Annotated in this window: 100 protein-coding genes and 1 pseudogene (1 of these 101 cut by a window edge); 37 read left to right on the forward strand and 64 right to left on the reverse strand. The window is 72.4% G+C overall.

All coding sequences use genetic code 11. The features are described from left to right. The 4 genes in view from BXA10_RS01355 to BXA10_RS01370 are tightly spaced (each overlapping or abutting the next) and all read right to left on the reverse strand, a layout consistent with a single transcriptional unit that may run on beyond the window. Positions 1-1323, reverse strand: the 5' portion of a protein-coding gene (locus BXA10_RS01355) for an NADH-quinone oxidoreductase subunit 5 family protein (protein ID WP_076466705.1). Its footprint begins 651 nt before the window's first position; 1323 of the gene's 1974 nt are visible here — the first part of the coding sequence; the start codon lies at positions 1321-1323; its stop codon lies off the left edge, out of view. Then, entirely contained in the window at positions 1320-1664 is a 345-nt protein-coding gene (gene nuoK, locus BXA10_RS01360) for an NADH-quinone oxidoreductase subunit NuoK (RefSeq protein WP_076466706.1), read from the reverse strand. Before nuoK ends, BXA10_RS01355 begins: the two co-directional genes overlap by 4 nt. Then, positions 1661-2197 carry an NADH-quinone oxidoreductase subunit J family protein gene (locus tag BXA10_RS01365; protein ID WP_076466707.1) on the reverse strand — a complete coding sequence of 179 codons (537 nt, stop codon included), beginning with the start codon at positions 2195-2197 and terminating at the stop codon, positions 1661-1663. The genes nuoK and BXA10_RS01365 overlap by 4 nt, the downstream gene beginning before the upstream one ends. Continuing rightward, positions 2194-2808: a NuoI/complex I 23 kDa subunit family protein gene (locus BXA10_RS01370; protein WP_425436005.1), complete on the reverse strand. Its 615-nt coding sequence runs from the start codon at positions 2806-2808 to the stop codon at positions 2194-2196. The genes BXA10_RS01365 and BXA10_RS01370 overlap by 4 nt, the downstream gene beginning before the upstream one ends. Positions 2809-2910: 102 nt before the next feature. Between BXA10_RS01370 and BXA10_RS01375 the strand changes: the two genes are divergently transcribed. Then, positions 2911-3486, forward strand: a complete 576-nt coding sequence (locus BXA10_RS01375; RefSeq protein WP_076466709.1) for a Uma2 family endonuclease — start codon at positions 2911-2913, stop codon at positions 3484-3486. Here the strand turns inward: BXA10_RS01375 and BXA10_RS01380 are convergent. Continuing rightward, positions 3467-3895 (reverse strand): ester cyclase, encoded by a 429-nt coding sequence (locus BXA10_RS01380; RefSeq protein ID WP_076466710.1) that lies wholly within the window; start codon positions 3893-3895, stop codon positions 3467-3469. The two genes, BXA10_RS01375 and BXA10_RS01380, sit on opposite strands and share 20 nt — an antisense overlap. Positions 3896-4054: 159 nt before the next feature. Between BXA10_RS01380 and BXA10_RS01385 the strand changes: the two genes are divergently transcribed. Next, positions 4055-5074 (forward strand): glutathione S-transferase family protein, encoded by a 1020-nt coding sequence (locus tag BXA10_RS01385; protein ID WP_139337872.1) that lies wholly within the window; start codon positions 4055-4057, stop codon positions 5072-5074. Positions 5075-5148: 74 nt separating this feature from the next. Here BXA10_RS01385 and BXA10_RS01390 read toward each other — a convergent pair whose 3' ends face one another. Next, a complete protein-coding gene (locus BXA10_RS01390; RefSeq protein ID WP_076466712.1) occupies positions 5149-6111 on the reverse strand; it encodes a complex I subunit 1/NuoH family protein in 963 nt (320 codons plus the stop codon). A gap of 458 nt (positions 6112-6569) precedes the next feature. Then, positions 6570-7169, reverse strand: a pseudogene (locus tag BXA10_RS32515) (NADH-quinone oxidoreductase subunit C); the annotation flags it as partial. Between the two features lie 151 nt (positions 7170-7320). Here BXA10_RS32515 and BXA10_RS01400 point away from each other — a divergent pair. Further along, a complete protein-coding gene (locus tag BXA10_RS01400; RefSeq protein WP_175649075.1) occupies positions 7321-8367 on the forward strand; it encodes a glucose 1-dehydrogenase in 1047 nt (348 codons plus the stop codon). Positions 8368-8428: 61 nt separating this feature from the next. On the opposite strand, the gene BXA10_RS01405 is transcribed toward BXA10_RS01400, so the two are convergent. The 5 genes from BXA10_RS01405 to BXA10_RS01425 all read right to left on the reverse strand — a co-directional run bounded on the left by BXA10_RS01405 (position 8429) and on the right by BXA10_RS01425 (position 13806). Continuing rightward, complete coding sequence (locus BXA10_RS01405; RefSeq protein ID WP_076466714.1) at positions 8429-9745, reverse strand: DUF2252 domain-containing protein; 1317 nt, start codon at positions 9743-9745, stop codon at positions 8429-8431. A 91-nt stretch (positions 9746-9836) separates the two neighbouring features. Further along, positions 9837-10415 carry an NADH-quinone oxidoreductase subunit B gene (locus tag BXA10_RS01410; RefSeq protein WP_076466715.1) on the reverse strand — a complete coding sequence of 193 codons (579 nt, stop codon included), beginning with the start codon at positions 10413-10415 and terminating at the stop codon, positions 9837-9839. 109 nt (positions 10416-10524) lie between these two features. Then, entirely contained in the window at positions 10525-12009 is a 1485-nt protein-coding gene (locus tag BXA10_RS01415; RefSeq protein WP_076466716.1) for a pyridoxal phosphate-dependent decarboxylase family protein, read from the reverse strand. After that, on the reverse strand, positions 12006-13424 hold the full coding sequence (locus BXA10_RS01420) for an MFS transporter (protein ID WP_076466717.1): 1419 nt from the start codon (positions 13422-13424) through the stop codon (positions 12006-12008). Before BXA10_RS01420 ends, BXA10_RS01415 begins: the two co-directional genes overlap by 4 nt. 52 nt (positions 13425-13476) lie before the next feature. After that, positions 13477-13806 (reverse strand): MGMT family protein, encoded by a 330-nt coding sequence (locus tag BXA10_RS01425; RefSeq protein ID WP_076466718.1) that lies wholly within the window; start codon positions 13804-13806, stop codon positions 13477-13479. A gap of 62 nt (positions 13807-13868) precedes the next feature. Between BXA10_RS01425 and proB the strand changes: the two genes are divergently transcribed. After that, positions 13869-14978 carry a glutamate 5-kinase gene (gene proB / locus BXA10_RS01430; protein ID WP_076466719.1) on the forward strand — a complete coding sequence of 370 codons (1110 nt, stop codon included), beginning with the start codon at positions 13869-13871 and terminating at the stop codon, positions 14976-14978. A 74-nt stretch (positions 14979-15052) separates the two neighbouring features. Continuing rightward, positions 15053-16297, forward strand: coding sequence for a glutamate-5-semialdehyde dehydrogenase (locus tag BXA10_RS01435; RefSeq protein WP_076466720.1), 1245 nt, complete (start codon positions 15053-15055; stop codon positions 16295-16297). Positions 16298-16349: 52 nt separating this feature from the next. On the opposite strand, the gene BXA10_RS01440 is transcribed toward BXA10_RS01435, so the two are convergent. The 6 genes from BXA10_RS01440 to BXA10_RS32650 form a co-directional block, all read right to left on the reverse strand. Next, positions 16350-17339: a prenyltransferase/squalene oxidase repeat-containing protein gene (locus BXA10_RS01440; RefSeq protein WP_076466721.1), complete on the reverse strand. Its 990-nt coding sequence runs from the start codon at positions 17337-17339 to the stop codon at positions 16350-16352. Then, on the reverse strand, positions 17317-18549 hold the full coding sequence (gene moeZ, locus BXA10_RS01445; RefSeq protein WP_425436006.1) for an adenylyltransferase/sulfurtransferase MoeZ: 1233 nt from the start codon (positions 18547-18549) through the stop codon (positions 17317-17319). The genes BXA10_RS01440 and moeZ overlap by 23 nt, the downstream gene beginning before the upstream one ends. 122 nt (positions 18550-18671) lie before the next feature. Then, entirely contained in the window at positions 18672-19493 is an 822-nt protein-coding gene (locus BXA10_RS01450) for a DUF3152 domain-containing protein (RefSeq protein ID WP_076466722.1), read from the reverse strand. Between the two features lie 142 nt (positions 19494-19635). After that, complete coding sequence (locus tag BXA10_RS01455) at positions 19636-20430, reverse strand: DUF3152 domain-containing protein (protein WP_245828087.1); 795 nt, start codon at positions 20428-20430, stop codon at positions 19636-19638. Positions 20431-20621: 191 nt separating this feature from the next. Beyond that, complete coding sequence (locus BXA10_RS01460; protein WP_076466723.1) at positions 20622-21596, reverse strand: alpha/beta fold hydrolase; 975 nt, start codon at positions 21594-21596, stop codon at positions 20622-20624. A gap of 67 nt (positions 21597-21663) precedes the next feature. Then, on the reverse strand, positions 21664-23667 hold the full coding sequence (locus BXA10_RS32650) for a hypothetical protein (RefSeq protein WP_425436016.1): 2004 nt from the start codon (positions 23665-23667) through the stop codon (positions 21664-21666). A 1281-nt stretch (positions 23668-24948) separates the two neighbouring features. On the opposite strand from BXA10_RS32650, the gene BXA10_RS01470 reads away from it, so the two are divergent. Further along, positions 24949-25587 (forward strand): TetR/AcrR family transcriptional regulator, encoded by a 639-nt coding sequence (locus tag BXA10_RS01470; protein ID WP_076466725.1) that lies wholly within the window; start codon positions 24949-24951, stop codon positions 25585-25587. A gap of 122 nt (positions 25588-25709) precedes the next feature. Then, on the forward strand, positions 25710-25937 hold the full coding sequence (locus BXA10_RS01475; RefSeq protein WP_076466726.1) for a DUF3107 domain-containing protein: 228 nt from the start codon (positions 25710-25712) through the stop codon (positions 25935-25937). Between the two features lie 76 nt (positions 25938-26013). Here BXA10_RS01475 and BXA10_RS01480 read toward each other — a convergent pair whose 3' ends face one another. Beyond that, the gene (locus BXA10_RS01480; RefSeq protein WP_076466727.1) at positions 26014-26667 is read right to left on the reverse strand and encodes a ferritin-like fold-containing protein; all 654 of its coding nucleotides are present in this window, start codon (positions 26665-26667) and stop codon (positions 26014-26016) included. Positions 26668-27016: 349 nt separating this feature from the next. Here BXA10_RS01480 and BXA10_RS01485 point away from each other — a divergent pair, with 349 nt between their 5' ends. The 3 genes from BXA10_RS01485 to BXA10_RS01495 all read left to right on the forward strand — a co-directional run bounded on the left by BXA10_RS01485 (position 27017) and on the right by BXA10_RS01495 (position 30698). After that, positions 27017-28672: a DEAD/DEAH box helicase gene (locus BXA10_RS01485; RefSeq protein ID WP_076466728.1), complete on the forward strand. Its 1656-nt coding sequence runs from the start codon at positions 27017-27019 to the stop codon at positions 28670-28672. 215 nt (positions 28673-28887) lie between these two features. Beyond that, complete coding sequence (locus tag BXA10_RS01490; RefSeq protein ID WP_076466729.1) at positions 28888-30078, forward strand: class I SAM-dependent methyltransferase; 1191 nt, start codon at positions 28888-28890, stop codon at positions 30076-30078. Positions 30079-30281: 203 nt separating this feature from the next. After that, positions 30282-30698 carry a helix-turn-helix domain-containing protein gene (locus BXA10_RS01495; RefSeq protein ID WP_076466730.1) on the forward strand — a complete coding sequence of 139 codons (417 nt, stop codon included), beginning with the start codon at positions 30282-30284 and terminating at the stop codon, positions 30696-30698. Between the two features lie 100 nt (positions 30699-30798). Here BXA10_RS01495 and BXA10_RS01500 read toward each other — a convergent pair whose 3' ends face one another. The 4 genes from BXA10_RS01500 to BXA10_RS30290 form a co-directional block, all read right to left on the reverse strand. Then, positions 30799-31725 carry a hypothetical protein gene (locus BXA10_RS01500; RefSeq protein ID WP_076466731.1) on the reverse strand — a complete coding sequence of 309 codons (927 nt, stop codon included), beginning with the start codon at positions 31723-31725 and terminating at the stop codon, positions 30799-30801. Then, a complete protein-coding gene (locus BXA10_RS01505; protein ID WP_076466732.1) occupies positions 31718-31945 on the reverse strand; it encodes a heavy-metal-associated domain-containing protein in 228 nt (75 codons plus the stop codon). The genes BXA10_RS01500 and BXA10_RS01505 overlap by 8 nt, the downstream gene beginning before the upstream one ends. Before the next feature lie 114 nt (positions 31946-32059). Then, entirely contained in the window at positions 32060-34297 is a 2238-nt protein-coding gene (locus BXA10_RS01510; protein WP_076466733.1) for a RecQ family ATP-dependent DNA helicase, read from the reverse strand. A gap of 101 nt (positions 34298-34398) precedes the next feature. After that, positions 34399-36297, reverse strand: coding sequence for an AfsR/SARP family transcriptional regulator (locus tag BXA10_RS30290; RefSeq protein ID WP_084752084.1), 1899 nt, complete (start codon positions 36295-36297; stop codon positions 34399-34401). A gap of 165 nt (positions 36298-36462) precedes the next feature. Here BXA10_RS30290 and BXA10_RS01520 point away from each other — a divergent pair, with 165 nt between their 5' ends. Next, on the forward strand, positions 36463-37287 hold the full coding sequence (locus tag BXA10_RS01520) for a hypothetical protein (protein ID WP_076466734.1): 825 nt from the start codon (positions 36463-36465) through the stop codon (positions 37285-37287). A 72-nt stretch (positions 37288-37359) separates the two neighbouring features. On the opposite strand, the gene BXA10_RS01525 is transcribed toward BXA10_RS01520, so the two are convergent. From BXA10_RS01525 to BXA10_RS01555, 7 genes are all read right to left on the reverse strand, one after another. Further along, the gene (locus BXA10_RS01525) at positions 37360-38106 is read right to left on the reverse strand and encodes an SDR family NAD(P)-dependent oxidoreductase (protein WP_076467309.1); all 747 of its coding nucleotides are present in this window, start codon (positions 38104-38106) and stop codon (positions 37360-37362) included. 118 nt (positions 38107-38224) lie between these two features. Further along, the gene (locus BXA10_RS01530; protein WP_076466735.1) at positions 38225-39352 is read right to left on the reverse strand and encodes a branched-chain amino acid ABC transporter permease; all 1128 of its coding nucleotides are present in this window, start codon (positions 39350-39352) and stop codon (positions 38225-38227) included. Continuing rightward, positions 39349-40239 (reverse strand): branched-chain amino acid ABC transporter permease, encoded by an 891-nt coding sequence (locus tag BXA10_RS01535; RefSeq protein WP_076466736.1) that lies wholly within the window; start codon positions 40237-40239, stop codon positions 39349-39351. Before BXA10_RS01535 ends, BXA10_RS01530 begins: the two co-directional genes overlap by 4 nt. Continuing rightward, positions 40239-41006, reverse strand: a complete 768-nt coding sequence (locus BXA10_RS01540; RefSeq protein ID WP_076467311.1) for an ABC transporter ATP-binding protein — start codon at positions 41004-41006, stop codon at positions 40239-40241. Before BXA10_RS01540 ends, BXA10_RS01535 begins: the two co-directional genes overlap by 1 nt. A gap of 5 nt (positions 41007-41011) precedes the next feature. Next, positions 41012-41755 (reverse strand): ABC transporter ATP-binding protein, encoded by a 744-nt coding sequence (locus tag BXA10_RS01545; RefSeq protein ID WP_076466737.1) that lies wholly within the window; start codon positions 41753-41755, stop codon positions 41012-41014. A gap of 4 nt (positions 41756-41759) precedes the next feature. Then, positions 41760-42959 (reverse strand): substrate-binding domain-containing protein, encoded by a 1200-nt coding sequence (locus BXA10_RS01550; RefSeq protein WP_076466738.1) that lies wholly within the window; start codon positions 42957-42959, stop codon positions 41760-41762. 247 nt (positions 42960-43206) lie between these two features. Beyond that, positions 43207-43461 (reverse strand): hypothetical protein, encoded by a 255-nt coding sequence (locus BXA10_RS01555; protein WP_076466739.1) that lies wholly within the window; start codon positions 43459-43461, stop codon positions 43207-43209. 290 nt (positions 43462-43751) lie between these two features. On the opposite strand from BXA10_RS01555, the gene BXA10_RS01560 reads away from it, so the two are divergent. Further along, complete coding sequence (locus BXA10_RS01560) at positions 43752-44033, forward strand: GntR family transcriptional regulator (RefSeq protein WP_425436007.1); 282 nt, start codon at positions 43752-43754, stop codon at positions 44031-44033. 416 nt (positions 44034-44449) lie between these two features. Then, on the forward strand, positions 44450-45622 hold the full coding sequence (gene tcmP, locus BXA10_RS01565) for a three-Cys-motif partner protein TcmP (RefSeq protein WP_076466740.1): 1173 nt from the start codon (positions 44450-44452) through the stop codon (positions 45620-45622). A 9-nt stretch (positions 45623-45631) separates the two neighbouring features. Here the strand turns inward: tcmP and BXA10_RS01570 are convergent, their stop codons facing one another. Beyond that, positions 45632-46387 (reverse strand): DUF5131 family protein, encoded by a 756-nt coding sequence (locus BXA10_RS01570; protein WP_076466741.1) that lies wholly within the window; start codon positions 46385-46387, stop codon positions 45632-45634. 691 nt (positions 46388-47078) lie between these two features. On the opposite strand from BXA10_RS01570, the gene BXA10_RS01575 reads away from it, so the two are divergent. Together BXA10_RS01575 and BXA10_RS01580 are read left to right on the forward strand one after the other, a co-directional pair. Continuing rightward, the gene (locus BXA10_RS01575; protein ID WP_076466742.1) at positions 47079-48413 is read left to right on the forward strand and encodes a TrkH family potassium uptake protein; all 1335 of its coding nucleotides are present in this window, start codon (positions 47079-47081) and stop codon (positions 48411-48413) included. Next, on the forward strand, positions 48403-49071 hold the full coding sequence (locus tag BXA10_RS01580; RefSeq protein ID WP_076466743.1) for a potassium channel family protein: 669 nt from the start codon (positions 48403-48405) through the stop codon (positions 49069-49071). The genes BXA10_RS01575 and BXA10_RS01580 overlap by 11 nt, the downstream gene beginning before the upstream one ends. A gap of 108 nt (positions 49072-49179) precedes the next feature. Here the strand turns inward: BXA10_RS01580 and BXA10_RS01585 are convergent, their stop codons facing one another. The 7 genes from BXA10_RS01585 to BXA10_RS01615 form a co-directional block, all read right to left on the reverse strand. Next, positions 49180-50802, reverse strand: coding sequence for a serine/threonine-protein kinase (locus BXA10_RS01585; RefSeq protein WP_076466744.1), 1623 nt, complete (start codon positions 50800-50802; stop codon positions 49180-49182). Positions 50803-50872: 70 nt separating this feature from the next. Further along, positions 50873-52426 carry a fused MFS/spermidine synthase gene (locus tag BXA10_RS01590; RefSeq protein ID WP_076466745.1) on the reverse strand — a complete coding sequence of 518 codons (1554 nt, stop codon included), beginning with the start codon at positions 52424-52426 and terminating at the stop codon, positions 50873-50875. A gap of 36 nt (positions 52427-52462) precedes the next feature. After that, positions 52463-53485 (reverse strand): coiled-coil domain-containing protein, encoded by a 1023-nt coding sequence (locus BXA10_RS01595; protein WP_139337873.1) that lies wholly within the window; start codon positions 53483-53485, stop codon positions 52463-52465. Between the two features lie 205 nt (positions 53486-53690). Next, positions 53691-54500 (reverse strand): inositol monophosphatase family protein, encoded by an 810-nt coding sequence (locus BXA10_RS01600; protein ID WP_076466747.1) that lies wholly within the window; start codon positions 54498-54500, stop codon positions 53691-53693. Beyond that, positions 54493-54945 carry a response regulator gene (locus BXA10_RS01605; RefSeq protein WP_076466748.1) on the reverse strand — a complete coding sequence of 151 codons (453 nt, stop codon included), beginning with the start codon at positions 54943-54945 and terminating at the stop codon, positions 54493-54495. The genes BXA10_RS01600 and BXA10_RS01605 overlap by 8 nt, the downstream gene beginning before the upstream one ends. Beyond that, on the reverse strand, positions 54942-56669 hold the full coding sequence (locus BXA10_RS01610; protein WP_076466749.1) for a sensor histidine kinase: 1728 nt from the start codon (positions 56667-56669) through the stop codon (positions 54942-54944). The genes BXA10_RS01605 and BXA10_RS01610 overlap by 4 nt, the downstream gene beginning before the upstream one ends. Further along, the gene (locus tag BXA10_RS01615; protein ID WP_245828088.1) at positions 56666-57910 is read right to left on the reverse strand and encodes a PP2C family protein-serine/threonine phosphatase; all 1245 of its coding nucleotides are present in this window, start codon (positions 57908-57910) and stop codon (positions 56666-56668) included. Before BXA10_RS01615 ends, BXA10_RS01610 begins: the two co-directional genes overlap by 4 nt. Before the next feature lie 308 nt (positions 57911-58218). Between BXA10_RS01615 and BXA10_RS01620 the strand changes: the two genes are divergently transcribed. Further along, positions 58219-60636 carry a M28 family peptidase gene (locus tag BXA10_RS01620; RefSeq protein WP_175649077.1) on the forward strand — a complete coding sequence of 806 codons (2418 nt, stop codon included), beginning with the start codon at positions 58219-58221 and terminating at the stop codon, positions 60634-60636. Between the two features lie 47 nt (positions 60637-60683). On the opposite strand, the gene BXA10_RS01625 is transcribed toward BXA10_RS01620, so the two are convergent. Next, entirely contained in the window at positions 60684-61622 is a 939-nt protein-coding gene (locus tag BXA10_RS01625; RefSeq protein ID WP_076466750.1) for a threonine/serine dehydratase, read from the reverse strand. Between the two features lie 210 nt (positions 61623-61832). On the opposite strand from BXA10_RS01625, the gene BXA10_RS01630 reads away from it, so the two are divergent. Beyond that, positions 61833-62648, forward strand: coding sequence for an isocitrate lyase/PEP mutase family protein (locus BXA10_RS01630; RefSeq protein WP_076466751.1), 816 nt, complete (start codon positions 61833-61835; stop codon positions 62646-62648). A gap of 24 nt (positions 62649-62672) precedes the next feature. On the opposite strand, the gene BXA10_RS01635 is transcribed toward BXA10_RS01630, so the two are convergent. The 3 genes from BXA10_RS01635 to BXA10_RS01645 all read right to left on the reverse strand — a co-directional run bounded on the left by BXA10_RS01635 (position 62673) and on the right by BXA10_RS01645 (position 64247). Beyond that, the gene (locus BXA10_RS01635; protein ID WP_076466752.1) at positions 62673-62927 is read right to left on the reverse strand and encodes a Smr/MutS family protein; all 255 of its coding nucleotides are present in this window, start codon (positions 62925-62927) and stop codon (positions 62673-62675) included. An 84-nt stretch (positions 62928-63011) separates the two neighbouring features. Then, positions 63012-63380, reverse strand: coding sequence for a tetratricopeptide repeat protein (locus BXA10_RS01640; RefSeq protein ID WP_076466753.1), 369 nt, complete (start codon positions 63378-63380; stop codon positions 63012-63014). A gap of 105 nt (positions 63381-63485) precedes the next feature. After that, entirely contained in the window at positions 63486-64247 is a 762-nt protein-coding gene (locus tag BXA10_RS01645; RefSeq protein ID WP_076466754.1) for an ROK family protein, read from the reverse strand. Positions 64248-64309: 62 nt separating this feature from the next. Here BXA10_RS01645 and BXA10_RS01650 point away from each other — a divergent pair, with 62 nt between their 5' ends. The 3 genes from BXA10_RS01650 (at position 64310) to BXA10_RS01660 (ending at position 67222) form a co-directional block, all read left to right on the forward strand. Then, positions 64310-65947: an ABC-F family ATP-binding cassette domain-containing protein gene (locus tag BXA10_RS01650; protein ID WP_076466755.1), complete on the forward strand. Its 1638-nt coding sequence runs from the start codon at positions 64310-64312 to the stop codon at positions 65945-65947. A 39-nt stretch (positions 65948-65986) separates the two neighbouring features. Continuing rightward, positions 65987-66304, forward strand: a complete 318-nt coding sequence (locus BXA10_RS01655) for a hypothetical protein (RefSeq protein ID WP_076466756.1) — start codon at positions 65987-65989, stop codon at positions 66302-66304. A gap of 192 nt (positions 66305-66496) precedes the next feature. Beyond that, positions 66497-67222, forward strand: coding sequence for a methyltransferase domain-containing protein (locus tag BXA10_RS01660; RefSeq protein ID WP_076467321.1), 726 nt, complete (start codon positions 66497-66499; stop codon positions 67220-67222). Positions 67223-67462: 240 nt separating this feature from the next. Here the strand turns inward: BXA10_RS01660 and BXA10_RS01665 are convergent, their stop codons facing one another. Further along, on the reverse strand, positions 67463-68476 hold the full coding sequence (locus BXA10_RS01665) for a LacI family DNA-binding transcriptional regulator (RefSeq protein WP_076466757.1): 1014 nt from the start codon (positions 68474-68476) through the stop codon (positions 67463-67465). Between the two features lie 143 nt (positions 68477-68619). Here BXA10_RS01665 and arfA point away from each other — a divergent pair, with 143 nt between their 5' ends. The 5 genes from arfA (at position 68620) to BXA10_RS01690 (ending at position 74357) form a co-directional block, all read left to right on the forward strand. Beyond that, entirely contained in the window at positions 68620-70131 is a 1512-nt protein-coding gene (gene arfA / locus BXA10_RS01670; protein ID WP_076466758.1) for an arabinosylfuranosidase ArfA, read from the forward strand. A 41-nt stretch (positions 70132-70172) separates the two neighbouring features. Further along, positions 70173-71501 (forward strand): ABC transporter substrate-binding protein, encoded by a 1329-nt coding sequence (locus BXA10_RS01675; protein WP_076466759.1) that lies wholly within the window; start codon positions 70173-70175, stop codon positions 71499-71501. Positions 71502-71516: 15 nt separating this feature from the next. Then, positions 71517-72476, forward strand: coding sequence for a carbohydrate ABC transporter permease (locus BXA10_RS01680; protein WP_245828103.1), 960 nt, complete (start codon positions 71517-71519; stop codon positions 72474-72476). Positions 72477-72486: 10 nt separating this feature from the next. Further along, positions 72487-73338 (forward strand): carbohydrate ABC transporter permease, encoded by an 852-nt coding sequence (locus tag BXA10_RS01685; RefSeq protein ID WP_076466761.1) that lies wholly within the window; start codon positions 72487-72489, stop codon positions 73336-73338. A gap of 116 nt (positions 73339-73454) precedes the next feature. Beyond that, positions 73455-74357 (forward strand): glycoside hydrolase family 43 protein, encoded by a 903-nt coding sequence (locus BXA10_RS01690; RefSeq protein WP_245828089.1) that lies wholly within the window; start codon positions 73455-73457, stop codon positions 74355-74357. Between the two features lie 103 nt (positions 74358-74460). Here the strand turns inward: BXA10_RS01690 and BXA10_RS01695 are convergent, their stop codons facing one another. Continuing rightward, complete coding sequence (locus BXA10_RS01695; RefSeq protein WP_076466763.1) at positions 74461-75963, reverse strand: amino acid permease; 1503 nt, start codon at positions 75961-75963, stop codon at positions 74461-74463. A gap of 321 nt (positions 75964-76284) precedes the next feature. Between BXA10_RS01695 and BXA10_RS01700 the strand changes: the two genes are divergently transcribed. Then, a complete protein-coding gene (locus tag BXA10_RS01700; protein WP_076466764.1) occupies positions 76285-77940 on the forward strand; it encodes a glycoside hydrolase family 10-like protein in 1656 nt (551 codons plus the stop codon). Positions 77941-78120: 180 nt separating this feature from the next. Next, positions 78121-78663 (forward strand): phospholipase, encoded by a 543-nt coding sequence (locus tag BXA10_RS01705; RefSeq protein ID WP_076466765.1) that lies wholly within the window; start codon positions 78121-78123, stop codon positions 78661-78663. Positions 78664-78765: 102 nt separating this feature from the next. Here the strand turns inward: BXA10_RS01705 and BXA10_RS01710 are convergent, their stop codons facing one another. Then, entirely contained in the window at positions 78766-81612 is a 2847-nt protein-coding gene (locus BXA10_RS01710) for an ATP-binding protein (RefSeq protein ID WP_076466766.1), read from the reverse strand. Between the two features lie 273 nt (positions 81613-81885). Beyond that, positions 81886-86310, reverse strand: coding sequence for a S8 family serine peptidase (locus tag BXA10_RS01715; protein WP_076466767.1), 4425 nt, complete (start codon positions 86308-86310; stop codon positions 81886-81888). 336 nt (positions 86311-86646) lie between these two features. On the opposite strand from BXA10_RS01715, the gene BXA10_RS01720 reads away from it, so the two are divergent. Both BXA10_RS01720 and BXA10_RS01725 read left to right on the forward strand, forming a co-directional pair. Continuing rightward, a complete protein-coding gene (locus tag BXA10_RS01720) occupies positions 86647-87642 on the forward strand; it encodes a helix-turn-helix transcriptional regulator (RefSeq protein ID WP_076467323.1) in 996 nt (331 codons plus the stop codon). A gap of 2 nt (positions 87643-87644) precedes the next feature. Next, positions 87645-88637 carry a helix-turn-helix transcriptional regulator gene (locus tag BXA10_RS01725; RefSeq protein WP_084752091.1) on the forward strand — a complete coding sequence of 331 codons (993 nt, stop codon included), beginning with the start codon at positions 87645-87647 and terminating at the stop codon, positions 88635-88637. 18 nt (positions 88638-88655) lie between these two features. Here the strand turns inward: BXA10_RS01725 and BXA10_RS01730 are convergent, their stop codons facing one another. After that, on the reverse strand, positions 88656-88874 hold the full coding sequence (locus BXA10_RS01730; RefSeq protein WP_076466769.1) for an FmdB family zinc ribbon protein: 219 nt from the start codon (positions 88872-88874) through the stop codon (positions 88656-88658). 37 nt (positions 88875-88911) lie between these two features. Here BXA10_RS01730 and BXA10_RS01735 point away from each other — a divergent pair, with 37 nt between their 5' ends. Together BXA10_RS01735 and BXA10_RS01740 are read left to right on the forward strand one after the other, a co-directional pair. After that, positions 88912-90417, forward strand: coding sequence for a lytic transglycosylase domain-containing protein (locus BXA10_RS01735; RefSeq protein ID WP_084752095.1), 1506 nt, complete (start codon positions 88912-88914; stop codon positions 90415-90417). 73 nt (positions 90418-90490) lie between these two features. After that, positions 90491-91507 carry a GNAT family N-acetyltransferase gene (locus tag BXA10_RS01740; RefSeq protein ID WP_076466771.1) on the forward strand — a complete coding sequence of 339 codons (1017 nt, stop codon included), beginning with the start codon at positions 90491-90493 and terminating at the stop codon, positions 91505-91507. Here the strand turns inward: BXA10_RS01740 and BXA10_RS01745 are convergent. The 6 genes from BXA10_RS01745 to BXA10_RS01770 all read right to left on the reverse strand — a co-directional run bounded on the left by BXA10_RS01745 (position 91429) and on the right by BXA10_RS01770 (position 98131). Continuing rightward, positions 91429-91932 (reverse strand): helix-turn-helix transcriptional regulator, encoded by a 504-nt coding sequence (locus BXA10_RS01745; protein WP_084752098.1) that lies wholly within the window; start codon positions 91930-91932, stop codon positions 91429-91431. The genes BXA10_RS01740 and BXA10_RS01745 overlap by 79 nt on opposite strands. A gap of 546 nt (positions 91933-92478) precedes the next feature. Beyond that, positions 92479-93462 (reverse strand): porphobilinogen synthase, encoded by a 984-nt coding sequence (gene hemB, locus BXA10_RS01750; protein ID WP_076466772.1) that lies wholly within the window; start codon positions 93460-93462, stop codon positions 92479-92481. A gap of 16 nt (positions 93463-93478) precedes the next feature. Continuing rightward, complete coding sequence (locus tag BXA10_RS01755) at positions 93479-95059, reverse strand: bifunctional uroporphyrinogen-III C-methyltransferase/uroporphyrinogen-III synthase (protein WP_076466773.1); 1581 nt, start codon at positions 95057-95059, stop codon at positions 93479-93481. After that, positions 95056-96024, reverse strand: a complete 969-nt coding sequence (gene hemC / locus BXA10_RS01760; RefSeq protein ID WP_076466774.1) for a hydroxymethylbilane synthase — start codon at positions 96022-96024, stop codon at positions 95056-95058. Before hemC ends, BXA10_RS01755 begins: the two co-directional genes overlap by 4 nt. Then, positions 96021-97364 (reverse strand): glutamyl-tRNA reductase, encoded by a 1344-nt coding sequence (locus BXA10_RS01765; protein ID WP_076466775.1) that lies wholly within the window; start codon positions 97362-97364, stop codon positions 96021-96023. Before BXA10_RS01765 ends, hemC begins: the two co-directional genes overlap by 4 nt. Then, positions 97361-98131, reverse strand: a complete 771-nt coding sequence (locus BXA10_RS01770) for a redox-sensing transcriptional repressor Rex (protein ID WP_076466776.1) — start codon at positions 98129-98131, stop codon at positions 97361-97363. Before BXA10_RS01770 ends, BXA10_RS01765 begins: the two co-directional genes overlap by 4 nt. Positions 98132-98557: 426 nt before the next feature. Here BXA10_RS01770 and BXA10_RS01775 point away from each other — a divergent pair, with 426 nt between their 5' ends. Beyond that, positions 98558-99856 carry a sensor histidine kinase gene (locus BXA10_RS01775; protein ID WP_076466777.1) on the forward strand — a complete coding sequence of 433 codons (1299 nt, stop codon included), beginning with the start codon at positions 98558-98560 and terminating at the stop codon, positions 99854-99856. A 25-nt stretch (positions 99857-99881) separates the two neighbouring features. Continuing rightward, positions 99882-100538, forward strand: a complete 657-nt coding sequence (locus BXA10_RS01780; protein ID WP_076466778.1) for a response regulator transcription factor — start codon at positions 99882-99884, stop codon at positions 100536-100538. 11 nt (positions 100539-100549) lie between these two features. On the opposite strand, the gene BXA10_RS01785 is transcribed toward BXA10_RS01780, so the two are convergent. The 3 genes from BXA10_RS01785 to BXA10_RS01795 are packed head-to-tail and all read right to left on the reverse strand — an operon-like array spanning position 100550 to position 103137. After that, positions 100550-101200 carry an HAD family hydrolase gene (locus tag BXA10_RS01785; protein WP_076466779.1) on the reverse strand — a complete coding sequence of 217 codons (651 nt, stop codon included), beginning with the start codon at positions 101198-101200 and terminating at the stop codon, positions 100550-100552. A 25-nt stretch (positions 101201-101225) separates the two neighbouring features. Beyond that, positions 101226-101480: a glutaredoxin family protein gene (locus tag BXA10_RS01790; RefSeq protein ID WP_076466780.1), complete on the reverse strand. Its 255-nt coding sequence runs from the start codon at positions 101478-101480 to the stop codon at positions 101226-101228. Continuing rightward, complete coding sequence (locus BXA10_RS01795; protein WP_245828090.1) at positions 101470-103137, reverse strand: AMP-binding protein; 1668 nt, start codon at positions 103135-103137, stop codon at positions 101470-101472. The genes BXA10_RS01790 and BXA10_RS01795 overlap by 11 nt, the downstream gene beginning before the upstream one ends. Before the next feature lie 575 nt (positions 103138-103712). Between BXA10_RS01795 and BXA10_RS01800 the strand changes: the two genes are divergently transcribed. The 3 genes from BXA10_RS01800 (at position 103713) to BXA10_RS01810 (ending at position 106810) form a co-directional block, all read left to right on the forward strand. After that, complete coding sequence (locus tag BXA10_RS01800) at positions 103713-104681, forward strand: ECF subfamily RNA polymerase sigma factor, BldN family (RefSeq protein ID WP_076466783.1); 969 nt, start codon at positions 103713-103715, stop codon at positions 104679-104681. Between the two features lie 280 nt (positions 104682-104961). Next, the gene (locus BXA10_RS01805; RefSeq protein WP_175649078.1) at positions 104962-105852 is read left to right on the forward strand and encodes a DUF5667 domain-containing protein; all 891 of its coding nucleotides are present in this window, start codon (positions 104962-104964) and stop codon (positions 105850-105852) included. Positions 105853-105937: 85 nt separating this feature from the next. Next, positions 105938-106810, forward strand: a complete 873-nt coding sequence (locus BXA10_RS01810; RefSeq protein WP_084752105.1) for an HAD family hydrolase — start codon at positions 105938-105940, stop codon at positions 106808-106810. A gap of 31 nt (positions 106811-106841) precedes the next feature. On the opposite strand, the gene BXA10_RS01815 is transcribed toward BXA10_RS01810, so the two are convergent. From BXA10_RS01815 to BXA10_RS01855, 7 genes are all read right to left on the reverse strand, one after another. Then, the gene (locus tag BXA10_RS01815; protein WP_245828104.1) at positions 106842-107804 is read right to left on the reverse strand and encodes a lysophospholipid acyltransferase family protein; all 963 of its coding nucleotides are present in this window, start codon (positions 107802-107804) and stop codon (positions 106842-106844) included. 56 nt (positions 107805-107860) lie between these two features. Next, entirely contained in the window at positions 107861-108934 is a 1074-nt protein-coding gene (locus BXA10_RS01820; protein ID WP_076466787.1) for an NAD-dependent epimerase/dehydratase family protein, read from the reverse strand. Between the two features lie 120 nt (positions 108935-109054). Continuing rightward, the gene (locus BXA10_RS01825) at positions 109055-109156 is read right to left on the reverse strand and encodes a 30S ribosomal protein bS22 (RefSeq protein ID WP_007465623.1); all 102 of its coding nucleotides are present in this window, start codon (positions 109154-109156) and stop codon (positions 109055-109057) included. A gap of 342 nt (positions 109157-109498) precedes the next feature. Further along, positions 109499-109708 carry a helix-turn-helix domain-containing protein gene (locus BXA10_RS01830; protein WP_076466789.1) on the reverse strand — a complete coding sequence of 70 codons (210 nt, stop codon included), beginning with the start codon at positions 109706-109708 and terminating at the stop codon, positions 109499-109501. A 462-nt stretch (positions 109709-110170) separates the two neighbouring features. Next, positions 110171-111460 (reverse strand): hypothetical protein, encoded by a 1290-nt coding sequence (locus BXA10_RS01840; protein ID WP_076466791.1) that lies wholly within the window; start codon positions 111458-111460, stop codon positions 110171-110173. Positions 111461-111626: 166 nt separating this feature from the next. Further along, positions 111627-112205, reverse strand: a complete 579-nt coding sequence (locus BXA10_RS01850; RefSeq protein WP_076466795.1) for a TetR/AcrR family transcriptional regulator — start codon at positions 112203-112205, stop codon at positions 111627-111629. Further along, a complete protein-coding gene (locus BXA10_RS01855) occupies positions 112198-112995 on the reverse strand; it encodes an alpha/beta fold hydrolase (protein ID WP_076466797.1) in 798 nt (265 codons plus the stop codon). Before BXA10_RS01855 ends, BXA10_RS01850 begins: the two co-directional genes overlap by 8 nt. 78 nt (positions 112996-113073) lie before the next feature. Here BXA10_RS01855 and BXA10_RS01860 point away from each other — a divergent pair, with 78 nt between their 5' ends. Continuing rightward, positions 113074-113475, forward strand: a complete 402-nt coding sequence (locus tag BXA10_RS01860) for a VOC family protein (RefSeq protein ID WP_076466799.1) — start codon at positions 113074-113076, stop codon at positions 113473-113475. Between the two features lie 10 nt (positions 113476-113485). Here BXA10_RS01860 and BXA10_RS01865 read toward each other — a convergent pair whose 3' ends face one another. Continuing rightward, on the reverse strand, positions 113486-114406 hold the full coding sequence (locus tag BXA10_RS01865; protein WP_076466801.1) for a proline dehydrogenase family protein: 921 nt from the start codon (positions 114404-114406) through the stop codon (positions 113486-113488). Positions 114407-114548 lie beyond the last annotated feature (142 nt).

A 114548-nucleotide genomic window follows, 5' to 3' on the forward strand; every position in this document is an offset into this window, starting at 1 on the left:
GACCAGCCAGCCCACCCAGGACGGTGTCGGTCCCGCGCCGTCCAACGCGGCCTCCTGCGCCGCGGCGAGCACGCCGTCCTTGCTCCAGAAGCCGGCGAGCGGCGGCAGCCCGGCCAGCGCGCCCAGGCCGATCACCGTGCACCAGAAGGTGACAGGCATGGCGCGGCGCAGCCCGCCCATCTTCGACATCAGGGTGGTGCCGACGGCGTGGATCACCGCGCCGGCGGCGAGGAAGAGCAGCGCCTTGAACGCGGCGTGGGTGAGCAGGTGGAACAGCGCCGCGCCAGGTGAGCCGACGGCGAGCGCGCCGGTCATGTAGCCGATCTGGGACACCGTCGACCAGGCGAGCACCCGTTTGATGTCGTCCTGGGCGGTCGCCGCGAGCGCGCCGAGCAGCAGGGTGACCGAGGCGAGCACCCCGAGCACGGTCAGTGCCACAGGCGCGGCCACGAAGAGGGGGTAGAGCCGGGTGACCGCGTACACGCCGGCCGCGACCATCGTGGCGGCGTGGATGAGCGCGCTGATCGGGGTCGGGCCGGCCATCGCGTCGGGCAGCCAGGTGTGCAGCGGGAACTGCGCGCTCTTGCCGGCCACGCCGGCGAGTAGCAGCAGGCAGGCGGCGGTGAGCGTGCCGGCGGAGTGGTCGGCGGCCAGCACGTCGGCGATCCGGAAACTACCGGCGGAGACGCCGAGCAGCGCGATGCCGAGCAGGAAACCGACGTCGCCCACCCGGGTGACCAGGAACGCCTTCACCGCGGCGGCGGGGGCCTCGGGCAGCCGGCGGTCGTGCGCGATGAGCAGGTACGAGCAGATGCCCATCACCTCCCAGCCGACCAGCAGCAGGAGCAGGTCCCCCGACACCACCACGAGCAGCATGGCCGCCGTGAAGAGGCTGATCTGGGCGGCGTACGGCGGGTAGCGGTGGTCCACGTCGACGTCGTCGTGCGGACCGCGTTTCAGGTAGCCGATCGAGTAGACCTGCACGGCCAGCGCGACCGCACCGACCGCCACCGCGACCAGCGCGGCGGCACCGTCCAGCCGGACGCCGAGGCTGACGTCCAGTCCGCCCAGCCGCACCCAGGTGGTGCTCGCCTCGGTCGGGGAGTCCGACGTGGCCAGCAGGGCGACCGCGAGCGCCAACGCACCGGCCGCACCGGTCACGCCGAGGGCGATCGCCACCCGCCGGGCCCACGTCTCGCCGGCCGCCGCGTCCCGGCCGTGCGCGGTCAGCCCGCGCGGCGAGGGCGGCAGGAGCAGCCCGAGCAGGCCGGCCACCAGCGGTACGACCGGCAGCAGCACACCGAGCACCGTGGTGCCGTTCACCGCGCCTCCCGTGCGTCCGCGTCCACCGTCGGCGACGGCTCGGTCAGCGGAACCTCGTCGACGGCCACGGTGGCCCGCAGCCGGTAGAGCTGGAGCACGATCGCCAGCCCCACCCCGATCTCGGCGGCGGCCAGCACGATGACGAAGAGGGCGAAGACCTGACCGCTGTGCGGCAGCGCGGCCCGCACCGTGGTGTCGGCGGTGACGAGGATCAGGTTGACCGCGTTGAGCATCAGCTCGACCGCCATCAGGACCAGCACCGCGTTGCGGCGGCGCAGCACGCCGTACGTGCCGAGCCCGAACAGCAGCGCCGCGGTGACGTACGGGATGACCGGCCTCACCGGCCCGCCTCCGTACGCCCCGGCTGCCCCGCTCCCGGCCGCCCGATGTCCGGCCGGGAGAGCACCACCGCGCCGACCAGTGCGGCGAGCAGCAGCACCGAGAGCACCTCGAACGGAAGCACCCAGCTGCGGAAGATCTCCCCGCCGATCCGCTCGGCCGTGCCCGCGTCGGGCAGCCGCACGGTCGTCCACCGGTACGCGTCGACGAGCAGCGCGGTCAGTCCCAGCCCGACGCCGCCGCCGATCAGCGCGGCCGGCCAGCCGGGCCGGTCCAGGTCGTCCGAGGCCCCGATCGGCGCCCGGGTGAGCATCACCGCGAAGAGCAGCAGCACCACCACGGCGCCCACGTAGATGAGCACCTGGACCCAGGCCACCAGCTCCGCGGTGAGCACCAGGTAGTCGGCGGCCAGCGCGCCCAGGCAGACGACCAGGTAGAGGCCCGCCCGGACCAGGTGCTTCGTGGTGACCACCAGCACGCCCGAGCCGACCGCCACCGCGCCGAGGGCGAGCAGCAGCACGTCCGCACCGGTCATGTCGTCGCCTCGCCGGACGAGCCGGGCTCGGGTGCGGCCGGGGTGGTGGGCCGGGCGGCGGGGACCGCCGCCTTGCGGGCGGCGCTGGTCTCCTCCTTGGCCGGCTCGCCGTTCGGGTCGTGCGCTGGCGGCGGCGGCACGGTGCCCATCCACTCGCCGAGGTGGTCCTTGTCGTGCAGCAGGTCCTTGATGTCGTACTCGGCGTACTCGAACTCGGGCGACCAGTAGAGCGCGTCGAACGGGCAGACCTCGACGCAGATCCCGCAGTACATGCAGAGCGAGAAGTCGATGTCGAACCGGTCGAGCACGTTGCGCTGGCGGGGGCGGGCGGCGCCGGGCACCGCCACCTCCTCCTTGTGCGAGTCGATGTAGATGCACCAGTCCGGACACTCGCGGGCGCAGAGCATGCAGACCGTGCAGTTCTCCTCGAGCAGCGCGATCACGCCGCGCGAGCGGGGCGGCAGCTCTGGGGCCACGTCCGGGTACTGCTGGGTGGTGGAGCGCCGGGTCATCGTCTTCAGCGTGACCGCCAGCCCCTTGACCAGACCCGCACCGGGCAGACTGCGGTCACCGGCGACGTCGTCCGGCATGCGCTCGCTGCGGTCGCTCATGCCGAACATCCTGCCCTGTGGCCCCGGCGTGCGCGACCGCCCCCCGAGCCCGGCCGGCGGTACGGTGGACCCGGGGAGAACGACTGCCTGGAAGGAACCGTCATGACCGCCGCGCTGCAGAGCGACTATCCGCCCGAGGGCGGGTGGACGACGGACGACCTGGATGCGCTGCCCGAGGATGGCCGCCGCCGGGAACTGCTCGATGGAGTGCTGCTGATGTCTCCCTCCCCCACCCGCACTCACCAAACCATCGCGATGCGTCTCGGCGTCGCTCTCGAGGCCGAGTGCCCCGACGACTACGACGTCACCCAGGGAGTCGAGGTTCGGATAAATCGCACCCGCTCCTTCATTCCGGACGTACTGGTGACCACGTCGGCTGCGGCGGCACGCGAACCTTCGCGGTACGAGCCGCATGAGGTCGTCCTCGCCATCGAGATCGTCTCCCCGAGTACCCGCTCGATAGACCGGGTGCTGAAGCCGGCTCTCTACGCCCAGGCCGGCATCCCGTTCTATTGGCGTGTCGAGACGGAGGACGGCACGCTGGAGATCGTCACCTATCGAGTCGACGCGGTGAACGAGGTCTACACAGAGACCGGCCGGTGGACGAAGTTCGTCGACACCGGTGAGCCGTTCCCGATCAACCTGCCGATCAGCCGGATCACGCCACGGAGCCGCTGAACCCCGGTGGCGGGATCATCTCGACGCCGAGCTGCTGGAGCACCTGGAACAGCTCGTTGACGCTCCACACGTCGGCGATCCGACCGGCGGTGTCGAAGCGCAGGAACGTCGCGCCGGAGTAGCTGACCACCCGGCCCGTCGGCGGCACCGGCCCGAACGGGCCCACCTGGGTGCCGGCCGCCCGCCAGTGCACGGCCACCCGGTCCCCGGCGGCGACCAGGTCGACGATCTTGTAACGGAGATCGGGGAACGCCGCCCGCCGGTCCCGGTGCCAGGCCAGGGTCGCCTCCGGGCCGGTGCCGCCCAGACCCGGGCAGTCAGGGGCGATCAGCTCGTACGCCGACTCCTCGCGCCCGGCGTTCCACACGTCGGCGATGAACCGCCGCGCCGCCGCCTCCGTGTCGATCACAGGAGGCAGCGTAGCGCCGGCCCGCGCGGAACGGCCGCCGCTCGCGACGGTCGCCCCGCAGGCGGCCGGTCGAGCCGCCAGAATGGGACGAGGCGACAGGATCGGAGGGGCGGCGTGGGTACGAGCAGCGAGGGCGGCAGGACCGAGACCGACGAGGAGGTGCTGCTGCGCACCGGCGGCAAGTACGTGGAGCCGGGTGGTGAGTTCACCCGCGACCAGCGGTACATCGCGACCCGGATCACCGCCGACGGGCGGGACGGCTACCCGGTGGAACCGGGACGCTACCGGCTCGCGATCAGCCGGGCCTGCCCCTGGGCGAGCCGCCTGGTCATCGTCCGCCGGCTGCTGGGCCTGGAGGATGCCATCTCGATGGCGATGGCCGGCCCGACGCACGACAAGCGCAGCTGGACGTTCGACCTCGACCCGGGTGGGCGGGACCCGGTGCTCGGCATCGAGCGGCTGGCCGACGCCTACTTCAAGCGGTTCCCCGGCTACGACCGGGGCATCACCGTGCCGGCGATGGTGGACGTGCCGACCGGTCAGGTGGTGACCAACGACTACGCGCAGATGAGTCTCGACCTCTCCACCGAGTGGACGGCCTACCACCGCGAGGGCGCGCCGGACCTCTACCCGGAGCGGCTGCGTGGCGAGATCGACGAGGTCAACAAGCTGGTGTTCAAGGACGTCAACAACGGCGTCTACCGCTGCGGGTTCGCCGGCAGCCAGGAGGCGTACGAGAAGGCGTACCGCCGGCTCTTCGACCGGCTGGACTGGTTGAGCGAGCGGCTGACCGGCCAGCGCTACCTGGTCGGGGACACCATCACCGAGGCCGACGTGCGGCTGTTCACCACGCTTGTGCGTTTCGACCCGGTCTACCACGGCCACTTCAAGTGCAACCGGCAGAAGCTCACCGAGATGCCGGTGCTGTGGGCGTACGCCCGGGACCTGTTCCAGACCCCCGGCTTCGGGGACACGGTCGACTTCGACCAGATCAAGCGGCACTACTACGAGGTGCACCGGGACATCAACCCGACCGGCATCGTGCCGCTCGGGCCCGACCTGGCCAACTGGCTCACGCCGCACGGCCGGGAGGCGCTCGGCGGCCGTCCGTTCGGTGACGGCACCCCGCCTCCGCCGCCCGCGGAGCCGGTCGACCCCGCGCACACCCCGCTGCGCTGAGCAGGCTCGCCGGTGAAGCCCCTCCCTCGCGGAGGGGCTTCAATCTGCCGGTACGCCGACGTGCGGGGGGTGGCTCACAGGGCGACGCGGACCGCGGCGGTGAGGACCAGCTGCGCCAGGGACGCCGGAACGAGGACCAGCCAGCAGAGACGCTGGAGCTGGTCCTCCCGCAGCCGCGGGTACGACACCCGGAGCCAAATGATCACGAAGGCGACGGCGAACACCTTGAGCAGGGTCCAGAGCCAGCCGAGTTGGTCGTCGGCGAACGGCCCGTGCCAGCCACCGAGGAAGAGCACGGTGGTCAGCGCCGCGATCACCACGATGCCGACGTACTCGGCCAGCAGGAAGAACGCGAAGCGCAGCCCGGTGTACTCCGTCATGTAGCCGAAGACCAGCTCGGAGTCGGCGACCGGCATGTCGAACGGCGGACGGCGGATCTCGGCGAGCCCGGCCATGAAGAAGACGATCATCGCGGGCGCCTGCCAGAGCAGCCACCAGGGCCGCCACGCCTCGACGATGCCCGACAGGCTGAGCGTCCCCGCCGCCATCGCCACCGATGCCGCGGCCAGCACCAACGGCAGCTCGTAGCCGAGCAGCTGCGCGGCCCCGCGCAACCCGCCGAGCAGGCTGTACTTGTTGGCCGAGGCCCAGGCCGACATCAGCACGGCCAGCACCCCGACACCCACCACCGCGAGCACGAAGAAGAGCCCGACGTCCAGCGGCTGCCCGACCAGGTCGTTCGGGCCGAGCGGGATCACCAGCAGCACGAGCAGGTACGGCACCAGCGCGACCACCGGCGCCAGGCGGAAGACGGACCGGTCCGCGTCGCGCGGAGTGACGTCCTCCTTCTGCACGAACTTGAGCCCGTCGGCGACGAGCTGCGCCCAGCCGTGGAACGCGCCCGCGTACATCGGGCCGAGCCGGCCCTGCATGTGCGCCATCACCTTGTGCTCGGCCTGTCCGACCAGCAGCGGCAGGACGAGGAAGGCGACCAGCACCGCTGCGACCCGGATCAGCAGCTCCAACCAGATCGGCATCAGGATGCGTCCCTGTCGTCGCCGGTGCGGCCGACCTCACCGGGCGGGGTCGTCGGGCGCGCCGCGTGGTCCGCTGCCGGACCACCAGCCGTCGGGCTCGACCCCTCGGCGGCGGTCGCCCCACCCGATCCGCCGGACGCCGCCGGGCCTCCGGCGGCCTCCGGGCCGCCGTCGGTCGCTCCGGGGAGGTCAGGCGTCGTGGCCGAACCGCGGCGGGCCGCCGGGCCGCCGTCGGTCGCTCCGGGGAGGTCAGGCGTCGTGGCCGAACCGCGGCGGGCCGCCGGGCCGCCGTCGGTCGCTCCGGGGAGGTCAGGCGTCGTGGCCGAACCGCGGCGGGCCGCCGGGCCGCCGTCGGTCGGGGCCGGTCGGCCGGTACGCCCGGCACGGGCCCCCGGGGCCGGTCGCGCGGGCCGGTCACCGGCCGGGCGAGCCGGCGTGCCGCCACGCCGCCCCTCGCCCGCACCGCCGGCGCCGGCCGGGGTGGGCGTGGTACCCCACTCCCCGGGCGCGGGCACACCCGGCGGGCGGATCGGTCGTCGGCCGCCGCCCGCCTCGGACTCGCCCGGCTCCTTGGCTCCCGGCCACGGTTTGGCCACCCGGGAGGCCAGCACGAACTCCTTGCGCAGCGGATGCCCCTCGAACTCCGGCGGCAGCAGCAGCGGACGCAGCCCGGCGTGACCGGCGAAGTCGATGCCGAACATCTCGTGCGTCTCCCGCTCGTGCCAGTCCGCTCCTGGGTAGAGGTCGACCACCGAGGCGACCGTGGACGCCTCGCGCGGGACCCGGGTACGCAGCAACAGGCCGTGCCGATGCCGGGTCGACCAGAGGTGCGCCACCACGTCGAACCCCCCGGCAAGCTCGTCCACGGCCGAGAGCCAGTCGAAGAAGTCGCAGTTCAGCTCCGCGTCGTCGCGGGCGGTACGGACGGCGTCCCGCCAGCTGGCCAGCGGCACGTCCACCGTGGCGCGGGCATGCCTGGCACCACCGGAGACCGAGGGGGTGGTCTCGGCCGGCGCGAGCAGCGTGGCCATCCGGCTGCCGACCTCTTCCGGAGTCATGCGCTGATCCTAGGGCCTGCTTCATGAGGCCCGCCCGAGCGAGCCGAGCACCAGGCGGCGGTCCGGCAGGGCGGGTTCGTCCGGATACGCCCAAGCAATGATCTGCCGCTTTGCCCTTCGGGAGGTCGGCGGAGGGGCGAAGATGACAGACGTGCGCGCTGTGACTGTGGCCCCCGGGACCGCCAACTCGCTGGAGTTGATCGAGGACTACCCGGAACCGGCCCCCGAGGAGGGATCGATCCTGGTCGAGTCCCTGGCCATCGGCATCTGCGGCACTGATCACGAGATCATCGCCGGCGAGTACGGCGAGGCGCCCCCGGGCGAACGGCGCCTGGTGATCGGGCACGAGTCGCTGGGCCGGGTGCTGGAGGACCCGACCGGCACCCTTCAGCCGGGCGACCTGGTGGCCGGGATCGTCCGGCATCCGGACCCGGTGCCCTGCCCGAACTGCGCGGTCGGCGAGTGGGACATGTGCCGCAACGGCCGCTACACGGAGCACGGCATCAAGGCGCTGCCCGGATTCGCCCGGGACCGCTGGCGGGTACAGCCCCCGTACGCCGTCCCGTTGGACCGGGCGCTCGGCCAGGTCGGCATGCTGCTCGAACCGACCAGCGTCGTCGCGAAGGCGTGGGACCACATCGAACGGATCGGCCAGCGGGCCGTCTGGCAGCCGAAGATCGTCCTGGTCACGGGCGCCGGCCCGATCGGCCTGCTCGCCGCCCTGCTCGCCGCCCAGCGCGGGTTCTCCGTGCACGTGCTCGACCTCGCCACCAGCGGCCCGAAGCCGGAACTGGTTCACGCGCTGGGTGCTACCTACCATTCGGTGCCGGTCCACGAACTGGACTTCGAGCCGGACGTCGTGCTGGAGTGCACCGGGGCGCCGACCGTGGTGCTCGAGGTGATGTGCAAGGCCGCGCCGAACGGCATCGTCTGCCTGGCCGGGGTCTCCAGCGGCGGGCGCACCATCGACTTCGACGCCGGTGCGCTCAACCGGTCGCTGGTGCTGGAGAACAACGTCGTCTTCGGCTCGGTGAACGCCAACCGGCGGCACTGGGAACTGGCCGCGGACGCGCTCCGCCGGGCCGACCCGCTGTGGCTCAGTTCCCTGATCAGCCGCCGGGTGCCCGTGTCGGGGTACGCCGACGCGTACACGAACGGGCCGGACGACATCAAGGTGGTGCTGGAGTTCGCGGTCTGACCCGCGCCCCGGGCAGCCGGCTCAGAAGCCGGCCGGCCCGCTGAGATGCCGGGCGTCCGGCTCAGATGCCGGGCAGCCGGCCGTTGCGGAACAGGTCCACGAAGAGCTGGTGGTCCTCCCGGGCGCGCAGCCCGTACGCGTGGGCGAACTCCACCAGGTGGCTCACGAAACTCGACTCGTCCCGGTCCACCGCCGTGATGATCGCCTCCTCCGTGGAGTAGTCGACCAGATCATGGCTGGACTCGTCGTCAGCGACGGAGTGCATCCGGGCCACCGCCCGGCCCAGGTCGGACAGCACCCCGGCCAGCTCATCCGGTTCGTTGACATCCGCCCAGTCCAGGTCAGCGGCGTACGGCGAGACCTCGGCGACCAGCTGGCCGACCCCGCCCAGCTCGGTGAAGCCCAGCCACGGGTCGGCGTGCGCCTGCAACGCCCGCTGCGACTCGGCCGTCCGGTGCCCCTGGTGCTGGAAGTAGGCGCGGATCGACTCGTCGGGGATGTGCCGCGCCACCGCGGGCACCTGGGCCTGCTTAATGTAGATGACGACGTCGTTCTCCAGCGCCTGGGTGTGCCCCTCCAGCAGCAGGTTGTACGACGGCAACCCGGCCGAGCCGATGCCCACGCCCTTGCGCAGCACCACGTCCTTGATCCGGGTCTCGACCGGACGCAGCCGGGCCGAGGAGACGGGCAGCGTGCCGAGGTAAGCCTCGAAGGCGGCGCCGACCGCCTCCCGGGTGCCGTCGTCGACCTCGTACACACCGTCGCCGAGGGAGAACCGCCGCTCGTAGTTGTCGATGGTGGTCTGCGTGGCGAGCAGGTCGACGCGGGTGTAGAGCCGGGCCTGCTGAAGCACCTGGCGCAGCACACCGTCGGCGTTGTCGAGCGTGATCGAGCCGATCGCGTCGTCGCCGCCCGCGGCGATCGCGCGCAACTCGGTGAGGTACGAGCGGGCGAACCCGGTGACCAGTTCGGTGATCGCCCGGTCGGAGAGCGCCTTGGCGTAGCCGAGCAGCGCCACACTGGCCGCGAAGCGCTTCAGATCCCACGTGAACGGCCCCACGTACGCCTCGTCGAAGTCGTTGACGTTGAACACCAGCTGCCCGGAGGCGTTCATGTAGGTGCCGAAGTTCTCGGCGTGCAGGTCACCGTGGATCCACACCCGGCTGGTGCGCTCGTCGAGGAACCGGTCGTCGGCGAAGTCGCCGCGCTGGTCGGCGTAGAAGAGCGCGGCGCTGCCCCGGTAGAAGGCGAACGGAGAGGCGGCCATCTTGCGGAACTTGCGGCGGAAGGCGGCGGGGTCGAGCGCCATCGACGCCCCGAACTCCGCGATCAACACGTCGATGATGTGGGCGGCGCGACGCTGCCCTGAGCTGCTCATGTGCGCAGGCTAGTCCCCCTCCGCCAACTGCTCGGTCCGGCCGGGCGCTCGGCCTGGGCGGGGACCGCCGGAACGGCCGGCGGGGCGGCGGTCAGCCCGCGGGTGGGCGTACCGGCGGGGCGGTGAGCGACGCCACCGAGCGCGGGACGGCGCCGTCGCTCGGCGCGGCGTCGACCGGGGCGGCGAGCAGGTCGGGGCGGGACACTCCGCCGGGGCCGGACTGCTCGGCGGCGATCTTCTCCTGCAGACGCAGGATGCCGTGCAGCAGCGCCTCCGGCCGGGGTGGGCAGCCGGGCACGTAGACGTCGACCGGAATGAGCTGGTCGACGCCCTTGGTGACCGAGTACGAGTCCCAGTAGGGGCCGCCGCAGTTTGAGCAGGCGCCGAACGAGATGACGTACTTCGGCTCGGGCATCTGGTCGTAGAGCCGCTTGATCGCCGGGGCCATCTTGTCCGTCACCGTCCCGGAGACCACCATGAGGTCAGCCTGACGGGGACCGTGCGCGAATGGGATCACCCCGAGCCGCATGAAGTCGTGCCGGCTCATGCTCGTCGCGATGAACTCGATCGCGCAGCAGGCCAGGCCGAAGTTGAAGACCCAGAGCGAGTAGCGGCGGCCCCAGTTCAGCACGAACCGGATCGGCTCGCCGAGCACTGCCGGCAGCTGCACGAACGCCCCCTTCCCGAACCTTCGGCCCAGTCAACCACAGCCGCCGGCCACCCCGGACGGCCGGCGGCGGGTCACCCGGTGATCCCACGGGTAGGCGGAGCGTCGCCGGTCACCAGCTGGGCCGCTGGAGCAGGCCGACGAACTCCACCAGCAGCCGCTCCCGCAGGGCCGGGGGCGCGGCGTCGAGCAGCGTGTTCACCAGCGCCATCCGTCCGGGCAGGGCACCGGCGGAGCCCGCCAGGCCCAGGCCGGTGGCGAGCCCACCCACCAGTTCGGGGGTGAGCGCCTCCGGGGTGAGCGTGCCGGCGAGGGTGAGCAGCTCCTCGGGCAGCACGACCGGGCCGGCTGCCCGGGCGGCTTTCGCCGCCTCGGCCAGCGCCGGGCCGAACTCGCCCACCCGGGGGGCCACCGCCGCGGTCACCGTGAGGTGCACGCTGGCCGGCAGCCCGGCGTACGACAGCTGCGGCTGGGTGTGCCAGCCCCGGGCGGTCAGCTCGTCGACCAGCACGAACAAATCGAGTTCCGGGTCGGTGGCGGTGAAACAGACGACAGTGGACTCCGGCTCGGCCATCAGTCGCAGCCCGGGTACGCCGCGTACGGCTTCGGTCAACTCGGCCACCGCCTTCCGGGTCGCTGCCGCCAGGCGCAGGTAGCCGTCGTCGCCGAGGTGCCGCAGGGTGGCGTACGCCGCGGCGATGGGGCCGCCCGAACGCGTCGAGGCGATCGTCGGGTTGATCATCGTGTAGCCGGGCCAGTCGGCGTACGCGAAGTACTGCGGGGCGCGCAGTGCCGGATCACGGTGCAGCAGCACGGAGACGCCCTTCGGCGCGTACGCGTACTTGTGCAGGTCGACCGAGATCGAGGTGACCCCGGGCACCCCGAAGTCGAACGCCGGTACGGGCGCACCGAGCCGACGCAGGTACGGCAGTGTCCAGCCACCGAAGCAGGCGTCCACGTGGCAGCGCACCCCCGCCGCCGAGGCCGCTGCGGCGATCTCGGCGACCGGATCGATCACGCCGTGCGCGTACGACGGTGCGGAGCAGGCCACCAGCACGGTGTCCGGCCCGAGAGCGGCGGCAGTCTCGGCCGGGTCGGGGCGCAGCGTCTTCGGGTCGACCGGCACCACGTCGAGCGCCACCCGCAGGTAGTGGGCCGCCTTGGCGAAGGCCGCGTGCCCGCTCGCCGGCACCACGAGCCGGGGCGTGGTGATCTCCGGGTGGGCGTCCCGGGCCGCCTTGACCGCCAGGATCAGCGACTCGGTGCCGCCGCTGGTGACGCTGCCGACCACGTCCGGCGCGGTGCTGCCGGGTCCACCACCGAGCAGGCCGGCCGCCGCACCGACCAGGGCGTTCTCCATGGCCAGCAGGGACGGGAACGCGGTCGGATCAAGCCCGTTGACGTGCGCGCCGGCCGCGTGCGCCGTGGCGGCCAACTCGTCCAGGCCGGGCACGGCCGGGTCGTAGACGTACGCGAAGAGCTGCCCACCGTGCGTCGGTCGATCCTGCGCACGCAGCAGACGGATCTCGTCGAGCACCCGCTCGGCGGGGATTCCGTGCTCCGGCAGCGCGCTTGCGTCGGTCCGCTCGTCGGTCATGAGGTGGTGACGCCCCTTCCGGGTGGCTCGTGGGTTCTCGTTCCCGCCACGACTGGCTGATCGGCGCCGGTGTCCGGCGCGGCGGGTAGGTCGTAGTGGCGCAGGAGGATCAGCGGTGCGGCCACCAGCAGAGCGGGGATCACCGTGAAGCCGAGCAGGATGCCGAGGCGGGCGGTGCCGGACTGCGCCGCTGCCGTTCCGGTGTCGGAGGAGACGTAGCCGGAGAGCTGCAGCACCAGCCCGTAGATGCCCGGTCCGAGCGCCAGCCCGAGGGTCTCCCCCGCCGTCCAGATCCCGGTGAAGACGCCGGCCTGCCGCCGGCCGGTGCGCGCCTCGTCCCAGCTGATGCAGTCGGGCAGCATCGCGAGCGCGAAGACCTGCTGGCCCGCGTACCCGGCACCGACCAGGGCGACCACCGGGTAGACCGCGGCCGCCGGCACCAGCGGCGCGGCCGCCAGCGCGGCCACGCCCACCACGAGCAGCAGGGACGCCGCGACCAGGGCACGGAGTTTGCCGACCCGGGCGCCGATCCGGGTCCAGAGCGGCATCACCAGCAGCGCCGGCCCGACGAAACAGGCGAACAGCAGGGTCGCCCCGGTCTGCGGGTCCCGCAGGATCTGGTCGGCGAAGTAGTTGACCCCGGCCAGGATGGTGGCGACGCCGGCGGACTGGACCACGAAGCAGACCAGCAGTGCCCGGAACGCACGGTTCCGGCCGGCGACCGCCAACTGGGCGCGGAGCGTGGGCTCGCTCCCGCGTACCTGCCCGGTCGGCGCCGCCCGGGTGCCGGCGAACGCGCCGACCGCGCCGACCGCGATCAGCGACGCGACGAAGAGGCCCATCCACCGGTGCCCAGCGAGCCCTTCGCCGCCCGCGGTCACCACGATCGGGGCGACCGCCCCGGAGACCAGGATGGCGAGGGCCAGCACGGCGATCCGCCAGGTCATCAGCCGGGTGCGCTCGGCGTAGTCCTCGGTCAGCTCGGCCGGCATCGCCACGTACGGCACCTGGAAGAAGGCGAACGCGGTGGCCGTGGCGAGGAAGGCCGCCGCCACGTACGCCCCGGCCGCGCGCTCCGTCCCGAACGGCGCGGCGAAGATGCCGGCGAAGAGCAGGGCGAGCGCGAGACCGGCGAGCAGCAGGTACGGGCGGCGGGGACCCCAGCGCGACCCGGTGCGGTCGGAGATGCGACCGGCCACCGGGTTCACCAGCACGTCCCACGCCTTCGGCCCGAGCACCAGCAGCGCGGCCAGCCCGGCGGCCACTCCGAGCGTGTCGGTGAGGTACGGCAGCAGCAGCAGACCGGGCACGGTGCCGAAGGCACCGGTGGCGAGCGAGCCGAGCGCGTAGCCGAGGTGCACCCGGCGCGGCAGTGCGCCCGGGACGGAGGCCGGGCCGGCCGGCGGCGCGTCCATGGCGCCGAATGCTACTCACATTATGGCGTCGGTCACATCCGCTCTCCGGCCGCTACGGGCCCTCGCCGGTGCCGGCCGACCCCGGCGACCAACTGGCCGCCGTCATGTCCACCCCGACGCCGCGCAGCGGCGTCCCCTCCGCACGCAACCGGGCCCGGGCCTCCCGCTCGTGCCCCGGCGGCAGTCGCCCCGCCGAGTTGACCACCCGATGCCAGGGCACCGCGCCGCCGTGACGAGCCATTATGTTGCCCACCAGCCGGGCCGAGGACCGACCGGACCGCTCCGCGAGCGCATCGGCCACCGCCCCGTACGACATCACCCGGCCCGGTGGGATCCGCTCGACCAGATCCAGCACCGCTTCGACGTACTCGTCAGGTGTCACAGCGCGCCACACTATGGGAACGCGGCGGGGCGACGCCGCCTTGACCACGCAGAATGGTCGTTGTGCGTGAAGCGGTAACGGGGGCCCGGCGGGTCGTCGTCAAGATCGGGTCTTCCTCGTTGACCACGGCGACCGGCGGCCTGGCCGGTGAGCGGGTCGACGCGCTGGTCGACGCCCTCGGGGCGCTCACGGCCGACGGCCGGGAGGTCGTGCTGGTCTCCTCCGGCGCGATCGCAGCCGGTCTGGCCCCGCTGGGGCTGTCCCGCCGCCCGCGCGACCTGGCCACCCAGCAGGCCGCGGCCAGCGTCGGGCAGGGCCTTCTGATCGGCCGGTACGCGGCCGGCTTCGCCCGGCACCACCGGACGGTGGGGCAGGTGCTGCTCACCGTCGACGACGTCACCCGCCGGGCGCACTACCGCAACGCGTACCGGACCCTGCGCAAGCTGCTCGACCTGCGGGCGGTGCCGATCGTCAACGAGAACGACACGGTGGCCACCGAGGAGATCCGGTTCGGCGACAACGACCGGCTGGCCGCGCTGGTCGCCGCGCTCGTCCAGGCCGACCTGCTGGTGCTGCTCTCCGACGTCGACGCGCTCTGGACCGGCGACCCCAGCCGACCCGACTCCACCCGGATCAGCGAGGTGCGCAGCGAGGAGGACCTGACGGGCGTCACGATCGGCGGCACCGGCCGCGCCGGAGTCGGCACCGGCGGCATGGTGACGAAGGTCGAGGCGGCCCGGATCGCCACCGGTTTCGGCATCCCCGTCGTGCTCACCGCCGCACCGCTGGCCGCCCCGGCGCTGGCCGGCGAGGCGGTCGGCACCTTCTTCCACCCGAGGCGCCAGCGGCCCGCGGCACGGCTGTTCTGGCTCGCGCACGCGACGTCGCCCCGAGGTCGGCTGCATCTGGACGAGGGTGCGGTCGCCGCAGTGGTCGGGCGGCGCAAGTCGCTGCTGCCGGCCGGCATCACGGCGGTCGACGGGGCGTTCACCGCGGGAGACCCGGTGGACCTGGTGGACTCCCAGGGGGCACCGGTGGCCCGGGGGCTGGTCAACTACGACGCGGTGGAGTTGCCCGGGCTGCTGGGTCGCTCCACTCCGGAACTCGCCGCGGCGCTCGGCCCGGCGTACGAACGCGAGGTCGTACACCGCGACGACCTGGTTTTGCTGTGAACTCGGCAGCGAGCGAATCATCGACACAGGGCAAGAGTGACTCAGGACGGCACGGAGCGAAGCGGAGTGGTGGGATGAGCGTGACCGAGCAGGCCCGTCGGGCGCGGGTGGCGGCGGAGGCGCTGGCCGTCGCGACGCGTACGACAAAGGACGCCACGCTGCACGCGATGGCCGACGCGCTGGTGGCGCGTACGCCCGAGATCCTCGCCGCGAACGAGGCGGACCTGGCGGCGGGGCGGGAGGCCGGGCTGAGCGCGGCCGTGCTCGACCGGCTCGCCCTCGACGAGGATCGGGTGGCCGGCATCGCCGACGCGCTGCGGCAGATGGCCGCGCTGCCCGACCCGGTCGGCGAGGTGGTACGCGGCTCGACCCTGCCCAACGGCTTGGAACTGCGGCAGATCCGGGTGCCGTTCGGGGTGGTCGGGATCATCTACGAGGCCCGCCCGAACGTGACAGTCGACGCCGCCGGGATCTGCCTGAAGTCGGGCAACGCGGCGCTGCTGCGTGGCTCCTCCTCCGCCGCCAACTCCAACGCGGCACTGGTCGCGGTGCTGCGCGACGCTGTCGCCGGAGCAGGGCTGCCGGCCGACGCCGTGCAGTTGCTCGACGCCGCCTCCCGCGACTCGGTGAAGGAGTTGATGCGGGCCCGCGGCCTGGTCGACGTGCTGATCCCGCGCGGTGGCGCGTCGCTGATCCGCACCGTGGTCGAGGAGTCGACCGTCCCGGTGATCGAGACCGGGGTCGGCAACTGCCACGTGTACGTCGATGCCGCCGCCGACGTGTCGAAGGCCGTGGCGATCACCTTGAACGCGAAGACGCAGCGGCTCTCCACCTGCAACACCGCCGAGTCGCTGCTCGTGCACGCGGCGGTCGCGGACGCCTTCCTGCCCCCGATGCTGGCCGCGTTCGCCGAGGCGGGGGTGACCGTGCACGGCGACGAGCGAGTCGCCGCGCACTCGACCGCCGTGGTGACGGCGACCGAGGAGGACTTCGCCACCGAGTACCTCTCCGCGGACATCTCGGTGGCCGTCGTCGACACCCTCGACGCCGCGGTCGCGCACATCCGGCGCTACGGCACCGGGCACACCGAGGCGATCGTCACCGACTCGACCACGGCGGCCCGCGAGTTCGTGGCCCGGGTGGACGCGGCGGCGGTGATGGTGAACGCCTCCACCCGGTTCACCGACGGCGGCGAGTTCGGCTTCGGCGCGGAGATCGGCATCTCCACGCAGAAGCTGCACGCGCGCGGCCCGATGGGGCTGCCGGAGCTGACCAGCACCAAGTACGTCGTGACCGGCGACGGCCACCTGCGCGGCTGATCGGCGGACGGGAGAGAAGTCGGCGGGGACGACGCCGCGACGGCCGCCGCGCTCACTCCGCGGCGGCGGCCGCCTCCGTCGTCACGGTCGCCGCACCGGTGGGCGGGGTGATGCAGGCGCGGATGGCCCGCAGCGTCGTGTGCACGTCGAACTGGTGACCGTCGTCGCTGTCCCAGCCGCCGTCGCTGCGTTGGGTCTCGGCGAGCCGGCGCCGGGCGGACACGAGAAGCCACTGCTCCTCGCCGATCTCGACGCGGCGGAGTGTCGCGGCGAGCCAGGCGGTGTCCGCCGGGGACATCTGCGGGATCCGCTCGGCCAGCACCGTCTGGATCCGGGCCGACTCGTCGTACATGCCCTGGCGGTGCAGCACCGCGGCGCTCAGCCAGCCGGTCGGCAGGAACGACGGCCAACTCCCGTCGGGGCCGACCCGCTCGGCGACGGCCTGTGCGGCCGCCTGCACCACCCCGGCGTACGCCCCGCCGACCCGGTGATCGAGTGGGCCGGCGGACCGGGCGTCGAGCCCGGCGACGGTCAGCCAGAAGCCGGCGTTGGCGGTGAGGTAGAGACGGGCCTCCGGGTCACCGGGTCGGGCCCACTCCGGCGCGACGTCGGCCAGCGCCGGGTCCTCCTCCCAACCACCGTCGGCCAACTGCCGGGTGGCGAGCCAGTCCAGGGCGTGCCGGGCCGCCGGTCGACCGAGCCCGCCCAGATCGTCCAGCTCGGCGAGGCGGAAGCAGGTGGCGTCGACCGAACCGATCGGGCCGTCGAGGATCGCCGGCCAACCTCCGTCCGGCGTCTGCCCGAACTCGGCCCGCTCGATCAGCTCGACCGGCACCGGCGCTCCGGTGCGCAGCCGGGAGAGGCGGGCGCGTTCCACCGCGTCCCCGTGCGCCACCACGAACCCGATGGCGGCATCCAAATCGACCACGGCGGACACGCTACCTGCGTAAACGCGATTCCGCCTCGGAGGATCGGCCGAGGTCGGGGCGGTCACAGCCCGCCCCGACCCGGCCGGTCGGTCAGTACGCGGGCAGCGCCGGATCGATCTGCTTGATCCAGGAGAGCACGCCGCCCTGGACGTGCACCGCGTCCCGGAATCCGGCGGCCTTGAGCGCGGCGAGCGCCTCGGCGGAGCGGACGCCGGACTTGCAGTGCAGCACGATCTGCCGGTCCTGCGGGAGGCGCGAGAGCGCCTCGCCGGAGATGATCTCGCCCTTGGGGATCAGGGTCGCGCCGGGAATGCGGACGATCTCGTACTCGGCCGGCTCCCGGACGTCGACCAGGAAGATGTCCTTGCCGGCGTCCTGCCACTCCTTGAGCTCCAGTGCGGTGATGGTCGAGTCGACCACCGCCTCCTGGGCCTCCACCGACACGGCGCCGCAGAAGTCCTCGTAGTCCTCCAGCAGGTCGGTGACGGTCGGGTTCTCGCCGCAGAGCACACAGTCCGGGTCCTTGCGGACCTTGATCTTGCGGTACGACATCTCCAGGGCGTCGTAGACCATCAGGCCGCCGACCAGCGGCTCACCGATGCCGGCGAGCAGTTTGATCGCCTCGTTGACCTGGATCGAGCCGATCGACGCGCAGAGGACACCCAGCACGCCGCCCTCTGCGCAGGAGGGCACCATGCCGGGTGGCGGGGGCTCCGGGTAGAGGCAGCGGTAGCAGGGGCCGTGTTCGGCCCAGAAGACCGACGCCTGGCCGTCGAAGCGGTAGATCGAGCCCCAGACGTACGGCTTGCCGAGCAGCACCGCCGCGTCGTTGACCATGTAGCGGGTGGCGAAGTTGTCGGTGCCGTCGACGATCAGGTCGTACTGGGAGAAGATCTCCCGGACGTTGTCCCGGTCGAGCGCGGTGTTGTGGATCTCCACCTTGACCAGCGGGTTGATCTCGCGGATGCTCGCGGCGGCCGACTCGGCCTTGGACCGGCCGACGTCGGAGACGCCGTGGATGATCTGGCGCTGGAGGTTGGATTCGTCGACGGTGTCGAAGTCGATGATGCCCAGCGTGCCGACGCCGGCGGCGGCGAGGTACATGAGGGCCGGTGAGCCGAGACCGCCGGCGCCCACGCAGAGCACCCGGGCGTTCTTCAACCGCTTCTGCCCCTCGACGCCGACGTCGGGGATGATCAGGTGGCGCGAGTAGCGGCGGATCTCGTCAACTGTCAGCTCGGCGGCGGGCTCGACGAGCGGGGGCAACGACACGATGGACTCCCCGGGATCGGCGGTGCGAACCCGGCCATTGTCACTCGGCACCGGACGGGTCGGCCATGAGGGAGGACACGCCGCCCGTCATTCGGGAGGGGAATAACGCGGCAGGTCGCCGCGCCCCGCCCGCCGATGGGCGGTTTGCCGGGCTCCGCCACCCGGGGCGTCGGCTACGGGACGATCTCGCCCCGGTACCGGAGGCCGTCCAGGTACGGCCAGGCGTTGGCGAGGCAGCCTTCCAGCCCGTACGTCTGCTGCTGCATGACCGGTGCCGGGCTGCCCGGCTCGGGGCAGGACTCGTGCGCCTGCCCGAACTCGTGCCCGACCTCGTGGTTGATCACGTAGGTCCGGTAGACAGACAGCGGCGCGCCGTAGTCGGGTACCGCCTCCATCCAACGGGCCAGGTTGATGATGACCTGCCCGGGCAGGCGGCAGGAGGTGTACGCCTCGGTGCTCAACCCACCCTCGGCGCACATCTGTTCGGAGGTGACCGGGGTGGCGAGGTAGACGGTGAAGTCGGCCTCCGCCGCTTCCGCCACCCGCTGCACCCGCAGTTCGCCCGAGGCGATCCAACTGCGCGGGTCGGCGAGTGTCTCGTCCACGCTCGCCGCGAACGCGTCGGCGTCCTGACCGCCGCCCTCCTCCACCGCGACGTGGTAGCGGCGCAACGGACCGCCCTCGCCCCGCACCGGGGTGCCACCGGTGGCGGTGACGAACCGGCCTGCGCCGTACGAGGGCACGACGTGCGGAACCTCGCGTGGCGCCTCGTGCGCCCCGGCCCCGCCGCTCTGAGGCAGCGGATCCGCTACCGGCGAGGGCGCCGGCGGCGTACCGGCGCGGGTCACGGCGATGCCGGCGGCGGTCGCGACGAGCAGCGCCACCCCGAGCAGGACGCTGCGGCGGCGACGCCGGTACAACCGCAGGCGCGCCGAGCGCCGCGCGTTCTCCGGCCGTCGAGACGGAGCAGGTGTGTCGTAGGAGGACGCCGTCATGCCCTCAGGGTGCCAGATCGATCACCCATTACGTGACGTTCAAGGCTAATGCCGCCTCGAACCGATTACCGGGTCAAGTCGACAAAAAACACAAAATGCATCTTTGCAGGACAAGCTATGCCATCCGCTCCCGATGCCGGCGTCAAAGCGGCGGCCCGGCGTACCGGCGGCCGTCGCGGTACGGCCACGGGTTGGCGAGGCACCCCTTGAGGGCGAGAGTCTGCTGCATCATCACCGGCGCCGCCCTGCCCTTGCCGGGGCAGCGCTCATGGCGATTGCCCAGTTGGTGCCCCACCTCATGGTTGATCACATACAGCCGGTAGATCGACAACGGCACCTTCGCCGCCACGAAGTGCGGAACGGAGCGCCGCCACCGGTCGAGGTTGATGACGACCTTCCCCGACGTTCGGCAGGACGTGTACGGACGCCCGCCGATCCGGATGTCCACCCCGCCCTGCGCGCACATCCGTGCCGCCGTGCGGGCCGTCGCCAGGTACACGGTGAAGTCGGCGTCCGCCTTGCCGGCCACCTGCCGCAGCCGCAACCGGCCGCTGTCCACCCAACTGCCCGGCCCGGTGAACGCGACCTGCACCGCCCGGGCGAACCCGCCCGAGTCCTCCCCGCTCCCCGACTCGACCGCGACCCGGTAGCGCTGCACCCGGCCGGCCTCGCCCATGATCGGCCCGGTGCGGTCGTCATAACCGAACCGGCCGGTGCCGGCCGAGGGCACGGGCCCCGGCAGCCGGAACACCGGAGACGCCGAAGTGGACGGCGACGGAGTCGCCGGAGACGTACCGAGCAACGGCAGCGGCGCTGCGGCAACCGGCCGCGTCGCCGCACCGGCCGGTACCGGCCGGGAACCGACACCCTGGTGCCGCACGATCACGGTGACCGCCGCCCCGATCGCGAGCAGCACCACCGACAGCTGGGCGATCACCTGGAACCGCCGGCCGCGGAGCTGCGCCCCGACGGCGCTCCGGCCGCGGGTACCGTTCGCGCCACTCCGCGGACCGGATTCCGCCGCCCCGCCGGCCAGGCCCGGCGCGGACCCTGGCGAATCGGCCGGGCACCGACCGGCCGGGACCATCGGGTCGCCGGCGGAGCGGGGCGCGGAGCTGGGCATCCGGCTCAGCGTGCCAGATCGTGACGCTCTGCACCCTCCCCCGTTTCGGTGAGTAGTCCCAGCACCGCCCGGGCGACCAGCCGGGCTGCCTCGATCTGCGCCACATGCCCCACCTGGCCCAACATCAGCAGTCGGCTGTCGGGGATCACCCGGGCCGCCTGCGGGGCGACGCGGACGTCCACCAGCCGGTCACGCCCGCCCCCCACGACCAGGGTGGGCGCCCGCACCGACCGGGCCAGCCGCCAGAGCGAGCCCGGCCCGGGCAGGTACGACCGCAGAAAGCTGGAGACGAGCCCCCGGAAGGTCCGGACGTACACGCCGGCGTAGTGCTCAGACTGATAGCGCAGCTGGATCTCCTCCAGTGCCTCCCGCCGGCGTTGCTCGCAGATCCGGCTCAGGTCGGCCACACACGCCTCCAGCAACTGCTCGACCAGCGCCTCCGGCGCCAGCTCGGTCAGCCGCCGCGCCGCCATCCGCTCCGCCTGGGGCAGCGCGAGCAGCGGCAGCAGCCGACCCTGCAACGAGCGCCGGAAATCGAGGAACGGCAGCGCCGGAGAGATCAGGGTCAGCGTGCGTACCAGGTCGGGACGGAGCGCGGCGACCTGCACGGCGACCGCCCCGCCGAGCGAGTTCCCGAAGAGGTGCACGGCACCCCGGTCGGAATGCTCGATGTACCGGATCAGCCGCTCGGCGAACGCCGGCACCGTGTAACGGTGGCCGGGCTCGCTGCGTCCGAAGCCGGGCAGGTCGATCGCCTGGCCGTGCAACCGGACGGCGAGCAGGCCGGCCAGGTCGGTCCAGTTCTGGGACGAGCCGCCCAAGCCGTGCACGTACAGGGCCTGCTCCGCGCCCGGGGCGGTGGCCGGGGTGTCCCGGACGTAGCTGACCATGCCGTCGAGCCGGACCTCCCGGCCCGGCCATGGTGGCGGAACCCCGTGCTCCGGGAGCAGGTGCTCCGGGCAGAGGGTGGCGCGCTTCACCGCCTCAGTCTGCCCCCGCAACCGCACGGCGGCAGCGCGTCGCCGGGAAAGGGCGGCTCGGCGAGCGTCAGGTGAGCAGCGCCTCCAGCCGACGGTTCACCGCAGCCAGGGTGGCCCGCACCACCGCCTGCCGCGGGTCACCCGCGACGAGCGCCGACCCGGCCAGTTGCTCGACCCAACCGTCGCAGACCAGCAGCACCACCACGGTCGCCACCTCGCAGTTGCCGAACGGCACGACCGCGACATGCTCGACGAAGCAACGCCCACCCTCGGAGAGGACCGGGCGGCGCAGCAGCTCGTCCACGGCCGACGCGGCCGCCACCGCGCAGAGCCGCAGGACGTATCCGTCGACGGCCGGGCCGGTGGCGTAGCCGGAGGCGGTCTCGCCGGCGGCGATGAGACGTACCTCCACATTGGCGTCGAGACCGAACGTGCTCACCTGGACGTGATCGATCACCACGCGGGGGCCGGGGCGTCCGCCGGTGTCCAACGGTCGCGACGGCGCGCTCTCCGTAGTCGTCAGCTGCGCGCCGGAGTACGAGGCGCCGAGGTTCACCGGGCTCCCGGTGGCCGCGCCGGGCGTCGCCTCGTCCACCGTCGCCCGACCACGCGGTGGAGCGATCGGGCGGCGCCGGCGCAGCGGATCCGGCTCGGTACGCGGAGCGCCGCCGGCCGCCTCGGCGGCCGCCCGTCCCTCGATCCCGGTGGACCGGCCCTCGCGGACCTCCCGAGCGACATCGGCAGCACGAGCGGCCTCCGGGGCGCGTGCCGCACTGGCAGCACGAGTGGCCTCCGGGGCGCGTGTCGCACTGGCAGCACGAGTGGCCTCCGGGGCGCGTGCCGCACTGGCAGCACGAGTGGCCTCCGGGGCGCGTGCGGCGTTGCGGCGGCGGACCGGCGCCGGGGGCGCGGCCGGCGGACCGGGCAGGTTCTGCGGGGCGGCGGCGAGCCCCATCCGCTCCTGCAGCAGACGGGCGACCTGCCGGCTCACGTCGGCCGGGTCGGCGCCGTCGGCCAGGTCGAGGCGGAGGCTGTGCGCACCCGCCGGGGTACGCCGCAGCGACGCGTCACGGACGCCAGCGACCTCCCGTACCGCGCCGAGGATCGCATTGACGTCGAACCCCTCGGGCCGCTCCTGCGGCGGCGCGGGCTCGTCGTCACGACGCAGGTGGGTGGCGATGCGAGCGAGTTGCGGCGTTTCGGCGGGTGGCTCCACGGCTGGCGGCTCCGGCACGACTGGCACGTCCGGCTCGGCTGGGACGCGCTGCGGCAGCACCGCCGACGCCGGTTCCGGCTGCCGGCCGACGGACTGGTCGGCCGTGGGTGCCGGCTCGGGCGCGGATCGACGGGCCGCGTATCCAGGCGCGCTCGCCGAGGCGGGCGCGGCGGTGGTGTGGTCATGGCGATCGGCTCCGCTCGTGGCGGAGGCCGGCGCGGGACCCGTCCGGGTCTCTGCTTCACGGCTCACGCCCGACGCCGGGTCAGGGTCGTGGCGGCCGGTGATCGCGGCTGGGGTGGCTGCCTCCGACGCCATCCGGTTCGCCACATCCACCTCGGCCGGGCGGCGACGGAAGGCCTCGGCAGCACGGCGCGGCGTCGGCTCCGGGCGGTCGGCCGGGTTCGCTTCACGTACGACCGGCGGCACCGTCGTCGGTCGGCTGCCCGCCCAGGACGGCCGCTCGGCCGAGGACGCTCCCGATCCGCCGGCCCAGGACGGCCGACCGCCGACAGCGGCCGGCCCGGCCGGGGTGCCGGCGGAGCCCACCGGCGGCACGCTGGTCGGCTCGGACCCGGATTCCCAGGAACGGCGCTCGACCGCAGGATCGGACGGCTCGGACCCGGGCAGCTGCCGCTCAGCGGCCCACGACGGCCGCTCAGGCGCCACCGCAGGACCCGGCGGCTCGGACCCGGGCAGCGGCCGCTCAGCGGCCCACGACGGCCGGTCCATCGGCGGCGGACTCGGCTCCGACGACGCCTCGGCCGGCGCGAGCGGCGTCCGCCCCGCCGCCCAGGCCGGCCGGTCCACCGGGCTCGGCTCGGACTCGGCACGGGTCGCCTCGTAGGGCCGCATCGGCTCGGCGCGGACCGGCTGGTACGGGTGGCTCGATTCCGCCCGGACCTGCTCGTACGGCTGGTGTGGCTCGCCCGCCCAGGCCGGCCTGCTCTCCTCGCGCGCCCGGCGCCCGGTCAGCTCGTCGGCGTCCCGGTCCTGGTGCGGAGCCGGCTCGTCGGACTCGCGCTCCTGTCCGGCCGGCGGATCGGTCTCGTGGCGGCCGACCGGCTCGCCGGCCTCGGCCGACCGGCGCCCCGACGGCGCGACCGGCTCCCCGGCCCGGTGGCCGGGGAACTCGTCGCTCTCCCGCCCCTGGCGGGCCTGCTCCTCGCCGGATCGCGACCACGCCGGGGCCCAGGCCGAACCCCAGCTCGGCCGGTTCCAGCTCGGACCCGACCAGTCGGGCTCGCCCGCCGACGGCTCGGTGGGCGCCCACGACTGTGCCGGGCTGCCCTGCTCACCGGCCGGCGGATACGCCTCGGGCCGGCCGTGCTGCTCGGTCGGGGGGTGGCCCTCGACCGCGGACGGCGCGGCGGTGGGTGCCTGGAAACCCGGTGGCACCTCGAACCCCGACGGGGCCGTACCGACCGGCGGAACCTGGACGGCGGGCGGTGCCGACGTCGGCAACCCCGGCTCGGCCCAGCGTGGCCGGGTGCCCGGCGGCTCATCGGACACGTGCCGTGCGGGGCCCGGCTCCGGCTCGTTCGGACCGTAGGTCTGCTCCGCCGCTGGGGCGGGTCGCTGGGCGGGCACCACCAGCCGCTCGCTGCCAGGGTCGCGTCGTTCGTCGGCTCCGGTGCCGGGTGGGGCGCTGACCGGAGCGGGCCGGCCCAGGGACGCTTCGTCGGCCGCATAGGTCACGCCGTTGGCGTGGTGCCCGTTCACTCTGCTCGGGGGCTCGGTGTCACCGGACAGACCGGCCACCGGCGCCGGCAGATCACCGTGCCGGGGCGAGGAGGTGGCCCAGCCGGAGGACGGGTCGGGCGCCCAGCGCGCCGCCGGTTCGCCGGACCGGCCTGGATCGCCGACGGGGGGCCAGGCGGCCGCCGGGGGCGCCCATCCGCCGGCGGAGCGGGAAGGATCGTGCTGCTGGCCCGTCCCGTCATCGTGCTCTCCCGGGGTGGCCGCACCGGGTTGCCCTGCTTCACTCACCGCGCGCTCCTTGGTCGCCCCCGCTGAGGCTACCGTGTGGTGACAGTGGCGATAAGTTACAGCGGCGGGCCAATTCCGCGACGGGCGATCGAGCCCGACCGGTTCGGGTAATGCTGCCGGCTCGTACGAAGAAACTCGGAGGTTCCCATGACCGCTGTGGGGAACGGTGCGCAGACCGCTGGCCGGCCCACCCGGCTGCCGCGCTCCGCGCGTCGTAAGCAGCTGCTCGCCGCCGCCCAGGAGGTGTTCGTCGCCCAGGGCTACCACGCCGCCGCGATGGACGACATCGCCGAGCGGGCAGGGGTCTCCAAGCCGGTGCTCTACCAGCACTTCCCCGGCAAGATGGAGCTCTACCTGGCGCTGCTCGACACGCACTGCGACACGATCGTCGCCAAGGTGCAGGAGGCGATGCGGGGCACCGACGACAACAAGGAGCGGGTAGGCGCCTCCGTACGGGCGTACTTCGACTTCGTCGACCACGAGAGCGAGGCGTTCCGCCTGGTCTTCGAGTCGGACCTGCGTAACGACCCGGCCGTGCGGCAACGCGTCGAGCGGGTCGAGCAGGGCTGCATCGCGGCGATCACCGACACGATCATCTCCGACACCGGGGTGAGCCGTGCGCACGCCGAACTGCTCGCGTCCGGCCTGGTCGGCGCTGCCGAGACCGCGGCACAGTTCTGGCTGGCCGGCGGGCGGCAGGTGCCGAAGGCGGAGGCCGAGGCGTTGGTGGCCGCTCTCTCCTGGCGGGGCATCGCCAGCTTCCCGCTCAAGGACGAGTCGGCCTGAACGGTCCCGGAGCGTGCGGACCCGTCCGGCGTCACCCGGCAAGGTGAGTCAGCCTGACCGTCACGGCCGAGATCGGATAGCCTTCCCACGGCGGCTCTTTCGCCCCAGTTGAGGAGGCACGTGTGGAGGTCAAGATCGGCGTGCAGTACGCGCCGCGCGAGCTGGTTCTGGAGAGCGCGCAGGCGCCGGCCGAGATCGAGCAGATCGTGACCGACGCCATCGCCAAGAACTCCGGCACGCTGTCCCTGACCGACGAGAAGGGCCGGCGCGTGATCGTGCCGGTCGACAAGGTCGCCTACGTCGAGATCGCCGAGGCGTCCCCCCGAGCGGTCGGGTTCACCGTCCGATAGGCGCACGCGGCGTCCGCGGCGGCTCGCCCGTCGCGGACACCGGAACCGTGAGCCCCGGGCCGTTCTGGCCCGGGGCTCAGTTGTTCAGGCCGGCGGCGGTCATCCGCTCGGTGTGCGCGGCGGTCAGTTGCCGGAAGAGCGCCTCGACATTCACCCGCTCCCCCTGTGCGATCAGTGTGGTGAGCGCCCCTCGATCGGCGGTGGCGACCCGGCTGGCCTGGGAGAGCGCCTCGCCGACCAACCGCCGGGCCCACATCGAGAGCCGGTGCGCCACCCGTGGGTCGGCGTCGATGGCGATCCGGATCTCCGCGGCGGCGAACTCGGCGTATCGCGACTCGTGCAGCACGTCGAGCACGAGTTGCCGGTCCGCCTCGTCCAGCGCAGCGGCGATCTGCCGGATGAAGTCGTCGGTGATCGCGTCGCCGACGTACGCCTTGGTCACCGCCTCCGCCCAGTCCCGCGGCTCGGTCGAATCGTGGTACGCCTGCAACGCCGCCACGTACGGCGCCATCGCCTCCTGCGGTGCCACGCCCAGTGCCGTGATCCGGTCGGCGAGGCGGCGGTAGTTGGCGATCTCCGCGGCGGCCATCTCGCCCAACGCGGCCCGGCGACGCAGATCGGGAGCGAGCCGGGCGTCGCCGGCCATCCGCTCGAAGGCGAGCAGCTCGCCGAGGGCGACCAGGCCGAGCAGGTCGGCGACGGCGGCGCCGGGGGTGGTCGGGGCGGACACGAGCGCAGGTTACCGCTCGGGGCACCGGTGCGCGGCCCCGTGACGGGGCGACAGGGGCGGCAACGGCCCGCCCGGATGCGGACGCTCGGCGGGTCACCAAATGTGAGCTGCATCACAGATCAACCACCCGGTGGATCACCCCCGACCCGGAATCAGGACGCCACCCTGCCGGTTCAGGTAGTATGGAACAGTTGCCGCGGGCGCCGATCTGATCTGAATCAGGCCCCCCGGCGCGCGTGCGGCCCGGTCCGGCTCGGCGAAATGCCCCCGACCGTGTGGCCCGCGCCAGACCGAACGCGCCCTGCGGAGATGACGGGGCGCACCCACGAGAGGGCACCCCCACATCCAGATGAGCGAATTGACGCAGGACAACACCGGGGGCCAGATTTCGGCCCCCACCACACCGGCACGACCGGAAGCACCGACCTTCGCCGAGCTGGGCGCGCGTCAGGAGACCGTTGACGCGCTGGCCGGAGCCGGCATCACCCACGCCTTCGCCATTCAGCAGTACGCGCTGCCGATCGCGATGCGCGGCACCGACCTGATCGGCCAGGCGCCCACCGGCACCGGTAAGACCCTCGGCTTCGGCGTCCCGCTGCTCGAGCGGGTCTTGGCGCCGAGCGAGGGCGGCGACGGCACGCCGCAGGCGCTGGTCGTCGTCCCCACCCGCGAACTGGGTCTCCAGGTCGCCAAGGACCTCGCCACCGCGGGCAGCACCCGGGGCGTCCGGGTCCTGCCGATCTACGGCGGCGTGGCGTACGAGCCGCAGGTCGAGGCGCTGCGCAAGGGCGTCGAGATCCTCGTCGGCACGCCGGGCCGCCTGCTCGACCTGGCCAAGCAGAAGCAGCTGCGACTCGACCGGGTACGCGCGCTGGTGCTCGACGAGGCCGACCGGATGCTCGACCTCGGTTTCCTCGACGACGTCGAGAAGATCCTCGCGATGCTTCCCGACGACCGGCAGACCATGCTCTTCTCGGCCACCATGCCGGATCCGATCGTCACGCTCTCCCGGCGCTTCCTGCGCCACCCCGTGACCATCCACGCCGGGCACACCGCCGAGACCGGGCCGTCGCCGCAGACCGAACAGCTGGTCTACCGCACCCACTCGCTCAACAAGGTCGAGATCGTGGCGCGGATCCTCCAGGCGGAGGGGCGCGGGCTCACGATGATCTTCACGCGTACCAAGCGGGCCGCCGACCGGGTCGCCGAGGACCTCGACTTCCGCGGCTTCGCGGTGGCCGCCGTGCACGGTGACCTCGGGCAGGGCGCGCGTGAGCGGGCACTGCGGGCGTTCCGGGCCGGCAAGATCGACACTCTGGTCGCCACCGACGTGGCCGCCCGGGGCATCGACGTCAGCGGCGTCACCCATGTCATCAACTACGACTGCCCCGAGGACCAGGACACGTACACCCACCGGATCGGTCGTACCGGCCGGGCCGGAGCCACCGGTGTCGCGGTGACCTTCGTCGACTGGGACGACATGCCGCGCTGGCGGATCATCGACAAGACGCTCGGGCTCGACATGCCGGAGCCGCCGGAGACGTACCACACGTCGCCGCACCTCTACACCGACCTGCACATCTCCCCGGAGGTGAGCGGCACCCTGCCGACCGCCGAGCGGACCCGGGCCGGGCTCTCGGCCGAGGTCGAGGAGGACCTGGGCGGTAGCCGCTCGCGTCGCGGTGACGGCGGCGGCCGAGGTCGCCGCAGCGGGGGTCGCCGCGGTGGCCGCGGCGAGTCGTCGGAGCCGGACACGGCTGCGGCCGTCGAAGGCGACGGCGACGAGGGCGGCAGGACCCCGCGCCGCCGGCGTCGCCGCCGCGCGGGCGAGGTGGTCACCGAGGGCGAGCCGACCGCGGTGATCACCAACAGCGGTACCGCCGAGCCGGTCTCGTCCGGCGCGGAGGGTGAGGCGGCGGCGCCGAAGCCACGCCGGCGTCGGCGTCGACGCCCCGGTGGCAGCGCCGCAGGGGCCGCCCCGGCCGAGGCGACCACCGCCGACTGAGCATGACCTAGACAGGACGTCCCCCGCCCACCGGGCCGGGGGACGTCCTGTCTCCTCCACCCACCCCTCACCCCGCCGGTTCCCTGGGCGCACTTTCACGGAAAGAGCGGCTTTTCCGTGCCGGATAGCCACTCTTTCCGTGAACGAGGCCCACCGGAGCGCGGGGTGGGGGTGGGGGGTGGGGGTGGGTTGGGGACGGGAGAGGGGATTTGGGGATGGGTGAATCGTTGGATGGGGCGCTGGGCGAGGTGCGGGCGCTGCTGCTCGACTCCGCGCTGACCCGGGCCGTCGCCGCCGGGCGACGCCGCGGGCTGCGCCCTTCGGTCGTACGGGCGGAGCTGCGCCCGGTGACGCTGAAGGCGGGCCCCCGCCTGCAGATCGCCACCTCTGACGGCGCCCGCCCGTTCACCCGCAACGTCGCCCCCGGGCAGGACACGGCCGACGCGATCGACGCGTTGCTCGCCGAGCCGTTCGGCAACTGGCATGTGGAAACCACGGACATGACGCTCCAGCTGCGGGTGACCAAGTCCGGGGATGCCCAGGTGCACCGGGCGAGGGCGACCCGGCCGACCGGCACGCCCGCCGGCAACGACCGCGAGAAGGAGTACCTGCTCGACCCGGGCGACCCGATCTTCGCCGAGATCGGCGGCTCGGCCGCGAAGCGTCGCCAGGTCGACGCGTTCCTCCGGGCTCTCGCGGCGACCCTGCCGGAGGAGCTGACCGGTCCGCTACGCGTGGTGGACCTCGGCTGCGGCAACGCGTACCTCACGTTCGCCGCGTACCGGTACCTGTCGGGGCGCGGGCTCGACGTGGAGCTGGTCGGGGTAGACGTCCGGGAGGACCAGCGGCGCCGGAACACCGAGCTGGCCGAGCGACTGGGCTGGGGCGACGGGGTCCGCTTCGTGGCCGGCACGATCGCCGACGCGGTGGTCGAGCCGGCGCCGGACCTGGTACTCGCCCTGCACGCCTGCGACACCGCCACCGACGAGGCGCTGGCCCGGGCGGTGCGCTGGGGCGCCCGCTGGGTGCTCGCCGCGCCGTGCTGCCATCACGACGTCGCCGCGCAGTTGCGGGCTCGACCGGCTCCGAGCCCGTACGAGCTGTTGACGCGGCAGGGCATCCTGCGCGAACGATTCGCGGACGTGCTCACCGACGCGCTGCGGGCCGGCCTGCTCCGGCTGCACGGCTACCGCGCCGAGGTGGTGGAGTTCGTCGATTCCCGGCACACCCCGCGGAACCTGCTCATCCGTGCCCGCCGTACCGGGGCCGTACCGACCGACGAGCAGCGCCGGGACTACCGGGAACTTGTCGATCAGTGGCAGGTTGCCCCGCGGCTGGAGACCCTACTGGCCACTGCGGACGGTCCGGAGACCCCGTTCACGACCGCTCAGTCCGGCCCTCGCTAGCCGGCACCGCCGGGAACGACTGTCGATCTCGGGTGATCGGAAGGAAACGATCACCACCTCTGTCCGCTTTCGTCCGGATGCGACGCACAAAAGGTCCCGTGGACGGGACCTTTTGTGCGGTCAGTCAATTGTTTCGAGCTCCTCCGGTACTACTCTCGGATGCGAACTCCGGTGTCCCGCCTCGAGAGGGAAGACCCGCAGGGATGCGTTCCGCAGAGGTTTCACCGCAGATGGCCTTCGCACGCTTCGTGCGACGCGCCATCGATGACGCTCGCGACGAACGGGGCTGGACGGTCACCGAGTTGGCCGCCCACACCGGCGTCGGCCGCTCCACCGTCTTCCGCTGGCTCGCCGGCGACTGGCAGGACTACCCCGAGCTGGCCAAGGTCCGTGGCTTCTGCGCCGCGCTGGACCTCCCGGTCGCCGCGGCGTTCCGCGCCCTCGGCCTGCCCGATGCCAACCCCACCCCGCGTCGCCGCGGCGACGAAGGTCCGGTCGAGGCGGACGTCCGCGTGATCCTGGACCGGCTCGCCGACCCGGCCGTGCCACTGGAGGAGAAGCACCACATCCGGGACCTGCTGCGCTACCTGGCGCGCCGCCCGGTCCGCCGGGCCGGCTGACCATCCATCCGGGCGACGCGGGGCCGACTCAGGACGCCGGTCCCGAGACGCCGCCGGGACATCGTGCCGAGCCGCGTCCCGCGACCCGCACGGGCACCCGTCACGGCACCACTACGGTGAACTCCGCGGTACGCACCACACCCGCCACCTGGAAGTCCAGGTAGAGCCGGTACCGGCCCGGGCCGGGCGTGGTCAGCCAGAACCGTACGGTCCCGTCGACCAGTTGCGGTTCGGGATGCACGTGCAGGTAGCCGAGGTCCCCCTCGCGCAGCGCCACCAGGTGGCCGTACGCCCCGAGGTAGCGCTCCAATGCGGCGGTGGTGCCGTCGGCGGCGACCCGGAACGTCAGCGGCACGGTGGCGCCCACCTGCGGCGTGCCCTGGTAGTCGATGGTGAAGCCGCCGACCGTCGCCGAGGTGGCGGCGGCCGGCAGCGGACGCGGCTCGTAGCCGCCGGCCACGGCCAGGTCGACGCCGAGGGTCACCGCCGTCTGCGCGCCGTTGTCGGCCACCGCGGTGAAGTCGGCGTACGCCCGCCAGGTGCCCGCCTGAGGCAGGGTGAGCGGCACGGACCAGGTGCCGTCCGGAGCCATCGTCGGATGCAGGTGCTGGAACCCGGTGAGGTCACGGCGTACCACGATGAGGTGCAGCGGTTTGTCGTGCACGATCGCGAACCGGTTGACGGGTTCGCCTTGTGCGTCCCGGATCTGGAACCGGAACTGCGCCTCCCGTCCGGGAGTGAACCCGGTGACGAGCGGGGCGAACGTGTACCCGCCCGCGCTGACCGCCAGGCCACCGGCCTCGGCGTCCGCGCCCTGACCGGTCCCGGAGACACTGCCGTGGTCGTGCGGCGCGGTTCCCGGCGGGTGCGTGTGGTCGGCGGTCTCCAGGCCGACCGCGGTGGGGGCGCTGCCGGAGTTGAGCCGGCCCAGACCGAAGCCGAGCAGGACGGCGAGCACCAGCCCGCCGACCGACAGCGCGAGCCGGACAGTGCCGCGGTCGGGTGCCGCGGAGACCTGGTCAGGCAACGCCCGAGCCCAACTCGTAGCCGGCCTCGTCGACGGCCGCCCGAACCATCTCGTCGGGCAGTGGCTCGGCGCTGCTGACGGTGGCGGTGCCGCTGGCCAGATCGACCCGGACCTCACGGACCCCCGGCAGCGCCGCGAGCTCGTCGGTGACCGCCCGGACGCAGTGCTCGCAGGTCATGCCGGTGACGGCATACGTACGCGTGACAGCCTGCTGATCCATGGCGCCCACGGTACCGCTGCGCAGGAGCAGGACCGGCCGGTGTTCCGATGGCGTGGCAACCGTCCCAACTTCGCGCTCCCGGGAACTTTCTCCGATGTCCTCGGCCGCGGACGATCAGCCGGCGACCGCCAGGGCGAGCGGCAGCACGTCGGGGGCACCCGCGCGACGCAGAGCGCGCGCCAGCAGCGTCATGGTCCAGCCCGAGTCGATCAGGTCGTCGACGAGGAGCACCGGGCCGTCCAGGCCGGCCAGCGCGGCGGCCAGGTCGTCGGGCACGGTGAAGGCGTCATGCAGCGCGCGTACCCGCTGGGCGCTGTTGCCCCGGGCCGCGCCGGACGGCGACGCGGGCGGTGGCAGCTGGCCGAGCAGCGGTAGCCGGCCCACCGTGGCGATCCGCTCGGCGAGCGAGCCCACCAGCCGGGCCCGGCTGCGTGAACCCGCCGCGACCACGGCGACCGGCCGGCGCGGCCAGGGGTCGTCGCCGCGCGCCCACGCCTTCAACACCTCGACCACGGCGGCGGTCACGTCGTCCGGCACCGGGCCGTCAGCCGCCTCCGGGCCGACCAGCTCGCGCAGCCGGCCGCCCCAGCCGAGGTCGGATAGGCGGCCCACGGCCCGACCCGCCAACGCCTGCTCCGCGGGCGCGATCCGCCCCTTGAGCGGTACGCCGACCGCGTCCATCCCGGTGGGCCAGAGCTTCTTCGGCGGGACCTCCACCCCGGGCCGACCGAGGAACGTCTCGGCGGCGCTCAGCGCGGCCGGCGAGACCTCGGTGCCGAACAGCGGCTCGGCGCACCGGTCACACCGGCCGCAGTCGGTAGCCCCGGCGTCGTCGAGGCACTCCCGCAGGTACCGCATCCGGCAGCCGGGCGTGGCCGCGTACTCCCGCATGGCCTGCTGCTCGGCGGTGCGGGCGGCGGCGACGCGCCGCAACCGGGCCTCGTCGTAGACCCAGGGCTCGCCGGTGGCGAGCCAACCGCCGCGGACCCGGCGGACCGCGCCGTCCACGTCGAGCACCTTGAGCATCAGCTCCAGCCGTGCGCGGCGCAGGTCGACCAGTGGCTCCAGGGCCTGGGTGGAGAGCGGCCGGTCGGTGTGCAGGGCGGCCAGCACGGCCCGCACCTGCTCCTCGGCGGGAAAGGCGAGCGAGGCGAAGTAGCGCCAGATGGCCGCATCCTCGGCGCCCGGCAGCAGCAGCACCTCGGCGTGCTCCACCGCCCGGCCGGCCCGGCCGACCTGCTGGTAGTACGCGATCGGAGAGGGCGGCGCGCCGAGGTGCACCACGAAGCCGAGGTCGGGCTTGTCGAAGCCCATGCCCAGCGCGCTCGTGGCGATCAACGCCTTGATCTTGTTGTCGAGCAGGTCCTGCTCGGCGGCCCGGCGGTCCGCGTCGTCGGACTGCCCGGTGTACGCGGCGACCGGATAGCCCCGGGAGCGGAGGAACTCGGCGGCCTCCCCCGCCGCCGCCACGGTCAGCGTGTAGACGATGCCCGAGCCGGGCAGCCGGTCGAGGTGGTCGGCGAGCCAGGCGAGCCGGTGCGCCGGGCTGGGCAGGTCGAGCACGCCCAGGCGCAGCGACTCCCGGTCCAGGGAACCGCGCAGCACGAGGACGTCGGCCCGCTGCCCCGCCGACCCGCCCGCGGAGCCGCTCCCCGACTCGACGGTCAGCTCGGTGCCGAGCTGCTCGGCGACGTCCGCCGTCACCCGGGCGTTGGCGGTCGCGGTGGTCGCCAGCACCGGCGTGCCCGTCGGGAGGTTGCCGAGGAAGGTGCGCAACCGGCGGTAGTCCGGCCGGAAGTCGTGCCCCCAGTCCGAGACGCAGTGCGCCTCGTCCACCACCAGCAGTCCCGTGGTGGCGGCCAGCTTCGGCAGCACGCCGTCCCGGAAGTCCGGATTGTTCAGCCGCTCGGGGCTGATCAGCAACACGTCCACCGTGCCCGCGTGGATCTCGGTGGTGATCTCGTCCCACTCGTCGAGGTTGGCGGAGTTGATGGTGCGGGCGCGGATTCCGGCCCGCGCCGCGGACTCCACCTGGTTACGCATGAGCGCCAGCAGGGGCGACACGATCACCGTCGGCCCCACGGTGTCGCCCGGGGTGCCACCCCCGGCCGGCGCGCCGCTCGGGGTGGCGCCCGCGGCCGCCCGGTCACGCTCGCGCAGCAGCGCGGTGGCGACGAAGTAGACCGCCGACTTGCCCCAACCGGTGCGCTGGACGCAGAGCACCCGCCGCCGGTCGACCACCAGCGCCTCGATGGCCCGCCACTGGTCCTCGCGGAGCCGGGCGTGCTCGCCGGCCAACCGCCGCAGCACCGCCTCGGCCCGCTCCCGTACCGCCGCCCGATCCTGGCTCATCCGGCATTTCTACCAGCCACGGCGGACGCCTCCCCATCTCGCGCCGGCGCTCAGGACCCAGGGTGCGCCATCGCCGGGCGATGTCGGAGTCGATGTCGGGGTCAGCGGGCCGGCGCAGGAGGCAGGAAGAGCAGCAGGTCGCGGAGGGGTTCTGTGAGGTTCGGCGGCAGCATGCAGCGAACGGCCAGGTCCTCCAGCGAGGCGTACGGGCCACGCAGCCAGCGGTCGACCGCGATGTGCCGGCACTGGTCGGCGGTGAGGCCGGGCAGGGCGGCCAGCACCTGCTCCGGTACCGCGTTGACGTCGATCAGCCCACCGTCGTCGAACGTGCGGGGCAGGTCGGGCCGGCCGATGCGCAGCTCGTCCCGGGCCGGCGGGTAGTGGTGCAGCAGGTGGCGGGCGTGCTCTCGGCGAATCCGCCGTTCGTCCGGAACGGGGGCGGCCGCTCCCCCGGCCCGCGCGGTGAGCGCCGACCAGATCCTCCCGTTGAGCAGGATCGTGTGCACGATGCCGAGCACCCAGCCACCCAGCCAGGCCACGATCAGGAAACCCTCGGCGTCGCTCACGTCGTCCGGGTCCCCGCTGCCCAGCACCAGGACGAACGTGACGGCGAACAACAGGTAGGCGGGGGCCGCGAGCCCGTTGCGCCAGCTCCTGCGCCAGGCGGCGTAGACCAGCACGACCACCCAGGTGAGGAGCCCGAAGGAGAGCATCGCGGTCAGCGCGCCGATGATCGTGGCGCCGACGCTGATCCAGCGCGGCACCGACTGCGGCCGGCCGGGCCGGGCTGGACGCGTCCCCGCCGGGAACGGAACCGGCGGCGGGTAGCCGGCCCCGCCCGTGTGCGGGCTCGGCGGCGGCCCGGCCGTGAGCCCGGCCACCGGTGGCGGCAGGGGTACGGCGGCCGGCCAGGTCGCGCCCGGCGGGGTCGAGGCGTACCCGACTGGTGGTGGAGCCGGCGCGCCGATCGCCGACTCGGCCGGTCCGGTCGGCGGCAGTCGAGTCGGCACTGCCGTAGCGGCGGCCGGCGGGACCGGTGCCGCCGCAGCGGGCACGGGGACCGCCGGACCGGCGGCCACTGGAACCGGATCCGGCGCGACGGAGGCCGGCGGCGAGGCAGCCGCCGGGGCGGGCGCCGCAGGGCCGGAAGCCGGCGGAACCGAGGCGTCGGCTGCGGGACCCCCGTCGGGGGCCGCGATGGTCGCGGAGGATTCGGCGGAGGCCGGCGACATCAGCGCCGGGTCGGCGCGGAGCATCCGCCGGTGCAGGTCCTGGAGCTCCTCGCCCGGCTCGATGCCGAACTCCTCCCGGAGCAGGCCACCGTACTCCCGGTAGGCGGCCAGCGCCTCGGCCTGCCGGCCGCTGCGGTGCAACGCCAGCATGAGCTGGTACCGCAGGCCTTCGCGGAGCGGGAACTCGGCCACCATCTCCACCAGCTCGCCGACCAGCTCACGGTGCCGGCCCTGCTCCAGCTCCAGTTCGGCCCGGGTCTCCAGTGCGGCCGCCCGCAGCTCCACGAGCCGATGCCGCGCGGAGTCGACGAACGACCCCGGCAGGCCGGCGAGCGGTTCGCCGCGCCACAGGTCCAGCGCCGAACGCAGCGCGGCGACCGCGTCGGCGACCTGCCCCTCGGAACGCAGTCGCCGGGCGCGTCGGACCGTACGTTCGAACCGGACCGCGTCCACCGACTCCGGGGGCACCCGCAGCACGTAGCCGGCGTCGGTCAGGGTCAGCACCTGACCGGGGGATCGCGGGGAGCGTTCCGGCTCCAGCACCCGGCGCAGCCCGGCGACGTACTTCTGGACGACGTTGGACCCGTTCGCGGGCGGGTCGTCAGGCCACACCGCGTCGACGATCTGCGCGGTCGGCACCGGACGGCCGGGGGTGAGCAGCAGGACCGCCAGCACCGCACGCTGCTTGCCCGGACCGAGATCGAGTTCCCGCTCGTCGTACCAGGCTCGCTGGGGACCGAGAATCTCGAAACGCACCGTTCCTGACATGCGAATCTTCCGCTCCTGACACCCCCGCCTGTCGCCGGCGGCAGACGCACGGCAGTCGGACTGCAGCCATGGCAGTCGGTCCGCAGCATAGCGGCAGCCGCTCGGCAGTGGCGGCCCCCAGCATCGTCATCGGCAACCGCCGGAACTGCGAGAAAGAGAACCGCGATGACACAGCGCACCCGTACCGCCGGACTCCTCCGTCGGGCCGTCGTCACGAGCGCGGCCTTGGCCGTGGCGGCCCTCGCCGCCGGATGCGGCTCGGGCACGGGGAGCGACGGGGCGGCCGAGCCGGCGCAGCCCAGCGCCGCCCCCACACCGAAGGAGGCGCTGCTCGCCGCCGTGCCGGACGGTACGGAAGGGACAATCCGCTTCTCCGGCCGGGATTCGTCCAGCACCATGTCCGGTGTGGTCGACCCGACCGCGAAGGGCACCGAGCTGACCACCGCGATCAAGGACGCCGACCTGGGCTTCACCACGACGCTCTCGTTCCGGGTCGTCGGCGACCAGGCTTGGATGAAGGTGAAGTTCAGCAACACGAAGGGCCTGACCGGTTTCCCGAAGCTGCCGGACCGGTGGCTCAAGCTGGACCGCAGCCGGATCGCCGACGCCGAGAACGCGCCGGCCTACGAGGGCGCGGACGTGGGCAACGCCGGCCCGCTGATCGAGGCGGCCACGACGGTCGAGGAGCAGGGTGCCGGTAAGTACGCCGGCACGATCGACCTCACCTCCGGCGAGGCGGCGAAGGTGCTCGACGCCGAGGAGATGAGCGCGCTCGGCGAGAAGGCCGCGGCGGTGCCGTTCACCGCCGAGGTCGGCCCGGACGGCAACCTCGCCTCGCTCGCTCTCCAGGTGCCGGCCGCCGGCGGGCGGAAGGCGTACGAGTACCTCGTGCAGTACCGCGACTACGGGACCGCGCCGAAGGTCACGGCGCCGGCGGGCAGCGGAGCGCAGGACGCGCCGGCGGCCGCGTACGAGCTGCTGAACGGCTGACCGATCACGACGCAGGGGAGGCGACGCGGCCACACGGGGGGCCGGGTCACCTCCCCTGCGTCGTGTCCACGGTCAGCGACCCAGCACCGACCCGCCGTTGACCCCGAGCACCTGGCCGGTGATGTAGCCGGCCTCGGGGCTCGCGAGGTAACGGACCGCCTCGGCGATCTCGGCCGGCTCGCCCGCCCGCCCGACCAGGGTGGCGGCGACCCGCCGTGCGTGGCCTTCCGGCGTCATCGTGTCGCCGAAGAACTCGGTGTCCGCGACGTAACCGGGGCTGACCACGTTGGCCGTGATCTGCTCCGGGCCGAGCTGCGCCGCGAGGTCGTACGCCCAGCCGTGCAGCGCCGCCTTCGCCGCCGAGTACGGCCCGGCCCCGCCGCGCTGGGCGGCGATCGAGCTGACCAGGATGACGCGGCCACCCGGACGGCGCAGTGCGGGCCGCAGCGCCTCGGTGAGCAGTACGGCCGTGAGCACGTTCGCGTCGAAGTTGGACCGCCAGAACACGGCGGCACCGGCGAGCGTCTCGGCCTGCCGGGCCAGGTAGCCGCCGGCGTTGTTGACGAGCACGTCGACCGTACGACCGTCGAGGGACTCGACGACGCGGTCGACCTGGTCGGGGTCGGTGAGGTCGGCGGTCACCGGCCGGACCGCTCCGGGCCGGCCGCACTCGGCGTCCACCCGTGCGGCCGTGGCGTCGAGCACCTCCGCGCGCCGTCCGACGATCACCACGTCGTACCCGTCCAGCGCGAACGCACGAGCGGTCGCCGCCCCGATCCCGGTCCCGCCCCCGCTGACCACAGCCAACCGCTCGCCCATCACGCGCTCCCTCGCCGCCGACCCGTTGTCGATCATGAAGTTATCGTCCACCGGCACGGCGCGCCATGGCAATGACTTCATGATCGACGGGGATCCCGGTGGGTAGCGGAGAGCGGGGTCAGGGGGTTCGGGAGAGCAGACGGAGGGACCGGCGGAGCAGGGTCAGGCGGGACGCCAGGCCGGCCAGGCCGCCGGGGAAGAAGTAGACGGCCAGGATGAAGATCGTGCCGAGCACGAAGAGCGGCTGGGAGAGCGGACGGCTGAGCACCGCGGGCAACGAGTCCACCGCCTCGGAGGTGCCGAAGGCGGTGAGCCGGTGGTCCAGGTACATGTAGAGGACGCCGCCCAGCACCGGCCCCCAGCGGGTGCCCGGCCCACCGAGCACCACCATGACCAGCAGCGACAGGGTCAGCTCGGAGGATGTGATGTGCGGCGACGCGCCGCCGACGATCAGGCAGTAGACCACGCCCCCGGCCGCCGCGAGCCCGCCGGCCAGCGTGAACGCCACCAGCTTGTAGCGGTACGGATCGAGGCCGAGCACGCCGATGCGCCGCTCGTCGTCGCGCAGCCCGGCCAGTACCCGACCCGTCGGCGACCCGCTCACCCGATGCACCACGAACACCACCAGGGCCAGGTACGCCAGCGCCAACCAGTAGAGGTTCACCGTGTTGGTCACCCCGACCAGCGCCTCGGGCAGCCCGGACACGTCCAACGGCAGGCCCTCCTCGCCGCCGGTGAGCCCGCCGAAGTCCCGGGCCACCAGGATCGCCCCGACCTGCGCGAAGGCCAGCGTCACCATGGCGAACGCGATACCGGCCGTACGCAGTGCCACCGCGCCGAGCAGCGCGGCGAGGATGGTCCCACCGGTGATGGTGAGCAGCGCGGCCTGCCAGAGCGGCAGCCCGGCCTTGGTGACCAGGATGTCGGTGCCGTAGACCCCGGCCGCGAAGTAGAGCGCGTGCCCGAAGGAGAGCATGCCGGTCCGGCCGAAGAGCAGGTCGTACCCGGCGGCCAGCCCGCCGAAGATCAGGCAGATGGCGAGCAGTTGCAGGGTGCCGGGCGAGTTTACCGGCCCTTCGAAGATGCCGGGCAGTTGCAGCGTCGAGTACGGCAGGATCGCCGCGACCAGCAGCGCGACCAGCGGCAGGTACGGACGTACCCGGTGCCACCGGCCCGGCCGCGGATCCAGTTCAGCGGGCACCGCCGCGGGGGGCGCGGGAACCTCGGGGCTCTTCACCTCGGTCATGCCGTTGCCACCTTTCCGGCGATGCCCTGCGGGCGCAGCAGCAGCACCGCGGCGAGCAGGCCGACCACGCAGATGTCGCCGAGGCCGGACGTGCCGTAGTAGTTGACGAACTGTTGCAGCAGACCGACCGCGACCGCCGCGTACGCGGAGCCGAGCACCGAACCCATGCCGCCGATGACCACCACGATGAACGCGAAGATCAGCAGTGAGCTGCCCTGCCCGGGCGAGACGGTGCCGAAGTAGACCCCGCCGAGCGCGCCGGCCAGTGCCGCCGCCGCCCCGCCGATGGCGAAGACCAGGGTGAACGCCTTGCGCACGTCGATGCCGAGAGCGGTGACCATCTCCCGGTTCTCCACCCCGGCCCGGATCACGAGGCCGTAGCGGGTCCACTGGAGGAAGGCGAGCAGCGCGCCGAGCACCAGCGCCGCGGCGATGATCAGCAGCAGGCCGCCGTTGGGCACCTGGGCGCCGAGGATCCCGGTCACCCCGCGCGTCCACTCGGGACGCGGGAACGGGCGGGCGTCGGCGCCCCAGGTGGCCTGGAGCAGCGCCACGCCGGCCAGCGAGAGGCCGACGGTGACGAGGACCTGCTCGATGGTGCGCGAGTAGAGCGGGCGGATCAGCACCAACTCGACGAGGATCGCCACCAGCGTGCCGGCGGCCACCCCGAAGGCGACCGCGAGCACGAAGCCGAACCCGTCCGGCCCGGCGCCGGGCAGGTTACCCGCCGCCCACCAGGTCGCGTACGCGCCGACGCCGAGGAAGAGCCCGTGCGCGAAGTTGAGCACGTCGGCGAGGCCGAAGACCAGGGAGAGCCCGGAGGCGACCAGGAAGTACAGCGCCGCCAGGCCGAGGCCGGTCAGCGCCAGCAGGATCACGGTGCTCATCAGTGCCCGTCCTTTCCCGGCGCGACGGCCTGCTCCGGTCCGCGGTGCGACTCGCCGGTGCCCACCCCCAGCAGCGACCTGGTCAGCGCCGTCTCCAGCAGCAGCTCGTGCGCGTCGCCGGTCCAGGCGACCTGGCCGGCGGCGAGCACCACGGCGTCCTTCGCGAGCCGCCGGACCACTGCGAGGTTCTGCTCGACGAGCAGCACGGGCACCGACTCGGCGACCCGTTCCAGCACCTCGGTCACCTCGGTGACCACCTTCGGCGCCAGCCCCTTGGTCGGCTCGTCGACCAGCAGCAGGCGGTTGTCGTTGAGCAGCACCCGACCGATCGCGAGCATCTGCTGCTGCCCGCCGGAGAGCGAACCGGCCCGCTGCCGCGCGCGCCGTTCCAACTCGGGGAAGAGCGCGAAGACCTGGTCGTACGCCGGGGTGATGCCCCGCCGTTCGGCCAGCCGCAGGTTCTCCGCCACGGTCAGTCCGGCGAACACGCAGCGGTCCTCCGGCACGTAGCCGAGCCCGCCACGGACCAGCCGGTAGGTGGGGCGGGCGAGCAGGCTCTGCGCCCCCATCCGGATCGTGCCGCGCACCTCACCGTTGCGCGGGGTCAACCCGACGACCGCGCGCAGCGTGGTGGTCTTGCCGACGCCGTTGCGGCCGAGCAGCACTGTCACGCCGGTCGGGGCGACCGTGAAGGACACCCCCTGGAGGATGTGCAGCCCGGCGATCCGGACCGACAGGCCGTCCACCGTGAGGACCGGCTCGGTCATGGCGGTCACAGCGACTCCCCCAGGTACGCCTCCTGGACGGTGGCGTTGGCCATCACCGTCTCCGGGGTGTCGCAGGCGAGCAGAGCCCCGTGATGCATGACGGCGATCCGGTCCGCCAGCTCCAGGATCACGTCCATGTGGTGCTCCACCATGAGCACGGACCGGCCGCTCGCCCCGGTGAGCGACCGGATCACCGCGACCAGTTCCGGTACGTCCTCGGCGCTGACCCCGGCCATCGGCTCGTCGAGCAGCATCACCCGGGGTTCGCCGGCGAGCAGCAGCGCGATCTCCAGCTTGCGCTTCTCTCCGTGCGCCAGGGTGCCGGCGAGCGCCGTACCCCGGTGGGCCAGGCCGACCCGATCGAGCGCCGCATCGGCGGCCGCGGCCACCTCCCGGTCGGCCGCCGCCCGCCGCCACAACCTCATCGAGCCACCGCGGTGCGCCTGCACGGCGAGCCGGACGTTCTCCCGCACGCTGAGCGAGCCGAAGACCGACGACGCCTGGAAGGTACGCCCGAGTCCGAGCCGGGCACGGCGGTGCGGCGGAAGATCGGTGATGTCCTTCCCGTCCAGGAGGACCCGACCGTCCGTGGCCCGGCGCAGGCCGGTGATCAGGTTGAACAGCGAGGTCTTGCCGGCGCCGTTCGGCCCGATGACGCCGAGGAACTCCCCGGGCGCCAGGTCGAGGTAGACGCCGTCGACGATGGCGACCTCGCCGATCCGCCAGGTCAGACCGCGGGTGGCGAGCATCAGGTCAGCCCTTCATCGCCACGGCCGGCGGCGCGGTCTCGTCACCGGTGAGGCTCTTCTGGGCGGACGCCGTGAACTCGGTGCCGCTGCCGGTCAGCTTCGCCTGGTACATCGGCTGGAGCAGGGCGTGGTCCGCGGCGCGGATCGTCATCCTGCCCTTGATCCCGTCGAAGCTCCAGTCCTCCAGGGCCGCCACCATCTTGTCGACGTCGTCCCCGCCCTCCTGCACGGCCCGGACCACCATCTGGGCGGCGGCGAAACCGTCCGGGTGGAACAGGTCGACCGTGCCGACCTTGGCCTTCAGCGCCTTGGCGGCCTCGGTGTCGCTGGCCCCGTCGAAGTAGTGCGACAGGAAGGAGATCTTGCTGCCGGCCGCGCCGAAGGTGGGCCAGGAAGCGCGGATGTCCAGGCCGGTGACGACCGTGGTGGACGACAGGACGCCCTGCTGGTCGAGGGTCTGCCACATCGCGGGGGCGGTGGTGCCGGCCCAGGCGACGAAGAGCAGGTCCGGCTTGGCGGCCTTGATCTGGCTGGCGAACGGGGTGAACTCGGTGGCGCTGGCCGGGGCGCGGACGCTGCTGACGGTCGCGCCGGCACCGCCGATGACGGTCTTCACGGCCGCCTCGTTGGCGTCGCCGAACGCGCCGTCCTGGGCGAACACCACGACCTTCTTGCCGGTCGGGTCGCCGATGAACGACTTCGCGGTCACCACGTCCTGGTACGACTGCCGTCCGGAGCGGAACGTGTACTTGTTCGCGCCGGTAACGGCGTCGGTGGCCGCCGGCCCGGAGATGAAGAGAACCTTGTTCTGCGCCGCGATCGGGGCGACCTGGAGCGCCACGCCGGAGGCGGTGGAGCCGGCAATGATCTTGGTGCCCTTGCCGATCAGGTCCTTCGCCGCGGAGACCGCCTTCGCCGGGTCGCCGGCGTCGTCGACCTCGGTGACCTCGATGGCCCGGTCGCCGACCTTGTTGGTGCCCTTGGTGGCGTAGTCGAGACCGGCCTTGAAACCCTCGATGTACTGCTTGCCGTAGCTGGCCAGGGCACCCGACTGGGAGTACACCAGGCCGACCTTGACCGGAGCGGCGCTGTCGCCGCCACCGGAGGCGGTGTCCTGCGGGCTGCCACAGGCCGTGGCGGCCAGGGCCGCGGCCATCATGGTGGCGGCGGAGAGGAACACCCGCCGCGTCGTCCGGACCGTCATTGCGACTCCACGTGAGGACTCGGAGGGAGGGAACTCATTGTCGGCTCACGCTAGAAGTGACGTCACCCACGAGCTATGTGGTCGATACACACAAGTAACCGGAGCGGGGTGGCCGGGCCTTACAACGGGCCGTCCACACCCACCCGGTCGCCGCCTCACGGTAGCGGCGGAAGCCGGTTTCGCCGTACCGCATGTGTCGGCACCGCCCATCGACCACCGCCCCGGCACCGGCACGCGGAGATCACGTTCATCGTGAGACCGCTGCGGTGCAGGGGCCGTCGTGGTCGGCCAGTCGCCGACAGCGCCGGCCGCCATCGAGCCGGGTGTCGCAGAACACCCGATGACGCACGAACTGAGCGTCCTCCTCGGAGACCGTCATCTCGCCCGGATCGACGTCGGGCAGGAAGCCCAGCGCCCGCGTGATCGCCCGGGCGAGCCGTTTCGCGGCGGGGAGATCCGTGGCGGACACCGGTAGGTGCACCACGAAACGTTCCTTCCTCACCGCAGCACTCCGGCTCGCGCTCGGATGGTCACCCGACGCGTTGCCGACCCAGATTCGCCGTCCATCGGCACCCTTCCCAGCACTGTGGAGACGGCCCGTTCCCCCGACGGGAACGCGGACCGGGCCGCAGGCTCTCCGGCGGCAGGCCGGATCGCCGGTACGACCACGGAGCCCAACTGAGGTCCGGACTCCGAGGTTTGCCGAACCAACCGGAGCCGGACAACCAAAACCTACACCAGTTACTTGTGGAGGTCGACCCTCCGCCACGGCGATGCGACAGCTTGTTGCAGATGCTGGTGCAGGGCGGCATGATCGGGTACGCCGAACCGACCGGAGTCCCCATGCCAACAGCAGAAGCGCCGTACCGCCGAATCGCCAACGAGATCGCGGCGAAAATCAAGAGTGGAGAACTGAAGCCAGGCGACAAGTTGCCGTCGACACGCGAGCTGGCAGAGGCCTACGACGTTCACATGAACACCGTCTCCCGCGCGCTGTCGCTCCTGCACGATCGCGAACTGATCACCGGCCAGCCCGGTCGGGGCACCTACGTAGCCGACCGATCCGATCAGTAGTCATCTCCACACACTGCGAGATGCCCATTCCGCTGCAGCACGACCCCGTCTCCGCCGGCCCGCACCCGATGCCCCCGACAAATCCGACGCCATCGGCACGAGTCGGGAAGTAATAGGCTTCCAGCCGCGTCGGTGCTTCATTTCCCTGGACTTGTGCCCGGATCGGCCGCCCTCCAGGTGAGGACTTCGAGCGCGAGCCGATGGCCACGCCTATCTCGGTGAACCCCAGACGGCATCCGAGATGTCGGATCAAGGACAACTCGAACCGAAGTTGCTGGGCCAGCATCCGCAACAAGCCTGGTCACGGGCCGACGAGACCAACCAAGCTGAAGGGCGAACAGACTCGGGGCGGACACGGGCAGACGCATAGCGCTACCTTCGCATCACTCTTGGTGATTCGCGCGGCGGGAGGCGCTATGTCGGCCAACGAAGAGTTTTTCAAGTCCCGCAAAGCAGCGGCCGTCCTCAAACACGGCATCCTCAAGCGCTATCCCGTGGTCTTCGCCTCGAAGACCGGCCAGGGTAATCCAGTCGTCTTCCTCGACGGCTACGCCGGCCGCGGCAGGTACGAGGACGGACAGCCTGGATCACCGCTGCTGCTCACTCAGTGCGCTGACTTTGTCAAGAACTACCGAGACGTGCGGGGGTTCTTCGTCGAGCAGGACGCCGACACGTTCCACAACCTTGAACAGGTGCTCGCCGAGGAGGGAGGGACCATGCACTACGAACTTCGACAAGGCAGCCTCGCTCGCCACCTGCCCGACTTGCTCACCCTTGCGAAGGGCGCCTCACTCTTCGCCTTCCTGGACCCCTTCGGCCCGGCGCTCGATTTCGACCTGATCAAGACACAGTTACTGGGCCGAGATAAGTGGCCGCCGACCGAGGTGTTGCTCCACTTCAGCGTCTCCTCGGTCGCGAGGATGGGCAGCGCGGTCCACAAGGCCCAACGAAGGTACGGCGATCTGTCCGCGCCCGACCAGAAGAACGCCGACAAGCTCGACCGCTTCCTCGGCGGAGGATGGTGGCAACGACACTTCGCGACGATCGCCGACGACACAGATGACGTCAGCGCCACCGACGTGGCCCTACGGGTGTGGCAGGAGTACGAGGAGAAGCTGACTTCGGGCACTCGGTATCGGGCCATCCGGATGCCTGTCCGGCCGCGTCCCGACTTGGCACCGAAGTACGTTCTCGCACTGTTCACAACGCACAGCGAGGGTGCATGGCACTTCGCGGACGCGTTGGGCAAGGCTGGAGCCGAATGGACCCAGGCATGGCAGGAAGACCTGTGGCATCGCGGCGACACGGACGAGCCGACCTTGTTCGGTGTGCCGGCCTTCGATCCGGCAGCGTACTCCCGCAACCATGCCGCGATCTGGATCCGTGAGATCAAGGAAAACCTAAGCAGCCTTCTCGACCAGTACCAGCAGTTTCGACCGGCGGATCGGGTGCCGGAGGTCTACGGGAAGGTGCTGGGCCAAGCGACAGCCATACACGTCGGTGCCGCCATCCGGGAGCTGCATTCGGAAGGCATCGTCATCAACTTCGGCACCGGCAATTTTTGGAACGGACTCCTCCGCCGGCCATGACTCCTTCCGTCAGGCTGCGATTAGGGCTCTCGGCGTGGGCATCTCGTCCCAAGTGCGACCATCCAGCGTCCGACCCCCTGCCTTGGGCGTACGGCCTCCCCACTGCTTGAAAAAGAAGGCTGTGCCGGTCGCCGCACATTGGTCACGAAGATCGGTGGCCCACGATCTCTCCATCGGTCGACAGCCTCGACCGGATTCGCCGCCGGCGATCAGCCAGTCGATTCCGGTGAGGTCCAGATCCGGCAGCGGTCCCAACAGTGGCTCGGCGGAGATGAAGCGCACTGCTGCGGGCACCTCCCGAAGGTGATCGATGCGTTCCCGCTGGCTGCCATCCTCGACGCTGATCCCCATCCACACGTTGTGGGGCCAACTAAGCCGGGGTGCGACTTTGGCGAGCCGAGTTCCTCGTTTGGTCAGGACCTGGTAGGTATGGCGCGGCGTTTCGCGCATCACCTCGAACACCTGCTGCACGTAACTGAGCGGCACCCGAGCGTGGAAGAGATCTGACATCGAGTCAACGAAGACGATGCGTGGCTCACGCCAGCGGCGGGGAATGTCGAGGGACTCGGGATGCAGCGTCACTCCGAAACCCGGCCCGGAGGTTCGAGGGTCACCGTCTACCTGGTACTTCGACGAACCCATGGCCTTCAGCCGCTTTGCCAAGGTCATGGCATAGCAGTTGTCGCAGCCGGCCGAGATCCGGTCGCAGCCAGTCGTAGGATTCCACGTCGCTTCCGTCCACTCGATAGCGCTCCGATCTGCCATGGGCGTCCCCTCTCGATCGAGAGGCCAATCGTGTCGAACAACCGTACGCATGGGAAGTGTCGCGCGGCGTGTCGGTGTCGATTTCTCCATAGCTCGAAGCTCGCAACGCGCTGCCCTCAGCAAGAACGCGGCTGGCCCGCCGTCCGGGTCTCGGGCGGCGGGCCAGCGGGACGCGCCGGGCTGGGTGGCGGCCGACGCGCTGGGCGTACGTCAGGCGAGACCGGCGCGGGCGGCGACGGCGGTGTCCCGCTAATCGGCGAAGACACGTCCAGACCGAATCGCAAGAAGAGCTCGTACTCGGCGACGATGTGGCCGCGAGCATTCGGGGCGGCGCCAGTCCGGAAGTCCGCTGGCAGGAACTGGTTCTCGGCCCGGAACGTCCAGGCATGCGCGGCTCCTCCTGATGTGCCTGCCGCAGAGGCCGGTCGGGGCGAGCAGGTTGCCCGCCGCGTTCCGGGGCACGACGAGGTTCTTGTTCGTCCGTCCGCGTACCGGGCGATCCACTTCAGTCCGGCCGGGCCCGCCAGGTCGTGGTAGGTGCGCGCGTCCCCGGCGACGGTGAGGTCGTACGGGCGGCTGGCGACGTCGAGCAGCTGCGCGAGCCGTACCTTGGTCATCGGCCGGCCGGTGGCTGCGCCGCCGGATCACTGGTTCGGCCTCCCCGCCTCGTGGGGAAAAGGAAGATTGTCTGGTGCGCCGGCTTCTCCGTCACCCCGTGCGGCTGGTGCCGTTCGGATTCCTGGCGGCGATCCTGCTCGGCACCGGCCTGCTGATGCTGCCCTGGGCGACCAGCCAACACCAGACCACCCCGTTCGTCACCGCACTGTTCACCGCCACCTCCGCGGTGTCCGTGACCGGCATGGCGGTGGTCGGCACCCCGGATTACTGGAACCCGTTCGGCCTGGTCATGATCACGGTGCTCACCCAGATCGGCGGGATCGGCATCGTCACCGGCGCCACCGTGGTCATCCTTCTCGTAGCCCGGCAACTCGGGCTGCGGAACCGGCTGCTCGTGCAGGCCGAGACCCAGGAGTTCGGCTTCGGAGACGTACGACGGCTGCTGCGGCGAATCGCCGCCACCGCGCTGATCTGCGAGTCGGTGATCACCGCCATCCTCACCGTCCGCTTCCACGTCAGCTACGACTACCCGCTCGGGCGAGCGCTCTGGCACGGTGTCTTCCACGCCGTCCAGGGCTTCAACAACGGCGGGTTCGCGCTCTACTCGGACAACCTGGCGGGCTTCGCCAGGGACGGGTGGATCACCCTGCCGCTGGCCCTCGGCGCGATCATCGGCGGCCTCGGCTTCCCGGCACTCTTCGAAGCGGCACGGGAGTGGCGTCAACCCTCCCGCTGGGCCATCGCCACCAAGCTCACCGTCTGGGGCAGCGCCGCGCTGCTCCTGGTCGGCTTCCTCGGCCTGCTTCTGGCCGAGTGGGCCAACCCCCGCACCATCGGCAGCTTTGCTTGGCCCGACAAGCTGCTCGCCGCGTTCGCCCAGGACGCGTTCATCCGTACCGGCGGGTTCAACGTCTTCGCAATCGACGCCCTCGACGAGGCGACGTACCCGTTGATGATCGCGCTGATGTTCATCGGCGGCGGCAGCGCCAGCACCGCCGGCGGCATCAAGGTGGCGACCTTCTTCCTGCTCGCCTTCGTCATCTGGGCCGAGCTACGAGGTGAGCCGGATGTGACCATCGGCCGACGCCGGGTCGCGAACGCCAGCCAGCGGCAGGCGGTCACGCTGGCCCTGATCAGCGTCACACTGGTGGTCATCGGCACGGTGACGTTGATCCTGATGACGGAGAACACCGGGGCCGTCCAGACGCTGTTCGAGGTGACCTCCGCGTTCACCACCACCGGGCTCTCCGTCGGGCTCGCTCCCGCGCTTCCCGAGAGCGGCCAGCTCGCTCTCGTCGTCCTGATGTACATCGGCCGGGTCGGACCGCTCACCCTCGGGTCCGCGATCGCACTGAACACCCGGCGGAGGCTCTACCGCTATCCGGAGGAGCAACCCATTGTCGGATAGGGAGAGCGAAGCAGGCGGCGTCGCGGTGGTCGGGTTGGGACGCTTCGGAGGTCAGCTGGCCGGGGCGCTGATCCGGCTCGGCCACGAGGTCCTGGCCATCGACCGCAACGCCGACCTCGTCCAACGCTGGTCGGACCAGCTCGACCGGGTCGTACAGGCCGACGCCACCGACGAGGACGCGCTGCGCCAGGTCGGCATCAGCGACTTCCGGCGCGTCGTGGTGGCGATCGGCGCGTCGGTCGAGGCGAGCGTGCTCACCGTGCTGGCCATGGTGGAACTCGGCGTTGCACAGGTCTGGGCCCGGGCCACCTCGGAGAAGCACGCGAAGATCCTCGCCGCGGTCGGCGCGCACCACGTGATCTTTCCCGAGGCGGAGACCGGCGAGCGGGTGGCGCACCTGATCGTCACCCGGATGCTCGACTTCATCGAGTTCGGCGACGACTTCGCCATCGCGAAGGTACGCGTGCCGGAGGCGCTGGCCGGAAAGTCCCTGTCGCAGGTACGGCCGATCGACCAGTACGGCGTACGCATACTCGGCGCCAAGCTTCCCGGCGAGCCGTTCGAGTACGCATCGGACTCCACCGTGCTCAGACCGGAGGGCATCCTGGTGGTCGAGGGCACCCTGAACCAACTCCAACACTTCGCCGACCTCACCTGACCCCCTCCCCACCCCCGTGGAGCGCACTTTCACGGAAGGAGTGGCTGTTCGCGCCCGGACAACCACTCTTTCCGGGAAATTGCTCGCGCCGTGAGGCGGGGGTGGGGGTTACTTTTTGGGGGGTTTGGGTTTTTTGGGTTTGTCGGGTTTGGGGGCGGGGCCGCCGGGGCCACCTTTGCCGCCGGGGGCACCCAAGCCGGCGGCACGCGATTTGGTGGTGGTCTTCGAGGTGGTGGTCTTGGCCGGCGGGGACTTCGGCACCGCCGGGGTGGGGGCCCGACCGGCCACCCCGGACACCTGCACCCCGCAGCTCTCACCGCCGATGCTGAACGCGACCGGCAGCGGGTTCGCGCCGGTGTAGCGGCCGGTGAGACTCACCTTCTCCGCGGCGCCCGGCGCCAGGGCGGGCCGCGCCGCCGGCGGGCGGACCACCACCGCCCGCCCCTGCTGACTGGCGGACGCCGGGGTCGCCCGGGTCACGGTCTGCTGGGCGGGGAAGGCGAAGTTCATCGCCCAGTCACGCAACTCGCGGTCACCCGTGTTGGTCAGGGTCAGCTCGGCGGCGAAGTCCTTGCCGGAGTCACTGCGCAGCACGTACGCCACCTGGCAGGCGGGGGCTCGCTCCAGCCCCATCCGGGCCTCGGTCGGCGGCTCGGCATCGCCGTTCGCCGGGCTCCGCCCGGTCACTCCCCAGAGCGCCGCGGTGACCGCCACCACGCCGGCCGCCGCCACCCCGACCTCGACGCGCCGTCGGCGGGCCACGGCCCGCCGACGCCGGGTGGGCAGCGGCAGGGCGTCCGTCTCGGCGGACCAGGGCAGGATCGTCGTGCCGGCGTCCGCCAGGGTGCCCGGGCCCACCGGGCCGGCGGCCGGCGACACGGGCACCGCGGTGAGCAAGCCGGCCGCGTCGGCCAGCGTGCGGGCGAGTTCCGCCGTGGGCGGCCGTTCCTCGGGGCGTTTCGCCAGGCAGCGGTGCACCAGGTCGGCCACCTCGTGGGGCAGCGCCGGCACCGTGGGCATCGGCTCCGGGTCGTTGTACAGGTGCGCCCGCAACATCTCGGTGGTGGTGCTGGCCTGCCAAGGCAGCCGACCGGTGAGCATCCGGTAGAGCAGCAGACCCACGGCGTACACGTCGGTGGCGGGCGAGACCTGGCCGTTGTCGAGGCGCTCCGGCGCGAGGTACGCAGGGGTGCCGAGCAGGGCGCCGTCCCTGCCCTTCTCGCTCTCCCCGACCAGGGCGGAGATGCCGAAGTCGACAACCTTCACCCCGGTGGCGGTCAGCATCACGTTGCCCGGGGTGACGTCCCGGTGCACCACCCCACGGACGTGCGCGGTGGCCAGCGCCGAGGCGACCTCGGCGGCGATCGTCAGCGCGTCCCGCCAGGGCAGCTGCCGCTCCCGGCCGAGCCGGCTGCTGAGCGGTTGGCCGTCGACCAGCTCCATCACCACGTACGGCGTGGTCACGCCGTCATGCTCGGCCTCACCGTAGTCGTACACGTTGGTGATGTTGGGGTGGCACAGTCGCGCGGCGGCCTGCGCCTCGATCCGGATCCGGTGCCGGAACGCACGGTCGCTCGCCAGCCGGGACGCCAGCACCTTGACCGCGACCTGGCGCCCGAGCACCTCGTCGTAGCCGCGCCAGACCACGGACATGCCACCCGCGCCGAGCTGCTCGATGAGCCGGTACCGCCCACCGAGCGGCCGCACACCGAACCGGTCCCCTCCACCCATGGTGGGGGTTGTTGCCCGGACCCGCCCCGGCTACACCTCAGCAGTCGAAATCGGTCAGAAACTCACCTGATCAGGCGGTGGCGAGCAGCTGGTCCACCGGCGCGTAGTCGTCGGTGAGCACCAACGCCTCACCGACGAACTCGTCGAGTTCGGCATCGGCGACCAGGCTCGCCCGGGGGTCCACCTCGATCAGCCGTTCGCCGATCGCCGCCAGCGGGAGCGGCGCGTCGGAGGCGACGAGGACGAAGTTGGAGCCCTGCTCGCCGGCGATCGCCTCCGGCGGGGCGATCAGTGCGACATGCTGGAACTCGGCGGCGACAGTGGCCAGTTCACTGCGGATGAACCGCAACGGCGGGTAGTCGATGACGTTCTGCACGTAGGCGCCGCTCGGGCGCAGCACCCGGCGCACCTCGGCGATCATCTCCCGGGTGGCCAGGTGCCAGGGCACCACCAGGTGCCCGAACGCGTCGCCCACCACCAGGTCGCGGCTCTCCGGCGACTCGGCGGCGACCAGCAGCCGCGCGTCGCCGGCCACCGCCCGCAGGTCCGGTCCCTGGTGTACGCCGAGTTCCCGCTCGCCCAGCTCGATCAGCCCACCGTCGATCTCGAAGACCAGGTTGTCGGTGCCGGGACGGGTGGCGGTCAGATACCGGGGCACGGTGAAGCCGCCCCCGCCCAGGTGCAGCGCGTCCAGTCGCTGCCCGGTCGGCGCGATCACGTCGGCGACCGCGCCGAACCACTTCGTGTACGCGTACTCCAGGTGGCGGGGGTCGGCCAGGTCCACGTACGAGTGCTGCGCCGAGTTGAGCAGCAGCGTGCGACCGCTCGACCGGGACGGGTCGGCCTCCACCTTCGCGCAGTGGTACGCCGTCTCGATGTCGCACGGGTTCGGCGCGACGGTGCTCAACCCGGCACCGACCAGGCCGAGCACGGCCAGTACCGCCTTGGCCCGCCCCGGACCGGGCAGTTCCGCGGCCCCCTGCCGGCGCAGGTACCAGCCGAGGACCAGGCCGGCGACGCCGAGCGACACCGCCAACGCCAGCAGGATCACCGTGCTCGACAACGCGGCGACCAGCACGAACCCGGTGAGCAGGGTGGCCGTGATGCCGCCCAGCGTCCCGATGCTCGACAGCCGGCCGACCACCTGGCCGGTGCGTCGCAGGTCGGCGAGCTGGAGCTTGACGACCAGCGGGGTGACTGCGGACAGCAGCAGCGCCGGCACGAAGACGGCCAGGGCCACCAGGAGCAGGATGGCGCTGGCCGCGCCGCCGCGCAGCACCTCCCCGGCGTACCTGACGACCGGCAGCGTGACGGCGGTGGCGATGCCGGCGAGCACGAGAGCGGGCGCCAGCAGCGGACGCGGGTCACGCCGGTCGGCTAGCCGGCCGCCGGTCCACGCGCCGTACGCGATCGCGGCGAGCGCGACGCCGATCACCGAGCTGGTCACCTGGAGAGTGACCCCGACGTACGGGCCGACCAGGCGCAGCGCGACCGTCTCCAGCACCAGGACGGCTCCGCTGGAGAAGAAGACGAGGAAGGCGGCGAGCCCGTTGGGCAGGGCCCGCCCGGCGACCGGCGCAGGTGGCGCGGGTGGGTCCGCGACGTCGGACGGTGAGAGATTCATCGTCGCGATGGTACGCAGCCCACCCGTCCGCGCGGGTCAGTACATCGAGAGATGAACATGATTTGTATGGCTGGCCGCCGGGCTGCCGCTGCCGCTGTAGGAGCGCCAGCCGGTGCCGGGGTGCCAGATCTGCCGGTACCAGATCACGTAGAGCACACCGAGCCGATCGGCGTTGCGCACGTGCCAGGCGGCCAGGCTGTCGCCGTACGCCTTGTCGCCACCGGTGGCGTTCTGGTCCTTGAAGCCTCCCGCGGCGGCCGAGAAGTCGCAGGCCCGGCCCTTGGGATGCTCGCCGTCGCCGCCGCTGCGGTAGCAGGAGACGTAGCGCTGGTAACCGGCCGCCTTGGTCTGCTGGAGGGCGTTGAGGGTGCGGGGGGTGATGCAACCGGAGGTGGTCGGGTCGTTCACCGAGCAGGACTCCGACGGCCAGGAGCCGTCCGAGTTGCGCGGTGCGGGTTTCGCCGAGGTCGAACTGGCGCCGCCGAAGCCACCGCTGCCGCCGGAGCTGACCGCGGCCAACGCCGCCTCCGCTTCCTTCTTCTTCTTCGCCATCACGGCGAGCTGCTTCGCCTGCTGCCGCACCTCGGCGTCGATGGCGAGCTTGGCCCGCCGCGCCTGCTCGCGGGTCTCCGTCAGCTCGCGCAGTCGCTTGCCGTCCCGCTGCGCCATCAGGTCGAGGTTGGCCGCCCGCTCCAGGAACGCGTCAGGGGAGGCACTGCCCAGCAGCATCGACGCCGGGGTGAGCCGGCCCATCCGGTATGAACGTGCGGCCACCTCGCCGACCTGTGCGCTCAGGTCGTCGACCCGGACCTGGAGCCCGGTCAGCTGGTCGGTCAGCTGCTTCTGCCGGCGCTTGGAGTTGTCCAGCTTCTGCTTCGCCTCGATGTGCGCCCGCGCGGTGGCGGTCAGCGCGTCGCGCAGCTTCTTGGTGCCACCCTCGTTCGGCTCCGCGTACGCGGGCACCGCGCCGCTGCCGAGCATCAGCGCGACGGCTGCGAGCAGGGCGATCAGAGACCGTCGGTCTCTCAGCGGGCCGCGGGCGCGACGCCGGCTGGGCATGATCCTGGGCACGACAGCGTCCTTCCGTCGACCGCCGGCCCCCCGGTGCAACCTGCGCGGCGGCGGTCCCGCCGGCCCCGGTCGGCGGCCTGCTGGCGGTGACCGCCGGTCACGATACCGGACCGAGCGGCGCCGGCCAGTCCCGTGACGGCGGAGGGCGCACCGCGTCGACGTACGGTGTCGGGACGGTCGCCGAGCGCGGGGATCAGCCGCCGAGCAGGGCCGCGCTGACGTCGTTCCAGATCTGCTCGCTCGCCGCGACCAGCAGGCCGTGGCCCTCGTCGGCGGGGTGGTAGTCGGCGCCGTCGAACCGGCGGGCGACACCGCCCGCGCACTCGACCAGCAGGGTGCCGGGGGCGTGGTCCCAGGGCAGGGTGCGCCAGAAGAGCGCGAACTGCTGCCGACCGACGAGGATGTCCAGGTACTCCCGTCCCGCACAGTGCTGCCCGGGAAGCAGCTCGCCCAGGCGGTCACCGCCGGCGTTCACCCGGTCGCGGGTGGCGGTCGGGAGGAACCGGGTCATCGCCATGCCGCGCAGGTGGCCGAACTCCGGCGTCGACTCGTCGGTACGGACCCTGTGCCTGTCGACGTACGTCCCCTCACCGGCGCGGGAGGTGGCGAGCGTGTCGGCGAGCGGGTCGAGCACCCAGGCGGCGGCCGGCCGGCCCTCGCTCAACAGCGCCACCATCAGCGCGAACGGCCGGCGGCCGGCGGCGAAGTTGGCGGTGCCGTCGATCGGATCGACGATCCAGACGTCCCCGCCGTCACGCAGGTGCCGCAGCAGCCCCCGGTCCTCGGCGACGGCCTCCTCACCCACCACCACCGAGCCGGGACGCAGCTCGCGCAGCGCCGCCGAGATCATCTCCTCGGCCCGGCGGTCGGCCACGGTGACGATGTCACCCGGCGCCTTCTCCGCGACGTCGGAGTCGTCGAGCTTCCGGAACAGGGGTACGACGACCTGGTCGGCTGCCTGCCGGAGCAGCCCACCCACGTCGTCGATCAGGGTGTCAGCCACGCGGCGGCAGCTTGACCACGCTGACGAAGAACTCGTCGATCTGGCGGACCACGGCGATGAACCGATCGAAGTCCACCGGCTTGGTCACGTACGCGTTGGCGTGCAGTTGGTAGCTGCGCAGGATGTCCTCGTCGGTCTGGGAGGTGGTGAGCACCACCACCGGGATCCGGCGGAGCTGCTCGTCCTTCTTGATCTCCGCGAGCACCTCACGGCCGTCCCGGCGCGGCAGGTTGAGATCGAGCAGGATCAGGTCCGGGGTCGCCGCGTCCGCGTACCGGCCCTCACGGCGCAGGTAGGCCAGCGCCTCGGCCCCGTCGGAGACGACGGTCAGCCGGTTACGCAGCTTGTGCTCCTCGAACGCCTCCTGGGTCATCAACACGTCGCCCGGGTCGTCCTCGACCAGCAGAACCTCGATCGGGCTCCTGCCGTCCGCCGGTACGGTCATCCCACCGTCTCCCTCATGCCGCCCGTCCTATCGCCTGCCGGCGCCTGCTCCGTACGCTCCGCCCCGGCGGGCTGCTCCGGCGCGCTGTTCGCACCGCCGGCCGTCGTACCCGCCTCCGCGTCCGCGTCCGCGACGGTAGCCGCCGTCTCGTCCGGGCCCTCCCCCGTCGCGGGAAGATCCTCCGGCAGCGCGGGCAGCGTGAACCGGATCGCGGTGCCCTCGGCGACGTCGGTGTCCACCCAGACCCGACCGCCGTGGTACTCCACGATCTTCTTGACGATCGCCAGCCCGATCCCGGTGCCCGGGTAGGCGTCCTTCGGGTGCAGCCGCTGGAAGATGACGAAGATCTTGTCGGCGAACTCCGGCTCGATGCCGATGCCGTTGTCGCGGCAGGTGATCTCCCACTCCTCGCCGACCAGCCGGGCGGAGACGTGCACCTTCGCGGGCACGTCCAGCCGACGGAACTTGATCGAGTTGCTGACGAGATTGGCGAGCAGGTTGGTGAGCAGCGGCTCCTCGCCCCGGATCACCGGCAGTTCCGACCAGGTCAGCTCGGCGTCCGCGTACTGCCGGGCCGCCTCGGTCTGGCCGGCCACGTCCCCCATCACCTTGTTGAGGTCGACCTCGGTGAAACCGGTGGTCAGCCGGCCGATCCGGGAGAACGCCAGCAGATCGTTGATCAGGCGCTGCATCCGCTGCGCGCCGTCGACCGCGAACGCGATGTACTGGTCGGCCCGCTCGTCCAGCTGGCCGGCGTAGCGGCGCTGGAGCAGCTGGCAGAAGCTCGCGACCTTACGCAGCGGCTCCTGGAGGTCGTGCGACGCGACGTACGCGAACTGCTCCAGGTCACGGTTGGACCGGGTCAGCTCCTCGGCCTGCTTCTGGAGCTGGGTGTTGACCCACTCGATCCGCTCCCGGGCCTCCCGCACCTCGGCCAGGTCCGCCGCGATCCTGCGGCGCATCGCGTCCACGTCTTCCGCGAGCTGCACGAACTCGGGCGGGCCGGTACCGGAGATCACGTGGGCGAAATCGCCCTCGGCGACCTCCCGGACCTGGTCGGCGAGACCGGTGAGCGGACGCACCACCGTCTGGTCCAGCGAGAGCAGCAGCAGTGCCCCGGCGACCACCACCACCAGGGCGGCGACGATCAGCAGGACGGCCAGGAGGTTGCCGGTACGGCGTACCTCGCGGGCGTTGCTCTCCCGGGCGTTGAGGATCTCGGCCTGAAGGTCGTCCACGGCGACCCGGACGCCGTCGAACTGCTGCCGGGCCGATTCGGTGACGAGGGCCTGACCGGCGGCGGTGCCACGCTGCTCGGTCGTGGTGATCACGGGCTCCGCGACCGACTGCCGCCACTGGTCGGCCCGGGTCTCGACCTGGCGCAGCTCTCCCTCGATCTGCGGGTAGTCGGCCAGGAGTCGCCGCATCGACGAGACGATGTCCTGCTCCTGCCGCACCCCGGCGTCGTACGGGCCGAGGTCGGCCCGGTCGCCGCTGACGGCGAAGCCACGGACCGAGGTCTCCTGGTCGAGCAGGGCGTTGAGCAACTCCTGCGACTGCACCCGTAGCGGGCTGGTCTTGTTGAGCAGCGCGTCGACCTGGTTGCGGCTCCGCTCGGCCAGGGACGCCTCCGTCACCGCCAACCCGACCAGCAGCACCCCGACGACCGCGAGCAGCGCGACCACCCGCTGGCGCAGGCTCCACTCGCGCACACCGGCGATCACCGGCCACCTCCCCGGGAAACCAGCAGCATGGCGACGTCGTCGGCGAGCGGACCACCGTTGATCTGCTCGGCCCGCCCGACGAGCCAGGCCGGCAGCTCGGGCAGGGGTACCCCCCGGCTGGCCGGTTCCTCCAGCAGCTCGTTGAGCCCGGGCACGTCGAGCCGATCGTCGCTGTCGCCCACGCGTCCCTCGATCAGGCCGTCGGTGTACATCAACAGGGACCAGTCCTCGGTGTCGAACTCCAGGTCGTAGGCGACCGGCCGACGGGGCCGGACGCCGAGCAACAGGCTGCCGGGGGCGGGCACCGGTGCCACCTCACCGCCGGCGAGCAGCAGTGGCGGCGGGTGACCGGCCAACCGTACGACGGCCCGGTTCTGGTTCAGGTCGAGTCGGGCCGTCGCGACGGTCGCGAAGATCTCCTGAAGCCGGCGTTCGCTCATCAGCACCTGCTCCAGCGCGGGCAGCACCTCGTCGTCGGGCACCCCGGCGAGCACCAGGGCACGCCAGGCGACCCGGAGCTCGACGCCGAGCGCCGCCTCGTCGACCCCGTGCCCGCAGACGTCGCCGACGATCAGGTCCACCCGGTCGGGACGGGTCTGCACCACGTCGTAGAAGTCGCCGCCGATCAGCGCGGCGTGTCGTCCGGGCCGGTAGAACGTGTGCACCGCGACCTGGTCGGTCGTCATCAGCGGCTGCGGCAGCAGGCCCCGTTCGAGGCGAGCCGACTCGGCCTGGCGCAGCTCGACCTCGCGCAGCCGGCGGGCGTTCTCGTCGGCGCGCTTACGTTCGACCGCGTAGCGCAGCGCCCGGGTCAGCAGGACGCCGTCGACCTGACCCTTGACCAGGTAGTCCTGGGCGCCCTCGGCCACCGCCACGATGCCGAGGTGCTCGTCGCTGCGCCCGGTCAGCACGCAGACCGCCGCACCGCTGGCCATCTCCAGCACCTGGCGCAGCCCGTCGAGGCCCTGGGCGTCCGGCAGGCCCAGGTCGAGCAGGACGCAGTCCACGCCCGTCACCCGTTGGCGTGCCTCGCTGAGGCTCGTCGCGACCAGCAGGTCGATCATCGAGTTGGTCTCGGCCAGCAGCTCGCCGACGAGGAAGGCGTCACCCTCGTCGTCCTCGACCAGCAGCACCCGCAGCCGCTCGCCGGGCGGCAGGTGAGCGTGCCGTCCCAGGCCGCCGTGCGGGTACGGCACCACGGAGGAACCGGCCAGACCGGTCCCCCGGTTGGGCCGGGTCACCGCCGCGAGACGCGGGAGTTCGCTGGTGATGTCGGGCTCCTTCCGAGTGCCCTGCTGATCCTGTATTAGACAACGGTCGCACACAACACGACGGACTCGGTGGGGCCGGGCATGGGCCGAATCACTACCCGATAGGCGGGCAAAGCAGACAGATAGCGTCCCGTCGACCGGACGGTCGACCTCCGCCCGGAACCCGCCGGCCGGGCAGTGGCCGGACGGCGCCGAAGTCGCCGACGGGCGGGCGTCCATCCCCGGCCGACGCGGTGCAGGATGATTCCACCCCTGGCCCCGTCCCCGAGGAGTTTCCCGTGGGCGCACCTCCCACCCCGGCCCCGGACCGCGCACCCGCCCACCCGATCCCGGGCGTACCCGGCGCCGACCGGTCACTCGCGAGGCCCCGGCGTCGGCTGGTCGCCGCCGTGGCGGCCGTCACCGCACTGGTCGCCGTCGGCGCCGTCAGCCTCGTCGACCTGCGGCCCCCGGCGCCGCGACCGGCCGACGCGCCGCCGGGCGAGTTCAGTGCCGACCGGGCCTTCCGGAACGTCGAGGTCATCGCCGCGCGCCCGCACCCGGCCGGCAGCGCCGCGAACGACGAGGTCCGCGCGCACGTCGAGCAGGTACTGCGGGGGCTCGGCCTGGAGACGCAGGTGCAGGACGCCGTCGCACCGGAGGCCGGGCAACTCAGTGGGGCGGCCGGAGGTGCCACGCTGGCCCGGGTCCGCAACGTGGTCGCCCGGCTGCCCGGGACCGATCCGACCGGCCGGGTCTTCCTGGTCGCCCACTACGACTCGGTGCAGTCCGGCCCGGGTGGCAACGACGACGCCGCCGGCACCTCCGCCGTCCTGGAGGTGGCCCGGGCGCTGGCCGCCGGACCGCGACCCCGCAACGACATCGTCTTCGTGCTGACCGACGCCGAGGAGGCGTGTCTCTGCGGAGCGTCCGGGTTCGCCGCCGGCCACCCCCTCGCCGCCGACGGCGGGGTGGTGCTCAACCTGGAGGCCCGCGGCTCGACCGGGCCGGTGATCATGTTCGAGACGTCGCCACGGAACGCGAAGCTGGTGGACGTCTTCGCCCGGGCCGCGCCGCACCCCGTCGGCACCTCGTTCGCCGTGGAGATCTACCGGGCACTGCCCAACGACACCGACTTCACCGCGTTCATGGCACATGGCTTCGTCGGCCTCAACTCCGCGTACATCGACGGCGGGGCCATCTACCACACCCCGCTGGACATCGCCGCGGCGTTGGACCGAGCCAGCCTTCAGCAGCACGGCGACAACGCGCTCGGGATGGCCCGTGAATTCGGCCGGATCGACCTCACCGACCTGACCGCCGACGGGGACGACACCTACTTCCCGGTGCCCGGAGGACTGGTCCGCTACCCGGGCCAACTGACCCTCCCGCTCGCGCTGCTCGCGCTGGCCGCGGTCGTCGCGCTGGGCTGGCTGGCCCGTCGGCGGGGCCGTGCCGACGGTCGCCGGCTGGCCGCCGGTCTCGGCCTGGCGCTGGTGCCGATCGTGGCCGCCCCGCTCGCCGCGCAGGCGTTCTGGGCCCTGATCACCACGATCCGGCCGGGCTACGCCGAGCTGCTCGACCCGTACCGGCCGACCTGGTACCGGCTCGCCGTGCTGGCGCTCGCCGCCGCGGTCGTCTGCACCTGGTACGCGTTGACCCGCCGCCGGATCGGCCCGGCCGCGCTGGCCGTCGGCGGGCTGGCCTGGCTGGCCCTGCTCGGGGTGGTGCTCGCGGTGCTGGTGCCGGGTGGGGCGTACCTCGCCTCCCTGCCGGCGCTGGCCGGCGCGCTCGCCGGCCTGGTCGCGCTCGGCGCCCGGATCGACGGGCCGTGGCCGGTGGTCGCCGTCACCGCAGGCGGCGCGGTGGCCGTGGTCATCCTGCTGCCCACTGTGGTGCTGCTCTTCCCGGCGCTCGGCATGGCGATGGGCGGGGTTGCCGCAGTGGTCACCGTGCTGCTCGGGCTGGCCGTACTGCCGGTGGTGGATCTGGTGCATCCCCAGGCCGGCGGGCAGCGCGGCCTGGTGGCGCTACGGGCCCGGCGGCTCGGTGCGCTGCCCGCGCTGGCCGGCGCGGTCGCGGCGGTGGTCTGCGCCGGGGTGGGGCTCCGCGTCGACCGCTTCGACGCCGCGCATCCCGCACCCACCCATCTGATGTACGCCCTGGACGCCGGCGCCAACTCGGCCCGGTGGCTCACCGACGAGACCGATCCGCAACCGTGGACCAGCCGGTACGTCGACGGTCCGACTTCGGTCGCGGACTTCCCGGCGCTCGGCGATCACCCCTTCCGCGGCGGCCCTGCGGAGCCGGTGAACCTGCCCGCCCCGAAGGTCGAGATCCTGGCCGACAGCAGCGCGGGCGGCGAACGCACCCTGCGGGTACGGGTCACCCCGCAGCGCCCGGTCCGCCTGGCCAGCCTGCACGTCGACACGACGACGGCCACGGTGTTGCGCGCCGAGGTCGCCGGCCGCCCAGTGCCGGTCACACCCCGCTCCGGCCGTTGGGGCTTCGGGGTGGTCCTGCACGCCCCGCCGACGGAGGGCTTCGAGGTGACACTCACCGTCGCCCCGAAGGGCGATCGGGTGGATCTGCGGGCGATGGACGCGAGCGACGGCCTGGCCGAGCTGCCCAGCTTCCGGCCTCGCCCGCCGGACGTCGGGATCGTCGGCTCGCACAGCTCGGAGATGCTCGCCGTGGCCCGCACCTATCCGGTCTGACGGCGGACCGGACCCTGGACCGGTCCGCCGGGCGTGCACCGGCGGGTTCAGTGCGGGCGGGCGGCCAGGTCACTCGGATCGGTGTTGCCGCCGCAGACGATGAGCGCCACCCGCTCACCCTCGCGCGGCACGTACGCCCGGCCGATCAACGCGGCCAGCGCCGCGGCGCCACCCAGCTCCGCGGCGACCCGCAACTCCGACCAGAGCAGCCGGCGGGCCCGGACCAGGTCCTCGTCGCGAACCAGCACGGAGACCACACCGGTACGGCGGGCGGTGTCGAAGGCGATCCCACCGATCCGCTGGGCCCCCAACGAGTCGGTGGCGATGCCGCCCACCTCGACGTCCACCGGGCGGCCGACCTTGAGCGCGGTGTGCAGGGTGGGAATCTGCTCCGGCTCGACGGCCACCACCCGCACCCCGCCGTCGAACCAGGTCGCGATCCCTGACACCAGGCCGCCACCCCCGACCGCGACCACCACGGTGTCGATCCCGTCCAGTTGCCGTTCGAGTTCACGGCCGACCGTGCCCTGGCCGGCCACCACCTCCGGCTGGTCGTACGCGTGCACGACGAGTGCGCCCGTCTCCTCGGCCCGGCGGGTGCTCGCCGCCAGCGCCTCCGCGTAGTGCTGGCCGACCTGCCGCACCTGGGCGCCGAGCGAGGCCAGCCGCTCCACCTTGACCGGCGAGGCGGTGACGGGCACGAAGACCTCGGCCGGTACGCCCAGCGCCCGGGCCGCGTACGCGACCGCGAGCCCGTGGTTGCCGCCGGACGCGGCGAGCACGCCCGCCTCCGGCAACGGGCTCTGGAGCATCCGGTTGAAGGCGCCACGCGGCTTGAAGGAGCCCGCGTGCTGAAACAGTTCCAGTTTCAGGCTGAGCCGCCCCGGTACGCCGAGCTCGCCACCGGCGAGGGTGAGCACCGGCGTCTGCCGTACCCGGCCGTCGATGAGGGCGGCGGCCGCCTCGACGTCGCTTCTGTCCACCATCCGGGCACGCTCCCCACTCAGACCCAGAGGGCCGGCCGGCCATCGTCGGTGCGGCCGACGAAACAGCCTAGCCACATCCGGCGGCCATCCTTGCCAGGTGCACCGGCGGGTAGAAGGGGAAGCTCTGCGGCGCTCGACGCCCAGGGCGCCGTCACGGTCTGGTCCGATACCCGCCAGAACCGCTGCGCTGTTGGTGCTTTGCTCAGGTCCATGACCAACTCGCAGCACGAACGCGCCCTGCACTTGCGCACCCTGCACCGTCCCGGTCAGCCGCTGGTGCTCCCCAACGCCTGGGACGCCGCGAGCGCCCGGCTGATCGAGGAGGCCGGCGCAGCCGCCGTCGCGACCACCAGCGCCGGGGTGGCCTGGAGCGTAGGCGCGGGCGACGGCGAGACGATGGGCCGTGACCGCGCGCTCGACCTGATCGCCCGCGTGGCGTCCGCGGTCAGCGTGCCGGTCACCGCCGACATCGAAGGCGGGTACGCGGAGGACGCCGACGGAGTCGCCGAGACGATCCGCGGGGTGCTCGACGCCGGAGCGGTAGGGGTCAACCTGGAAGAAGGTCCGCGGCCGGCCGCCGAACACGTCGACCGGATCGCGGCCGCGCGGAAATGCGCAGGTGCGGCGCTGTTCATCAACGCCCGGATCGACACCTACCTGCTCTCCCTCGGAGATCCGGCCACCCGGCTGCGGGACACGCTGGATCGGGCGGCGGCCTACGTCACCGCTGGCGCGGACGGCATCTTCGTGCCCGGCGTGGCCGACGCCGAAACCATCGCGGTGCTCGCGGCCGAGCTCACGGTGCCGTTGAACGTGATGGCCAGGCCGGGCTCACCCTCGATCGGTGAGCTCGCTGCCCTGGGCGTCGCCCGGATCAGCCTCGGCCCGGCGATCGCCCTCACCGCGTACGCGGCAGCGCGGCGCGCCACCCGCGAACTGCTGACCGCCGGGACCTACCAGGCCCTCGACGGATCACTGGGCTTCGCAGAGATCGATGCGCTGATGGCAGCGCCGGCCCGACGATGACCGCGTAGCCGGCGCTCGGCGCCCCTACTTCCAGCGGAAGTGCACGAAGAGGCGGCCGAAGTTCTTGGAGTCCTTCTCCACCCGGTGGTAGAGCTGCTTGACGTCCTTCTGGTCGAGGAAGCGCAGCACCCGCTTCTTGAGCTGACCGGAGCCCTTCCCCGGAATGATCTCCACGAGAGTGGCCTTCTTGGCGACCGCCTCGTCCATGATCGCCCGCAGCGCGCGGTCGATGTCGTGACCCTTGTTGTAGATGTCGTGGAGATCGAGCTTGAGCTTCACCAGTTCATCCTAGGTCCGGCGGGCCGGGGCCCGGAGACGGCGAAGGGCAGCCCGGATGGGCTGCCCTGTCCGTTCGCTTCGACGTCAGCGACCGCCGCTGACCCGGTTCTCCACCCGGGAGACCGCGGTGCGGTAGTCGTGGTTGTCGCTGTGCATGGCGGCGGCGATCCGCAGGTGCCGGAGCGCGTCCGGGTACCGGTTCAGCCGCTCGAGCGTACGGCCCAGCACGTGGTGCGCGTAGTGGTCGCTCGGGTCCCGATCGACCAGCTCCTGCAGGTGCTCCTCGGCCCGGTTGAGCTGGGCGGACTTGAAGTACGCACGGGCCAGCAGCTGCCGCACCGAGGCGTTGTTCGGCTCCGCCTCGACGATCGGCTCGAGCAGCCGGGCGGCTTCGGTGGCGTCACCGATCTCGAAGAACAAGGTCGCCCGCCGGTAGTCGGCCAGAAGATCCATTACCACCCCTCGTCTCGCGTCGGTCACTCACCTGACACTCACGTAACGCCGCCCGGGCCTCAGCTGTTCCTGAGTGGGCGGGAGTACGGCAAAGCCTCCGCACGGTCAGGCGGGGCGGGCGGCGGCCAGGTCCCACGCGCGTACGCCGCCGACGATCCCGGCCGTGTTCGGCACCACCACCACGTCGTCGCCCATCCGGGCCAGCTGGTCCGGCCGGACCAGCCGCGAGTTGCCCCCGCCCAGGTAGAGCCGGTCCCAGCGGAACACGGGTCGGAGCCCCTCGACCACACCCCGTACCCGACGTGACCAGAACGCATCGCCGAGCCGCCGCCGTTCCGGTTCGCCGATGTACGTGTCGTACGTCATTCCCCAGCGCACCGGCGCGTGCGACAGCTCCAGGTGCGGCGCGAGCACCCCGCCGTCGAAGAGGGCGGAGCCCAGCCCGGTGCCGAGGGTGAGCACCAGCTCCAGCCCCGTGCCGGCCACCACCCCGGCGCCGTGCACCTCGGCGTCGTTGAGAACCAGCGCGGGCACCCCGAACGCGTCGGCCAGCGCCGACCGCACGTCCCAGCCGGACCACTCGGCGAGCAGGTCCGGATCCACCTTCGTACGCGGCCCGGCCCGGGTGACGTAGTGCGGTGTGGCCACCACCACACCGTGCCGCAGCATGCCGGGCAGCCCGACGGTCACCCGGTCCGCCGGGGGCAGCTGGGCGCCCAGGTCGAGCAGGGTCTTGACGAAGAGCGAGGTGGGCAGCGGGTACGGCGTGGGCACCCGGAGCGGGCGGGTCCGCATCGTGCCCGCCTCGTCGAGGACCGAGGCCTTGATGCCCCCGCCACCGCAGTCGATCGCCAGTGTGGTCACCACTCCGCCGAGTCTGCACCTTCCGGGCGGGTCACGTACGCCGGGCCGGATAGGCTCGCCTCCTCATGAGCGCCACGTTGATCGTCAAGAACCTCTCCGCCGGGCACGGCGACAAGCCGCTCTTCACCGGACTGGACCTGGTCGTCGCACCCGGCGACGTCGTCGGCCTGGTCGGCCCGAACGGCGCCGGGAAGTCGACGCTGCTGCGTACGCTCGCCGGGTTGCTGCCGGTGGAGGCCGGCAGCGTCACGCTCAACCCGCCCACCGCGAGTGTCGGGCACCTGCCGCAGGAGCCGGAGCGGCGCCCGGGCGAGACGGTGCGCGCCTTCCTGGCCCGCCGCACCGGGGTGGCCGCGGCGCAGGTCGCCCTGGACGCCGCCACGGAGGCGCTCACGGCCGGTCGGGCCGGCGCCGACGACGCGTACGCCGAGGCGCTGGAGCGATGGCTGGCACTCGGCGGCGCGGACCTGGACGAACGGGCCGAGCAGGTCGCCGCCGAGCTGGGTCTCGCGGTGGACCTGGAGCAGGAGATGACCGGTCTCTCCGGCGGCCAGGCGGCCCGGGCCGGGCTGGCCTCGCTGCTGCTCAGCCGGTACGACGTGTTCCTGCTCGACGAGCCCACCAACGACCTGGACCTGGCGGGGCTGGAGCGGCTCGAGGAGTTCGTGACGGGACTGCGCGCCGGCACGGTGCTGGTCAGCCACGACCGGGAGTTCCTGACCCGGACGGTGACCCGGGTGCTGGAGCTGGACCTGCCGCAGCAGCAGGTCAACCACTTCGGCGGAGGCTACGCGGCCTACCTGGAGGAGCGGGAGGTGGCTCGCCGGCACGCCCGCGCCGACTACGAGGAGTACGCCGACACCCGCGCCGCCCTGGAGGCCCGCGCCCGGGCGCAGCGCGCCTGGATGGAGAAGGGTGTCAAGAACGCCCGGCGCAAGGCCACCGACAACGACAAGATCGGGCGGAAGTTCCGCGCCGAGGCGACGGAGAAGCAGGCGGCGAAGGCCCGCCAGACCGAGCGGCTGATCGAGCGGTTGGACGTGGTCGAGGAGCCGCGCAAGGAGTGGGAGCTGCGGATGGAGATCGCCGCTGCGCCCCGCGCCGGTGCCGTCGTGGCCTCGCTCCGCGACGCCGTGGTACGCCGCGGCAGCTTCACGCTCGGACCGGTGAACCTCCAGATCGACTGGGCCGACCGGGTGGCGGTGACCGGCGCGAACGGCTCCGGCAAGTCCACGCTCCTGGCCGCCCTGCTGGGTCGGCTGCCGCTCGACGCCGGCCACGCCGCGCTCGGCCCGGGCGTGGTGGTCGGCGAGGTCGACCAGGCCCGGGGATTCTTCCTCGGCGACGTACCGCTCATCGACGCGTTCCGGACCGCCGTACCGGAGATGTCGCCGGCGGACGCGCGGACACTGCTCGCCAAGTTCGGCCTGCGCGCCGGGCACGTGCTGCGACCGGCCGCGACGCTCTCCCCCGGCGAGCGGACGCGGGCCGCGCTGGCGCTGCTGCAGGGGCGCGGGGTGAACCTGTTGGTGCTCGACGAACCCACGAACCACCTGGACCTGCCCGCCATCGAGCAGCTGGAATCGGCGCTGGCCGGCTACCCGGGGACGCTGCTGCTGGTCACCCACGACCGGCGGATGCTCGGCGCGGTGGCGACCAACCGGCGGCTGCGCGTGGACGCGGGGCGGATCGCCGAGGATTGATGCCGTGCCGGCGGCGCCGTCCGGGGTGAGAATGACCCCATGCTCAAGTGGGAGTACGCGCTGCTGGTCCGCCGGCGTCAGGCGGCGACCAGCGACCTCGGCTGGGAGGTCACCTTCGTCTGGTACGGCCCGGACGGCTCGATGGTCGATGTCACCCCGTACGGGGACACCGCGCTGGCCCACCTGAACCGGGCGGGTGACCAGGGCTGGGAGTTGGTCGCGATGAGCGAGGACCCGTCCATGCCCGGCAACAACGAGCTGCACCGCTACCACCTCAAGCGACCCAGGCCGGCGACGCCCCCGCCGCGGCAGCGGATGCGGGTCGGCGGCCGGCCGCGGCGTACCGCCACCGGCTGACCTGCGCGCGGACGGCGCAGCGATGGTCCCCGACGTCGCCGCCACCGCCGGCTGGAGCAACGAGCGTGCCGCCGGGCTGACCTCGACGAGGCCCGGGCCCGCCGCCGCGTCGCTCGGTGCTCAGCCGCAGGAGTGCTCGTCGCGGCAGGCATACCGGACGCCGATGCGGGTAACGGGCGGCCGGAGGTGGACATGGTCGCGTTGGCACAGACCCCGCCGTCGGGCGATCGCCTACGGGCGATCGACGGCTTCCTGGCCGAGGCGTGGGCGGATCGGAAGGCACACGACGACCGGCTGCGCGACCTCGCCGTAGAGGTGCGTTTCGACCGGGGGGTCGCCCACGTGACCGGCGAGGTCGCCGATCCGGAGCAGCTCCGACTGGCCCGGGATCGGATCGGCCAGTTGGCCGGGGTGCTGGGCGTCTGGTGCAAGGTGCGGATCGCCGGGCGGGATCCGGTGGTGGTGGACCTCGGCTGCGGCCCGAACAAGCAGTGGCCGGGCAACCTGGGACTGGACATCTTCCCGGCCAAGGGGGTGGACGCGGTGGCGGACCTCTCGGGTTCGCTGCCGCTGGCCGACGACTCGGTCGACGTGTTCTTCACGGTGCACATCCTGGAGCATCTGATCGATTTCCTGCCGCTGCTCGACGAGTGCCATCGGGTGCTCCGGCCGGGTGGCGTACTGCACGTGATGAGCCCGTGGTGGGGGCACGTCAACGCGGTGGCCGACCCGACCCATGTACGGCTGCTCGACGTGCAGACGTTCAAGGGGATCTGTCTTCAGCGTCCGCCGGGTACCCCGCGCTGGTACCCGCTGCACGCGGGCTGCGACGGCGCCTCGATCTTCGCCGACCTCACCCCCGTCCCACCCGACGCCGAACCACCCACCAAATCCCACCTGGCCCGCTTCTTCGACTGACCCCGCCCCGCACCCTCCACGGCGCTCCGGCACCCGCGCCGGTTACCCGCCCGCGCCGGTTGCCTGCCCGCGCCGGTTACCCGCCCTCGCCGGTTACCCGCCCGCGCCGGTTGATCAAGAGGTTGGCGTCATCGTCGAGCCGTTTTCTGACGTGAACCTCTTGATCAACCCGGGGTGGGGGTGGGGTTAGGGGTGGCGGGGGGTGGGGTGGGGTTAGGGGTGGCGGGGGGTGGGGTGGGGTTAGGGGTGGCGGCCTTGGGTGGATTCTCGGGGTTCCAGGCGGTAGGGGGCGGCCAGTTCGCGGGGTGGGGCGCTGCGGTCGCCCTCGATCCGGTTGGCCAGCAGCTCGACCGCGAGCCGGGCGATCCGCTCCTTGTCGGGGGCGATGGTGGTCAGGGTCGGCACCGAGAACCGCCCGTCCTCGATGCCGTCGAAGCCGGCCACCGCGACGTCCTCGGGCACGCGCAGACCCGTCTCGTGCAGGGCCCGTAGCGCGCCGAGCGCGAGGGTGTCGTTGAAGCAGAAGACGGCGTCGGGGCGTACCCCCGAGGAGAGCAGGTGGCGCATGGCGGCCGCGCCGTCGGCGCGGTGCCAGACCGGCGCGGGCGCGACCAGGGCCTCGTCGTAGCCGAGGCCGGCCTCCGCCAGCGCGCTCCGGTAGCCGTCGAGGCGGAGCCGGGCGCTGGCGCCTTCCGGCGTGCGCTGGGAACCGATGGCCGCGATGCGGCGGCGGCCGAGCCCGACCAGGTGGTTGGTGATCTCCCGGGCGGCGGCCACGTTGTCGATCACGACGTGGTCGGCGGGACCGCGGTCGACCCGTTCGCCGAGCAGCACCATCGGCGTGCCGTCGAGGTTGACCAGGTCGTCGGCGGTGAGCGCGAGCGGGCTGAAGATCAGCCCGTCGATGAGGTGGTCGGTGATGCCGGACGCGACGACCCGCTCCTGCTCGCGGCCGCCGCCGGTCTGATCGATCAGCACCGTCCAGCCGAGTTCGGCGGCGGCGCTGACCACGTGCCGGGCGAGCTCGGCGAAGTAGGGGATGTCGAGCTCGGGTACGGCGAGCGCGATGATGCCCGTACGCCCCTTGCGGAGGTTTCGGGCGGAGAGGTTGGGCCGGTAGTTGAGCGCCGCGATGGCCTCCTCGACCCGGGCCCGGGTGTCGGGCCGGACGTGCGCGTAGCCGTTCACCACGTTGGAGACGGTCTTCACCGACACCCCGGCCCGTTCGGCGACGTCCTTGAGCCTGTGCCGCATTCGACCCCTCCCCTATGTAACAACCGGCACTTTACCTCGTCGTCAGCTCTTTACAACGTTGACTACAACGTTGTAGAAACCAGGGAACCGGGTGGTCGGTGACTACGGTCACCGGGCAGCAGAAATGACGAAAGGTGACATTCGTGCGGACCGCGAAGCTCACGATCGACCCCGCATTCGCGATCGGGCCGGCCGATCGACGACTCTTCGGCTCCTTCGTCGAGCACATGGGGCGGTGCGTGTACGGCGGGATCTACGAGCCCGGCCACCCCAACGCCGACGAGCGCGGGCTCCGGCGTGACGTGCTGGACCTGACCCGGGAACTGGGCGTGTCGGTGGTCCGCTACCCAGGCGGCAACTTCGTCTCCGGCTACCGCTGGGAGGACGGCGTCGGCCCGGTCGGCGACCGCCCCCGCCGGCTCGACCTGGCCTGGAAGACCATCGAGACCAACGCCTTCGGCCTGCACGAGTTCATGACCTGGGCCGACGAGGCCGGAGTCGAGCCGATGATGGCGGTCAACCTCGGCACCCGGGGCGTCCAGGAGGCGCTCGACCTGCTGGAGTACACGAACCACCCGGGCGGCACGCACCTGTCCGACCTGCGCCGCAAGAACGGCGCGGAGGAGCCGTTCGGCGTACGCCTCTGGTGCCTCGGCAACGAGCTGGACGGCCCCTGGCAGGTCGGGCACAAGACCGCGGACGAGTACGGCCGACTGGCCGCCGAGACCGCCCGCGCCATGAAGATGGTCGACCCGTCGATCAGCCTCGTCGCGTGCGGCAGCTCCAACCGGCGGATGCCCACCTTCGCCTCCTGGGAGGCGACAGTGCTCGAGCACACCTACGAGCACGTCGACTACATCTCCGCGCACACCTACTACGACCCCTCCGACGGGGACCGGGCCAGCATCCTGGCCTCGGCCGTCGACATGGACAACTTCATCTCCGAGGTGGTCGCCACCGCGGACCACGTGGCCGCGAAGCAGCGCCACAAGCGGAAGCTGAAGATCTCCTTCGACGAGTGGAACGTCTGGTACGAGTCCCGCCTCCAGGCCGACCTGGACCGGCGCGGCTGGGTCGAGGCGCCGGCGCTGATCGAGGACGACTTCACCGCGGTCGACGCGGTGGTGGTCGGCGACCTGCTGATCACCCTGCTCCGGCACGCGGACCGGGTCGGCGTGGCCGCCCAGGCGCAGCTGGCGAACGTGATCGCCCCGATCCGCACCCGCAACGGCGGACCGGCCTGGCGGCAGAGCATCTTCCACCCGTTCGCCCTGACCGCCCGGTACGCGCGCGGCACCGTGCTGCGTACCGAGCCCGTCTCGCCCAGCTACGAGACGAAGAAGTACGGGGACGTGCCGGTGCTGGACACCGTCGCCGTGCACGACGAGGAGACCGGCGAGCTGACCGTCTTCGCCGTGAACCGCGGTGACACGGACCTCGCGCTGGATCTCGACCTGCGCGGCCTGCCCGGTATGTCCGCGCTGTCCCACGTAAGCCTCGCCGCCGGCGACGACCCGGAGGCGACGAACACCGAGGCCGAACCGGACAGGGTGACGCCCCGGGAGTTGAACACCCCCACCATCGACGGCGGCCGGTGCTCCGTGCGCCTGCCGGCCGTCTCCTGGAACGTGCTGCGCTTCGGAAACCCGCTCTGAGCAGGGCACACTTCATACCGTCCCCCAAGGAGAGATACGGCATGATCCACAACGAAATGAGCCGGCGCCGGCTCCTCGGCCTCGGCCTCGGGCTCGGTGCCGCGGCGACGCTGACGCTGGCCGGCTGCGGCGGTGGCGACTCGTCCGGCCCGGCGGCCGGTGGCAACGGCGGCAAGGACTACACCGGCCCGAAGGTGGACCTGAAGCTGTGGAACGGCTTCACCGGCGGCGACGGTGAGATCTTCAAGACGCTGGTGAACCAGTTCAACTCCGAGCACCAGAACATCGCGGTCTCGGTCGCCACGTACCAGTGGGAGGACTACTACAACAAGCTGCCCAGCGCGGCCTCCAGCGGCAACGGGCCCGACATCGCGGTCATGCACATGGACCAGCTCGCCACGTTCGCCGCCCGCGGCGTGATCAGCGAGCTGGACGACGTGGCCAAGACGCTCCAGCTGACCGAGGCGGACTTCGCGCCGACGGTCTGGCAGGGCGGGATCTACAACAACAAGCGGTACGGCATCCCGCTGGACATGCACCCGCTGGGCTTCTACTACAACAAGTCGGTGATGGAGAAGGCCGGGCTGGACCCGAACAAGCCGCCGACCACCCGCGACGACTTCACCGCCGCGCTCACCGAGCTGAAGAAGTCCGGCGTACAGGGCTTCTGGATCAGCCCGTTCCAGTTCACCGGCGGGATGTCCTTCTACTCGCTGATCTACCAGTTCGGCGGCAGCCTCTTCGACGCCGAGGTCAACAAGGCCACCTTCAACGCCGACCCGGCGATCGAGGCGTGCACCTGGATGGTCGACATGATCAAGCAGGGGCACTCGCCGGCGAACGTCGGACAGGACGCCGAGTACCTGGCCCTGAAGAGCGGCAAGAACGCCTTCACCTTCAACGGCATCTGGCAGATCAACGATCTGAAGAAGAGCCCCGGCGTCCAGTGGGGCGTCGCACCCCTGCCGCAGATCGGCAGCAAGCCGGCGGCCTGGGCCAACTCGCACAACTTCACCATCGTCAAGCAGCGCGCCAACAACGCCAACAAGGTCGCGGCGTCGAAGGTCTTCATCAACTGGCTGAGCCAGCACTCCCTCGACTGGGCCAAGGGCGGCCAGGTGCCGGCCCGCAAGGCCGTCCGGGAGAGCGCCGAGTTCAAGGCGCTGACCGAGGTGAGCGCACTCGCCCCCGAGCTGGACTACGCGGCCTTCCCACCGGCCACCCCGGGCCTCGGCGAGGTCATCACCACCTTCTACAACTCGTTCAACGAGGCGGCGCTGGGCAAGAAGTCGCCCAAGCAGGCGCTCGACGACGGGGTGGCGAAGGCGAACAAGCAGCTCGAGGACAACCGCAAGAAGTACGGGAGCTGATTCTCCGTGGCGGACATGATCGAGGTCGGGGCGGCGCGCGGTGACGCGCCGCCCCCGGCGGCCAGTGCTGCCCGCCGGGGCGCCAAATCGGCGAACCGGGTCGGTCGGGCGACGCCGTATCTGTTCCTCGCCCCGTATCTGGTCCTGTTCACGGTGTTCGGCCTGCTGCCGATCGTGCTCGGCATCTATCTCAGCGTGCACCAGTGGGACTTCCAACTGCCCAACCGGCCGTTCGTCGGCCTGGACAACTACAAGGAGCTCTTCTCCAGCGACTCGGCGGTCTTCGGGGACTGGTGGCAGAGCGTCCGCGCGACCGCCATCTTCACGGTCATCTCGGTGCCGCTGCTGATGGTGGTCCCGCTGGGGCTGGCGCTGCTGCTGAACCGCTCGTTCCCCGGCCGCACCTTCTTCCGGGCTGTCTACTTCGCGCCGTACGTGCTGGGCGTGGCGGTGATCGGCCTGCTCTGGCGGTTCCTGCTCGACGCGAACCTGGGCCTGGTCAACCGGCTGCTCGGCGTCGTCGGCCTGCCGGCGGACACCCCCTGGGTCACCGACGTGCCGTGGGCGTGGGTCTCGCTGGTCGGGGTGACGGTCTGGTGGACCTCCGGGTTCAACGCCGTGATCTACCTGGCCGGTCTGCAGGACATCTCGCCCGAGCTGTACGAGGCGGCGAGGGTGGACGGCGCGACGGCCTGGGAACGGTTCCGGCACGTCACGCTCCCCGGGCTGCGTCCGGTGCTGCTCTTCGTGATGACCACCACCGTGCTCGCCTCGGCGAACGTGTTCGGCCAGTCGTTCCTGATCACCCAGGGCGCGCCCGGCACGGAGACCCGCACCGTTGTCTGGTACATCGTCGAGCAGGGGCTCCGGAACAACGACGCTGGGCGCGCGGCCGCGATGAGCATCGTCTTCGCGCTGATGCTGGCCGTGGTGAGCCTCGCCAACTTCCGCCTCTTCCGCTACCGGGAAGACTGAGGGAACCGCCATGACGACGCCCACGCGTACCGCTCCCACCCACCCGCTACGCCGGGTCGGGCTCTACGCCATCCTCGTAGCGCTGGCCCTGGTCTTCCTGATCCCGCTGGTCTGGATGGTCATCACCTCGCTGAAGACCTACGACGGCGCCCAGCGGATCCCGCCGGACTGGCTGCCCGACCCGCTGTCCGGGTACGGCTACCAGCAGATCCTCACCAACTCCGCCAACCCGGTACTGCGCTGGTTCCTCAACAGCATGCTGGCCGCCACGCTGCACTCGCTGCTGGTGCTGGTGACCGCCTCGATGGCCGCGTACGCCCTGGCCCGGATGCGGTTCCGCGGTCGCGGCGTGACCTTCGCGCTGATCGTCGGGACGCTCTTCATCCCGCCGACCTCGCTGATCGTCCCGAACTTCCTGATCGTCGACTCGCTGAACTGGATCGACACCCTCGCCGTGGTGGTCGTACCGGGCGCGGCGAGCGCGTTCGGGGTGTTCTTCCTACGCCAGTTCTTCCTCTCCCTGCCCAAGGAGCTGGAGGAGGCCGCGGTGCTGGACGGCGCGAACCAGTGGCAAATTTTCTACCGGGTGGTGCTACCGCTCTCGAAGCCCGCGCTGGCCACCCTGGCGGTGTTGTCGTTCCTGACCAACTGGAACGACTTCCTCTGGCCGATCTTCGTGTTGTTCAGCCCGGAGAAGTTGACCCTTCCGCCCGGCCTGGGACTGCTCCAGGGCTCGTACGTGACCGACTACCCGGTGATCATGGCGGGTGCGGTGCTGGCCAGCGTGCCGGTGCTGATCCTCTTCGTGCTCGCCCAGCGGCACATCATCCAGGGCGTGTCCCGCAGCGGCCTGAAGGGATGACGCGCGGAAGGCGCCGGCGAGGCGGTGTGGCGGCGATTCTCGCCGCCACACTGCTCGTGTCCGGCTGCGGTGACACCGACGAACCCACACCCACGAGTACGGGGAGCGACCCGAGCATGTTCACCAACCCCGTCATCCGCACCGACTCCCCCGACCCGCAGGCGATCCGGGTCGGCGACACCTGGTACCTGTTCCACACCAACACCGGCGGCCGGAACGTGCCGGTGCACACCTCCGCGAACCTGACCGACTGGACGCCGGCCGGGGATGCCCTGCCGGTGCTGCCGGAGTGGGCGGACCCCGGGAAGACCTGGGCCCCGGAGGCCATCCAGCTCGGGCCGGAGTCGTTCGTGCTCTACTACACCGTCGCCGGCCGGGAGTCGGGGCGGCAGTGCGTCGGGCGAGCCGTGGCGACCACGCCGGAGGGCCCGTACCGGGACGACTCGGCCGGTCCGCTGATCTGCCAGGCCGAGCTGGGCGGGGCGATCGACGCGAGCCCGTTCCGGGACACCGACGGCAGCCTGTGGCTGCTGTGGAAGAACGACGGCAATGCCATCGGGGTGGACACCTGGATCTTCTCCCAGCGCCTCTCGGACGACGGGTTGAGCCTGGTCGGTGAGCCGACGAAGCTGCTCAAGCAGACCGAGCCGTGGGAGGGCGACCTCATCGAGGGACCGTTCTTCCACCGCCAGGAGGGGAAGCTGTACCTCTTCTTCGCGGCGAACGCGTACGACAAGGCGGAGTACGCCGAGGGGTACGCGATCTGCGAGTCGCCGAGCGGGCCGTGCGTGAAGGCCCCGGAGAACCCGATCCTGAAGAGCAACGAGGTGGCCTCCGGGCCGGGGCACGCCTCGATGGTCGTCAAGGACGGGCGCACCTGGCTGCTCTACCACGCCTGGCCGCCCGGCCAGGAGGGCAGCGTCGACCCCGGCCGCCAGACCTGGCTGAACGAGGTCGTCTGGCAAAACGGCAAGCCCGTAGTGCAGGGCCCCACCCAGACCCCGACCCGCACCCCCTAACCCCACCCACCCCTCGCGCGCACTTTCACGGAAAGAGTGGCTATCCGGCTTCGGATAGCCACTCTTTCCGTGAACGAGGCCCCGACAGATCGGGGGTGGGGGGTTAGCGGGTGGGAGTGGGGGTGGGTGGGTGCGGGGCGGTGCTCGCCTCGCGGCGGGCCAGGCGGTTCTTGCGGTAGCCGTAGCCGAAGTAGATCAGCGCGCCGAGGAGCATCCAGGCCAGGAAGCGCAGCCAGGTCTCGACCGAGAGGTTGAGCATCAGGTAGAGGCAGGCGAGGGCCGAGACGATCGGCAACACCGGTGAGAACGGCACGCGGAAGGGCCGCTCCAGGTCCGGGCGGGTCCGGCGCAGGATCGGCACGGCGACCGACACCAGCACGAACGCGCAGAGCGCGCCGATGCTCACCAGGTCGGCGAGCGCGGAGAGAGGCAGCAGGCCGGCCAGCAGCGCGACCCCGACCGTCATGATCGCCGAGATCCGGTACGGAGTACCCCAGCGCGGGTGCACCTTGGCGATCGACGGTGGGATCAGCCCGTCGCGGGAGATGGCGAAACCGATCCGGCCCATGGCCACCAGGTCGACCAGGATCACGCTGGTCAGGCCGGCGACGGCGGCGATCGAGACGAGGGTCGCCGCCCAGCCGGCCCCGACCGACTCGAAGGCCGAGGCGATCGGGGCAGCCCGGTCGATCTCGGTGTACGGCACCATGCCGACGACCACCAGCGAGACGCCGATGTAGAGCACCGTCGAGATCAGCAGGGTGCCGAGCAGACCCAACGGCAGGTCCCGGCGCGGTTTGCGCGTCTCCTCGCCGAGGTTGGCCACCGCCTCGAAGCCGGTGTAGGCGAAGAAGACCACCGCCGCCGCGCTGAGCACCCCGACGAACCCGAAGACCGACGGTTCCAGGCCGAAGATGGCCTGGGTGACGGGCTGCTTGATACCGCCCTCCCCGTCGGAGGCCGGCTCGGTGGGCGGGATGAACGGGGTGAGGTTCGCGGCCTTGACGAAGAAGAGGCCGGCGACCACCACGAAGACGCAGATCGCCACCTTGACCATGACCAGCAGGTTGGTCACCCGGGCGGACTCGCGGATGCCGACGATGCCGACCACGCCGAGGATCAGCACGACGGCGACCGCGCCGACGTTGACGATGCTTCCCTCCTCACCGAACCAGGTGGCGGGGAGGTTGAGGAGTTCGGCGAGGTAGCCGGACCAGCCCCGGGCCACCACGGCCGCGCCGAGGGCGAACTCCAGCAGCAGGTCCCAGCCGATGATCCAGGCGACGATCTCGCCCATCGTGGCGTACGCGTAGGTGTAGGCGCTGCCGGCGGTCGGAACGCTGGAGGCCAGCTCGGCGTAGCAGAAGGCGGCGAGCAGGGCGACCACGCCGGCGATGGCGAAGGAGATCACCACGCCCGGTCCCGCGTTGTCCCGCGCCTCGATACCGGTGAGTGTGAAGATGCCGGTGCCGATCACGATGCCGATGCCGAAGCCGGTGAGGTCGAGCGCGCCGAGGCGCCGTTTCAGCCCGGGCCGGCCGTCGCCGCCGTCCGCGTCACCCTGCGCGAGAACGTCCTTGATCGGTTTCGTACGCAGCACGGACACCGGCGCTCACCCCTCCCACGTGCGACCGCCCCGCGGCGGCCGGTGACCGGCGTTGCTACCCAGCACGCATCGTCGTCAACCACCACGCTTCGGGCACCGGTCGATGCTGCCCACCGAGCCCCGGCAAGACCCCCGACCGGATCGGGACGATCACCCATGCTGAGGCAGGTATTCGGACGTACGGGCAGATCCTGGGCAGACCCTTGCGCAGGTGTGCGCGGGTATGAAAATTTCCTACCAGCGGCATATAGCCGACGGCGGATGTTGCCGAGGTCGCCGCGACGAAACCGGAACGGGAGCCCCAACGAAGGGACTACACCCATGAAGGCAACTCGGCTCGGCGCAGCCGGACTGGCCGCGGCACTGCTCGGCGCGCTCGTCGCCGGTGCACCCGCGACCGCCGCGCCCGACGCGGCGAGCACCACCACCAGCTGCGTGACCGACCCGGCCACGCCCAAGCGGCAGTTCCGGGCCATGTGGATCGCGTCCGTCACCAACATCGACTGGCCCAGCAAGGCATCGCAGACCGCTCCGGACCAGGTCGCCCGGCAGAAGGCCGAGTACCTGGAATGGCTCGACCTGGCCGAACGGCTGAACCACAACGCCGTTGTCGTCCAGGTCCGGCCCACGGCGGACGCGTTCTGGCCGTCGCCGTACGAGCCCTGGTCGGAGTACCTCACCGGCGTCCGGGGCCAGGACCCGGGCTGGGACCCGCTCGCCTTCCTGGTCGCCGAGTCGCACCGGCGCAACCTCGAGTTCCACGCCTGGTTCAACCCGTACCGGGTCTCCATGCCGGCTCCGGGCGGCGCCGGAGCCGACCTCGACCGACTCGCCCCCGGCCACCCGGCGCGCCAGCATCCGGACTGGACGTTCGCCTACCCGCCCGCCGGGGTGGCCGGCAGCCGGCTCTACTACGACCCGGGCGTCCCGGAGGTCCGCGAGTTCGTCCAGACCGCGATGATGGACGCCGTCGAGCGGTACGACATCGACGGCGTGCACTTCGACGACTACTTCTACCCGTACCCGAGCGGCACGTACCAGGTGCCCGACGACGCCACGTTCGCGGCGTACAACCGGGGCTTCACCGACAAGGCGGACTGGCGGCGGGACAACATCAACCTGCTGATCCAGGAGATGAACGCCAAGATCAAGGCAGTAAAGCCGTGGGTGAAGTTCGGGGTCAGCCCGTTCGGCATCTGGCGGAACGCCTCCGCCGACCCGAACGGCTCGGACACCACCGGCAGCCAGTCGTACGACATCATCTCCGCCGACACCCGGAAGTGGGTCAAGGAGGAATGGATCGACTACGTCGTACCGCAGCTCTACTGGTACATCGGCCAGTACCCGGCCGCGGACTACGCGCGACTGGTGCCGTGGTGGGCGGAGACCGTCCGGGGCACCCGGGTGCAGCTCTACATCGGGCAGGCCGACTACAAGAGCGGCGACCCGGCGTACGGCACGTTCTGGATGAACCCGCGTGAGCTCTCCGACCATCTGCTGCTCAACCGGTCCTACCCGGAGGTCCAGGGCAACGTGCACTTCTCGGCGGTGCAGGTACGGGCGAACCGGCTCGGCGCCACCGACATCTACGCGTCCGAGCACTACTCCCGGCCGGCACTGATCCCGACCATGTCGCACCTGCCGTCGAAGCCACTGCTGATGCCGGTGGTCAGCCGGTCGGTCCGGCAGGACGACGGGGTCCGGCTGAGCTGGCGGCAGCCCGCCGACGGAGTCGGGCCGTTCGGCACGGCCACCTCGTACGCGATCTACCGGTTCGACGGGGTGAAGGTGGCGGGCACCTGCGACCTCGCCGACGCCGCGCACCTGGTGGACACCGTCCGGGCTACCGGCGACGGAGTCCAGTCCTGGGTGGACACCACGGCCCAGCCCGGCGAGCGGTACACCTACTACGTGACCGCGCTCGACCGGCTGGCGAACGAGAGCCCGGCCAGTCCCCCGGCGTTCGTACTGCGCTGACTCCTCGCCGATCGAATGCCCCGGGCGCCCGCGCACCCGGGGCATTCGTCTGTTTCGACGGATGTCACCAATAGTCGGAGCCGACGCAACATCTGCGCCCATCGATTGATCGAGACTGATCGGCACCCGGTAACCCGCCGGTAACTTACGTCCCACCCGCACACCCCCGCGGAGGTACCAGTGCCCAGACGACTCACCACCCTCCTCGCCTCGGCCGCGCTCGCGCTGATCGTCGCGCTGGGAGTCGCCGCCCCGGCCAGCGCCGCCGTCACCCCGGCGCAGAAGCTCTCCGTCCTCTCCAGTTGGACGCAGACCAGTGCCAGCAGCTACAACTCGTGGAACTCGGCCCGGCTGAACAAGGCTCCCTGGGCCGAGTACGCCTTCGACTGGTCCACCGACTACTGCTCGTCGAGCCCGGACAATCCGCTCGGGTTCCGCTTCGAGCTCTCCTGCTACCGGCACGACTTCGGCTACCGCAACTACAAGGCGATGGGCCAGTTCCCGGCCAACAAGTCACGCCTGGACAGCGCCTTCTACGCCGACCTCAAGCGGGTGTGCGCCACCTACGACGCAATCGTCCGACCGGCCTGCCTCAGCCTGGCCTGGACCTACTACCAGGCGGTCAGCATCTTCGGCTCGCCCGCCGCGGTGGACCCGGCCGACATCGAACGCGCCGCGAAGATGAAGGCCGACGCCGAGCGTCGCGCCGGCCTGCGCGCCTGACCCGAACCGAGCCGCCGGGTCCGTCCGGCGCACCGCAGCCCAGAGCCCGCGCCGTCGCGAGACCGCCGGCGCGGGCCCGCCGCGAGCAGAGCCACCAGGGGGTCAGGCCCGCTCGCTCCGGCCGGCCGGGCGGCGGTCCGGCTCGGGTGCGGTGGCCTGGCGTGGCGCGGGGCGGACCGCCGTCGCGCTGAACCGGGTCGAGTCGGCCGCCAGATCGGGGTGCTCCACGTCGAGTGCCAGCGCCGCCGCCTCCTCCAGGCTCAACTCGGCTCCCTCGCCGTACGCGTCGTCGAAAGCCGCGTCACCCAGCCGCTCGCGCAGCGCCGCCTGCTGCTCGGCCCAGTACCCGGCGTAGACGCCGGACGCGCAACGCAGGTCGGCCCCGGTCGCCTGGGCCGCACCGAAGAGCCGCGCGGCGACGAGCAGCTCACCTCCGCCCGCGCAGCGCACCGCGATCGCGTTCAACGTATCGCAGGCCCGGCCGTGGAAGCCGTGGCTCATCCGTGACCGGAGCGCGACCAGCAGATGTTCGTGCGCCGCGACCAGGTCGCCGCGGGCCAGCGCGACCATGCCGAGCAGCATGTCGACCGAACGTCGGCCGCGCTCCAGCGGGCGGGCCGCCTCCACCGGCCGGGCCGCCCCGAGCAACTCCGCCGCCTCGTCGAGCGCGCCGCGTCGCCAGAGCAGCTCGGCCAGGCTGTAGACGGCGAGCAGCGCGTCGCCGAGCACATCCTGGCTGTGCGCCCAGTCGATGACCTCCCGGCACACCCGCTCGGCCTCGGCGAGCTGTCCCATGTCGACCAGCGGCGCGGCCCGCCCGGCCAGCACCCGGGCCAGCAGCCCCGCGTCACCGGCCTGCCGAGCGGCCGCCTCGGCCCGCTGCGAGTAGCGCAGCTCCTCGGCGAACTCGCCGTCCGCGCCGGCGTGCAGCGAATGCATGTGGTACGCGGCAGCCAGCTCGGACTCTGGGATCCGCTCACCGGTCTCGGCGATCCGCCCGTAGAGCCGGAACAGCCAGAGCCGCCCCTCACGGGCGAGCCCGCGCTCCCGCCACCACTGGTCGAGGCCGCCCGCGAGCCGCAGCCCCGCCGCCGCGCTGCCACCGGTCGCGCACCAGCGCAGCGCGGCCCGCAGCTCACCGGCGAGCGGATCGAGCGTGTACAGGGAAAGGGTGACCGGGCGGGCGTCCGGGCCCAGATGCGCCTGCTCCAGGGCGTGCGCCGACCAGGCCACGTGCCGGTCCCGGGCGGCCTGCTCCTCGCCCGCCTCGGCGAGCCGTCTGGCCGCGTACGCCCGGATCGGGTCGAGCATCCGGTAGGTGCACCCCGAGGCGTGCGGCTCGGCCAGCACCATCGACTTGTCCACCAGCACCGAGAGCGGGTCGAGCGGGTCGTCGCCGAGCAGCCACTCCACCGTCGCCAGGTCGACCGGGCCGGTGAAGACGGCGAGCCAGCGCAGTAGTCGCGCGGCGCGCGGCCCGAGCGTCCGGTACGACCACGTGACGGTGGCCTGCATGGTGAGGTGCCGTTCCGTCGCGGAGCGCTGCACGGCCCGCGTCGCCGGGGTCGGCGGCGACGCCCCGGCCGCGGCGGCCACCAGGTCCACGGTGTCCTGCTGGTTACCCATCCAGCCCCGGTCCAGCGGTGGCGGCTCCGGATCCTCCCGGCCGGCGTCCAAGGTGCCGAGCATGTCGTCGAGGCGCTCGGCGAGCTGGCCGACCGACAGCACCCGCAGCCGGGCGGCGGCGAGTTCGATGGCGAGCGGCAGCCCGTCCAGCCGCTGCACCACCCGGCGCAGGTCGGCCGACTCGGCCTGGTCCGGCGGGCGGCCACCGCGGGCCGCCGCCGTCCGGTCCAGCAGCAGGGCCACGGCGTCGCTCTCCGCGCCGTCCGGCTGGGGCTCGACCGAGAGCGGCGGGATCCGCCACACCACCTCGCCGGGCAGCCCGAACGACTCGCGGCTGGTGGCCAGCACCCGCACGCCACGGCCGCCGGCGAGCAGCCGGGAGATCACCTCGGCGGAGGCGGCGGGCTGGGCGTCGCAGGTGTCCAGCAGCACCAGCATCCGGCGCGCGGCGGCGTACTCCACCAGGGTGTCCACCATCGGGCGGCCCGGCTCCGGACGCAGCCCGAGCACCGCGGCGATCTCGAAGGCCACCAGCCCGGGATCGGTCACCGCGGCGATGTCGACGAACCACACGCCGTCCGGGTACGTCTCGACCACGCCGGCGGCCAACTCGACCGCGAGCCGGGTCTTCCCCGCGCCGCCCGCTCCGAGCACGGTGACCAGGCGGTGCTCCTGCACGAGCCGGCGAAGCTCGGCGCGCTCCGGCTCGCGGCCGACGAACGAGGTGACCTGGGTCGGCAGGTTGTGCGCCACCGCATCGGCGGTACGCGGTCGCGGGAACTGCCGCTCCAGGCCGGGAGCGACCAGTTGGAAGAGGCGCTCCCGGTCGTCGAATCCGCGCAGCCGGTGCAGGCCGAGGTCGAGCAGCGAGGCGCCGGCGGGCAGCGGGTCGGCCCGGCGGGCGGTGGACGCCGAGCAGAGCACCTGGCCGCCGTGCGCGGCGGCGGCGATCCGGGCCGCGCGGTGCACCTCGGGGCTGGCGTACTCGCCGTCGCGTGGTTCGGCGTAGCCGGTGTGCAGACCCATCCGCACCCTCGGCGCGGCCTCGGGGGTGGGCCAGTCGTGGCTGGTCAGGGCCCGCTGGGCGGTGAGGCAGGCGGTCAGCGCGGCGGTCGCGTCGGTGAACGCGAGGAAGAACGAGTCGCCCTCGGTCAACAGCTCCGCGCCGCCGGTGCCGGCCAGTGTCCGGCGCAGCAACCGGCGGTGCTCGCGCAGCACCGGTCGGTAGTCCGGGCCGAGTAGTTGCGCGAGCCGGGTCGAGCCCTCGATGTCGGTGAACACGAAGGTCACCCACCCGGTCGGGAGCTGGATCCGTTCCGCCATGCGTCGAACCTCCGCCCGTGACGTCGGGTTCATGCTGCCCGAAGCCGAGCGGTCACACATCGTGAGAACGGCCCGGCCGGGCTCGGACTCAAGGTGCCACTCGGCCCCGCCCAGGGCAAGGTCCGCCCTCCGCTCGGTGGTCGTCCGGCGCTCCCGGGGGCTCGGGCCGGCAGGCCCCGGCCAACGATCCTGCCCGCTCACGGGGCGGGCCAGCCCCGCCGGGGACCGGCTGACCGGTTCCGGCGGGACTGGCCCGTGGGGCTGGTACCGGCCTCAGCCGGTACGCAGGGCGATGTTGACGGTGTTCTTCGCCGCCCGGATCGTGGCCACCGTCGACGCCGGCTGGAATCCGGGCGCGGCCGCGGTGACCTGGACCTTCTGGTTCTTCGCCAGCCGCAGCTGGTAGTGGCCGTGCGCGTCGGTCACGACGGTGTAGCTGACCGGCCCGCAGCCCTGCTGACCCTGCCCGTCGGCCTGGTGGTCGCCGCAGACGGTCACTGTCGCGCCTGCGACCGCACCACCGGTGGCGGCGTCGGTCACCGTCCCGCTCAGCGTCGCCCAGTTCGGCGGCGCCTCGAAGTGACCGGTCACCGCCACGTTGCTCCCCTGGGACGGGGCGTCGGAGAGCGTGACCAGCCGCGCGGCCAGCTCACCCGGCTGGGTGACCGCGTCGCCGTCGACCCGGACGGTCACCTGGACCGACCGGCCCGGAGCGACGTCGAACTCCGGCTTGTCAACCGACAGCCACGGCACGTCCGCCGTACCGCCGCAGTAGTCGTACCCCGGCAGCATCTCGGCGCTGGCCGACGGGGCCCACAGCGTCACCGAACCACCGACCCGGTACGCGCCACAGGCCGTGGCGGCGTCCGTGCTCGGGTAGTTCACGTTGGGCAGCCGGCCCCAGCTGTCCGAGACCGGGTCGTACTCGACCGCCTCGTTGGTCAGCATGGAGCCGTTCTGCATGCCACTGAAGAGCTGCAGCTTGTCGTAGGCGCCACTGGCCCCCATGGCGAAGACGCCGTACGGCGCGTCCGCGCCCCGGGTCCACGCGCCGGTGGCCGGGTCGAACAGGAAGGTGGACGCGACCGCGAAGTCACCGTCGTATCCGCCGGCGCAGACGACGCGTTCGGCGACCCCGGCGCAGCCGGGGGCACCCACCCCGACGGGGTAGTCGGCGAGGCGGGTCCACGAGTCCCCACTCGGGTCGTACCGGTAGACCGTGGCGGCCTGCTCCGGACACGACGAGACACAGCCGCCGACGACGTAGAGACGGCCGTCGAGCGCCGCGATCGCGGGGGCGCTGAGGCCCTGCGGCAGGTCCGCCGCCCGTCCCCAGGAATCGTGGACGGGATCGTAGACGTACACGGTCTTGAGCAACGCGCCCTGCGTGCTCGTGCCGCCGACGACGTACATCTTGTCGTCGAGGAAGATGCCCGCGGCGCTCGCGACCGCATCCGGGGTGTCGGCGATCGGACTCCATTCGAGGGTCACCGGGTCGTAGACGTACCCCTTGCGAGTCATTCCCTCCCGGAAGCCGGTGGTGGTGCCACCCACGGAGTAGAGCTTGCCCGCGTGGTAGCCCGCGGTGTTGTACAGGATCCGGGTCGGGTAGTTCGCGATCTTGGTCCATGGCCCGACGTCCGGCGTCGCCTCCCCCTGGGCGGTCGGCTCCGCCGGCTGGACCGGTTGGCCCGCCGGCGTCTTCGGCAGCGGCCCCGGCTTCGGCGGATCCGTCTTCACGCGCCGCAGCGGCGCACCGGTCTCCTCGGCGACCCGGTTGGCCGCCGGGCCGGTCGGAGTGACGGCCTGCTCGCCCAGCTTGACGTGCAGCGGCTGGGTGCCGTCATTGGTGAAGGTGAGGCTGCGGGTGGCCGACTTCCCGAGCCGGGTGGTGAGGTCGAGGGTCCCTTCGCTGACCTTCAGCCGTCCGGCGCGCAGCCGCCAGTCCTTCTTGGTCACCCGGTCCGGCGACACGGTGGTGGTTGCCTCTCCGGTGGCGTACCGGGGGTAGCTGACCGTGAACGTCGGCTTCGCCTGCGAGGTGAACAGCCAGTAGAAGCCGTCCGGCAGGTTCGGGTCGAGCGGCGTCGCGGCGCTGACCGCGAGCTCGCTCCCGCTCGCCTTGTCGACCACCTTCGCACCGTTGACCGGGTCACCGGTGTTGTCGTCGGTCACCACGCCGGTGACCAGGCCGCCGGGGATCGGGCCGCAGGAGCCGACGCTGACGTCGTCCACCTGCCACAGGGCGATACCGCTGCCGGCGTAGTGGAAACGCAGCCGGGTCCGCGCCTGACCGGCGGCCTGCGGCAGCGGGACGCTCACCGGACCGCCGGCGTTCTCGGTGCTCTTCTGCCAGACGGTGGTCCAGGTCGAGCCGCCATCCACGCTCAGGTCGATGCCCGCCCGCGCGGTCCCGCCCTCACCCAGGTAGAGCGTCTTGAACGCGAGTTGCGGCGCGCTCTGGCCTGACAGGTCGATCACCGGCGAGACGAGATTGGTGTCCTCCTCGGCGAGGTCGTTGTGCCACGAGTTGGCGCTGGCGAAGCCACCGGTGCCCCCGGTGACGTTGTCCAGACCACCAGGCGTGTCGAACTGCCAGGCGTGCCCGCCGCCGAGGTTGTCCTCGACCGTCCAGCCCGCGCGCTTGTCCGGGTCCGTCCAGCCTTCGAAGTCCGTCCGCAAGGGGTACGCGTAGCCAGGGGCCAGGCAGGACGTCTCGACGATCTGCGTCCGGACGTCGCGGACCACGTCTCCCTTACCCACCGGGACGTCCACCGCACTGGTCTGGTAGCCGGGATAGACCGGGGTAACGATCAGGTGGTACGTCGAGTCGGCGGGCAGGCTCAGCTCGTACCGACCGGTCTCCGGGTCCGTGAACCACGGCCCCACCGGCAGACCGGGCGCGCTGATCCGCGCGTACAGGGGCCAGCCGTGCGCGGAGCCGTCGGCAACCGTTCCGCTGATCTTCACCTCGGCGGTCCGCTGGAGGCTGAGGTCCCGGGTGGCGGTGGCGTTGGCGGTGACCGTCGCGGACGCGCTGCCGTCGCCGTACCCGTAGGCGGAGGCCGTCACGTCGTACTCGCCGGCCGACAGCGTGGCGGTGTAACCGCCGTCCGCGCCGGTGGTGACCGTACGGTGGATCGGCCCGCTGATCTTGACCTCGGCACCGCTGAGCGGTTCGCCGGTCTTCACGTCGGTGACCTTGCCGGTCAACCGGCCGGTCTCGCCGCGCGGGGCCTCCGCCATCGCGGCGTAGATGTCCAGCTTGCCCTGACCCCAGACGTTGTTGTTGGTCGGCGTGCCACCGCAGCTGGTGTCGTTGACGTCGACCGCTACCTGGTCCAGCACGGTCGTGGTGCCGGCGATGTCACCGATGAGACCGGGTGCGGCCGACCAGAGCAGGGCGATCGCGCCGGACACGTGCGGGGTCGCCATCGACGTGCCGCTGAGCACGCCGTAGCCGCCGCCCGGAACGCTGGAGCGGACGTCCACTCCCGGGGCGGCGATGTTCGGCTTGGTGATGCCATCCGCGCCCGGACCCCGGCTGGAGAAGTACCCGATCTTGCCGTTCACGTCGAACGCGCCGGCACTGTAGGTGGACGCGTAGTCCCCCGGGGTGCCCGAGGTGTCGCAGCCGCCCTCGCCCGCGTTGCCGTTGGCGAACATCGGGAAGATGCCGGCGGCCCGCCAGTCCGCGACGACGTCGGCGAACCACGGGTCGCTGGCGGAGCCGTTGTCGCTGCCCCAGGAATTGTTCACGATGTGCGGGCGCAGGTCCGGCCGCGGATCCTGGCCGGCCAGGTTCGTCGGCGCCAGCATCCACTCCGCCGAGGCGAGCAGCGCGAAGTCGGAGCAGCCCCGCTCCTCGCAGCCCTTGGCGGCGATCCAGCGGGCCCCGGGCGCGACGCCGATGTGGTTGCCGGGACCGCCGTCGCCGACCATCGTGCCCATCGTGTGCGTACCGTGCTCGTTGTTGTCACAGGGTGCGAGCGACGGCGAGCCGCAGACCTGGGCCGGGTCGTACCAGTTGTAGTCGTGCGAGAAGCCGGCCTCGCCCATGTTGCCCCGGTACGACTTCACCAGGGCCGGGTGGTCGTACTGCACGCCGCTGTCGATGCTGCCCACGACGATGCCCTCGCCGCGCGTGCCGTCCGCCCACACCCGGTCGGCGCCGATGGCGTGGACGCCCCACTCCACCTCGTCGACGTCGGCGACCTGCTGCGCCTTCAGCGGCTCCGGCAGTTCGTACATGCGGTGCGCCTGGATGGCGCTGACCTCGGTCTCCTTGGCCAGGGTCTCGGCCAGGTCGAGGGTGCCACGGGCGACGTACACGGTGTTGGAGGCGTAGAAGGTGTGGTACTCGACGCCCTCCGCCTTCAGCCGGCGGACGACGTCGGCCTGGCTCTTCTCAGCCGTCTTCCGCAGCGCCTCGACGACCGCCGCGCCACGCTCGTCCCAGTCCTTGATGGCCGACGCCGCGGACAGGTCGGCGCGGGCGTCCAGGCGTACCCAGAACGGCTGCGCCGGAAGGGTCTTCATGCTCGCCCGCAACTCCGGCTGGATCTTCTCCGGTGCTGCGGCGGCGGGCTCGCCCGGCCCGCCGGTCACGGACGCCACGCCCGCCACCAGGCCGAGCGCCGCGACCAGGCTGAGAACCTGCGACCACCGGGCCCGCCGGGCGGCCCGGCCGGCGCTCATCGGGCACCTCCCGGCCGGAGCCCGGCAACGGCCGGGCCGGCGCACGAGGGCACCGGTTCGGGCGGCAGCATCTGCCGCCCTGTCATGTTCAGGGGTACTGCTCTGGATGACACGCTCCGCACTCTCCTCCGGCGAGTCGACTCACGACCGCGCCCGCCGGCTGAGCCGATCGGCCATTGTCGCGAGCGCATCCGGCACCGGCACAGGTTTCCTGGCGAGCGCGCCTGCCGACGATGCCACCACTGCCGATTCGGCAGAAGGCAGTTGTGACGTCCGGTTCACGCCACCGGCGGGAACAGGATGGACATCAACCCGAGGTTGCCGCACGATGAACGGGTGCTGCGGATCTTGGGGGTCACGGCGGCCGAGCAGGCGCTCTACGAATGGTTGCTCGAACGCCCGGCGGTTCGCCTTGAGACGCTCGACCGGTCGGCCGCCGACCAGCCGTGGCGAGGCCAGGCCCGTCCGCTGCTCGCCCGGCTCGAAGAGTTGGGGCTGGCGCTGCGACTCCCCGGGAGCCCGGCGCGGTTCCAGGCGGTGGCACCGGACGAGGTCGCCGATGTGCTGGCGCTCGCCGGTGAACGCGCCCTGTCCCGCGCCCGGGCCCGGCGCGCCCGGCTGGCGGCGGTCTTCCGCGCCGGTCAGCACCCGCACGACGCCGGAGGTCTCGTCGAGATCCTGCACGGCAAGCAGGCGATCAAGCAAGCGTTCATCGACGTCCAGCTCAGCGCCCGTCATGAGGTACGGGTCTTCGACGCTCCGCCCTACGTGGACGTCCCGCCCCTGAACGAGCCGGTGGAGCTGGAGCTGCTGCGCCAGGGCATCCACTATCGGGTGATCTACGACCGGCGGGGGCTCGACGATCCCAGCCGGCTCGCCGACTTCGCACAGGGGCTCTCCGTCGGGGAGGAGATCCGCGTCTCCACCGTGCCGATCAAGCTGGTGCTCAGTGACCACCCGCTGGCGCTGCTCCCGGTCCACCCCGGGAACGTCGAGTCCGCCATGCTCGTCCGCGACCCGACCCTGATCGAGATGCTCGGCGGGCTGTTCGAGATCACCTGGGAGCAGGGCGTCCCGTTGCGGGTACGCGACGGCCACCCGCAGCTCGTGGAGGTCGGCGACGCGCCGTCGCCGATCGAGGGGGAGCTGCTACCGCTGCTCGCGGCCGGGCTGACCGACGCGGCGATCGCCGCCCAGCAGGGCTGCACCGAACGCACGGTGCGTCGCCGGATCAGCGCGATGCTGCGGCGGTTGGGGGCGGCCAGCCGGTTCCAAGCCGGCTACCAGGCCATCCGCCGCGGCTGGATAACCACGTCCGGAGGCGTGGTCTGACAGTGCCGACGCATCCGGAGGGCGACCTCGACGCGGCCGGTCTGACCGCGGTCGAGTCCGCGGCGTACGAACTGGTCGTCGCGCAGCCGGGTGCCACGGCGGTCGACCTCGACCGGTCCTGGATCCGCTCCGAGCCGCTGCGTGACGCACTCGGCGCGCTGGTCGCCGCCGGGCTCGTCGTGGCGGGCGACGACGACCCGACCACCTACACGGCCGTCGACCCCGAGGTCGCCCTCGACGCACCGATCCGCGCGTACGAGCGGCGGCTGCAGGCAGCCCGCGAGCACCTCCACCGCCTGGCCGCGGTCCACCGCGCGGACCGCAGCCTCACCGACTCGACCGCCGTGCTCGAGGTGGTCAGCGGGCGGGAGGCGGTGCTGGAACGACTCCACCGCCTCCGGCGTACGGCCGAGACGGAGATCCTCTGCCTGGACAAGCCCCCGTACCTCGACGGCGCCGGCACGACGAGCGGTGGGATCGAGCTGCTCCGGCGAGGCGTACGCTCCCGCACCATCTACGAGCGTTCGTCCCTCGAGCAGCCGGGCGCCCTGCACGGGCTCGAACAGCTCGTCGCCGCCGGCCAGCAGGCGCGGGTACTGCCGACCCTGCCGCTGAAGCTCTACCTCGCCGACGGCCGGTACGGCCTGCTCATCCGCCGGCCCGACGACGACGGTGGGAGCGCCGTGCTGCTCCGGCCCTGCGCGCTTCTCGACGCCCTGGGGCACCTCTTCGAAGGGCTGTGGCGGTCCGCCCTGCCACTGCAACCCGCTGCGGTCGCGCCACCGAGCCACCGCCCTCCGGTCGAGCACCGACGGCTCATCGCGCTGCTGCTCTCCGGGCTCACCGACGAGGCGATCGCGCGCCAGCTCGGCGTCGGCTACCGCACCGCGCAGCGACACATCGCGACGCTGATGGCCTCACTCGGCGCCCGTACCCGGTTTCAGGCCGGTGTGCAGGCCGCCCGCCGGGAGGAGCGGGAAGAGCACGAACCGTAGGAGCCGCGCTCGCCCCGCTCAGCAGCCGCAGGCGCCGCCACAGCAGCCGCCCCCGGCGGGAGCCGGGGCGCCACCGGAGGTACCACCGCTGCGGCCGGTGACCGCGACGGTGGAGAGCAGCTTCACAGTGTCCACATGTCCCTCCGGGCACGCAGCCGGCTCACCGGCCTGGACCATCGGGCGATTGACCTCGAAGGTTGCGCCGCAGGCGCGGCAGCGGAAGTCGTACCGGGGCATGCATTCAGGGTACGTGGGGCCTGACGTGTCGCGGGGGATGGGTGATACTCGACGGGTGGTGGACGGCGAGGACAGATCGAACCTTCGGCCCCTGCGACCGGCCGCACCGCCCGACGGGGCGATCGCCGAGTCCGGCGCGGCACCGGATCCGGTGCCGCAGCAGGTGCCTCGTCCCCGACGCCCCTGGCTGAAGTCGCACGCTCCGGACGAGCCCGTGCCGACGGACAGTGCCGGCTCACCCCGGCCGAAGGACGACCCGACGCCGGCCGCAGGCACCGGTTCTACCGGGCCGACCGCACCGGACGGTGCGCCGACCGCGGTAACCGCCTCCGACGGGCCGAAGACCGAGGGCAGCGCCCCGACCGACGCCGACGGGACGACACCGGGCTCGCCGGTCGAGGCGGCTGCGGGCACCGGCGCGAAGACCGACGAGCCGCAGGCCGACGGCCCGAAGACCGACGCCACCACGAAGCCGGACGGTACGCCGAAGGCCGGCTCCGAGCCGGAGTCCGACGGCGGCCCGGCGGTGGCCGCCGACGAGACGGGCAGCGGCCCGAAGCCGGAAGACTCGACCGGGGCAGCCGCCAACGCCGCCACCAAGGAGGGTGACCCGCTCGCCGCGCGGTCCAGCCGGCACCGGGTGCCGTTCGCGCACGCCGTACGCCTGCGTCCCCGTCGGGTCGCGGCCGCCGCCGCCCGGGCGACCCGGGCCTGGTCGCGGCGGCCGAGTGGCCGGCTCGCACTGCCGGGATTGTTCCTCCTGGTGCTGGTGGCGGCGACGGCGGCCGCGGGGGCGCTGGTCGTCCCGGCGGCGGTGCACGCGCCGCGCCCGGTCGCGGTCGACGCCACCGCTGACACCACCGCGCCGCTACCCGGGACCTCACCGACCGGGCTGCCCGGGGGTCTGCCGGGTGGGCTGCCCACCACCGCTGCCCCGGGGGTGCAGCCGACCGGGCCCGCGGTCGGGGGCCGCCCCGCGGACGCCCTGGCCAACTGGGCCAAGACGATCGGACCCAAGGTCGGGATCTCACCGACCGCGATGGAGGCGTACGGCTACGCGGAGCTGGTGCTCGCCCAGACGAACCGGAGCTGCGCGCTGAACTGGACCACACTGGCCGCCATCGGGTTCGTCGAGTCCTCGCACGGGCAGGCCAACGGCGCCAGCCTCGATAAGAACGGGCGAGCCACACCGGAGATCATCGGCCTGCCGTTGGACGGGCAGGGCGGCCGGATGCGCATCGTCGACACCGACCGTGGGGAGCTCGACAAGGACACCGCCTACGACCGTGCGATCGGGCCGATGCAGTTCATCCCGACCACCTGGAAGGAGGTGGGCGTGGACGCGGACAACGACGGCAAGGTGGACCCGCACGACATCGACGATGCGGCCCTGGCGGCCGGCAACTACCTGTGCCGCAACGGCCGCAATCTGAGCATCCCCACCGACTGGTGGAACGCGATCCTCTCGTACAACGACGTCCGCCCCTACGTGCAGAAGGTGTTCGACACCGCGAACCAGTACGGACAGGCCAGCCGTACGTGAAGTGATCGTCTGCATACATTTGGAGAACTGGACACTTCCCCCAGGCTGCCATTAGCGGCAAGCTAGACGGGTGATGGTGCGCGAGTGGGACGCCCGGACCGCGTCGTCTGCCGAGATCGCGTCGCTGCTGGACACGCTGAACGCGGTCCTCGCGGCCGACATGCCACAGGATCCGCCGTGGCGCAACGGTTCGCTGCGGGAGTACCTCACCGAGGTGATGCCGGGTCAGCGGCGGATCTCCTGGGTCGCGCAGCCGGAGTCGGCGGCCGGTGGCTCGTCGGACGCGGTCCTGGGTCAGGTGCACGTGCTGCTGCTCGGCGACATCGGCGTGCTGGAGGTGCTGGTGCATCCGGCCGTGCGGCGCACCGGCCTCGGCCGTGAACTGGTCCGGGTCGCGGCCCATCGGGTCTACCAGGAGGGCTTCTCCTCGATCGGCGCCGAGGTGGTCGGCGACACGCCCGCCGTCGACTTCTACGAGTCACTCGGCTTCACCCGGGAGTACGTCGAAACCCGCAGCGTGCTCGACCTCTCGACGGTGGACTGGACGGACCTGGCCGAGATGGCCGGCGGCGTGGGCGCCGGATACCACCTGGAGTTCCACCCGGACGGGCCGCCGGACGAGCTGATCGAGGCGTACGCACGGGCGAAGGCCGAGGTGCGGGACGTCGAGGACGGCGAACTCCGCCCCAGTTCCTACGACGCGCAGCGGCTGCGGGACAGCCTGGACTGCCTGCATCGACGTGGCATGCGGCCGTACATCGTGCTGGCCCTGCACGAACAGACCGGCGAGGTGGCCGGCCTGACTGAGGTGGTGGTGCCGGCCCAGCACCCGACCCGCGCCGACCAGTACGACACGATCGTGGCGCAGGACCACCGCGGCTACGGCATCGACCGGGCGATCAAGGCACGAATGCTGCTGGAGCTGCGCTCGGCCGCACCCGAGCTGACCGAGGTGCAAACCTGGAACGCCCAGGCCAACGAGGCGATGCTGAAGGTCAACGCCGAGCTGGGCTACCGGCCCGACCGCGACTGGTGCGAATACAGCGTCGACGTGGCCGAGTTGGTGCACCGTCTCGACGCGTCGCGCTGAGACGACCGAGGCGAGGCGTCACCCGTGATGTCCGCCCACCACTCCCCTGGCTCGGGGTCGAGGATCGCGTCCAGGTGCGAGGGGTAGCGGTGTTCCGCCCCGTCGCGCGTGTCCGCCCAGTCCCGCATCGGCCTGCGCACCCGCCCGGACTCGTCCACGACGGCGAGCCGGTGACCCGCGACGCCGATGATGCGGCAGAGCAGTTCGATGCTCGGCGCGAGCCGGCCGGCCTCTATCCGTCCCACGGTCGCGTGGTGCACACCCGCTCGGCGCGCCAGCTCGCGCTGACTCAGGTCGGCTCGGCGGCGGATCGCCCGCACGATGCCCACCACCGGCCAGGGCGCGGCGGCGTCGCCCGCCTCGCTGGTGGGTTCCGTCGGGGCGTCGCCCGCCTCACCGGTGGGTTCCGTCGGGGCGTCGCTCATACGCCCACCCTCCCGGTCGGCGTCGCGTCCCGCAATCCCGTCCACGCCGCCTGTGGACAACGTCGGGCCCTGTGGACAACGCTCGCCCTCGCCGGTCTCCGGCGCGGTTCCCTTCGGCGCTCCTCCACCCGGCAACGACCGACGGCAGGTTAACGCTTAGTAGCGAACGGCCACTGACGCGCAAACATCACCCATTGTGACGCCTGCGTGATCGCTGAACCGACGGTCAGCCCACCCCGCCCGCAACTCAACCACCCTGAGCAGGAACTTTCCCGTGGAGGTCGGCGACCCGAGGAACACCCCTCCGCCGCCTTTGCTCTGCACCCTCATACGCACCGGTCGCTGTGCGTGAGTGGCGCGTATAGGGGTGCAGAGCAAAGCATCTGAGCGAGATACGGGGCGGAGGGCCAGGTGGCTACTCCCCGCGACGGAATCCAGCGCTGCCGAGGCCGTCCCGGCACCCACTCCGAGACAACCCTGTCCTGTTGGTGCGGCCGCCGCGATCGCTCGAACCCGCCCCCGCCGAACCGCGACGGGAGCGCCGTGTCAGTAACGCTCGCGGAGCAGCCGGGCGGCCTCGACCGCCCAGTAGGTGAGGATGATCTGGGCGCCGGCTCGACGGATCGAGGTGAGCGTCTCCAGGATCGCCCGCTCCCGGTCGATCCAGCCGTTCGCCGCGGCCGCCTCGACCATCGCGTACTCGCCCGAGACCTGGTACGCGGCGACCGGCACGTCTACCGCGTCGCGAACCGCCGAAAGCACGTCCAGGTACGGCAGCGCCGGCTTCACCATCACCATGTCGGCGCCCTCGGCGACGTCGAGCGCCACCTCGCGCAGCGACTCCCGGAGGTTGGCCGGATCCTGCTGGTAGGCGCGGCGGTCCCCCTCCAGCGCCGACTCCACCGCCTCCCGGAACGGGCCGAAGAACGCCGACGCGTACTTCGCGGCGTACGCCAGCACCGTCACGTCCTGGTGCCCGGCGGCGTCGAGCGCCCGTCGGATCACCCCGACCTGGCCGTCCATCATCCCGGACGGCCCGACCACGTGGACCCCGGCCTCGGCCTGGGCGATCGCCATCTCGGCGTACGCGGCCAGGGTGGCGTCGTTGTCCACGTCACCGTCGGGGGTGAGCAGGCCGCAGTGCCCGTGCGAGGTGAACTCGTCCAGGCAGAGGTCGCTCATCACCACGGTGGCGTCACCGACCTCGGCGATCACGTCCCGGATCGCCACGTTGAGGATGCCGTCCGGGTCGGCACCGCCGGAGCCGGACGGATCGCGCTGCTCCGGAATGCCGAAGAGCATGATCCCGCCAACCCCGGCCTGGACCGCCTCCACGGCGGCCTTCCGGAGCGAGTCCCGGGAGTGCTGGAGCACTCCCGGGAGCGAGGTGATCGCCCGGGGACCGGTCAACCCCTCCTTGACGAACATCGGCAGGATCAGCTCGGCGGGGTCCACGCGCGTCTCGGACACCAGCCGGCGCATCGCGGCGGTGCGGCGCAACCGGCGGGGCCGGACCTCGGGGTACGACATGGGTTACTCCTGACGACTACCGGAACCTCAGGGCGGTCGGACCCTGCACCTTCGAGCCGCGGCGCTGCTTGGCCGGCATCGCGGCGAGCTTCTCCCGCAGCTCGACGGCGTAGGCGGCGAGCGCCTCCACCAGATCGGGAACCGAGGCGTGCTGCGGCTGGACGTCGACCCGCAGGCCGAACTCCGTGGCCGTCTCCGCCGTCTTCGGCCCGATCACAGCGACAACGGTACGCGCGTGCGGCTTTCCGGCGATGCCGACCAGGTTCCGGACGGTCGAGGACGAGGTGAAGAGCACCGCATCGAAACCGCCGGACTTGATCGCGTCGCGGATGTCGGCCGGTGGCGGCGCCGCCCGGACCGTCCGGTACGCGGTCACGTCGTCGACCTCCCAGCCGCGCTCGGTGAGCCCGGCGGCGAGCGTCTCGGTGGCGATGTCGGCACGCGGCAGCAGCACCCGGCCGACCGGGTCGAGCACCTCGTCGTGCGGCGAGAACTCGGCCAGCAGGCCCTCGGACGACTGCTCCCCGGACGGGAGCAGCTCCGGCTGGATGCCGAACGCGCGCACGGCCTCCGCGGTCGCCTCGCCGATGCAGGCGATCTTCACGCCACCGAAGTGCCGGGCGTCGAGGCCGTGCTCGGCGAACTTCTCCCAGACCGCGCGGACCGCGTTCACCGAGGTGAAGACCACCCAGGCGTACCGGCCGTCGACCAGGCCCTTGACCGCCCGCTCCATCTGGGCCGGGGTACGCGGGGGCTCGACCGCGATGGTCGGCACCTCGCACGGGATCGCCCCGTACGCGCGCAGCCGGGCGCTCATCACACCGGCCTGCTCCTTCGTACGGGGCACGAGCACCTTCCAGCCGTACAGCGGCCGGTTCTCCCACCAGCTGAGCTTGTCCCGCTCACCGACGCCCTCGCCGAGGGTGAGCACCACCCGGCCGGTGAAGCCGAGCGCGGCCGCGACGAAGCTGTCCACCGTCGAGGTCGTCGTGTACTGCGTCTCCCCGGTGCCGTCGCCGGTCACGCCGACCGCAGTGGTGCCGTCCACCCCTGCCGAGAGCAGGCCGTCCCGGACCGCGGCCAGGTCACCCGCGTCCACGGCGAGCGCGACCGAGCCGCGGGTCACCGCCGCGGCCAGCGCCTCGAAGTCCAGCGCGCTGACGTCCTCGATGTCGGCCGCGGTGCGTACGCCCGGCAGCGGCACACCCGCGTACGCGGCGACACCCTCCGCCTGGCCCACACCCGGTACCACCTCGAAGTGGGCGGCGGTGCGGGCCACGGCCTGCACCTCCTTGACCACCGAGTCGTGGCCGAACGGGTCGCCGGCGACCAGGTGAACCGCGTTCTGCCCGGCACGGGCCGCGGAGATCAGCACCTTGGCCACGTCTCCCGGCGCGCCTTCCGCCGGGGTGAACTCCGCGTCCGCACGCGCGTCGGCGCGTACGGCGGCGAGCAGCGACTCGGGTACTCCCCGGTCGTACACCACCTGGTCGGCGTCGACCAGGGCGTCGTGCGCCCGGCGGGTCAGCAGGCCCGGGTCGCCGGGACCGGCCCCGACGAACGCGATGCGGCCTACGGGCTTACGGGTGCGGGTCATTCTGTGCTCCCAATTTGCTGGGTCCCCGGGCCGGTGTGTCCTTCGTGGCCGAGGATCGTGTCGGCGCCGAGGTCGAGGAGTTCGGCGGCGAGTGCCTTGCCGATCTCCGCCGCATCGGCGGGCGTTCCGGTGCGGGACAGCCGGATCTCACGGGTGCCGTCCGGGCTGATCACCGCCCCGCGCAGATAGATCTCCTCGCCGGCGTCGCCCTCGGCGAGTTCGGCGTAGGCGGCGACGGGTGCGCTGCACCCGGCCTCGAGGGTCGCCAGCAACGCCCGTTCCGCGGTGACCGCGGCGCGGGACGGTGCATGGTCGAGTACGGCGAGCAGCTCGATCAGGTCCGGGTCGTCGGCCCGGCACTCCACCGCCAACGCACCCTGGGCGGGCGCGGGCAGCATCAGCATCGGGTCGAGCGTCTCGGTGATCTCGCCGGCCCGCCCGAGTCGGCTGAGACCGGCCCGGGCCAGCACGACCGCGTCGAGGTCGGCGTCCGAGCCGAGCACCCGGCCCAGGCGCGTGTCGACGTTGCCTCGAATCGGGGTGACCTCCAGCTGCATCCCCAAGGCGTGCAGCTGGGCCATGCGACGCAGCGAGCCGGTGCCGACCGTGGCCCCCGGTGGCAGCTCGGCGAGCGTACGGCCGTCCCGGGCGACCAGCGCGTCGCGCGGGTCCTCCCGGAGCGGCACCGCCGCGATGTGCAGCCCGGGGGCGGTCGCGGTGGGCAGGTCCTTGTAGGAGTGCACCGCGAGGTCGATGGTGCGCGCGGCCAGGGCGTCCCGCAGCGCGGAGACGAAGACGCCGACGCCGAGCCGGCGCACCGGCGCCTTCGAGCGGTCGCCGGCGGTGACCACCTCGACCAGCTCGACCGGGCGGCCGGTGGCCGCGGTGAGTGCCTCGGCGACGTGGCCGGACTGGGCCATGGCCAGGGCGCTGCCCCGGGTGCCGAGGCGCAGGGGGGTGATCATCGTTCACCTCCGGTGGACGGGGCGGGGTCGGGCTCCATGACGTCAGGGACGGTGTCGACCGGGGAGGTCTGCGGCACCTCGAGGTCGAACAGCTCGCGGAGCAGGGCCGCGTACTGGTCGCCTCCGGGCTCCGAGGCCAACTGCCGGACGCGGACGGTCGGCTGGTGCAGCAGCCGCTGCACCACCCGGTGCACCGTCCGGGCCACCTCGGCGCGCTGGTCGTCGGTGAAGTCCGGCCGCCGCTGGGCCAGCCGGCGCAGCTCCGCGCTGACCACGTCGTCGGCCCGCCCGCGCAGCGCGGCGACGGTGGGTGCGACGTCCGAGCCGCGGAGCCAGTTGAGGAAGCTGTCGACCTCGGTGGTGACGATCTGCTCCACGGCCAGCGCGTCACTGGCGGCGGGACCCTCGGCGAGCAGGGCTGCCATCCGCTCGATGTCGATCACCTCGACCCCGGGCAGCTCGGCCACCCCGACCTCGACGTCACGCGGTACGGCGAGGTCGAGCAGGACCAGCGGCCCCCGCGCGGGGTCCCGGTCGGCCAGCGCCCGAGCCACCACCGACCGGGTGAGGACCGGTTCGATGGCCGCCGTGGCGGCCACTACGATGTCCACTGTGGAAAGCGCGGCGGTCAGCTCGGCCATCGGGACGGCCGTCGCTCCGTACGACTCGGCCAGCCGGACGGCACGGTCGGCCCCCCGGTTCGTGACGGTGAGCGGCCCCGCACCGAGCCGAGCGAGCGTCGCCATGCCCAGCGAGCCCATCGCACCGGCCCCGACCACCATGGCCGGGCGGCCGGCGAGGTCACCGTCGAGGTGAGCGGCGGCCAGCTCCAGCGCGGCGGTGACCACGCTCTGCCCGGCGCGGTCGATGCCGGTCTCGGCGTGCGCGCGCTTGCCGACCCGCAGCGCCTGCTGCATCAGCTCGTGCAGCAGGCGGCCGGCCGAGTCGGCGTCGGTGGCCCAGTGGTACGCGTCCCGGAGTTGACCGAGGATCTGCGCCTCGCCGACCACCATCGAGTCCAGCCCGGTGGCGACCCGGAAGACGTGGTTCACCGCCGCGGCGTCGTAGTGGACGTAGAGGTGGTTGGCGAGCGCCGTCGGCGAGCAGTCGGCCTGCTCGGCGAGGACGGCGCAGATGTCACCGAGACCACCATGGAAACCGGACACGGCGGCGTACACCTCCACCCGGTTGCAGGTGGAGACCAGCACCGCCTCGCTCACGTACGGCTGGGCGACCAGCCGGTCCAGGATGCGAACGAACTCGGCGGGCGGCGCCGCCAGCCGCTCCAGCGTGGCGACCGGGGCGGTGCGGTAGGACGCGCCTACGGCGAGGAGTTTCACGTACCTATCGCCTCCTGGGAGTCGCTGGCCGCGAGCCCACCCGGCAGTGCGGTGAGGGCGGACCCGCCGGCGGCGGGCAGCGCGGTCAGCGACGCCTTGCGGTGCTCGTGGAACGACAGAATCTGCAGCTCGATGGCGAGGTCGACCTTGCGTACGTCCACGCCCTCCGGGACCGAGAGTACGCACGGTGCGAAGTTGAGGATGCTCGTCACGCCGACCGCGACCAGTTGATCGGCCACCGGCTGAGCGGCGGCGGCCGGCGTGGCTATCACGCCTATCGCTATCGACTCCTCCGCGGCAACCCGGGACAACTCGTCGACATGCTGTACGACCAGGCCATTTATCTCCTCGCCCACCCGGGCCGGGTCGGCGTCGAAGAGCGCGGCGATCCGGAAGCCCCGGCTGGCGAACCCGTCGTAGCCGGCCAGGGCGTGACCGAGATTACCCACACCGACCAGGGCGACCGCCCGGCGTTGGGTGAGCCCGAGCACGGACTCGATCTGCCCGATCAGCAGCGCCACGTCGTAGCCGACCCCGCGGGTGCCGTACGAGCCGAGGTGGGAGAGGTCCTTGCGGAGCTTGGCGGAGTTGACCCCGGCGGCGGCGGCCAGCCCCTCGCTGGAGACGGTCTCGTCGCCGCTGTCGGCGAGGTTGTGCAGGGCGCGGAGATACTCCGGGAGCCGCGCGACGGTCGCCTCGGGCAGGTCCGGGAGCGCCGGTACGGCACCGGCGCTACCGGGCGCGCCAGGGTGACGGTGCTGACTCATGAGACTCCGTGCGGTGCGATCCTCGGCCAACTCCGGCGGTCGGCCGCTTCGGGACTCCCGCTGGCGACCGAGGGTGCCGGCTGTGCTAGCAGGGCGCGTCGAAATTACAGAGTAGGCGCTTGTGAAGAGGTGCACAAATCGCGATCTTGTCAGCTCGCGATGCGGCTCCACCTGGCCCTCCATTCCGCAAGATCGATCCGGCGCAGCTGCCGGAACCGCCCGGCGATTATTGCTCAATCCCGACTTCTCTGACCAATCCCGCGCCGTTGCCGCCCACCATTCGCCCGTTGAATCCGCTCGATCCAACACTTTCCGGCCGAAACGGCGACCGCCACTGATCGAAAAGCCGGAGGTAGGGCAAGCCCTACGGCGCAGAGGGCGGGTTACGGGATGGGCCGGGGACGGCGCGCTGCCTAGCCTTTTGACATGACCACCGTCACCGTCGCCGCCAACCAGTCGAAACTGGCGCCGACCGTCACCCGTCAACTCCTGCTCGACTCCGGCTACGTGCTGCTCGGCCTGCCGCTGGCGCTGGCCAGCTTCGTCGTACTCCTGGCCGGCACGGCGCTCGGCATCGGCCTGATGGTGACGGTGATCGGCCTGCCCGTCCTCGCGGGGACCCTGTACGCCGCCCGGGGCCTGGCCGACATCGAACGGCTACGGCTGCCGTCCGTACTGCACCAGCCCCGGGTACGTCCCCACTACCGGGCGGCGGAGCCGGGCGCGAGCGCCTGGCGGCGGATCTTCGTACCGATCGCCGACGCCCAGTCCTGGCTCGATCTGGCGCACGGCATCTTCAAGTTGATCGTCACGGTGAGCACCTTCGTGGTGACAGTGGTGTGGTGGGCGGGAGCCGTCGGCGGCACGCTCTACTGGGTGTACGACTGGGCGCTGCCACGCAGTCCCGACGAAACCGACCTGGCCGAACTGCTCGGCCTGGGAAGCTCCACGCTCAGCCGCGTCGGCCTCTACACCGCCGTCGGCGTCTTCTTCCTGATCACCCTGCCGATCGTGGTCCGCGGCTGCGCCCTGTTACAGGCCAGCTTCTCCCGGGCGATGCTCACCGGGGTGGCGGAGATGCGCGACCGGATCATCGTGCTCGAGGAGCAGAAGCGGGCCGCCGCCTCCGCCGAGGCGACCGCCCTGCGTCGGCTGGAACGGGACATCCACGACGGCCCCCAGCAGCGGCTGGTCCGGTTGGCGATGGATCTCAGCCGGGCCCGGCAGCAACTCGCCTCCGACCCGGAGGCGGCCGGGCGGACCCTGGACGAGGCCGTCGCGCAGACCCGCGACACGCTGGCCGAACTGCGGGCTCTCTCCCGGGGCATCGCGCCGCCGATCCTGGTCGACCGCGGCCTGCCCAGCGCTTTGGCGGCGCTCGCCGGGCGCGGGCTGATCCCGATCGAGCTGCGGGTCGACCCGGAACTCGGCACCCCGACCGGCCGGCTCGACCCGGCCCTGGAGAACACCGCGTACTTCGTGGTGGCCGAGTCGCTCACCAACGTCGCCAAGCACAGCCGGGCGACCGAGTGCCAGGTGAGCGTGCAGCGGTCGGGCCGGCGGCTCACGGTGAGCGTGGGCGACGACGGCCAGGGCGGAGCGCACGTGGCGAAGGGCCACGGGCTGGCCGGCATCGCCGACCGGGTCCGGGCCGCGGGCGGCGAACTGGTGGTGGTCAGCCCGCCCGGCGGACCCACCGAGGTCCGCGCCGACCTACCGCTGTGAGGCCGACGTGATAGACAACAGCACCATGCGCGTGGTGATCGCCGACGATGCCGTCCTGCTCCGCGAGGGACTGGTGCGGCTGCTGACCGAGACCGGGCACGAGGTGGTGGCCGTCGTGGGTGACGGAGACGCCCTGGTCGAGGCGGTGGTGAAGCACCGGCCGGACGTGTCGATCGTCGACGTGCGGATGCCGCCCACGCACACCGACGAGGGGCTGCGGGCGGCGGTGCAGGCCCGCCAGCTGGTGCCGCGCAGCCCGGTCCTGGTCCTCTCCCAGTACGTGGAGGTGTCGTACGCCGACGACCTGCTGGCCACCACCGGCGGCGCCGGCGGCGGCGGGATCGGCTACCTGCTCAAGGATCGGGTGGCCGCGATCGACGAGTTCCTCGACGGGCTGCGGCGGGTGGCGGCCGGCGGTACGGTGCTCGACCCGGAGGTCGTCGGCCAGCTGTTCGCCCGGCGCCGCCGCGACGACCCGCTACGCGAGTTGACCCCGCGCGAGCGGGAGGTGCTCGGGTTGATGGCCGAGGGAAGGTCCAACACGGCGATCGCGCGCACCCTCGTGGTGAGCGACGGAGCGGTGGAGAAGCACGTACGCAACATCTTCACCAAGCTCAACCTGCCGCCCGACACCGAGCAGCACCGCCGCGTCCTGGCCGTCCTGGCCTACCTGCGCAACTAGGGCGGCGTGTGTCAGGGCAGGGTCCCGGCCAGCTTCGCCGCCTCGGTCAGGGTGTCGGCGACCGGATGGCCGGAGGCGCGCAGCCGGGCCGGGTCGGTGAAGCCGCCGGTGTACAGCACCACGCCGGCGCCCACGGCGACGGCGGCGTCCGCGTCGTCGATCGAGTCGCCGACCAGCACCACCGAACTCCCCTGAAGGCCCAGCTCGGCGAGGTGCTTCTGGAGCGACTCGGCCTTGCGGTCGCCGCCGAGCCCGCCGCGGAACCCGTCCACCCGCAGGAAGTTCCCGGTCAGCCCGAAGCCGTGCACCGCCGGCACCAGCTCGTCGTGGAACCACATGGAGAGCAGCGACTGGCTGCCGGGCCACGTCCGCATCGCGGTCCGGGCGTCGGCGGCCAGCTCGCAGGTGGTCAGCCCGCTGCGGTACGCGTCGTGGAAGATCCGGTCCAGCCGCCCGAACGCCTCGTCGTCGACCGCCTGGCCGAGCACGTCGGCGTAGTACTCGGCGACCGGCCGGCGGAACCGCACCCGGTGCTCGTCCGCCGTCACGCTCGGGCCGCCGACGCTGGCGAACGCGGCGTTGGTGGCGGCGACCACCAGGCTGAGGTCGTTGAGCAGGGTGCCGTTCCAGTCCCAGACCAGATGGGGGCGTGCAGGGGTCATGCCGCGGAAGGCTACCCGGCGCCGCTCACAGCTGGGGGGTGGTGAGGTCCCGCAGCAGCCGATCCTCCTCCACCCGCCAGTAGCCGTGCTCCTTGCCGTCGAGCAGCACCACCGGCAGCCGGTCGCCGTAGTCGCGTTCCAGCTCCAGGTCTTCGGTGACGTCCCACTCGATCCACCGGTCGCCGGTGACCGCGACCACCCGTCCCAACGCGGCGCGCGCCTCCTCGCAGAGGTGGCAGTCGGGTCGGGTGATCAGGGTGAGCCTGGCGTCAGTGGCCATCGGGCACCTCCGTACGCGGGTCGGCCGGAACCGACGGGTCGTCGACCGGCACCGCCGGGGACGGCACCGAGGCGGCCGCGGCGGTCGCCGACCGAAGCTGGGTCTTACGGACCTTACCGATCACCGAGTGCGGCAGGGCGTCGACGAACTCGACGCCGGTCGGGCACTTGAACCGGGCCAGGTTCCGTGCGCAGTGGCCGAGCAGATCCTCCACCGTCACCGGGACTCCGGGTGCCCGGACCACGTACGCCCGGACAGTCTCGCCGGTCCGCGGGTGCGGCACACCCAGTACCGCCGACTCGGCCACCCCCGGGTGCCCGTCGAGCACCGACTCCACCTCGCACGGGTAGACGTTGAAGCCGTTGACCAGGATCAGCTCGCCGAGCCGGTCGACCAGGAAGAGGTCACCGTCCTCGTCGGCGTACGCGACGTCACCGGTGCACCACCAGCCGGCCGCATCCGGGCCATCCCGCCCGTCCGGCCAGTAACCGGCGAACACGTTCGCGCCCCGCACCACGATCTGGCCGGGGTCGGTGCCCGGCGCGGCGTCGGAGAGGTCCGGCCCGTCGGGGTCGTCGTCCGGCGTGGGCACCCCGTCGTACCAGAGTTCGGTGCCGTCGGCCCCCACCAGGCGCAGCTCGACACCGGGCAGCGGCCGGCCGATCGAGCCGGACTTGGGGCCGCGTCCGACCAGGGTGGAGGTGAGCACCGGGGCGGTCTCGGTGAGGCCGTACCCGATGTGCACCGGGCATCCGGCGGCGGAGGTGAAGCGGGCGGCCACGGCCGGCTCCAGCGGTGCCGCGCCGCAGACCACGAGCCGCACCGACGCCATCGCCGCGGCCAGCGCGTCGGCGTCCGCCCTGGACCAGGCCAGCACCATCGACGGTACGCCGACCAGCACGGTGACCCGGTGCCGGGTGATCTCGGCGAGCGCCGTGTCCGGGCCGAGATCGTCCACCAGCACACCTGTCGCGCCGTGGTGGATCACCGCGCCGAGCCCGGAGTTGAGCCCGTAGGCGTGGAACAGCGGCAGCGCCAGCAGCACTGTGTCCTCCGGCCCGACCACCGGTGGCTCGATGCGGCTCACCTGCTCCAGGTTGGCCAGCAGCGCGCCGTGCGACAGCATCGCCCCCTTGGGCCGACCCTCGGTGCCGGAGGTGTAGAGCAGCACCGCGAGATCGTCGCCGCCGCGCACGGGAAGGGCGGCGGCGTCGTCGGCGCTGCTCGCCGGCGGACTGGCGTGCACCGCGGTGAGTCCCGGCAGTTCCCCGGCGTACGGGGCGACGAGGCCGCGGACCCGTTCGGTGGCGATGAGCACCGCCGCGCCGGAGTCCGCTAGCACGTGCCGCAGTTCCGGTCCGGTGAGGCCGGCGTTGACCGGCACGGCGACGAGCCCGGCGCGCAGGATGCCGAGGTAGCTGACCACGAAGTCCGGTGTGTTGGGCAGGGCGACGGCGACTCGGGGCGGCTGCCCGGCCGGGTCCGGTGCGACGGCGGCGACGAGCGCGTGGGCCACCGCGGTGACCGAGGCGTCCAGTTCGGACCAGCTGATCGTCCGGTCCCGCCAGCGCAACGCGGGTCGGTCACCGTGGGCGACGGCCGCCCGGCGTACCCGGTCGGCGAGGTTCGGGACGGCTCTGTTCACTGCGTCCTGCACGGTGGCTGAGTCTCGCACAGCGGCCGGTCGGCGGCCATGGCCCGGATGTGCACCGCCGCCATGACGGTCCCGTGGACGGGACTGGAGGCTGTGCCATCGGTGGCCCAATCGCGTCCCGTCGATGGGACGCCGGACCGCGCCGTGGCCGTCCCGTCGCCGGCGCGCCGGCCAACCCGACCGACACGCCCGAGCGGCGTCCTATATGACCACGCTGATCAGGGGTTCCACTCCAGACCACCGGAACCACCCAAAGTCAACCGCACACGACGGACAACCGGTCCGCCATGGGTGCGACACGGCGGTAAATACTTCGGCCCTGTGTAACGGACTTGCCACGCGCGGGTGACGTTGGCCCCTATCATCACTCGGGTCGGCTCACCCCATTTGCCGTGAGTCGACACCCCTCAGCCCGAGGAGGCCCCTGTGCCCGTCAGTGCATTGGACCAGCACCTCAAGGGGAACTGCCGCCCGCCGGCACACCCCGGAACCGCCATGTCCGCCCCCGGCGTGCCCGCCGGGCGCGGCCGAGCGGTACGACCGGCACGGCCGATGGCCGGCTGGACGGGAGGCGCGCGATGAGCACCTTCGGCTACACGGAACGCCCGGTCGGCCTGACCGGTCAGGCCACCCGCAGCACGGTGAACGAACGAGCCGCCGCCCGGCAGGGCGGCCACGACGACAGCGCCGCGCTCGCCGTGCAGGGCGAGGGCACCGCCAAGCGGCTGCGTAACCGGCCGCACAACGAGCCGCCGGCCCGGCCGGCGGTGCCCGGCGGGAACGCCATGCCGACCGGTGGCCGGGTCGCCGCACCCCCCCGGCCCACGATGCCCGTGCAGAGCCGTCGCGTCGACGACGCCCCCGCCGTGGCCGACCCGTCCGCGGGTGAGACGGCCGTGCTGCCCGCGGTGCCGGCGGCCCCCGCGCCCACCGGCACCGGCAACAGCACCACCGGATTCCCGAGCCGTCCCGACCCGTCCGACCCGGCGACCGAGGTGTGGGCCCTGGTCGAACGGGCGCAGGCCGGTGAGTCCGAGGCGTTCGGCCTCATCTACGACCGGTACGTCGACACGGTCTTCCGCTTCGTCTACTTCCGGGTCGGCAACCGGCAACTGGCCGAGGACCTGACCTCCGACACCTTCCTGCGCGCGCTCAAGCGGATCGGCAGCTTCACCTGGCAGGGCCGCGACCTGGGCGCCTGGCTCGTCACCATCGCCCGAAACCTGGTCGCCGACCATTTCAAGTCCGGTCGTTACCGGCTGGAGGTCACCACGGGCGACGTGCTCGACGCCGACCGCGAGGATCGCGGCCCGGAGGGGAGCCCGGAGGCGGCGGTGGTCGAGCACATCACGAACGTCGCCCTGCTCAGCGCGGTCAAGCAGCTCAACCCGGAGCAGCAGGAGTGCATCGTGCTCCGGTTCCTCCAGGGCTTCTCCGTGGCCGAGACGGCCCGGGCGATGGGCAAGAACGAGGGCGCGATCAAGGCGTTGCAGTACCGCGCGGTGCGCGCCCTGGCCCGCCTCCTGCCCGACGGCTTCCAGGCGTAGTCCGACCGACGGAACCGGTGTGGCGCGATCACCGATCGCGCAGTAGAGAGCCGCTTTCACAAGGTGATTCCGGTCACTTTCCGCCATTTCCGCCCCGCCGGGCCCGTAACCCGTGCCCGGCACACTCCGTTTCTCCGGGTGCGACCGGTGGTTGCCCCGGTATCCCCCCGGGCACTCCGAGGTCGGCGGGCGCACCTGCCCACGACCTCATCTCGCGGTGTCACGCTGCCGCCGGTCGTCGCCCATACGGCGGCCGACCGGCCGTGACCAGCGAGAGGAGGTGCCCGCGGTGGACAACGCCTTCTTCTCCCGCCGGCGCGCCGAGCGCTTCGCCCAGCTTCTCGACGAGGCCAACGGCGCCCGACGGCATCATGTCCGGTCCCGGGTCGACGACGAGCTCGCCCCACTCGTGGCGGTCGGCCAGCGGCTCGTCGCCGAGCGCCCGAAGGTCGACGTGGATCCGGAGTTCCGCACCGGCCTGCGCGCCATGCTGCTGGCCACCGCCGAGCGCGAAGGGCTGGGCACACCGGCCACCGCGGCCGCCGATCCGGCCCGCGAGCGCGCCACCGCGGGTGCTCGTAATTCCCTGCTGCCCTCGGTCACGGCGCGCCGGGCCCGGGCCCGCGGCGCCATCCTGGTCGGCGTGGCGGCCGGCGCGATCGCCGTCTCCGGCATCTCGGCCGCCAGCGAGAACGCGGTGCCGGGTGACGCGCTGTACGGCATGAAGCGCGGGACGGAACGCGCTCAGCTCGCCCTGGCCAGCTCCGACGTCAGCCGCGGCCAGCTCTTCCTCGACTTCGCCCGCACCCGTCTCGGCGAGGCCGCCGAGCTGCGCGGCGACCACGTCGGCTTCAGCACCGTGCTCGACGACATGGACGCCGACACCCGCCAAGGCGTACGGCTGCTGACCGCCGCCGCCGTGCAGCGCGCCGACGCGGCGAGCCTGGACACGGTCAACACGTTCGTGACCGAACAGCGACGCGCGGTCAGCGACCTGCTCGACGGGGCCAACCGCACCAACCGGGGCCGCACCCGCGAGTCGCTGGAACTGCTCGACAGCGTCCGTGAGCGCTCCGACGCGCTGCGCGCCGCGCTCGGCTGCGGTATCCCCGCGCCGGTGGCCAGTGACAGCCTCGGCCCCGCGCCCGACGTCTGCCCCGCTGACCGCTGACCGGCGGGCACCGGCAGACCTCTGCCCGCCGTCCCCGGTCCGGCTACGCTCGCTGGAGGCGTACCGGTTCAGGGAGGGAGGTCGAGTGGTTCACGGCCGGAAGGTGACGGTCAGCACCGACGTCGACGGTCACACCGCCGGCTGGGCGGAGGCCGAGCCGGCCCCGCCGCCCTCCGTACCGGATCCGACCGCGGCAGCCTTCTTCGACGTGGACAACACGATGATGCAGGGCGCGTCGATCTACTGGTTCGCCCGTGGGCTCGCCGCCCGCAACTACTTCACCACCACCGACCTGGCCCGGTTCGCCTGGCAGCAGCTCCGGTTCCGGATGCTCGCTCGGGAACACGCCGGCGACATGTCGCAGGCCAGGGATGCCGCGCTCGCCTTCATCGAGGGTTGGCGGGTGGACGACATGGAGCGGCTCGCCCAGGAGATCTTCGACGAGATGATGGCGCCCCGCATCTGGGCGGGTACCCGCCAGCTCGCCCAACGCCATCTCGACGCCGGTGAACGGGTCTGGCTGGTGAGTGCCGCTCCGGTGGAGATCGGCCGAGTGATCGCATCCCGGCTCGGACTGACCGGGGCGATCGGCACGGTCGCCGAGATCGTCGACGGCGCGTACACCGGCCGCTTGGCCGGCGACCTGATGCACGGGCCGGCAAAGGCCGAGGCGGTGCGGCAACTCGCCGCCGTGGAAGGACTCGACCTCGCCCGCTGCGCCGCCTACAGCGATTCCGCCAACGACCTGCCGCTGCTCTCCGCCGTCGGCCGACCGGTGGCGGTGAACCCGGACGGTGCGCTGCTGCGCCGCGCGCGGGAGTACGGCTGGGAGGTGTGCGACTTCCGGACCGGCCGCCGGGCCGTCAAGATCGCCGTACCGTCCACCGCCGCTGCCGGCATCCTGGCCGGCGCGGTCAGCGCCGGCATGGCGCTGCACCGGCGCCGCCGACCCGGCTGACCGGGCGGGTCGACCGGCCGGGCCCGGCCGCTCACGGGCCGAACGGGTCCGGGCGGCGCTCGAGCAGCTTGTGCAAGGTCTGCTGAATGGTCTCCCGCACCTGGTCGGCGAGGTTGAAGACCACCAGCGGATCGTCGGCGGAGTCGGTCAGGTGTGCCGTCGGGATCGGCGGGCAGAACTCGATCAGCCACTTGCTCGGTAGCGGAACCATACCCAGCGGCCCGAGCCAGGGGAAGGTCGGCGTGACCGGGAAGTAGGGCAGCTTCAGCAGCCGGGCCAGCGGCTTGATGTCGGCGAGCATCGGGTAGATCTCCTCGCCGCCGACGATCGCCACCGGCACGATAGGCGTGCCGGTACGCAGCGCGGCCGAGACGAAGCCACCCCGACCGAAGCGTTGCAGCTTGTACCGGTCGGCGTAGAGCTTGCCGATGCCCTTGAAGCCTTCCGGGAAGACGCCTACCAACTCACCCCCGCCGAGCAGCCGTTCGGCGTCGGGGTTGCAGGCAACCGTACCGCCCGACTTGCGCGCCAGCTCGGAGACGACCGGCATCCGGAACACCAGGTCGGCGCCGAGCAGACGGAGGAACCGGCGCCGGGGGTGCCGGTCGTGCAGGGCGGTCGCCAGGATCAGGGCGTCCAGCGCCACCGTCCCGGAGTGGTTCCCCACCACCAGGCCGGCCCCGTCGGCGGGGACGTTCTCGATCCCGGTCACCTCGGTGCGGAACCAGTCCCGGTAGAGCACCCGCACCAGCGGGTGCAGGACCCGCTCGGTCAGCTCCGGGTCGAAGCCGAACTCGTCGACCTCGTAGTCGCCGGAGAGCCGCCGGCGCAGGAACGCCAGACCGCTCGCCACCTTGCGGTCCCAGGGATCTCCGGGCACATCGGCCACCGCCGACCCGGCCGGCCGAGTCGACTCGGCCGGCTCGGCGGCCGGCTCGCTGCGCCGGTGTCCGTTGCGTCGCGCCGGGTCGGCGGCCGGGTCCGGGGCGTTCATCGGTACGTCGAACCGACCGCCCGCCGCGGCATCGTCGTGCCCCTGCCCCGCCCCGGTCACGATCGCTCCCGGACGGCGGCCCGCACCTGCCGGATCCCGTCCAGCACGGCCTGTTCGGCGGCGGCCAACTGCTCGCGGGTCAGCACCGCCCGACCGTGGTGGGCGCGGATGAAGTCGTCGAAGGCGGCGGCGGTGGAGCGCGGCGTGAAGGCGTACTCGCGCTCCAGCCGGCTGGTGTCCACCACCCGGCCGTGTACGAAGAGGTCGACCTGGTCCAGACCGATACGACCGAAGCCGAGGGTACGCGCGAGCGCGGCGGCGTTGGAGAGACCGGGCTCCAACACCGGTACGGCCACCCGGCCGGCCCGCCGGATCGCCTGCGTCAGGGAGAGCACACCCGGCCCGGCCACGTTGTAGGTGCCGGGATGGTCCTCGACGACGGACCGGTGCAGCACTTCGAGGGCGTCGTCGAAGTGCAGGAATTGCAGCCGGGGATCCCGGCCGAGGACAGTTGGCACCAGCGGCTGGGAGAAGTAGCGGGTCAGCGTCGTGTCGGCGGTCGAGCCGATGAACGGAGCGAAGCGCAGGACCGTCGCCGTGACGTCGGGGCGGCGACGACGGAAGCCGCGGACGTACCCCTCGATGTCCAGGATGTCGCGGCCGAAACCGCCGCGCGGCACCTCGCGGGGCTCGGTCTCCTCGGTGAACACCGCCGGGTCCCGGAACGACGCCCCGTACGCCGCCGTCGAGGAGCGGACCACGAGCTTGCGGAGTCGGGGTGCCCGCTGACAGGCGGCGAGCAGTTGCATCGTGCCGATGACGTTCTGCTCCTTCATCGCCCCGCGGCCGCCGTGCTGCGGATCGGGGGCGGTGACGAGCGCGAGGTGTACCACCGCGTCGACGTCCAGGTCGGCGAGGAGGCTGCCGAGCGAGCCGCCGTCGACCCGGAGCCGCTCCACCCCGTCGGGCAGATCGGTGGACTCCCCACCGGACTCGGGCGGATCGATGCCGATCACCCGCTCGATCCGCTGGTCGGCGGCGAGCCGGGCGGCGACGTGTGCGCCGAGGTAGCGACCCACCCCGGTGACGACGACAACCCCCGGAGCACCACGGGTGCCACCGGGGGTCATCCTCCGCACCTCCCTCGACAGGCGGGATCGAGCCGGGACGACCACGGCCTGATCACCTGAGCCTCCGAGGGTCGACAGATGGCAAGTGACGCCGTTGCCGGGCCGACGGCCCGGCAACGGTCACTTGCCGAGACGGCGACGCTGGACGCGGGTCTTGCGCAGCAGCTTGCGGTGCTTCTTCTTAGCCATGCGCTTGCGGCGCTTCTTGACCACCGAGCCCATACGAAAGCCTTTCGATGCAACGTGCGGGGCGGACCGGCTGCCACCACCACGCGGGTGGGCGTCGGCGACCGCTTGCGGACAACGGACCGGACCAGCTCGGGCGTCAGGGCGCACCGGGGTGCGGTCACGGTCGGGCTCCAGGGTAGCGGGAGAGCATCAGCAGGACCAACGCGGCCCCGTCGATGTGCCCGCCGGAGCCGGGTCGTGGTCCCGACCGCGACGCCCGGCGACCCGCGTGAAGCTTCCCGAAACGCCCTTCCGTACGCACCCATGGGCCCGTCGGCTCATCCCTCGCGCCCGCCGTGGCCGGTCAGGCCCGGATGCCCGGGCCGCCCCGGCTGATCAGGCGGTTTCCTGGAAGGCACCGCGGAGATACTCGTGCACCGCGTGCTCGGGCACCCGGAACGACCGGCCGACCCGCACGGCGGTGAGTTCACCGCTGTGCACCAGGCGGTAGACAGTCATCTTCGACACCCGCATGACCGTCGCCACCTCGGCGACGGTCAGGAACTTGACCTCCGACAGTCGACCGTCGGACTGCGACCCGGTCATGGCTCACCCGTCCCCATCCCATGCCCAGCACGCGCCAGTGCCGGCGGAATGCTCCCGCACGGACCGGCGACGCGCGTGTTACCAGTACGGTAGCGGGGCCGCTGTGACCGGCGCGATCCCTTCGTGCAACTGATCATGATTACGGCCTCGGGTTCACCCGTTCCGACCAGGCGATATCCGCCCTGCCGAGCCGGGCGTCCCATCGCCGGGACCTGAGCGCGCCGAACTCGCTCCGCCACGGAGCGCAGCCGAAGGGCGGAAGGCGCCCGGTGGCTCCGGTGGCGCCACCGGAGCCACCGGGCGGGTGCCCCGGGCCGCTTCCGGACGCGGCACCGGGGCTCCGCGCTGGGAGCGGGACCAGTGTCGCAGGTACGTCGGAACCACCCGACACCGGTGGATCATGAAGTAGGGGGTGGCACGACCGGGAGCGACCGCATCGTCCGCAGGGATGGGCGGTGGCGGTCAGGCGGCCAGCGTGCGGATGTAGGCGACGCACTGGCTGTGCAGGGCCGACCAGGCCTCGCCGAAGACCTGCTCGGCGGCCTGCTCCGGCGGCGTACGGTCGTGCAGCACGGCCGCGACGAAGGCGAGCAGGCGCTGCTCACCGAACCGGTCGACGAGGTGCCGGACGGCCAGGTAGCCGAGGCCGTAGCTGCCGGCGACCCGCGCGGCGGGTGCGTCGTCGTCCGGCGCGAGGCCGTCCAGCCGGCCGTTCCACCCGCCCCGGACCAGTTCGCGCACCTGGGCCAGGCCCTGGTAGCGGCTCACCGGCTGACCATCGGAGCCGGCGTACTCGGCCAGCCCTTCCACCAGCCACCAGGTCGCCTTGCCCGGATAGCCCTGCTCGGGCAGCGAGGCGGCGTGGGTCAGCTCGTGCCGGAGCAGGTCGTCCAGGCCGGCGGCTGTCGTCCCGTCCGCGTTGATCACCACCTCGTGGTGGCCGCCGCCGACGTTGACCGCGTACCCGCCGGTCCATTTCGGGCGGCCACCCCCGTACCAGCGTTCCCACTCGGCACGGCCGGCGTAATAGATCCGGTAACGGTCCGGCGGCGAGCCGGCCACCGCGTACCGGTCGGCGACCTTCGCCGCCGCCTCGGCCTGGGCCAGCAGGGCCGGCAGCTTCCCGCGCAGCGCGGGCGTCGTCGCCACGGTGGTTCGCGCGCCGGTTGACACGACCAGTTCGTCGACCTCCCACGGCCGCGTGCCGGTCTCCGCGGACTTGGACTCCTCGACGGCGACGAGCCGGGGCTGCTGCCCGGCGTCGCGCCACCGGGTGCCGGCCAGTACCGGGCTGGGACGGCACCCGGGCGCAGCGAAGCAGTACTGGAACCGCACCAGCATCCGCCACTCGCCGGGCCGGTCGGGCAGCGCGGTGGGCAGGCCGGTCACCTCGGCCCGCCAGGTGCTCACCTGCAGCGCCCGCAACGCGTTGAACCGGCGGCGCAGGTCGGCGTGCGCGGTCGGCTCGGCCACGGCGAGGAAGCCGGCCTGATCGCCCGCGAGCAGGGCGGCGGACTGCCGTTCCAGCGCCGCGGCGATCCGGGCGGCGAGGTCACGCGCGGCTCGGGTCGCCGGGTCGCCCGCCGGAGAGCCGGCCCGCTGCACCACCGCCCGTCCGTCGGGCTCCCTGATCGCCGCTGTCAGCAGCGCCGCTGGGACCCCGCAGGTGAACAGCAGCAGCACGACCAGGGTGAGCACCGTCCACAGGGGTCGGATCCGGCGCGGCGCGGCTTCGTCCAGACCGTCAGTCACCCGGCGAAGGGTAGCCACCGATCGGTGGATCCGGCGAGGCCGGCGTCACCGGTCACTGCGGACGGACGCCGGGCTGGCGTCACAGAGCGTCCGGCGCGATCGGTGAACCGGATCAGGGCGGCGGTCGCCGCCCAGACGATCACCAAGGCGAACCCGAGCGCCCGGATCAACTTGTCCGCCCGCTGCCCCACCCCCGGAGCGCGGCGTCGAGCGACGCGATCATCTCGTCGTAGGAGCGGTCGAGGTCGCGAGGAAGGCCGAAGCCGCCGGCCACCTCCAACGAGACGAACCCGTGCAGCGCGCTGCGCAGCGTCCGGGCGGCGTCGACCGCGGCGTCGCCGGTGATCCCGTAGCCGTTCAGTACCGCGTAGACGGCGCCGACCGCCCGCTCGCCTGCGGCCACATGGTCCGGGTCGGCCGGATCCGGCACCCGCTGGGTGGCCGGGTACCTGCCGGGGTGGCGACGCGCGTACGACCGGTAGGCGGCCGCTACCGCGCGCAGCGCGTCGACGCCGGCCCGCCCGACGGCGGCCGTCATGAGCTCGTCGGCCAGCTCTGCGGTGGCGAACGCGGAGAGCTTCTGCGCCAGGGCGTCCGCTCCCCGAACGTGCTTGTAGAGGCTGGGCAGTGCCACGCCGAGCCGCGCGGCCACTGCGGCGAGGGTGAGCTGCTCCCGGCCGACCTCGTCGACGAGCCGGGCCGCCTCGCGTACGACGATCTGCTGATTGAGCCCGGCCCTAGGCACCGGTACTCACCTTCAGGAACGCGCTGAGCTGCTCTGCCGTGCGCTCCGGCTGGTCGGCGTGCGGGTAGTGACCGGAGTCGTCGATCATGCGCGCCTCCGCGGTGCCGAAGAGCCGCCGGGCGGCGCGCGCCTCGGCACCGGGATCGCGGAAGTCCGGATCGCGGGTGCCCATGAGGACCAGGACCGGTTGCCGGACCTCGCGCGCCCGGGCGGTCCAGTGCGGCTCGACCTGGTCGATCACCCCGCGTACCGCGGCCATCCGGCCGTGCTCGCGCAGGTTGGCGACCATCGCCCGCCGGTATGCGGCGTCGTCGGCCGGGCGGGTCACCGGGAAGAGCGTCCGGTGGAACATCCCGAACAGCCGTGGACTGCGCAGCACCAGTGCCTGGGCGAGCCGCATCGCCGGGTTCGCCTTGGGCGGCTCGACGAACGCGCCGATCAGCACGATTCCGGCGACCCGCTCGGGCCCTTCGGCGGCGGCGAAGACGACCGCGGCGGCGCTGGACGAGCTGCCGACCAGTACGGCTGGTCCGCCGAGTTCGTCGACCACGGCCAGCAGGTCGCCACCGACCTCCGCCGGCGCGTACGTGGGCCAACCGACGGTGGACTCGCCGTGTCCCCGGACGTCCACGGCGGCCACCCGGTAGCCGGCCGCGACGAGCAGCGGGACCAGGTGCCGCCAGGACGCTCGGTTCTCCCCCATGCCGTGCGAGAGGACGACGAGCGGGCCTGCCCCCAGCACCTCGTAGGCGATGCGCCCGTCGGGCCGCTCAACGTAACTAACGCTCATAACTCAGAAGCTAATTGCATTAGCCTCCGTCGTCAAGGGCTTGACCTCACCTCGGCTTGAAGTCGCACGATCGATCGCATGCCGAACGTTCGAAGTGCCGTACCGCACCTGCGCATCGCCCGCCCGACCCGCGACCTCGCCGCAGCAGAACGCTTCTGGGTCGGCGGCCTCACCCTCGACGTGCTCTGGCGCTCCACCGCCGACGGACCGGACGAGCACGATCTGCTGATGCTGGGCTGGCCGGACGCCCAGTGGCACCTGGAACTGGTCGCCGGCGTACCCGCTCCGACCCCCACCGAGGAGGACCTGCTCGTGCTCTACCTCGACGGACCGATCGACGAGGACCTGCTACGGGAACTGGAACGGGCCGGCGGGACACGAGTCTCCGCCGGCCCGTACTGGGACCGCTGGGGTGTGGCGCTGACCGATCCGGACGGCTACCGCCTGGTGCTCAGCACCCGGGGCTGGTCGAACCGGTGAGCCTGCCGACCTACTTCTTCGACATGAGCGCGCGGGCGAAGAAGGCCAGGTTGGCCGGGCGCTCCGCGAGGCGGCGCATCAGGTAGCCGTACCACTGGTCGCCGTACGGCACGTACGTGCGCACGGTGTAGCCCTCGCCGACCAGCCGGGTCTGCTCCTCCGGCCGGATGCCGTAGAGCATCTGGAACTCGAACCGCTCCGGCCCCCGGTCGAACCACCGGGCCCGGTCCTCGCCGATCGCGATCAGTCGCGGGTCGTGCGTGGCCAGCATGGGGTATCCGTCGCCCGACATCAGGATGTTCATGCACCGGACATACGACTTGTCCACCTCGTGGGCGGACTGGTACGCCACCGATTCCGGCTCCTTGTAGGCCCCCTTGCAGAGGCGTACCCGGGAGCCCGTAGTGGCCAGCTCCCGGCAGTCCGACTCGGTCCGCCGCAGGTACGCCTGGAGCACCGCCCCGGTCGACGGGTAGTCCTTGCGCAGCTTGGCCAGGATCTCCAGCGTCGAATCAGTGGTGGTGTGGTCCTCCATGTCCAGGGTGACCGTCGTGCCCGCCGCGTCGGCCGCCGCGCAGATCGCCTGCGCGTTGTCGTACGCGAGCTGCTCGTCGAACATCTGCCCGAGCGCGGAGAGCTTCACGCTGACCTCGGCCGCCGGGGTGAGTCCCGCCGCGCCGAGCAGCCGCAGCAGCGCCAGGTACTCGTCCCGGGTGGCGTTGGCCTGTTCGGGGGTGACGGTGTCCTCGCCGAGGTTGTCGAGGGTGACCGCGAGACCGTCGTTGACGAGCGCACGGGTGGCGTGCAGCGCGTCATCGGTCTTGGCGCCGGCCACGAACCGGCGCACGACGTCCCGGGTGAACGGGGCCGTCGCGACGAGCCGCTCGACCTGGGATGACCGGGAGGCGGCGAGGATGACGGAACGGAGCATGAGGCGAGCGTATCGCCCGGCCGAAGCCCGACGCGGAGGGGCGGCCCCGCAGGCCGGCAGGGGGCCGCACGTCGACGTGCCGCGCCGACCAGCCCGGCCCCTGGCGGCCGGGGGCGGGACGGTGGAGTGCCGGCCACCACCC

It is taken from the genome of Micromonospora avicenniae, from assembly GCF_900156065.1.
Taxonomy (GTDB): Bacteria; Actinomycetota; Actinomycetes; order Mycobacteriales; family Micromonosporaceae; genus Micromonospora; species Micromonospora avicenniae.

Excerpts from the sequence above, each read along its gene's own strand:
- BXA10_RS01365 (WP_076466707.1), bottom strand. The coding sequence starts at position 2,197 with ATGACCGGTGCGGACGTGCTGCTGCTCGCCCTCGGCGCGGTGGCGGTC.
- BXA10_RS01370 (WP_425436005.1), bottom strand. The coding sequence starts at position 2,808 with ATGAGCGACCGCAGCGAGCGCATGCCGGACGACGTCGCCGGTGACCGC.
- BXA10_RS01375 (WP_076466709.1), top strand. The coding sequence starts at position 2,911 with ATGACCGCCGCGCTGCAGAGCGACTATCCGCCCGAGGGCGGGTGGACG.
- BXA10_RS01390 (WP_076466712.1), bottom strand. The coding sequence starts at position 6,111 with ATGCCGATCTGGTTGGAGCTGCTGATCCGGGTCGCAGCGGTGCTGGTC.
- BXA10_RS01405 (WP_076466714.1), bottom strand. The coding sequence starts at position 9,745 with ATGAGCAGCTCAGGGCAGCGTCGCGCCGCCCACATCATCGACGTGTTG.
- BXA10_RS01415 (WP_076466716.1), bottom strand. The coding sequence starts at position 12,009 with ATGACCGACGAGCGGACCGACGCAAGCGCGCTGCCGGAGCACGGAATC.
- BXA10_RS01420 (WP_076466717.1), bottom strand. The coding sequence starts at position 13,424 with ATGGACGCGCCGCCGGCCGGCCCGGCCTCCGTCCCGGGCGCACTGCCG.
- BXA10_RS01435 (WP_076466720.1), top strand. The coding sequence starts at position 15,053 with ATGAGCGTGACCGAGCAGGCCCGTCGGGCGCGGGTGGCGGCGGAGGCG.
- BXA10_RS01450 (WP_076466722.1), bottom strand. The coding sequence starts at position 19,493 with ATGACGGCGTCCTCCTACGACACACCTGCTCCGTCTCGACGGCCGGAG.
- BXA10_RS32650 (WP_425436016.1), bottom strand. The coding sequence starts at position 23,667 with ATGCGGCCCTACGAGGCGACCCGTGCCGAGTCCGAGCCGAGCCCGGTG.
- BXA10_RS01470 (WP_076466725.1), top strand. The coding sequence starts at position 24,949 with ATGACCGCTGTGGGGAACGGTGCGCAGACCGCTGGCCGGCCCACCCGG.
- BXA10_RS01485 (WP_076466728.1), top strand. The coding sequence starts at position 27,017 with ATGAGCGAATTGACGCAGGACAACACCGGGGGCCAGATTTCGGCCCCC.
- BXA10_RS01490 (WP_076466729.1), top strand. The coding sequence starts at position 28,888 with ATGGGTGAATCGTTGGATGGGGCGCTGGGCGAGGTGCGGGCGCTGCTG.
- BXA10_RS01495 (WP_076466730.1), top strand. The coding sequence starts at position 30,282 with ATGCGTTCCGCAGAGGTTTCACCGCAGATGGCCTTCGCACGCTTCGTG.
- BXA10_RS01505 (WP_076466732.1), bottom strand. The coding sequence starts at position 31,945 with ATGGATCAGCAGGCTGTCACGCGTACGTATGCCGTCACCGGCATGACC.
- BXA10_RS01510 (WP_076466733.1), bottom strand. The coding sequence starts at position 34,297 with ATGAGCCAGGATCGGGCGGCGGTACGGGAGCGGGCCGAGGCGGTGCTG.
- BXA10_RS30290 (WP_084752084.1), bottom strand. The coding sequence starts at position 36,297 with ATGTCAGGAACGGTGCGTTTCGAGATTCTCGGTCCCCAGCGAGCCTGG.
- BXA10_RS01520 (WP_076466734.1), top strand. The coding sequence starts at position 36,463 with ATGACACAGCGCACCCGTACCGCCGGACTCCTCCGTCGGGCCGTCGTC.
- BXA10_RS01525 (WP_076467309.1), bottom strand. The coding sequence starts at position 38,106 with ATGGGCGAGCGGTTGGCTGTGGTCAGCGGGGGCGGGACCGGGATCGGG.
- BXA10_RS01530 (WP_076466735.1), bottom strand. The coding sequence starts at position 39,352 with ATGACCGAGGTGAAGAGCCCCGAGGTTCCCGCGCCCCCCGCGGCGGTG.
- BXA10_RS01535 (WP_076466736.1), bottom strand. The coding sequence starts at position 40,239 with ATGAGCACCGTGATCCTGCTGGCGCTGACCGGCCTCGGCCTGGCGGCG.
- BXA10_RS01540 (WP_076467311.1), bottom strand. The coding sequence starts at position 41,006 with ATGACCGAGCCGGTCCTCACGGTGGACGGCCTGTCGGTCCGGATCGCC.
- BXA10_RS01545 (WP_076466737.1), bottom strand. The coding sequence starts at position 41,755 with ATGCTCGCCACCCGCGGTCTGACCTGGCGGATCGGCGAGGTCGCCATC.
- BXA10_RS01550 (WP_076466738.1), bottom strand. The coding sequence starts at position 42,959 with ATGACGGTCCGGACGACGCGGCGGGTGTTCCTCTCCGCCGCCACCATG.
- BXA10_RS01560 (WP_425436007.1), top strand. The coding sequence starts at position 43,752 with ATGCTGGTGCAGGGCGGCATGATCGGGTACGCCGAACCGACCGGAGTC.
- tcmP (WP_076466740.1), top strand. The coding sequence starts at position 44,450 with ATGTCGGCCAACGAAGAGTTTTTCAAGTCCCGCAAAGCAGCGGCCGTC.
- BXA10_RS01570 (WP_076466741.1), bottom strand. The coding sequence starts at position 46,387 with ATGGCAGATCGGAGCGCTATCGAGTGGACGGAAGCGACGTGGAATCCT.
- BXA10_RS01585 (WP_076466744.1), bottom strand. The coding sequence starts at position 50,802 with ATGGGTGGAGGGGACCGGTTCGGTGTGCGGCCGCTCGGTGGGCGGTAC.
- BXA10_RS01590 (WP_076466745.1), bottom strand. The coding sequence starts at position 52,426 with ATGAATCTCTCACCGTCCGACGTCGCGGACCCACCCGCGCCACCTGCG.
- BXA10_RS01595 (WP_139337873.1), bottom strand. The coding sequence starts at position 53,485 with ATGCCCAGCCGGCGTCGCGCCCGCGGCCCGCTGAGAGACCGACGGTCT.
- BXA10_RS01605 (WP_076466748.1), bottom strand. The coding sequence starts at position 54,945 with ATGACCGTACCGGCGGACGGCAGGAGCCCGATCGAGGTTCTGCTGGTC.
- BXA10_RS01625 (WP_076466750.1), bottom strand. The coding sequence starts at position 61,622 with ATGGTGGACAGAAGCGACGTCGAGGCGGCCGCCGCCCTCATCGACGGC.
- BXA10_RS01630 (WP_076466751.1), top strand. The coding sequence starts at position 61,833 with ATGACCAACTCGCAGCACGAACGCGCCCTGCACTTGCGCACCCTGCAC.
- BXA10_RS01640 (WP_076466753.1), bottom strand. The coding sequence starts at position 63,380 with ATGGATCTTCTGGCCGACTACCGGCGGGCGACCTTGTTCTTCGAGATC.
- BXA10_RS01650 (WP_076466755.1), top strand. The coding sequence starts at position 64,310 with ATGAGCGCCACGTTGATCGTCAAGAACCTCTCCGCCGGGCACGGCGAC.
- BXA10_RS01655 (WP_076466756.1), top strand. The coding sequence starts at position 65,987 with ATGCTCAAGTGGGAGTACGCGCTGCTGGTCCGCCGGCGTCAGGCGGCG.
- BXA10_RS01660 (WP_076467321.1), top strand. The coding sequence starts at position 66,497 with ATGGTCGCGTTGGCACAGACCCCGCCGTCGGGCGATCGCCTACGGGCG.
- BXA10_RS01665 (WP_076466757.1), bottom strand. The coding sequence starts at position 68,476 with ATGCGGCACAGGCTCAAGGACGTCGCCGAACGGGCCGGGGTGTCGGTG.
- BXA10_RS01675 (WP_076466759.1), top strand. The coding sequence starts at position 70,173 with ATGATCCACAACGAAATGAGCCGGCGCCGGCTCCTCGGCCTCGGCCTC.
- BXA10_RS01680 (WP_245828103.1), top strand. The coding sequence starts at position 71,517 with ATGATCGAGGTCGGGGCGGCGCGCGGTGACGCGCCGCCCCCGGCGGCC.
- BXA10_RS01685 (WP_076466761.1), top strand. The coding sequence starts at position 72,487 with ATGACGACGCCCACGCGTACCGCTCCCACCCACCCGCTACGCCGGGTC.
- BXA10_RS01690 (WP_245828089.1), top strand. The coding sequence starts at position 73,455 with ATGTTCACCAACCCCGTCATCCGCACCGACTCCCCCGACCCGCAGGCG.
- BXA10_RS01700 (WP_076466764.1), top strand. The coding sequence starts at position 76,285 with ATGAAGGCAACTCGGCTCGGCGCAGCCGGACTGGCCGCGGCACTGCTC.
- BXA10_RS01710 (WP_076466766.1), bottom strand. The coding sequence starts at position 81,612 with ATGGCGGAACGGATCCAGCTCCCGACCGGGTGGGTGACCTTCGTGTTC.
- BXA10_RS01715 (WP_076466767.1), bottom strand. The coding sequence starts at position 86,310 with ATGAGCGCCGGCCGGGCCGCCCGGCGGGCCCGGTGGTCGCAGGTTCTC.
- BXA10_RS01730 (WP_076466769.1), bottom strand. The coding sequence starts at position 88,874 with ATGCCCCGGTACGACTTCCGCTGCCGCGCCTGCGGCGCAACCTTCGAG.
- BXA10_RS01735 (WP_084752095.1), top strand. The coding sequence starts at position 88,912 with ATGGGTGATACTCGACGGGTGGTGGACGGCGAGGACAGATCGAACCTT.
- BXA10_RS01740 (WP_076466771.1), top strand. The coding sequence starts at position 90,491 with ATGGTGCGCGAGTGGGACGCCCGGACCGCGTCGTCTGCCGAGATCGCG.
- BXA10_RS01745 (WP_084752098.1), bottom strand. The coding sequence starts at position 91,932 with ATGAGCGACGCCCCGACGGAACCCACCGGTGAGGCGGGCGACGCCCCG.
- hemB (WP_076466772.1), bottom strand. The coding sequence starts at position 93,462 with ATGTCGTACCCCGAGGTCCGGCCCCGCCGGTTGCGCCGCACCGCCGCG.
- BXA10_RS01755 (WP_076466773.1), bottom strand. The coding sequence starts at position 95,059 with ATGACCCGCACCCGTAAGCCCGTAGGCCGCATCGCGTTCGTCGGGGCC.
- hemC (WP_076466774.1), bottom strand. The coding sequence starts at position 96,024 with ATGATCACCCCCCTGCGCCTCGGCACCCGGGGCAGCGCCCTGGCCATG.
- BXA10_RS01770 (WP_076466776.1), bottom strand. The coding sequence starts at position 98,131 with ATGAGTCAGCACCGTCACCCTGGCGCGCCCGGTAGCGCCGGTGCCGTA.
- BXA10_RS01775 (WP_076466777.1), top strand. The coding sequence starts at position 98,558 with ATGACCACCGTCACCGTCGCCGCCAACCAGTCGAAACTGGCGCCGACC.
- BXA10_RS01780 (WP_076466778.1), top strand. The coding sequence starts at position 99,882 with ATGCGCGTGGTGATCGCCGACGATGCCGTCCTGCTCCGCGAGGGACTG.
- BXA10_RS01785 (WP_076466779.1), bottom strand. The coding sequence starts at position 101,200 with ATGACCCCTGCACGCCCCCATCTGGTCTGGGACTGGAACGGCACCCTG.
- BXA10_RS01790 (WP_076466780.1), bottom strand. The coding sequence starts at position 101,480 with ATGGCCACTGACGCCAGGCTCACCCTGATCACCCGACCCGACTGCCAC.
- BXA10_RS01800 (WP_076466783.1), top strand. The coding sequence starts at position 103,713 with ATGAGCACCTTCGGCTACACGGAACGCCCGGTCGGCCTGACCGGTCAG.
- BXA10_RS01815 (WP_245828104.1), bottom strand. The coding sequence starts at position 107,804 with ATGAACGCCCCGGACCCGGCCGCCGACCCGGCGCGACGCAACGGACAC.
- BXA10_RS01820 (WP_076466787.1), bottom strand. The coding sequence starts at position 108,934 with ATGACCCCCGGTGGCACCCGTGGTGCTCCGGGGGTTGTCGTCGTCACC.
- BXA10_RS01825 (WP_007465623.1), bottom strand. The coding sequence starts at position 109,156 with ATGGGCTCGGTGGTCAAGAAGCGCCGCAAGCGCATGGCTAAGAAGAAG.
- BXA10_RS01830 (WP_076466789.1), bottom strand. The coding sequence starts at position 109,708 with ATGACCGGGTCGCAGTCCGACGGTCGACTGTCGGAGGTCAAGTTCCTG.
- BXA10_RS01855 (WP_076466797.1), bottom strand. The coding sequence starts at position 112,995 with ATGAGCGTTAGTTACGTTGAGCGGCCCGACGGGCGCATCGCCTACGAG.
- BXA10_RS01860 (WP_076466799.1), top strand. The coding sequence starts at position 113,074 with ATGCCGAACGTTCGAAGTGCCGTACCGCACCTGCGCATCGCCCGCCCG.
- BXA10_RS01865 (WP_076466801.1), bottom strand. The coding sequence starts at position 114,406 with ATGCTCCGTTCCGTCATCCTCGCCGCCTCCCGGTCATCCCAGGTCGAG.